The organism is Microbacterium oryzae, from assembly GCF_030406385.1.
Taxonomy (GTDB): domain Bacteria; phylum Actinomycetota; class Actinomycetes; order Actinomycetales; family Microbacteriaceae; genus Microbacterium; species Microbacterium oryzae_A.
On record NZ_JAUEPM010000001.1, the window covers coordinates 440,679 to 556,021 of the forward strand.

Sequence of the window (115,343 nt, forward strand, 5' to 3'; positions counted from 1 at the left end):
GAGGCGACCTTCGTGCCCGTCGCGGACTGGCCGCTGTGGCGGTTCCGCATGGACGCGATGCGCGCGAAGCACGGCGGCGAGGGCAGCTGGTTCGCCGCGAACGCCGACACGGTGCGCTGGGTGCGGGCGGAGCTCGCCGAGCGCGGCCCGCTGCGACCGGCGGAGATCGAACGGGACCTGCCGGCGAGCCGAGGCCCGTGGTGGGGCTGGGACGACGTGAAGCGGGCGCTGGAGATGCTGTGGCGGTTCGGCGAGGTCGCCATCGCCGGGCGCAGCGGGTTCGAGCGGCGCTACGGGCTCGCCGAGCAGGTCATCCCCGCCGAGCATCTCGCCCGCTCCGTCTCCCGCGATGACGCGATCGTCGAGCTCGTGCGGCGAGCGGCGCGGGCCTCGGGTGTCGCCACGGCGGCCGACCTGGCGGACTACCACCGGCTGCGCGACCGCCGCGCCGTGCACGCCGCGCTGGAGCGGCTCGTCGCGGAGGGCGAGCTGGCGCCGGTCGCGGTGCGCGGGTGGGAGCGCGGCGAGCGGCCCATCCCGGCCTGGCGGCACCGCGAGGCGGTGCTGCCGCGCCGCATCAGCCGCGCCACGGTCCTGACCCCGTTCGATCCCGTGGTGTGGTTCCGCGAGCGCGCGCAGCGGATGTTCGGCTTCGAGTACCGCATCGAGATCTACACGCCGGCCGAGCGCCGCCGGTTCGGGTACTACTCCCTGCCGCTCCTCGTCGGCGACCGCATCGTCGGCCGCGCGGATCTGAAGGCGGAACGCGCGACATCCACCCTCCGCGTGCAGTCGGCCTGGTGGGAGCCGGGCGCCGCCTCGCCTGACGTCGCGGAGCGGGCCGCGGCGGCCCTGCGCGACGCCGCGCACTGGCAGGGGCTGGAGTCGCTGTCCGTCTCCGACTGGGGAGACGCGGCCGACGACCTCGCGCGTGTGCTCGACGCGCCGCGCCACGGCCATCCCGGCGCTCTCCGAGCCACGGCTGATTAGGGTTGCGGAAGAGGAGGCCGCATGAAACGTCCCATGGTCCCGATCCTCGCCGTCGTCGGCGTGATCGTCATCGGCATGCTCGCGATCGGGTTCTGGTCGACCAGCCGTCCGGCGAGTGCCGAGCGCGTCGCCGGGCAGTATCTCGAGGCGTTGTCGGGCGGTCACGCGGACGCCGTGCGGGGTCTCCTGGCAGACCCCGACGCGGTCCCGGAATCCGCGTGGACCGCCTTCGAAGGAGCGGCCGAGCACCTCGGCGACGCCGAGATCGTCGAGCTGTCGGAGACCGAGGACGCCGCCAGCGTGCGCGTCGAGACGGTCCTGGCCGACGAGCCGCTCGAGCTGCGGTTCTCGCTCGAGAAGGACGGCGCATCATGGCGGGTGACGGAGCCGACGCTCACGCCGGTGACCATGACGGCCACGCGCGGCGCGTGGGTCGACGTCGCCGGCTCGCCCATGCCGCTCGAAGGCGGATCGGCCGATTTGTCGCTCCTCCCGGCCTCGTACGACGTCTCGGCCTGGCCCGCGGAGTTCCTCGACGGGCAGGACCGCGTTCGCGTCGGAGCGGAGCCGACCTCCGTCGCACTCGACCCCGTGTTCACCGACGCCGCGCAAACCCAGGCCGAGGACGCGCTCGACGCCCACATCGACGAGTGCCTCGCCGCCTCCTCGGAGGTGCTCGACGGGTGCGGCTTGATCGTGCCGTGGCCCGCCGACCTCGCCGAAACCATCGAGATCACCTACCGCGCCGATGCGCTGCCGCAGCCCGAGATCGACCTCGACGCGGGCACGTTCCAGGCCACCGGCGGCGCCGTCGTCGCGACCGTGACCGGCCTGCACGGCGACGGCAGCGAGGGCACCTACACCTACCGCACCGACTCCTGGAACCTCTATGGCTCCATCTCGCTCGACGAGGAAGGGCTCCTGCTCAGCGTGAACTGAGAGGAGCCCTTCGGGTCGTCGACCGCGTCAGAACTGCACGCGAGGCGGCTCCGACATCGCCGCTCCCCCGTCGACCTCGAAGAACTCGCGCTCGTCGAAGCCCAGGTTCCGGGCGAAGAGGTTGTTGGGGAACACCTTGATCTTGGTGTTCAGCTCGCGGACGCCGCCGTTGTAGAACCGGCGCGACGCCTGGATCTTGTCCTCGGTGTCGACGAGGCTGTGCTGCAGCTGCAGGTAGTTCTGGCTCGCCTGCAGCTGCGGGTACGACTCCGCGACGGCGAACAGGCTCTTGATCGCCTGCTGGAAGTGGTTCTCCGCCACCCCCGCCTCGGCGGGGCCGGTCGCCGCGAGCGTCTCCGCGCGCGCCCTGGTGACGTTCTCGAACACCGCCTTCTCATGCGCGGCGTACCCCTTCACCGCCTCGATGAGATTGGGGATCAGGTCGGCTCTTCGCTTGAGCTGCACCGTGATCCCGCTCCACGCCTCATCCACGCGGACGTTCAGCTGAACGAGCGAGTTGTACGTCGCCCAGAGATAGATGGCCGCGATGACGATGATCGCCACGACGACGAGAACGGGTATCAACCATTCCACGACGGAACCCCCCTTGATGTCTGCCCCCATCCTAGACACCGCCGTTCGCGGCTCACGGAGCCGCAGCCGCATACGATGTCGCCGTGACCGACTCCCCTGCGCTCCGCTTCGCCCGCCCCGACGACGTCGACGAGGTCGTCTCGCTCGTGGAGCGGGCGTATCGCGGCGCCGACGCGGGGTGGACGACGGAGGCGCATCTCATCGGCGGGCGCCGCACGGGCGCCGACGAGGTCGCCGCGCTCATCGCCGCGTCGACCGGCGGCCTCCTCACCCTGCGCGTGGACGACGGCATCGTCGCCACCTGCCATATCGATCGGCGGGATGGCCATGCCTGGTTCGGCATGTTCGCGGTCGACCCGGGCATGCAGGCGCGGGGGTACGGCCGTCAGCTCCTGAACGAAGCGGAACGCGTCGCCCGCGAGGAATGGGGCGCGACGGAGATGCGCATGACCGTCATCTCCGTGCGCACGGACCTGGTCGCCTGGTACGAGCGCCGCGGGTACCGGGCCACGGGCGCGACGTCGCCCTTCCCCTACGGCGACGAGCGCTTCGGCGCGCCGCGCGTGGCCGATCTCCGGTTCGCGGAGCTCGCCAAGCGGCTCTGCTGAGCGCCCGGGGATTCTAGGCTGACGTCATGGAGAACCCGGACGTCGCGGAGGTCCTCGCCGAACTCGCCGCCCTCGAGGACCCGCGGATGCGCGTGGTCAACGAACGGCACGGCGACGATCACGGAGTCAACCTCACGAAGCTGAGGGCACTCGCGAAGCGCCTGGGCACCGACCCGGCGCTGTCGCGCGCGCTCTGGGAGACCGGCGACACGGCGGCACGCCTCGTCGCCATCCTCACCGTCCGTCCGCGCGATCTCGACGCGGCGCGACTCGACGCGATGCTCCGCGAGGCGCGCGCGCCCAAGGTGCAGGACTGGCTGGTGAACTACCTCGCGAAGAAGAGCACGCACGCGGGGGCGCTGCGGGAGAGATGGTTCGCCGACCCCGACCCGGTCGTCGCCGCGGCGGGGTGGGAGCTCACCAGCCAGCGGGTGGCGAGGGGCGCCGACGGCGTCGATCTCGACGCGCTGCTGGACCTCATCCAGTCCGAGATGGCGAGCGCACCCGACCGCCTGCAGTGGGCGATGAACACGTGTCTTGCGCACATCGGCATCCGGCACCCCGAGCACCGGCCGCGCGCCCTCGAGATCGGCGAGCGGCTCGGCGTCCTGCGGGACTACCCCACCTCCCCCGGCTGCATCTCGCCGTTCGCACCCACCTGGATCGCGGAGATGGTCGCCCGTCAGAACCGCTGACCGAGCCATGCGGCCCCGGTCGCAGGACCGGGGCCGCGTGCGCGGAGCCTGCGCTCAGGGCTCGACGATGAGCGTCGAGTAATCGATCTCGGCGTCGAACCCGGCGACGGCGCGCATCGGGGCATCCCACTGCTCGATCGAGTCCTCACTCATCGCCGTCGTGAAGTCGGACAGCGGGCTGTCTCCCAGCACCTCCCGATCGATGCCGGTGAACTCCGAGAGCACGTCGCGCGCGTCCTCGTCGTTGGCTTGGATCCAGGCGATCGCCTCGTCGAGCGCTGCGCGGAACTTCTCCAGCGTCTCCGGATTCTCCTCCGCCCATGACGTCGCGGCCTGCCACGACGACATCGTCGCGGGGTCGCCGACGGCGCCGAGCGAGTAGCCGGCCTCGACCATCCCCGCCTCGCGTGCCACGTCGATGAACGGCTGCTGCATCTCGGCGACGTCGATGAGACCCGCCTTGAGCTGGTCCACCATCGTCGGCGTGGGCACCTGCACGGATTCCACCGCCTCCAGGTCGACGCCGTTCTCCTGCAGCCAGTACAGGGTGCCGATGTGGATGTTGCCGTTCAGAGTCGGAGCGCCGAGCTTCAACCCCTCGAGGTCTTCAGGACCGTCGATGTTCGTGTCGGGACGGGTCATGAGGATGTACTCGGGCTTCGCCTCAGTCGTTACGGCGTTGCCGGAGATCATGGCGATCTCCACGCCCTGGCTGGCCGCGCGGATGAGCGTGGGCTGCACGCCGAAGCCGATGTCGTACTGCTTGCCCAGCGTCGGCGGCAGCTTCGTGATGTCGGCCACGGGGGTGATCGTGGTCTCGAGGCCCTGCTCCTCGAAGAAGCCCTGCTCGTCCGCGACGACGACCGGAAGCGAAGCCACGGTGTTGTTGACGGCGAGGCGGACCGTCGAGGCGTCGCCGGCGTCGTCTGAGCCGCTTGCGTCGCTCGAACCGGCGCAGCCGGCGAGAGCGCCGGTGATGGCGAGAACGGAAGCCGCTGCGAAGATGCCGCGACTGAGAGTGGACATGGTGCTCATGGGATCTCCTTCGTGCACGCCGCGGGTACGACGTGCGGATGGTCGGCGCTCAGGCCGGGGGAAGGTGGCGGGTGAAGAACGACTCGATGGCGGCGATGCAGAAGTTGAACAGGAGAGCGACGATGCCGATGAGGACGAGCAGGCCGAATGTCGCGGCACTGTCGTACTCCTGCTGGCTCTGGGCGAGGAGGGCACCGATGCCCGTGACCCCCGTGAGGATCTCGACGAGGAGGGTGACGATGATCGCGACCGGCGCGCCCACCCGGATGCCGAGCAGGATGGCCGTGGCCACCGCGGGCATGATGATCGTGCGCACCCGTCGCATCCAGCTCATCTGGAACACGGCGGCGACGTCGAGGAGGGTGGGATTGAACTCCCGCATGGCCGCTCTGGTGTTGAGCAGAATCGGCCAGATGGCGGCGAGCACCGTGAGCGACGTCTTCATCGTCAGGGTGTAGCCCAGCAGCAGGACGCCGATGGGCACCATGGCGGATGAAGGAGTCGCCCGGAAGAACTCGAGGGTCGGGCCGAGGGCCCGGTCGAGCAGGCGCGATGCCCCGACGAGGATGCCGAGCGCTGCGCCCACGACGGTGGCGATGGCGAGCGAGATGACGAGGCTCTGCAGCGTGGCTCCGAGGGCTGGAAGCAGCGCACCCTCCCCCTGCAGCTGCGTGATGGCGGCAAGCCACGCCGACGGCCGCGGGAAGTACGGGGAGTCGTCGGAGCCGAAGACCTGCCACAGGGCGAGTCCGACGACGAGTGGCGTCAGCCCGCGCAGGGGGGCCGAGGTGCCGCGGCGGCGATTCTTCCGTGCCCTCGTCTGACCGGTGGCGATGGCGATGGTGCTGGTGGTCTGCGACATCAGGAACGTCGCCCCCTTTCGGCCGCGGCAGTGACACCGGGCAGCGCACGGGCGAGGATCCACTGCAGGATGGCGTTCAGCACGATGCCGAGGAGCCCCACGGAGATGAAGAAGACGAACATGCGGTCGGGACGCAGCGCGTTCTGCTCCACGACCAACCCGTAGCCGAGGCCCTCGGGATTGCCGACCACCTCCGCCGCGACTGCGAGGATCAGCGCGAGGTTGAGTCCGAGGCGCATGCCGACGATGATCTTGCCCGCGGCGGCGGGCATGATGATCGCCGTGACGCGGCGGAGCCCGGCGAGGTGGAAGGTGCGCGCGACGTCGCGGAGGCCGGGTCCCACCGCCCGAACGCCCTCGAGCGTGTTCACGAGCACCTGCCAGGTCGCCGCGTACACCACGACGACGAGCTCCATGGTGTACGAGAAGCCGAAGAGGAGTACGGCGAGGGGCACGAACGTGATGGACGGGAACGAGCGCAGCACCTCGATGGACGCCGCGGTCCATGTGTAGGCGGTCCGCGAGAGTCCGAGTGCGATGCCGACCCCGACGCCGATCACGCAGGCGATGGCCCAGCCGGTCAGAGCCACCGAGGCCGTGTGAAGGACGGCCGACTGAAGAGACGACTCGATCACCAGCTCGCCGACACCGCCCACGATCTCCGACGGCGCCGGGATGAAGTCGAACGAGAGCGCGCCCGCACGGTCGAGGACCTCCCAGAGGACGACGAGCGCCAGCAGCGTGGCCACGCCGGTCCAGTTGAACGAGCGAACCCAGGAGCGACGCGTCTTCCGCAGCGGGCCGAGCTGCATGGCCAGCGTGCTCGTCATTGCTCGCTCCGCAGGCGGAGCTCCGCCTCCACGACCGACTCATAGGCCTGGTGACGCAGGCGCAGGAACTCGGGCATCTCCTTCGTGTGGATCTGGTGCCGGGGCCGCGGAAGATCGACGTCGAAGACGTCGACGATCCGTCCCGGGATGCCGCCGAGGGCGAGCACGCGGTCCCCGAGGTACACCGCCTCCTCCACGTCGTGTGTGATGAAGATGATGGTGGCGCCAGTCTGCTCCTGCACCCGAAGCAGCTCGTCCTGCAGCGACGTCTTCGTGATGGCGTCCAGCGCGCCGAACGGCTCGTCCATCAACAGCACCTGGGGCTCCATGGCCAGCGCGCGGGCGATCTGAACGCGCTGCTGCATGCCGCCCGAAAGTCGCCATGGGTACTCGTCCGCGCGCTTCCGGAGGCCGACGAGGTCGAGCGCGGCGTCCACGCGGTCCTGCAGATCGCCGCCGCGATAGCGCGTCTCGAGGCCGAGAGCGACGTTGCGGCGGATCGTGCGCCACGGAAGCAGGGAGGAAGCGTAGTCCTGGAAGACCATGAGCACCCGATCGGGCGGGCCCTGGATCGGACGACCGTCGGCGAGGACCTCGGAGTCCTTGGTCGCCGGAATGAGGCCGCCCAGCACTCGCAGCAACGTGGTCTTGCCGGCGCCGGAAGTGCCGATGATGGAGAGGATCTCACCCTTGCGAACGGTGAAGTCGAGCCGATCGATCAGCCGCTTGGGGCCAGCCTTGGTGGTGACATCGACGGCGAGGTCCTTGACCGAGTATGCGAGGGCCGCCTCCGAGATCGGGCGGACGGGTTGTGGCTGCATGAACACTCCTTCGCGGCAAACCAGCCAGGAGACCGGTTGCAGAGAGTGTTACCCACATTAGGTACTTGAGTCAAGCATTTCCGAACTCCTTCGCCCACCGGACGGAGTCGCGGAGGTGACTGGCCAGCGTGGAGTCGCCGTCGAGACCGACATAGGACGCGAACACGCCGAGGGCGCCGAACTTGCCGACCTCCGTGAGGTCATCCTGAAAGTTGCGAATGCGCCGGAAGATCGCACGGTCGATCGCTCGCAACCGCTCCACTCCGTCCGGCGAGGCCGTGATGATCGACGCGCGGCGGTCAGTGGGATGGGGCGTTCGCTCGATGAGCCCTTGCTTGTCCAGCTGGCTGATGAGCCTCGACCCGAACGCCGGCGCGATATCCAGTCGATCAGACAGCTGACTCACCGTCATCCCGGCGTCCGATCCATAGATCTGCAGGAGCGCCTGATGATTCAACGGCTCAAGGCCATGCTCTCGCGCCTGATCGTCGAGAATCCGCATGATCTTGCGGAGCACGAAGCGGGCGTGGGCCAGCGCCTGAACATACCCGTGAAAGCTGCCCTCGCGCGCGGCGTCGGCGTTGCCCCAGGCGGCCAGCGCCTTCTGCATCTCGCCGCCGCGTTCGAGAGCCCCTCGATCGTCCTGCATCTTCGCACCCCTCCGGTCGATTCAGATCATTCTTGCGCACCCACTTGCCCTGGGCGTCCAAGTACGTAACTCTAGTGTCATATTTGAGTTACATTCCATGGTGGCGAGGACGCTGTCCCTCGCCGTCGGCCTGAAGAAAGGAAGGCGATGGCTCTTCAGAAGTTCTCCGGAGCGCCGTCCGTGCTCCGACACCTCGATCCGTCGTCGCCCGAGGCGCGCTGGGGGGTTCGCAGGATCACCGTCGAGGCGACCGAGACCCTCGCCGACGGCGAGGAGCCCCTGGCGGTGCCGGTCGTCCAGGCGGCCGCGACGGCGGTTCTGCGAAACCCCTGGATCGGCGCGGGCACGGACAGCGAACTCGTGCAGAGCCCGCAGCTCATCGCGGCCCGACTGTCGAAGCTCCTCGCCGACCGCCTGCTGGCCGCGCTCGGCGGCGCCGACGCGGTCGCCGCGTTCGGCAAGGGCGTGATCATCGGCGAGGCGGGCGAGATGGAGCACGGCGCGGCGATCACCCACACCCCGTACTTCGCCAGCAGCCTGCGCGGCTTCCTTGACGGCTCGGCCGTCATCTCCTTCGCCGATGCGCGAGGAGCCGCGGGCCAGCCGCTCACGATCCCGCTGTGCGAGAAGCACAGCGGCACGCGACGCGACTTCTACCAGTCCGTGCGCGTGCGGGTACCGGACGCACCCCGTCGCGACGAGCTCGTCCTCATTGCCGCAGCGGCGACCGGTCCCCGCCCCTTCCCTCGCGTGGGAGACCGCGCCACCGACCTCCCTCTCGATCCCGCCACTCTGAACGGAGCCTTCGCATGACCCCTCGCAAGATCTTCACTCTCGTGACTGAAACGCTCCTGGAGGGCGGGCGCCCCGTGGACCCGGTTGCGCGCGTCGCGGTCGTCGCCGCGGTCATACCGAACCCCTGGGCCGGCCAGGGATTCGTCGAGGACCTGACGGCGGGAGTCGACCAGTACGCTGACGAGCTCGGGGCGCTGCTCGCACCCCGCGTCGTCGCGGCACTCGGGACGCCGATCGAGGCCTACGGCAAGGCCGCCATCGTCGGCCTCGACGGCGAAATCGAGCACGGATCCGCGCTCATCCACACGCTGCAGTTCGGCGACCACTTCCGCCGCGCAGCGGACGCCACGACGCTCCTCCCGGCCGTCGAGAAGCGTGCGGGGGTCGGCGCGTCCTTCGACATCCCCCTCAAGCACATCACTGATCAGAAGATGCGCTCGCACCACCAGACGATCGAGGTGAGCGTCGCCGACGCGCCGCACGCCGGCGAGATCCTCGTCGCGCTCGCGGCCGCGGCACAGGGCCGCCCCCAGCAGCGCCTGCGCGCGTTCGGCACTGACTTCGGCCAGAAGGAATCGGCATGAGCCTCGCGGTCGTGAACATCGGCGACTCCCACAGTGGCGGCCTGCAGGGCGCCGCTATCGACGGCGACGCTCTCGTCGTCGAGCACGGCGTCATCACGTGGATCGGCTCGTCCTCCGACATCGCCGTCGGCGACCACGAGGAGGTACTCGACGCGGGCGGCGCCACCGCCATCCCCGGCCTCATCGACAGCCATGTCCACACCACATTCGGTGATTACACGCCTCGCCAGCAGACCATCGGCTTCCTCGACAGCTACCTTCATGGCGGGACGACCCGGGTCATCTCCGCCAGCGAAGTGCACGTGCCCGGACGTCCGACCGACGTCGTCGGAGTGAAGGCGCTGGCCGTCGCCGCATACAAGAGCTACGAGCACTACCGTCCCTCGGGCATGACCGTGCACGGCGGCTCCGTCATCCTCGAGCCCGGTCTCACGCGCACGGACTTCGAGGAGGTGCACGCCGCCGGCGTCCGGATGGCGAAGGGCGGCTTCGGAGCGTTCGCCGACGCCCGCGATTACATTCCCGTGGTCGCCGATGCACGGGCTGCCGGCATCACCGTGATGTGCCACAGCGGTGGCGGCTCCATTCCGGGCAGCCGGGCGAAGATCAGCGCCGAGCTGCTTCTCGAGATGCGGCCGAACGTGGCCGGACACGTCAACGGCGGCCCGACCTCGCTCACCGCCGAGGAGAACGTCGCGATGGTCGAGCAGGGCGGCGATATCGCCATGCAGCTCGTCCACGCCGGAAATCTGCGCTCGGCCATCCATCTCGCTGAGATGCTCCTCGCCCGCGACGAGCTCCACCGCATCCTCCTCGCCACCGACACGCCCACCGGCACCGGGGTCATCCCGCTCGGCATGCTCCGCATCATCACCGAGCTGACCTCGCTCGGCCCGTTCACTCCACGCCAGGCGATATCGGCGTCGACCGGCAATGTGCCCCGCATCTACGGCATCCCGGGCGGCGTCCTCGAGGTCGGTGCCGCCGCCGACCTCGCCCTCGTCGACGCCCCGCTCGGCTCCGCCGCCGACAACGCGTTCGACGCGATCGCCCGCGGCGACATCCCCGCTGTCGCCGCCGTCGTCACCGAGGGCGTCGTCCGATTCACCAAGAGCCGCAACACGCCACCGGCGCAGAAGCCCGCGGTGCTCCGCCATCCCTGACAGGAAATGAGAAGACAGTGACCGAAGGCATCCTGTTCTCGCAGATGACCCCTCGCTCCGAGGAGGTCGACCGGTTCAACAGCTGGTACGACGACGACCACATCCCGGCTCGCCTGGTGCTCCCCGGATTCCAGCGCGCGACCCGTTACGGGCCGCTCCCCGGCGAAGACGAGTTCCTCGCGGTCTACGAGGTCGACTCGCTCGACGCCTTCGCGACAGCGGGCTACCTCGACCTCAAGCGCGACCCCAGCGACGAGACCACGTACATGCTCGGCCGCGTCTCCGGCTTCACGCGCTACCTCTGCGAGCTCCTCTCCGACACCGGCGACGTCTCCGGTGCGCAGTACCTCTCGGCCGTGGCGTTCGCCGTACCCGAGGAGGACCGCGCCGAGTTCGAGCACTGGTACGCCGATGAGCACGTGCCGATGCTCATGGCCGCGCCGGACTGGCTGCGCGTGCGCCGCTACCACGTCGTCGACGGGCAGGGCGGCCCGTGGACTCACATCGCCCTGCACGAACTCGCCTCGCTCGAGGTCATGGACTCCCCCGAGCGCGAACGCGCCCGCTCCGGTCCGCTCCGCGCGCAGCTCGCCGATCGCGAGTGGTTCGGCCGCTCCGGGCGCTGGCTCTACCGCTCGCTGGGCGTGCGCACCCTAGAATCCCTCACCACCCCCGTCATCGCAGGAGAGTAAATGGTTCAGGACACCGTCATCGTCGTCGGCGCCGGCCCCGTGGGCGCCGTCACCGCGCTCGCCGCCGCGCAGGCGGGTTTCCGCGTTGAACTCGTCGAGGCCAGTGCGGAGATCGACACGAGTCCCCGAGCGGCGACCTTCCATCCGTCGACGCTCGAGATGCTGGCGAGCCTCGGCATCATCGACGACTTCATTCGGCTGGGCCTCGTCGCCCGGTACTTCGATTACTGGGACAAGCCCGCCCGACGCCTGGTCGCTCGGATGGATCACTCGATCCTCGCCGAAGAGACCGACTTCCCGTTCGTCGTGCAGACCGAGCAGCACAAGCTCGCGAACCTCGTCCTGTCCGAACTCGCGGCGCTGCCGAACGCGACCGTGCGCATGGGCACGCGCGTCCGCGCCCTGGAGCAGGACGACGAGGGCGTGACCGTGACCGTGGAGGGCGCCGCCGGCGAAGAGACGCTGCACGGCAGCTGGCTCGTGGGCGCGGATGGCGGGCGCAGCTTCGTTCGGAAGGCTCTGGACGTCGAGTTCGAGGGCTACACCTGGCCCGAGCGCTTTCTCGTCCTCACCACCCTGCACGACTTCGAGGTCACGCTCGGCTGCAGCTACCGCAGCTACTTCGCCGATCCGGGCGGATGGACGAACCTCTTCAAGGTCGCCGGCGACGACTACCAGGGCCGGTGGCGCGCGGTGTTCCCCGTTCCGGAGGACGAGAGCGACGAGGAGGCGCTCGGCGACGGATCGGTCGCGCGGCGCCTCGGTCCCCTGCTCGACGGCGCCCCCGACCAGGTGGTTCACCGGAACCTCTACCGCGTGCACCAGCGGGTTGCCGCGCGCTTCCGCGTGGGCCGGGTGTTCCTCGCCGGCGACGCCGCGCACGTCAACAACCCGATCGGCGGCCTCGGGCTGAACTGCGGCATTCACGACGCCATGGAGTTGGTGGAGTCGTTGCAGCAGGCGGACGGCGCGAACGACGACGTGCTCGAGCGATACGAGCGGCGGCGACGCCAGCTCAACATCGAATTCGTCCAGCAGCAGACGATCGACAACAAGCGGCGCCTCGAGGAGACCGACCCCGAGGTCCGAGCCGCGCGCCTCGACGAGCTGGCCGCCATCGCCGCCGATCCCGAGCGCATGCGGGCGTTCCTGCGGCGCACGTCGCTGCTGGATTCCGTCGCCAAGTCCCGCGCCACGGCGTGACCCGCGCGGTCGGGTCGTCCCGTCACACGACGAGCCGACCGCGCCCCGTCACCGCAGCGGGAACGCGACGTGCACGGGTCCGGCCGCGAGCACGCGCAGGGCGATCCCGTGCGCGCCCCGGACGATCTCCGCGCCCTGGCACTCCGTGCCGTCGAGGTGCACCCGGTCGAGGTCGACGTCCAGCGGCACGCTGGCGCCGATCGGGCCGTCCGCGAACGCGTGCGCCCGGCCATCCCGCCGCGTCCAGCGCACCCACGGCTCATCCGACGGCCGTGCGATCTCCGGGTCGAGCACGTGGGAGCCGAAGACGCCGTCGCCGTGCGCCGCGTTCCAGGACCCGAGCTCCTCCAGGGTACGGCGCTGCAGCGACGTCACCTCACCCGCAGCGGTGAGGCCGATGTTGAGCAGCAGGTTGCCGCCGCGCGAGACGACGTCGACGAAGTGCCGGATGGCCGTGCGCCCGTCGAGCGAGTGCCTCTCGTCCTCGAGGCGGTTGTGCCCGAAGGAGAAGCCCACGCCGCGCGTGTGCTCCCACATCTCCGCCGTCTGGGCAACCCTCCCCTCCTCGTACTCGCTGGTGCGGAAGTCCCAGTGGGTGAGGCCGAACCGGTCGTTCACCACCCCGTCGGGCGCGGCGGCGTAGAACCGGTCGAAGAGATCGACGAGGCTCTTCCCGCCCTCTGCCTTGCCCGCGTCGGGCCACTCGATGTCGCCCCACAGCACGTCCGGGCGGTACCGCTCGATGAGGTCGACGACGTGGTCGTAGGCGTAGTCGGCATAGGCGCGATCCACCGGCCGCACGGAGTCGTCGACCGGTCCGGTGATGGGCTCGCGTCGGTCGTACCACCAGTCGAGGCCGCCTGAGTAGTAGAGCCCGAAACGAACCCCGTGCCGCTGCGCCGCCTCGCGGAACTCGCCCAGGAGGTCGCGGCGGGGGCCGCGTCGGACCGTGTTGCGGTCCCCCGTGCCCGGCGCGTCCCACAGGGTCACGCCGTCGTGATGCTTGGCGGTGGGGACGAAGTAGCGCGCTCCCGCCCTCGACACGAGGTCCATCACGGCGTCCGCGTCGAAGCGCTCCGCCCGCCAGCGGTCGAGGAAGGCGTCGTACGGAGCGCCGCCGTGGACATCCTGATGGTGAGTCCATGCGGGGCTCCCCACGATGCGCATCGTGTTCGCGTACCACTCGGCGTAGGGATTGTGCGCCATCCAGTGCGCGTGGTCGAAGGCGCCGAGCGGTCCGATGGGCTCCGCCCACGCCGGAACGGCGTACGGCCCCCAGTGCACGAAGATCCCGAGCTTGGCGTCGCGGAACCAGGCCGGCGTCTCGCGGGCGAACCGCTCATAGGGCGCCGGCCGCACCGGGTCCTGCTCGAACATGGCCATCCCCCGCGAGTGTAGACACCCGGGGTAGTGTCGATCAACGCGGCCGCATGCGCGCGGCTCCCTCGACGAAGCAGGAGAAACATGAAGCTCGCCCGTCTCGGAGCCGTCGGATCGGAGATCCCCGTCCTGGTCGAGGGCGACCGCCACTTCGATCTGCGTCCGCTCACCACCGACATCGACGGCGGCTTCCTAGCCGGCGGCTTCCGCGACCGGATCGCCGCGGCACGAGACGCCGGCGAGCTGCCCGAGCTCCCCGATGCGGGTGCACTCCGTGTCGGTGCGCCGATCGCGCGCCCGGGCGCGGTGATCTGCATCGGCATGAACTACGTCGCGCACGCGGCGGAGTCGGGCGCCGAGCCGCCGGAGATCCCCATCATCTTCCTGAAGACCCCGAACACCGTGGTCGGTCCGAACGATGACGTCGTCATCCCTCGCGGCAGCGAGAAGACCGACTGGGAGGTCGAGCTCGGCATCGTGATCGGCAAGCGCGCCGCATACCTCGACTCCCCCGCCGAGTCGCTCGACCACATCGCCGGGTTCGTCCTGGCCAACGACGTGTCGGAGCGCGCTTTCCAGATGGAGGTGTCGGGCGGGCAGTGGTCGAAGGGCAAGATCTCCTTCGGTTTCAACCCCACCGGCCCCTGGCTGGTGACCCCGGACGAGGTCGACCCCGCGAACGTGGGTCTTCGCAGCTTCGTCAACGGCGAGCCCCGGCAGGACTCGAGCACGAGCGACATGGTCTTCGACGTCGTGCACATCGTGCACCACCTGTCGCAGTTCGCGACGCTGGAGCCGGGCGACCTCATCCTCACCGGCACCCCGGCGGGCGTCGCACTCTCGGGCAGATACCCGTACCTGCGGGCGGGCGATGTCGTCGAGCTCGAGGCCGACGGTCTCGGTCGCCAGCGGCAGGAGCTCGTGGCCTGGGAGGCCGCGAGGTGAGCCGACGAGAGGCCGCGGCGGCCCGCGCGATCAGGGCCTCGACCGCAGACGGCGTCCCCCCACTGGGATTCGAACCCAGACTGAAGCGAGTTTAAGTCGCCTGCCTCTGCCGTTGGGCTATGGGGGGCTGCGGATGGCGAAGGCCGCCACCGAGATCGGTGACGGCCTTCGCGCGCACGTGAGCGGCGGTTACTTCGCCGCGACCGCGGCCGGCACCGCGGCGGCGGGAGCGGGCTGCTCCTCCACCTTCGGCTTCGGGCGCGACGCGTAGGTCTCGAAGAACACGCGGGGCGTCTGCGTCGTGCCGAGCTGGACGGTGTCGCGACCGAGGAAGAAGTTGAGCACCCATCCCCAGATGACACGCCACTTGCGCTCCCACGAGGGCATCGCGAGGCCGTGGTAGCCGCGATGCGCGACCCAGGCGACGAAGCCCTTGAGGGCGATCTTGCCCGACTGGAAGGCACCGTTGTAGAGACCGAGGCCGGCGACGGCGCCGAGGTTCTTGTGCACGTAGTCGACAGGAGCCTCGCCGCGGATCACCGCCACGAGGTTCTTCGCAAGGCGCTTGGCCTGACGCACGGCGTGCTGCGCGTTCGGCACGCACATGCCGCCGACGCCGCCACCGGTGAGATCGGGCACGGCCGCCACGTCGCCGGCGGTCCAGGCGCCCTCGACGACGTTGCCGTCGGCATCCACGACGCGCAGGTCGGCCTGCGCGCTGATGCGGCCGCGGGCCTCCTTGGGCAGGTCGCCGCCATTGACGACGATCGGGTTCGCCATGACGCCGGCGGTCCAGATGATCAGGTCGGTCTCGTAGGCCTCGCCGGTCGAGACCTCGACGCGGCCGTCGACGGCCGACGTGACCTGCGTGTCGAGGTGCACGTGCGCGCCGCGCTTGGCGAGGTCCTTGAGCACCCACTCGCTCGTCTCGAGCGAGACCTCGGGCATGATGCGGCCCATGGCCTCGATGAGGTGGAAGTGCGTCTCGTCGAAGGTGATCTCCGGGAACTTCTCGAGCAGCGAGTTCGCGAGCGAGCGCAGTTCGGCGAAGGTCTCGATGCCGGCGAATCCGCCGCCGACGACCACGGTCGTCAGGAGCCGCTTGCGGAGCGGGTTGTCCTTAGAGAGGGCAGCGGCCTTCTCGAAGTTGCCGATGAGGGTGTCGCGCACCGCGACGGCCTCCTCGATCGACTTCATGCCGATCGCGTTGTCGGCGATGCCCGGGATCGGGAACGTGCGCGACACCGAGCCCGCGGTCACGACGATCTGGTCGTAGTGGTACTCCCAGGGCTCGCCGCCCTCGGGGGTGATCGTGGCCGTCTTGTTCGCGTGGTCGATTCCCGTGACCTTCGCGGTGACGAGCTTCGTGCGCTTGAGGTGGCGGCGGTGCGAGACGACCGCGTGGCGGGGCTCGATCGAGCCGGCGGCCACCTCGGGAAGGAAGGGCAGGTACGTCATGTACGGAAGCGGGTCGACCATGACGACCTCCGCCTCCCCACGACGCAGGTGCTTCTCGAGCTTCCACGCGGTGTAGAACCCCGCGTATCCGCCGCCGACGATGAGAATCTTGGGCACGTGTAACAGACTCCTTGAGTTGTTGTCCTGCTGGCTATCGCTGCGCGCGCGTCGACCGAACGCGCCTGAGTGCAGACACGACGCCGAGCACCACCAGGATACCAGCGGCGCTCAGCGCGAAGAGCGGCAGGGTGACCTCGCGCATGCTCTGCGCCGAGGGGAGGAACGGCGAGGCCTCGTCGGTCGGCGCATCCGCGGGCGGGATGGGCGGGAGTTCGACGGCTCCCGCGGTGGGCTCCGGATCCGGCCCGACCTCTCCGCGGCGGTGCAGGGCGATCCACTCCTGGAGACTGCCGAGCGGGTTCTCGCTCACCGCGTCGACATCCGCGTTCACCGCCTCGTCGGCGGCCACGAGCCCGTAGCCATACTGCGGGTCGGGCACCTTCTCCACCTGCAGCGGGCGCTTGGCCGTCCGGATGATCCGGTTGATGACGTTGGCCGCGTCGAGCTCTGGGTGCGCGGCGCGGACGAGAGCGGCGACGCCCGCGACGATCGGCGCAGCGCCACTCGTGCCGTTCCACTCGACGATCTCCCCCGCCGCCGATATGCCCAGCAGCTCCTCGCTCGGCGCGGCGACGCCGATCGTGATGCCCTGCGTCGACGCGCCGACCGACGCCACGCCCCGGGTGTCCACCCCGCCGACGGCGAGCACCCCGGGGATGGTCGCGGGCGCGCCGACGACGGTCGTCCCGCTCGCGCGGTTGCCGGCGGCGACGACCACCACGACGTCGTGGTCGAAGGCGTAGAGGAACGCGTCGTCCCAGATCTCGTCCCAGTCCAGCGTGTTGGTGGTGAAGGAGAGGTTGATGACGTCGGCGCCGTGGTCGACCGCCCACACCATCGCCTCGGCGACCTGCTCGTCGAACGGCACCGCGGCAGATGCGCCGAAGCCCAGCGAGATCGACAGGAGGTCGGCTTCGGGCGCGACGCCGATCATCCCGGCGCCCTCCGCCGTCCCGCGAGCGGCGGCGAGTGACGCGACGTACGACCCGTGGTCCTGGTCCTGCACGCCCACGGGGGTGCGGCCGTCCGCCGAGCCGAGGCCGGAGACGTCGGTTCCGTCGCGAACGACCCCCTCGAACTCGACCGGGCCCTTCGCGACGCCGGTGTCGATGACGGCGATCGTGGTGCCCTCGCCGCGCGTGGTCTCCCACGCGTCCTCGACCCCATAGCGGTCGAGCCAGTACTCCGCCGCGCGCACCGGATCCTCGGGCTCAGGCGTCGGGGTGGGCGAGGGCGTCTCGTCATCGGCGCCCTCGGCCAGACCTGCGTCGGCTGCGGCGGGAACGCCGGCGGGCGACTCCCGGACCGGTGCGGGCGCAGCGGGCGGAGCGGCGCTCGGTGCGGCCGCTCCGGGCAGAGCCAGGAGCGCGAGGAACCCGGCGACGACCGCTCGCCTCATGCAGCGGCGCCGGGATCGTCGCAGGCGCACCGCTCGGGCGACCACGACGACCGCTCCAGCGCGAGGTCTCCGATCGGGTTGACACCGGGACCGGCGGCGAGGGCGTGACCCGCCAGCGCGTGCAGGCACTTCACGCGGGTGGGCATGCCGCCGGCCGAGATGCCGGCGATCTCGGGCACGTCGCCGAAGCCCGCACGGTCGGCGAGATACGCCTCGTGCGCGCGGAGGTACCCGGCGGCGACGCCGTCGTCCTCGGCCAGGAGCGCTGTGAGCTCGGGCATGAGCTGGTTCGCCTCGAGGCGCGACATCTCGGCGGTGGCCGCCGGGTGCGTGAGGTAGTAGAACGTGGGGAACGGCGTCCCGTCGGGCAGGCGCGGGGCCGTGGCGACCACCGTCGGGTTGCCGCACGCGCACCGGGCGGCGATGCCGACGACACCGCGCGCCTCGCGCTGCAGCTGGGCCGAGACGACCTCCAGATCGACGGGTCGCACGGGCTCGAAGGGGGGTGTCGTCACCCCGCCAGGCTACTGGTCGGTGCTGGTGTCGGGCTGGAAGACATCGCCGTCGATCTCGACGGTCTCCTCCTCGGAGACCGCGGTCTTCGTCAGCCCCGCGCTCACGACCGATCGCAGCATCTGCGACATCCAGTCGTGCTCGGTCTCCTCGACCTCGGCGCTGATGGGCTCCGGCTCGACCGGCTGCTCGGACTCGTCGAGGTCGTCGTCGACGATGTAGACGACCTCGCCGGGGAAGCCGTAGAACAGGCGCTCACGCGCCTGGGTCGTGATGTAGGCCGGATCCTGCCAGCGCGAGCGCTCGCGCTCGAGCGCGTCCACCTTGTCCTGACTGACCTGCACGGCCTCCTGCAGGAACGCGATGCGCTGGCGCTGCTCGAGGTACGTGCTCGCGGTGGGAACCAGCACGAACGCGGCGAGGACCACGAGGCCCAGCATGATCGCCGTGAAGCCCGACAGCCGGATGGCCCCGAGCCAGCCGCGCACGTCGACCCCGCTCTCGCGAGACCCCCGTCCGCGGACGCGGGAAGGGGGAGCCGATGGTCTCTTCGCCATGACTCCCCCTCCTCGTGATGCGGTTCTCAGCCCCGCTTACGCCGTGAAGCGCGGGAAGGCGCTGCGGCCGGCGAACGTCGCACCGGCGCCCAGCTCCTCCTCGATGCGCAGAAGCTGATTGTACTTCGCGACCCGGTCGCTGCGAGCGGGCGCGCCGGACTTGATCTGACCGCAGTTGACGGCGACGGCGAGGTCGGCGATGGTCGTGTCCTCGGTCTCGCCGGAGCGGTGCGACATCATCGCGGTGTAGCCGTTGCTCTGCGCGAGGGCGACCGCGTCGAGCGTCTCGGTGAGCGTGCCGATCTGGTTGACCTTCACGAGCAGCGAGTTGGCGACGCCCTTGTTGATGCCGTCGGCGAGGCGCTGCGGGTTGGTGACGAACAGGTCGTCGCCCACGAGCTGCACCTTGCCGCCGATGCGGTCGGTGAGGGCCTTCCAGCCGTCCCAGTCGTCCTCGGCCAGCGCGTCTTCGATCGTGACGAGCGGGAAGTTCGCGAGCAGGTCCTCGTAGTACGAGGTGAGCTCCTCTGCGGTGAGCTGCTTGCCCTCGAAGTGGTAGACGCCGTCGCGGAAGAACTCGGTCGAGGCGACGTCGAGGCCGACGGCGATGTCCTTGCCCGGCGTGAAGCCGGCCTTCTCGATGGCGGCCATCAGGAAGTCCAGAGCGCCGCGGTTGCTGGGGAGATCGGGCGCGAAGCCGCCCTCGTCGCCGAGGCCCGTCGCGTAGCCGCCGGCCTTCAGCTCGCTCTTGAGCACGTGGTACGTCTCGGTGCCCCAGCGCAGCGACTCGCTGAACGACTCGGCGCCGAGCGGCACGAGGAAGAACTCCTGCATGTCGACGCCGGTGTCGGCGTGCGCGCCGCCGTTGATGACGTTGAGAGCGGGAACGGGCAGCACGTGCGCGTTCGGGCCGCCGATGTAGCGGAACAGCGGCAGGTCGGCGCTGTCGGCCGCGGCCTTGGCGACGGCGAGGCTGACGCCGAGGATGGCGTTGGCGCCCACGCGCTTCTTGTTGTCGGTGCCGTCGATCTCGATGAGCGCCTGGTCGATGACGCGCTGCTCGCTGGCGTCGAGGCCCTCGATGGCCGGGCCGAGCTCGTCGATGACGGCGTCGACGGCCTTCTGCACGCCCTTGCCGGCGTAGCGGCCCTTGTCGCCGTCGCGCAGCTCGTACGCCTCGAAGGCGCCGGTGGATGCGCCGGACGGGACGGCGGCGCGCTGCACGATCCCGTCTTCGAGGAGCACCTCCACCTCGACGGTCGGGTTGCCTCGCGAGTCGAGAATCTCGCGAGCGCCTACAGCCTCAATCAGTGCCACGGAAGTACTCCTTGTCGATGGGGGAATGCGGGGAGCGACGTCGATCCGCTCGTCAGTCTATTGCCGGCCGCCGGATGGCCGTGCCCGGTCAGACGCGGACGGCGATCGCGACGCCGTCCCAGCCCTTCACGCCGACGGTCTGCAGGGCCGTCGCATCGAAGCGCGGGTCGTCGCGGAGCATCTCCAGCCCCGCGCGCACGCCCGCGATCTGCGCATCCTCGTCGCCGAGGTCGGCGACCCGGCCGTCGCGGACGACGTTGTCGACGACGATCACGGCGCCGACAGGCGCCAGGCGCGCGGCCCAGTCGAGGTACACGGTGTTCGACTCCTTGTCGGCGTCGATGAAGACGAGGTCGAAGGGCTCACCCTCGTCGAGGGTCGGCAGCACGTCGGCCGCCCGCCCCTCGAGGATCTCCACCCGGTCCCCCACCTCGGCCGCGTCGACGTTCCGGCGCGCGAGGGCGGCGTTGTCGGGCTCGGCCTCGATGCTGATCAGTCGGCCGCCCTCGGGAAGGGCCCTGGCCATCCAGATCGCGGAGTAGCCGGCGAGCGTGCCGATCTCGAGGACCCGACGAGCGCGGGAGATGCGCACGAGGAGGTGCAGGAGCTTGCCCGCGACGGGCGCGACCTCGATCGGTCGCAGCTCCGCGCGCTCCTGTGCGGCCAGGGCCGCCTCGAGGGCGGGGTCGTGGCCGACGAGCGTCTCGGCGAGGTAGCGGTCGACGGCGGCCCAGGTGTCACGCGTCGCGTCTGTCATGTGACGATTCTCAGGCCAGGAGGGCCCTGTCGTCGAGGGTCGCGCCCTTGATCTTCGCGAACTCGGCCAGCAGGTCGGGCACCTTCAGCGTGCGCTTGCGTTCGGCCGACGCGGTGAAGACGATGCGCCCCTCGTGCATCATGATCAGCCGGTTGCCGAGGGCGAGCGCCTGCTCCATGTTGTGCGTGACCATGAGCGTGGTGAGGTTGCCCTGCTCGACGATCCGCTGCGTGAGGCGCGACACGAGCTCCGCGCGCTGCGGGTCGAGGGCCGCCGTGTGCTCGTCGAGGAGCAGGATGCGCGGCTGGGTGAACCCCGCCATGAGCAGCGACAGCGCCTGGCGCTGTCCGCCCGACAGCAGGCCCACCTTCGCGCTCAGGCGATCTTCGAGGCCCAGCTCGAGCACGCGCAGCTCCTCGCGGAATCGCTCGCGCTGCTTCCGGGTGAGCCCGCGCCCGAGCCCTCGCGCACGGCCGCGTCGAGCGGCGAGGGCGAGATTCTGCTCGATGGTGAGGTTTGGTGCGGTGCCGGCCATCGGATCCTGGAAGACGCGGCCGACGTAGCGGGCGCGCTGGAACTCGCGGAGTCGGTTGACGCGGCGGCCATCGATCTCGATCTCCCCCGCATCCACGGGCATGCGGCCGGAGATGGAGTTCAGGAGCGTCGACTTGCCCGCGCCGTTGGAGCCGATGACCGTGACGAAGTCCCCCTCCTCCAGCCGCAGGCTGAGCCCGGCGAGCGCGCGGCGCTCGTTGACCGTGCCGGGGAAGAAGGTCTTGGCGATGTCCTTCATGACGAGCATGGCGTCACCTTCCGTTCGCGGGCGCGACGGCCGCGGGCTCGGGGGCGTCGGGAGCGGGCTCGCGTGGCGCCACGCGGCCGCCCCTCCCCCGGAGCGACGGGATGCGGCGGAGGAAGCCCCACCGCGGGAGGAGCAGCGCGAGCACGACGAGCACGGCTGTGACGAGCTTCATGTCGTTCGGATCGAGACCCGCGCGCATGGCGAAGAAGATGATGAGGCGGTACAGCACCGCGCCCAGCACCACCGCGAGGCTGGCGAGCCAGATGAACCGATGCCCGAACACGGCCTGGCCGAGGATCACCGAGGCGAGGCCGACGAGGATGAGCCCGATGCCCATGCTGATGTCGGCGAACCCCTGGTACTGCGCGACGAGCGCGCCGCAGAGTGCGACGAAGCCGTTCGAGATGGCGAGGGTGAGGATGGTCGTGCGATCGGTCGAGACGCCGAAACTGCGGATCATCGGCCCGTTGTCGCCTGTCGCCTGGATGGCCAGGCCCAGGTTCGTCGAGAGGAACCAGTCGACGGCGAGCTTCAGCACGATGACGCCGACGAGGATGATGCCGATGCCGCCCCAGGTGCCGAGGAGGTCCGCCTCGCGGAGCGGTGTGAACAGGGTGTCCGCGCGCAGCAGCGGGAGGTTCGCCGCCACCGTGGCGTCTTCCTTGGCCGTGCCCATGATGCGGAGGTTCACCGACCAGAGCCCGATCATCGTGAGGATGCCCGCCAGCAGGCCGTCGATGCGGCCCTTCGTGTGCAGCAGGCCCGTGATCGCGCCCGCGACCAGGCCGGCCACGGCGCCCGCGAGTGTCGCGAGAACCGGATTCTGCCCGGTCGTGATCATCGCGGCGGCGACCGCGGCGCCGGTGGTGAAGCTCCCGTCGACGGTGAGGTCGGGGAAGTTGAGGATGCGGAACGTGAGGTACACGCCCAGCGCCATGACCCCGTAGACGAGGCCCAGCTCGATCGCGCCGATCATGCGCGCTCCTTCCGCCCGGCCCTACTCGACGGTCTCAGCCTGGTCGAGGATGTCGGCGGGGATCTCCACGCCCATCCGCTCGGCCGCCCCGGGGTTCACGACGTACGTGAACTCCGACGCGGTCTCCACGGGCATGGTGGCGGGGTCGGCGCCGTCCTCGAGGATGCGCAGCGCCATCTCGCCGGTCTGCCGGCCGAGCTCGGTGTAGTCGATGCCGATGGTCGCGATCGCGCCGCTCTCGACGGTGCCGGCCTCGGCGGCGATGACGGGGATCTGGTTCGTCTCGGCGACCTGGACGAGCGAGGCGAGACCCGCGACGACCATGTTGTCGGTGGGGACGTAGATCGCGTCGACCTCGCCGAGCGCCTCGGTGGCCTGCGCGAGATCGTTCGCGGTGGTCACGGTCTGCGTGACGATCTCGAGGTCGAGCCCGGCGGCGACCTCCTCGGCAGCGGCGACCTGCACCTCGGAGTTCACCTCGCCGGAGCTGTAGACGATGCCGACCTTCTTCGCGTCGGGGACGAGCTGCAGCAGCAGCTCGAACTGCTCGTCCATGGGAGCGGCGTCGCTCGTGCCGGTGATGTTGGAGCCGGGCTCCTCGTTCGAGTCGACGAGCTCCGCCGAGACCGCGTCGGTGACGGCGGTGAAGAGCACGGGGGTGTCGAGGATGGCCTGGGCTGCGGCCTGGGCGGCCGGGGTCGCCACGGCGAGCACGAGGTCGAGGTCGCTCGAGGCGAAGTTCTGCGCGATGGTGACCGCGTTCGCCTGCTCGCCCTGCGCGTTCTGCTCGTCGAACTCGACGGTCTCGCCCTCGACGTAGCCGGCGTCGGCGAACGCCTGCTTGAAGCCGTCGGTCGCCGCGTCGAGCGCGGGGTGCTGTACGAGCTGGCTGATGCCCACGGAGAACGACGCAGACTCGCCCTCGCCGCCGTCGGCGTCCGAGCCGCCGTCCGACGAGCAGGCGGCGAGGGTGAGGGCGGCGGTCGCGGCGAGGCCGATCGCGGCAAGGCCGCGACGGGGGAACGAGGAGGAGCGCATGGGGGTGTCCTTCGGGGAGGCGGTCCGGCACAGCGAGGTGCCGGGCGTCGGGAGGGGTCGCGGCGACGCGCCGTCCAGAGCATCGTAACGTCAGCGCGGGCCCAGCACGTTCCGCCGGAACTGCCCGCAGAGCGCCAGCACGGCCACGACGACCGCAAGCACGATCCAGGAGACGACCCCGAGCGGCCCCGCGATCGCGAGATCGACGTCGGCTCCGGCCGCCGCGAACAGCAGCACCGCGGCTCCTCCCGCGTTGAGGGCGCCGTGCCCGATGACGGCTGGCCAGACGGAGCCCGTGCGCAGCCGCGCCCACCCGAAGAGCACGCCCCAGGCGACGCAGCCGGCGGTCATGAGGAGCACTCCGGAGGCGTCGGTGCGCCCGAAGTTGTATCCGAGCAGGATGAGCGGCGCGTGCCACAGTCCCCACAGCGCGCCCGACAGGATGAGCGCCGGCCACACGCCCAGCGGCCGGAGCGCCGGCAGCAGCCACCCGCGCCATCCGATCTCCTCGCCGAACGCGAGGAAGCTGTTGACGAGGGCACCCAGCGGAATGGCCGCGAGCTGCCCGATCACGAGCGCCTGGACGGGCACGAGATCGGGATCGACGCCCGACGCCGCGAGGGAGGTAGCGACCGTCTCGGCGAACCCGGAGAAGCCGACGAGATCCAGCTCGACGAGGCCGAGCGCGCCCGCGAGCAGTGCGACGAGGATGACGAGGATCGGCGGCACGAACACGGCTGCCACCGCGAACCAGATCGTGCGTCGCACCGGACGCAGCGGCCAGATGCCGAGGAAGCGCAGGCGATCGGCCGGCGGCACGCCCAGGACGACGACCACTGCCAGCGTCGCGACGAGCGGCGTGAACATCATGAGCGAGGCCATCGGCGTGAACAGCGGCGACGCCGCGCGGTCGCCGAGCCACAGCGGAAGGGCGACGAGCCACGCCAGTCCGACCGCCGCGACGGCGTAGACGGCGACCCCGCGCCAGGGCACGCGCTCGAGGGGCGGAGCCGGAAGGGCGGGCTTCACGGGTGCGTTCTCGGTCATCGTTCTCCGGTTCTCCTGTCCATCGCCACCAGCAGTCCGGCGGCGGTCCCCGCGTCGTCCACCGTGACGGTGAAGACCTTCCCGTTCGTGCGCGTCACGCGCAGGGCGTCGCCTGCGCGCAGGACAGCGCCCCAGCCGCTTCCCGTGCCGTAGCGCCATCCCCAGCCGCCGTACTCCGCCATCGGGCTCACGAAGACGACCTCCGCCGAGCGGATCTCGGCGCGCGGGATGCGCACGCGCGGCCATCCGACGGGCGCGCGCACCAAGAGCCCCTTTTCGTCGACGCGGACGCGCGCGACGCACCCTGTCCCCACGAGAAAGGACACGACGATCAGCGACCCGAAGGTGATCCAGGTGCCGGCAGATGGTGCGCCGAGGTGCGCCACGTCGAGGGCGAGGGTGACGATCCCGACGACGAGGACGATGCCGAGCAGCGCGCCGAGCACGATCCAGCCCGACCGTGCCATCGTCACCGTGCGCAGCCACACCGCCCGCTCTCCGCTCGATAGCGCGACGGGTTCCGGTGCGACAGCCTCGTCCTCGCCGGGGACCTCGATCGACAGCCGCCACGCGATGGCGCCGAGGACGAATCCGAACAGGAACCCCGCCCCCAGCCCCCAGGTCGCCGAGCCCGCATCGCGAGCGTCGTCGAGACCCAGCTGCGCGAAGAAGGTCGACGAGAGCCCGATGCCGAGGAGACCGACCTCCCACCAGATGACGGCGGCGATGAAGCGATACGAGATCGGCCGATTCGGGCTGGCGATGCCCGCAAGCGTGATGCCGGCGATGAGGGCCGTCACCCCGCCGCCGAGCAGCAGGGTCATGAGCGGGAAGGTCCAGGCCGGGCCGAACCCGTCGGGACCGCCGGCGAGGCCCCAGTGGGTAGCCGCAGGGTCGGGCATGGCGGGCAGCAGCACCGTCTGCACGAGCGCGATCAGGGCGAACAGCGCCACCGGGACGTAGAGGCCGACCCAGCGGAAGCGAGCGATCGCCCGGGCCCGGTCGGGCGTCTGGCTGCTGGTCATCAGGTCCTCCTTCGATCGGCGGCGGGAGCCGCGGGGCGGATGCGGCGGTCAGGTGCGGGTCTCGCGGACGACGCCGGCGAGCACCTCGCGAGACACTCCGAGCTTCTCCGCCCGGCGCACCAGGGTGCGGATGTCGTCGTGCAGCGCCGCGAGCGGCGTGGCGGCATCGGTGACCACCGCGCCACGACCGGGGCGCATGTCGACGAGCCCCTCCTCGCGCAGCTGCCGGTAGGCGTGCAGCACGGTGTGCAGGTTCACGCCGAGCGCGGTGGCGACCTCCTTCGCGGCCGGCAGCCGATCTCCCGGCTTCGACCGCTCCGCGACGATGTCGCCGCGGATCGACCCGGCGATCTGCGCGAACACGGGCTCTTCGCGGGTCGGGTCGATGCGGATCAGCACATGGTTATTCTAGCGCAAATAGAACAATATTCGAGCGACTCCGGCGCGCCATCCGACCGCCCTATACTCCGGCCCATGACGACACCAGCGCTCGCGCGCAGACTCGGCCTCGGCGATGCGGTCGCGATCGGCCTCGGCTCCATGATCGGCGCCGGGGTGTTCGTCGTCTTCGGGCCCGCTGCCGGAGCGGCGGGGTCATGGCTCCTGGCCGGACTCGCGATCGCGGCGGCCGTGGCCTTCTGCAACGCGACGTCCTCTGCGCAGCTCGCCGCCGTCCATCCCGTCGCGGGCGGCGCATACGCATACGGCCGAGCGGAGCTGGGCGCGTGGTGGGGGTACCTCGCGGGCTGGTGCTTCGTCATCGGGAAGACAGCGAGCTGCGCGGCGATGGCGCTCGCCTTCGCCGCCTACGTCGCGCCCGCCGGATGGGAGCGCCTCGTCGCCATCCTCGCCGTCGCGCTCCTGGCGGGGGTGAACCTGCTCGGCGTCACGCGCACGGCGCTCGCCACCAGGGTCATCGTCGTGATCGTCCTCGCGTGCCTGGCCGTCGGCATCGCTGGGGGGTTCGCCGCGCCGGCGGCCGCTCCGCTCGCGGCGACCGCGTTCGACGCGTACGGCGTGCTGCAGGCGGCGGGTCTGCTCTTCTTCGCGTTCGCCGGGTACGCCCGCATCGCGACGCTCGGCGAGGAGGTCCGCAACCCGGGTCGCACGATCCCCCGCGCCATCCCGCTGGCGCTCGGTCTCGCGATCGTCGTCTACGCGGTCGTCGGGCTCGCCGTGCTCCACGCGCTGGGCCCCGACGGCGCAGCGCTCTCGGCCGCTCCCCTGGCGGACGCCGTGTCTGCTGCCGGATGGGAATGGGCGGAGCCCGTCGTGCGCGTGGGGGCGGCGGCGGCCGCGCTCGGCGCCCTGCTGGCTCTCATCGCGGGCATCGGCCGCACCGCCCTCGCGATGGCACGGGAGGACGACCTGCCGCGGTTCCTCGCGGCCGTCCACCCGCGGCGTCGCGTGCCGCACCGTGCGGAGATCGCCCTCGCCCTCGCCGTCATCGCGATCATCGCGTTCGCGGACCTGCGCGGCGCGATCGGCTTCTCGTCCTTCGGCGTGCTGCTGTACTACCTCGTGGCGAACCTCGCCGCGTGGCGGCAGGGCGAGGCCGTCCGCCGCTACCCGCGCTGGCTGCAGGTCGTCGGCACGGCCGGCTGCCTCGCGCTGGCCCTTGCCCTGCCGTGGCAGAGCGTCGTGGGCGGCGTCGTCGTCGTGGCCGTCGGCGTCGTCTACCGCGCCGTCCGGCTCACGATCGAGCGCCGCGCGCAGTGAGACACGGGGGTCCGGGTCAGCTATGCATGTCTCAGTTCACGCGGGTTCAGCTGCCGGATAGCCGCGCGAAGTGAGACACGAGAGTCCAGCTCAGCCAGGCATGTCTCAGTTCACGCGGGTTCAGCTGCCGGATAGCCGCGCGCAGTGAGACACGAGCGTCTGGTGGAGGGCGGGACGGCGGGCGACTGAGCCGCAGCCGCCAGCCGCAGCCGCCAGCGCGCAGCCGCCCGCGCGCAACCGTCAGCTCAGCGGCTTCAGCTCGAGGTCGTCGCGCTGCGCGCCCGCGGACACGGTCGCGAACGCGGTGTACCCGTCGGTCGTCGCTCGCTCGAGCAGCCCCTTGAGGTTCTTCGTCCGGCGCTCGAGACGCACGCGCGAGCCCTCGGCGATGAGCGCGGCCTTGAGCGCGAGGAGCTCGGCCGCGGGCACGTCGCGGTCGTGCACGAGGACGACCGCCTCGGCGGCGGACGCCTCGGCGAGCGCGACGAGATCCACGATGCGCTCGAAGCCGATCGAGAAGCCGACGGCCGGCACATCCTGGCCGAGGAAGCGGCCGATCATCCCGTCGTAGCGCCCGCCGCCGCCCAGGGAGTACGACACCGACGGGTGCGCGATCTCGAAGATGGTGCCGGTGTAGTACCCCATGCCGCGGACGAGAAACGGGTCGAACTGCAGCGGCAGCTCCCCGCCGACCGGGTCAGCCCCGCGCGCGGCGCCCACGGCCTCGCCGATGCCGACGAGGTGCGCGACGATCTCGTCGGCGACGCCCTCGGGCAGCGCCTTGCGGATCTGTCCCTCGCCGAACGGCAGGAACTCCAGCGTCTGCGGACGGGTGAGGAACGCCTCCAGCGCGTCGACGGCGCTCGCGGTCGCCTCGCGTCCACGGAGCTCGGCCACGACGCCCTCGGCGCCGACCTTGTCGAGCTTGTCGATCGTGATGAGCACGCCGGGCCGCTCGTCGACGGGGAAGCCGAAGAGGTCGAGCATGGCGTCCAGCGCCCGCCGGTCGTTGATGCGCACCGTGGCGCCCTCGAGCCCGAGCGCGTCGAGGGCGTCGAGCGTCGCGGCGATGAGCTCCGTCTCCGCGCGCGCGCTGGCGTCGCCGATGATGTCGATGTCGCACTGCACGAACTGGCGGTAGCGCCCCTTCTGCGGGCGCTCGGCGCGCCACACCGGCGCGATCTGCACGGACCGGAAGACGGCGGGGAGCTCGCCCCGGTGGCTTGCGTAGAAGCGTGCGAGCGGCACCGTGAGGTCATAGCGGAGCCCCAGGTCGCTCAGCTGCGCCTGGTCATCTGCGGCCGCGCGCACGGCGTCGGCGTCGAGCCCGCGACGCAGGACGTTGAAGGCCAGCTTCTCGTTGTCGCCGCCGACGCCCGCATGCAGGCGGTCGTACTCCTCCATGACGGGCGTCTCGATCTCGTCGAACCCATGGGCGCGGTAGCGCTCGCGGATCACGGCGAGCACGCGCTCGCGACGGGCCTTGTCAGCGGGGAGGAAGTCGCGCATGCCGCGCGGCGGGTTCACGGAAGCCATAGCGCTCCCATTCTCCCCTATCGTCCGAACGGGTCCGGCTCGGCGTGCTGCTCGGCGTCGCGGATGTCCGTCTCGAGTGCGCGCACCGCGCTGCGGAGCGCGCGCTCGGCGTCCCACCCCTTGGCCCGGGCGACGGCGACGAGGCCGAGGAGGGTCTCCCCCAGCTCCTCCTCGCTCTCCGGCAGCACGTCGGGGTCGTCGGCGGCGATGGCCTCGGCAGCCGCCACCGCCTCGACGAGCTCGAGTCCGACGCCGACCTGCGCGCCCTTGCCCAGCACCTTCTGCGCGAGGGCGAGCGACGGCATGGCATGCGACACCCCGTCCAGCACGCTCGTGCGCTGGCGCTTCTCGGCGGCCTTCGCCGCGTTCCACAGCTCGAGCACCCGCTCCGGCGTCTCCGCGGTCTCGCCGGCGAAGACGTGCGGATGGCGGCGCGTCATCTTCTCGGCGAGGTCGCGGGCCACGTCGTCGACGTCGAACGGGTCGGCGTCGTCGTGCGCGGCGATCTCGGCGTGGAAGAGAACCTGCCACAGCAGGTCGCCCAGCTCCTCGCGGAGCCCCGCCCGGTCGCCGTTCTCCACGGCGTCGACGAGCTCGGCGGACTCCTCCACGAGGTACGGCACGAGCTCCTCGTGCGTCATCGCCCGCGTCCACACGCAGCGCTCGTGCACCTGCCGCATGACGTCGGCCGCGCGCTTCAGCTCATCCCCGGGATCGCTCACGCCACCATCCTGCCCCACCGCCGCGGAGCGGGCTCAGCCGCGCTCGGCGGCGGCGAGCCGCCGGTAGTGCCGTGCGCGGAGCGAGACGAGCACGGCCGACAGCGCGAGCGCGATCGTCGACCCGCCCAGCACGCCGAGCGTCGCCTCGTCGCGGAGCGTTCCGTCGTCGGCGAACGCGAGGGACGACAGCAGCAGCGACACCGTGAACCCGATGCCGCCGAGGGCGCCGGCGGCGATGAGATCGGACAGGCGGATCTCCGGCGGCGTGCCCTTCGGCCGCACGGCCATGGCGATGCTGCCGAACAGGGTGATCCCGATGATCTTGCCCACCGGGAGGGCGATGAGAATGGCCCAGAGCGCCGGCGAGAGCTCGCTCGGCGACACCTGCGGGATGACCACGAGCGCGGAGAAGAACGCGAAGACCGGGAGGATGAGGCCGTTGATCCACGGCTCCAGGACGTGCCGTGCCCGCATGCCCTCCCCCTGCCGGATGGCGAGGCCGAGGAGCACGCCGGCGATCGTCGCGTGGATGCCGGAGCTGTAGACGAACGCCCACGCCACCAGGGCGAGGACGATCATGAGCGGCACCAGCACGACGCGGTTCCCCTCGGACACGAGGCGGCTGAGGAGGGCGAACACCGCGATGAGCACGACGCCGACGACCAGGCTCGCCAGGTCGACGTCGGTGGCGAACAGCACCGCGATGAAGACGATGCCGACGATGTCGTCGATGATGGCGAGCGCGAGGAGGAACACCCGCACCTTCGATGGCAGTCCCTTGCCGAACATCGCCAGCACGCCCAGCGCGAAGGCGATGTCGGTGGCGGTCGGGATGGGCCATCCGTCGCGGGTCGCCGGGTCCCACGCGACGACCAGGTAGATCCCGATCGGCACGAGCACGCCGCCCGCGGCGCCGATGGCGGGTTTCAGCGCCTTGCCGAGCGAGTTCAGCTGGCCCCGGGTGAGCTCGAACTGCAGCTCCACGGCGACGCCGAAGAAGAACACCGCGAGGAGGAGGTCGGCCACCCAGTGCGCGATGGAGAGGTCGAGGGGCGTGCCGGGGACGGCCAGCTCGATATGGCTGAAGTCGAGGACCGCCCCGCCGACCGGGCTGTTCGCCACGACGAGGCCGAGCACGGCCGCGCCGAGAAGGAGGAAGGCGGGGAAGCGCTCGGCGCGCAGGAGCCTGATCACGCGTCCTCCTTCTCGGCGGGCGCGTCGTCCCGCTTGGGCAGGGGGAAGAGCGCGTCCAGCAGCTGGGCGACCCACGCGATGAGGTCGGCGTCGCCGAGCGGCTCGCCGTCGGCCTGCGGCAGCGGCACCACCATCGCCTCGCCGCCGCTGAGGATCTTCGCACCCGGGTGCAGGCGCTGCAGGCGCACCTTCATGGAATCGGGAAGGTGCGCGGGCGCGACGCGGAGGTTGCGGCCCATCGCCACGACGTCGGCGAGCCCGGCCTGCGCGGCACGGCGCCGCAGCCGCGCGACCGCGACGAGGCCGTCGACCTCCGCCGGCGGCGTGCCGTAGCGGTCGACGAGCTCCTCGATCACCTGGTCGATCGCGTCGTCCTTCGCGGTGGCCGAGGCCGCCGCCGAGAGCTTCTGGTACGCCTCGAGGCGCAGCCGCTCGCTGTCGATGTACGACTCGGGCAGGCGCGCCTCGACGGGCAGCTCGAGCCGCAGCTCCGTGGGACCCTCGCTCTCCTCGCCGCGGAAGGCCGACACGGCCTCGCCGATCATGCGCAGGTAGAGGTCGAAGCCGACGCCGGCGATGTGCCCGGCCTGCTCGGCGCCGAGGAGGTTGCCCGCCCCGCGCAGCTCGAGGTCCTTCATCGCGACCTGGATGCCGCTGCCGAGGTCGTTGTGCACGGCGATGGTCTCGAGGCGGTCCGCGGCCGTCTCCGACAGCGGCTTGTGCTCGTCGTACACGAGGTACGCGTACGCGCGCTCTCGCCCCCGGCCGACGCGGCCGCGCAGCTGATGCAGTTGCGCGAGGCCGTACTTGTCAGCGCGGTCGATGATGATCGTGTTCGCGTTGGCGATGTCGATGCCGGTCTCGATGATCGTCGTGCAGACGAGCACGTCGAACTTCCGCTCCCAGAAGTCGTCGACGACCTGCTCGAGCTGCTTCTCGCTCATCTTGCCGTGCGCGACGGCAATGCGCGCGTCTGGCACGAGCTCGGCGAGGTGCGCGGCGACCTTCTGGATGGTCGTCACGCGGTTGTGCACGAAGAACACCTGTCCCTCGCGCAGCATCTCCCGGCGGATGGCGGCGGCGATCTGCTTGTCGTTGTGCGGTCCGACGTACGACAGGATCGGATGGCGGTCCTCGGGTGGCGTCGCCAGGGTCGACATCTCGCGGATGCCGGTGACGGCCATCTCGAGGGTGCGCGGGATGGGCGTGGCGCTCATCGCGAGGATGTCGACGTTGGTCTTCAGCTTCTTCAGCGCGTCCTTGTGCTCGACTCCGAAGCGCTGCTCCTCGTCGACGATGAGGAGGCCGAGGTCCTTGAAGACGACCTGCTCGGTGAGGATGCGGTGGGTTCCGATGACCATGTCGACGGAGCCGTCGGCGAGCCCCTGCAGGGTCTGTCTGGCCTCTTTGTCGGACTGGAAGCGCGACAGGGCGCGGACCTGCACCGGGAAGCCGGCGAAGCGGTCCTGGAACGTCTCGAGGTGCTGCTTGACGAGCAGGGTCGTCGGCACGAGCATCGCGACCTGCTTCCCGTCCTGGATGGCCTTGAAGGCGGCGCGCACGGCAACCTCGGTCTTGCCGAAGCCGACGTCGCCCGAGAGCAGGCGATCCATGGGGACCGGGCGCTCCATGTCGCGCTTGACCTCCTCGATCGTCTGCAGCTGATCGGCGGTCTCGGCGAACGGGAAGGCCTCCTCCAGCTCGCGCTGCCACGGCGTATCCGGGCCGAACGCGTAGCCCTTCGCCGCCATGCGCGCGGAGTACAGCTTCACGAGCTCGACGGCGATGTCGCGGACCGCGCGCCGGGCGCGGCTCTTCGCCTGCGCCCAGTCGCTGCCGCCCATCTTCGACAGCGTCGGGGCCTCGCCGCCGACGTACTTGGAGAGGAGGTCGAGCTGATCCGTCGGCACGTAGAGCTTGTCGCCGGGGTAGCCGCGCTTGGACGGCGCATACTCGAGCACCAGGTAGTCGCGCTTGGTCTTGGTCGCGTTCCGTCCCCCGATCGACACCTCGCGCTGGGTCATCTCGACGAACCGGCCGATGCCGTGGGTCGCGTGCACCACGATCTCGCCCGGCTTCAGCTGCATGGGGTCGACGACGTTCTTCCGTCGCGATGCGAGCTTCTTGACCGTGCGGGTGTCGCCGCCGATGGTGCGGCCGTAGAACTCGTTCTCGGTGAAGACGGCGAGCCGGGCGCCCTCGACGGCGAACCCGCGCTCGATCGCGGCCTGCACGAGCGTCGCGACGCCGGCCTCCGGCTCCTGGGCGAGATCGTCGACGATGCGCGCGGCGAGACCTCGCTCGGAGAGCACATCGCGTGCGCGCTCCACGAGACCCGTGCCCGATGCCGCAACGATCACGCGCCATCCGTCGTGCAGCAGCCCGCCGATGTGCTCGGTGGCCCCCTCGACGTTGCCCTGGAAGGTGGGCGCGGCGCTCGCGCGCACGCGCAGCGCACCGGCCTCGTCGGGCATAGCGTCGAGCGTCTCGTCGTCGTCGAGCGCGGCGAGCTCGGCCGCGATGTCCGCGGCGCCCGAGTCGAACGGGCTGAGCGTCCACCAGACGCCGGCCGCCTCCCGCACCTCGTCGCGCAGCTGCCCGAGGGTCAGGAAATCCCCGGATTCGAGGTTGATCGGCGCGCTGCCCCCACTCGTCGCGGCGTTCCACGCGGCCTCGAGGAACTCGCGGTTCGTCTCCCCCAGGGTGATCGAGCGCGACACCGCGCGCTCGGGGTCGACGAGGGCCACGGCGGCGCCCCGCGGCAGGTACGACGGCAGCGCCACGAGCGGGCCAGCGAGCACGGGCATGAGCGACTCCATGCCCTCGACGGGAATGCCCTCGCCCATCCGCTCGAGCATCTGCGCGATGCCGGGGTACTCGTGCTGCAGCTCGCGCGCCCGCTGCCGCACGTCGGGGGTGAGGAGCAGCTCGCGACTGGGCACGAGCGACACCTCTCGCACCTCGCCCGGCAGTGAGCGCTGATCGGCCACCGAGAACGCACGGATCTGGTCCACCTCGTCGCCGAAGAACTCGACGCGGTACGGGTGGTCGGCCACCGGCGGGAAGACGTCGAGGATGCCGCCGCGCACCGCGAACTCGCCGCGGCGCGACACCATGTCCACGCGGTGATAGGCGAGCTCGACGAGGCGCTCCACGACGCTCTCGAGCTCGTCGCCGCGCGCGCCCACGCGCAGCTCGACCGGGTGCACATCGCCGAGTCCGGGCGCGATCGGCTGGATGGCGGCTCGGATCGACGCGGTGATCACGAGCGGCGTCTCCCGGTCCGCCGCGGCGGTCACGCGGCGCAGCGTCTCCAGCCGCCGGCCGACGGTCTCCGGACTCGGGCTCAGCCGCTCATGCGGCAGCGTCTCCCACGCCGGGAAATCGCGCACCTCCGCGCCCGGGATCACCGACGCGAGCGCCGCTCCGAGAGCCTCGGCACGGCGGCCGGTGGGCGCGAGGGCGAGCAGGACGGGAGCGTGGCCTGCCGCGCGCCGACGCTCGAGCAGCGCGGCGAGCATGGGAGCGGCCAGCCCGTCCACGAGCGAGAGGTCGGCGTCCACGGCGGCCGCGGCGAGCGCGTCGCGGAAGGACCCGTCCTGTTCCAGAGCGTCTACGATCCCCTGAACAGTCACCGCAGAAGTCTACTTGCCGCTGTCCTCACGGGCGCGGCGCATGGAAGCGCTGCTGGGCTGCGACGAGCCCCTCGTCGGCGAGGTGCTCGACCGCGTCGGCCGCGTCGCCCACCAGGATGGGCAGCGTCTTGCGCTCCGTCGCGCCGAAGGCGTCGAGCACCCAGTCCGCCGGGTCCTGTCGTCCGGGCGGGCGCCCGATCCCCACGCGCACGCGGGCGAAGTCGGGCGTGCCGAGCGCCTTCGCGACGTCGCGGACGCCGTTGTGACCGCCGTGCCCGCCGCCGGTCTTCAGCTTGATCGTGTCGAAGGGGATGTCGAGCTCGTCGTGCACGACGACGACGCGGTCGGCGCCGAGGCCGTAGAACCTGGCGAGGTTCGCAGCCGGCCCGCCGGAGACGTTCATGAAGGTGCTCGGCTTCGCGAGGATGAGCTTGGCCGCGCCCGGGCGGAGCCAGGCCTCCGCGACGCGGGCGTTCGCCTTGTGCTGGCGGAACGCCGCGGAGCGACGCGAGGCGAGCTCGTCGACGACCATCTGCCCGACGTTGTGCCGGGTCTGCTCGTAGCGGGGACCGGGGTTTCCCAGCCCGATGATCAGCCAGGTGTCGGCCATCCTCTTCCTCCTGGAGACGACACGAGGGGACGCGACCAGGTCGCGTCCCCTCGTGTGAAGTGAACCGGTGTTACTCGGCGGCTGCGGCGGCGTCGGCCGCGTCGTCCTCGGCGGAGCCGCGCGGCGTGAGGATGCCCACGATCTGCAGGTCCGCGTCGTCGGCGAGCACGGCGCCGGCGGGGAGGGCGATCTCGCCGGCGGTGATGACGGTGCCGTCCTGGAGGCCCTCGACCGAGACCTCGACGTGCTCGGGGATCTCGGTCGCCGAGACCTCGAGCTTCAGGGTCGTGGTCTCGAGGTTCACGATCGTGCCGGGGAACGACTCGCCGGTCACGGTCACCGGGATCTCGACCGAGATCTTCTCGCCCTGCTTCACGACGAGGAGGTCGATGTGCTCGATGATCTGACGCACCGGGTCGCGCTGGACGTCCTTGACGACGGCGAGCTCGGCGCGGCCCTCGATGTCGAGCTGGAAGAGCGCGTTGGCGTGACGGACGATGAGCGCGGTCTCGTGACCGGGCAGCGCCACGTGCACGGGCTCCGTGCCGTGCCCGTACAGGACGGCGGGGATCTTGCCGGCGGCGCGGAGGCGGCGGGCGAAGCCCTTGCCGAACTCGGTGCGGATCTCAGCCGCGAGCTTGTTCTGGTCAGCCATGTGTCTGCTCCTTGTGGGACACGCGGCCGAGCGGAGCCGCATGAAGTTCTGGTGGGGAACCCTCGGCTCGAACGCTGCGCGTGAGGAGGGCATGGGGCCCGCATCACCGCGTCGATCACGGATGCCGCCGCGCGCACGCGGCAGATTCCCTCGCCGAGGTCGTCGTCAATGCTACCTCACGGCACCCGCGGGTCCGTCCGGGGCGCTCAGGCGGCGACGAAGCCGCTGACCCATCGGTCGAGGCGCGCGTACGCCTCCTCCCGGGCGTCGTGCCGGGAGAGGAAGACATCGTGAAGGGCTCCGTCGATCCGCTCCACGGTGACGCTCGGCCCCAGACGCAGCGCGGCACGCGCGATGTCGTCGACGACGAGCACCGAGTCCACGCGCGTCAGCTCCTCCGACCAGCGGGTGGGCGGCGCGCTGCGCGCCGACAGCAGCACGCACACCGGCGCCGGGATCGCCAGCCCCTGCGCGACGTGCGCGTGCCCCTCGAGAACGGCGTTCAGCCATCCGGCGTGCACGGGCATCGTCTGGTCCGGGCGCCATCGCTCGTCGATCGTCACCGGGTCGTCCGGGTCGGCCGCCTCGGCCTGGGCGCGGGCGTAGAACCCGAGGTCGACCTGGGGAGCCGCATCCATCGGACGCCAGCGTGCCTGGATCTGCACGACGGGAGCGATCGCGGGGCGCACGCCGCTCAGCTGGAACTCCAGCCAGGGGCTGTTGAGGATGACCGCGGCGGCGGCCCTCGGATGCCGCGATGCCCACAGGCTGAGGGTGAGCCCGCCCGTCGAGTGCCCGAGCAGCACGAGGCTCCGCGCGGGCTCCATGGCCGCGCGCGCGGCGGCGATGTCCTCGTCGTAGTCGGCGAGATCGGTGATGTAGCCGGGTGTCTGCCCCGGGCGGAGGCTGCGGCCGTACTTGCGGAGGTCCAGCGCATAGAAGCGGGCGCCGCGGTGAGCGAAGAACGACGCGAGCCGCTTCTGAAAGAAGTAGTCCGACCATCCGTGCACATAGAGCACGTCGACGCCGTCAAGCGGAAGAGCCGGGCGCAGGAACCCGCGGCGCGGCGGGAGGTGACGGACCAGGGTGGCGACGACCTCGCCCTCGTCGTCGGGGGCGAGCGGCAGCGTGAGCTGCTCGAAGCCCTCCCCCAGGACATCCGGTGACCAGATCCGCGCCGGCATGGCTTGAGGCTATCCGAGCCGCCGGAACCGGCGGGACTACGATGGAGACGGCGCGACGGCGCCGCCTCCCGTCTTGCGGACAGCTCGGCTGCCCGCCCAGCAGAAGGAGTCCGACATGGACGGCGCATTCCTCTCCCACGTCATCGCCTGGGGCATCGGCGGCATGACCGCCCTCGGCGCGGTGCTCATCACGGGCGCCCTGTTCTCGCTCGGCCGCCGCGGCGCCTACCGCAAGTGAGCACGGCCGCCCGGCGGAGCGCGCTCCGTCACGGCGGCGCACACCGCGCCCCGGCCCGCTAGCCTGGGCGCGTACGACCGTTCCTCGTATCAAGGAGACCGCGTGACTGACGCTTCCACCACCCCCGCCCGTGCGAACATCGGGGTCGTGGGCCTCGCCGTGATGGGTTCGAACCTCGCTCGCAACCTCGCCAGCCGCGAGGGCAACACGGTGGCGATCTTCAACCGCTCCCGCGAGAAGACCGACACCCTCGTCGCCGAGCACCCCGAGGCGGAGTTCATCCCCGCGTTCTCGTACGAGGAGTTCGCCGCGTCGCTGTCGAAGCCGCGCACCGCGATCATCATGGTCAAGGCCGGCCGCCCCACCGACGCCGTCATCGATTCCCTCGTGGAGGTCTTCGAGCCCGGCGACATCATCGTCGACGGCGGCAACGCCTACTTCCCCGACACCATCCGCCGCGAGAAGGCCGTCCGCGAGACCGGCATCAACTTCGTCGGCGCCGGCATCTCCGGCGGCGAGGAGGGCGCCCTCCACGGCCCCTCGATCATGCCGGGCGGGTCGGACGAGTCCTGGGTGACCCTGGGCCCCATCCTGAAGTCGATCGCCGCGGTCGCCGAGGGCGAGCCGTGCGTCACGCACATCGGCCACGACGGCGCCGGCCACTTCGTGAAGATGGTGCACAACGGCATCGAGTACGCCGACATGCAGCTCATCGCCGAGGCGTACGACCTCATCCGCCGCGGCACCGGCAAGAGCCCTGCCGAGATCGCCGACGTGTTCGCCGACTGGAACACCGGGGAGCTGGATTCGTACCTCATCGAGATCACCGCCGAGGTGCTCCGCCAGAACGACGCCGAGACCGGCCAGCCGCTCGTGGACGTCATCCTCGACCAGGCCGGCGCCAAGGGCACCGGCGCGTGGACCGTGCAGACCGCCCTCGCCCTCGGCGTGCCCGTCTCCGGGATCGCCGAGGCCACCTTCGCCCGGTCGCTGTCGTCGCACCCCGAGCAGCGCGCGCTCGCGTCGGCGCTTCCCGGTCCCGAGGAGGAGTTCCACGTCGACGACGCGGACGCGTTCATCGAGGACGTCCGCCAGGCGCTGTTCGCATCGAAGATCATCGCCTACTCGCAGGGCTTCGACGAGATCCGCGCGGGAGCGGCCGAGTACGGCTGGTCCATCGACCTCGGCGCCGTGTCGAAGATCTGGCGCGCGGGCTGCATCATCCGCGCGCAGTTCCTCAACCGCATCGCCGACGCCTACGACGAGCAGCCCGACCTGGCCGTCCTCGCCACCGCGCCGTACTTCGCCGAGGCGCTCACCCGCGGACAGGCCGCGTGGCGTCGCGTGGTCGTCGCCGCGACCCAGGCCGGCATCCCCAGCCCCGCGTTCTCGTCGTCGCTGGCGTACTACGACGGCCTCCGCGCCGAGCGCCTCCCCGCCGCGCTCATCCAGGGTCAGCGCGACTTCTTCGGCGCGCACACCTACAAGCGCATCGACAAGGAAGGCACGTTCCACACGCTCTGGTCCGCCGACCGCAGCGAGATCGAAGCCGAAGACACGCACTGACGCCGCACGCGAAGAGCCGGCCCGGGTCCCGGGCCGGCTCTTTCCGTCTCCCTCGCCGCCTTGCGCGCGCGAGCCGGGTTCAGGACGCGGGCCGGGCCGGAAGACGCACCTCGAATGTCGTGTCGCCGGGCGCGCTGTGCACGGAGATCTCGCCGTGGTGCGCTTCCACGATGGCCTTCGCGATGGAGAGCCCGAGGCCCGTGCCGCCCGTGCGGCGGGCGCGGGAGCGGTCACCCCGCACGAACCGCGTGAAGAGCTCGCGCTGCAGGTCGGCGTCGATCCCGGGGCCATCGTCGTGCACGGTCAGCACCGCACGGGTCGCGCCGCCCTCGCCCTCCAGCCGCAGGCCGAGCTCGACGTGCGTGCCCTCGGGCGTGTGCGTGCGCGCATTCGCGAGCAGGTTCGCGATCACCTGCGTGAGGCGCCCGCGGTCGCCGGCGATCACGACCGGCTCCTCCGGCACGTCGACCGACCACGCGTGATCCGGGCCCGCCGCCTGCTGATCCGCCAGCGCCTCGACCGCCAGCTGCGTCAGATCCACCGCGCCGAGCACGATCTCCTGCCCCTCGTCGAGGCGCGCGAGCAGGAGGAGGTCCTCGACGAGCGAAGTCATCCGGATGGACTGCGCCTGGATCCGCTCCAGCGCCTGCTCGGTGTTGTCGCTCAGCGACGGGTCCCGCAGCGATAGCTCCGAGTAGCCGCGGATGGACGCGAGCGGCGTCCGCAGCTCATGGCTGGCGTCGGCGACGAACCGCCGCATGAGCTCCTCGTTCCGCTGCCGCGCGTGCAGGGACGACTCGACGTGATCGAGCAGCGTGTTCAGCGCCGCGCCCACCTGGCCGATCTCGTTGCGCGGGTCGGCCTCCGCCTCTGGCACCCGTTCGTCGATCGACACGGCGCCCTGATCCAACGGCTGCTGCGCCACTCGCGTCGCGGTCTCCGCGACAGCGCGCAGCGGACGCAGTCCAGCCCGGATGACGAGCGTCGTCGCGATGCCGAGGAGGAGCATCCCCCCGATCGTCGCGAAGATGATGGTGCGCCACAGCCGGCCGATCGTCGCCTGGACTTCCGCGGTCGGCAGCCCCATGATCGCCGTGGTTCCCTCGCCCACGTCGATCACGCGGTACGATCCGAGCCCCTCGATGACGATCGTGTGGGCGCCGCCGGGGCCGGCGGCATCGGCCAGGGCGTCCTGCACCTGCGCTTCGTCGAGCTCCACGACGACCCTGTCCTCGTCGACCACCGCGCCCGTGGTCTCTCCCGTCGAGGGGGACTCGTAGACGAAGAGGAACCCGGGGTCGATCGGCTTCCGATCCAGGGCGAGGGCCGCCGACTCCGGTGCGGTCATGCTGCGGTTGATCATCTCCACGACGTCCCTCGCCGACGAGCTCACCCGCTCATTCAGCTGCTCCTCGAGCACGTTGCTGATGACGGCACTCGTGAGGGTCGTGATGATGACGAGCACGACCGACACGATCGCGACGATCGTCACCATCAGCCGGGTCTCGAAGCTCAGGCGTCGCCGCCGCCCTGTGCGAGCGGCGCCATCCGTCACTGCGGCGCCTTAATCATGTACCCCGAGCCTCGCACGGTGTGGATGAGCGCCTCGCGCCCCGCGTCGATCTTCTTGCGCAGGTATGAGATGTAGAGCTCGACGACGCTCGACCGGCCGCCGAAGTCGTAATGCCACACGCGGTCGAGAATCTGCGCCTTCGACAGCACGCGACGCGGGTTGCGCATGAGGAAGCGCAGCAGCTCGAACTCGGTGGCCGTCAGCTCGATGGGCGTGCCGCCGCGTTCCACCTCGTGGCTGTCCTCGTTGAGGGTGAGGTCGGCGACACGCAGGATGGGCTCGACGTCCGCGGCGAGCGCGGTGCCCGAGCGCCGCATCAGCGCACGAAGGCGAGCGACGACCTCCTCGAGGCTGAACGGCTTGGTGACGTAGTCGTCGCCGCCGGCGGTAAGCCCGGCGACGCGGTCGCCCACGGAGTCCTTCGCGGTGAGGAAGAGCACCGGCACGTCGTCGCCGTTCTGGCGCAGCCGCTGCAGCACGCCCATCCCGTCGAGGTCCGGCATCATGACGTCGAGGACGAGCGCGTCCGGGTCGAACTCGCGTGCCGCCTGCAGCGCCTCGAAGCCGCTGCCGGCCGCGCGCACCTCCCAGCCCTCCATGCGCAGCGCCATCGACAGCAGGTCGGTGAGCATCTGCTCGTCGTCGACCACGAGCACCCGGACAGGGCTGCCGTCGGGACGGGTCAGGGCGGGAGCGGGCACGCGGGCGGTGGTGGTCATGCGTCCATTGTGCGCCGGTTCCTATGGGCCTGCTATGGCATCGGCTATGCGTGGGCTGTGAGTGCCGAGCCTGCCCTCATAGCTCGCTCATCAGTTTCCCATGCCGGGCTCATACTTCGGCTCCTTACCGTCGACGCGGGCCGCTCGTGGGCAGCGGCGGAAGGAACACCCATGTACAGAACGTACCTGCGACGCGAACTCGCGGGCCGCAAGCGGCAGACCATGATCGTCGCCGCCGGCCTGGCGATCGCGATCGCCCTCGTGATCATCGTCAGCGCCCTGGCAGCCGGAGTCCGCGACGCGCAGAACCAGGCTCTCGCGTCGGTCTACGGCGTCGGCACCGATCTCACGGTGACCGGCGCGGTCGCGGAGCCCGGGGAGCGCGGCGGTCAGCGCTTCGAGTTCGGCGCCGAAGACGGCACCACCGGGGACGACGGCTCGACCCAGGTCAGCCAGTCGCGCCTGTCCACCGAGCCCGGTCGCTCCACGCTCGAGGCATCGACCGTGCAGACCGCCAGCGCGGCGGACGGGGTCGCGGCGGCATCGGGTGCGCTCGCCCTCCAGAACACCACCTTCGGCGGCGAGCTGCCGTCCGCGCCGACCGAGCAGTCGACGCAGCAGCAGACGCCGCCCGAGGGCGGGGCTCCCGGCGGCAGGTTCGGCGGCGGATCATTCAATCTCGACTCGATCAGCGTGCTCGGCGTGGATGCCGATGCGGTGACGGTGGGACCGCTGTCCTCCGCGACCGTCTCCGACGGGCGGTCGCTCGCCGACTCCGACGCCGGCGCCTTCGTCGCCGTGGTGGACGAGACCTACGCGACGACGAACGAGCTCGCGGTCGGCGACTCCGTGGAGCTCGGCGGGCAGGAGTTCGAGATCGTCGGCGTGGTGGCCTCAGCCTCCGCGTCGGCCGACACCGCCGCCGACGTCTTCATCCCCCTCGATGTGGCGCAGGAGCTCTCGGGTGCGGGCGACGTCGTGTCGACGGTGTACGTGCAGGCCGCGTCCGCTGGCGACATCACCGCGGTGCAGGCGGACCTCACCTCCGAGCTCCCCGACGCGACGGTGAGCTCGCAGTCGGATCTCGCCGCCACGGTGTCGGGCTCCCTCTCGAGCGCATCCGGCCTGATCACGAGCCTCGGCACGTGGCTGTCGGTCATCGTGCTCGCCGTCGCCGTGGTGCTGGCGGTGCTTTTCACGATCTCCGGCGTCTCGCGTCGGACCCGCGAGTTCGGCACGCTGAAGGCGATCGGATGGACGAACGGACGTGTCGTGCGACAGGTCGCCGGGGAGTCGCTCGTGCAGGGCGCGCTCGGCGGCGTCATCGGCGTGGTCCTCGGCGTCGTGGGCGCGCTCATCATCGACGCGGTGCACCCGACGGTCGCCGCCGGCGCCTCGGACACAGCCAGCGGGATGGGCGGCATGGGCCCGGGCGGCCCGGCCGGCCTCGATATGACCACGAGCGAGATCGTCCTGTCGGCACCGTTGGATGTCGGCATCATCGCCCTCGCCGTCGTGCTCGCCGTTGCCGGCGGTCTGATCGCGGGAGCGATCGGCGGCTGGCGCGCCGCACGGCTCAGCCCCGCCGAGGCGCTGCGATCCGTCGCCTGACCCCCACCGACGACATCAAGGAGAACGACATGACCATCCTCTATTCCCTCACCGCTGTCGAGAAGACCTATCGCGGGCGTGAACGCGAGGTGCGCGCGCTTCGCGGCGTCGACCTCGAGATCGAGCAGGGCGACTTCGTGACGATTCAGGGGCCCACCGGCGGCGGCAAGTCCACGCTGCTGCAGCTGCTCGGCGCCCTGGACACGCCCACCGGCGGGTCGGTGTCGCTCGCCGGCTCCGAGCTCGGAAGCGCGAGCGCGAAGCAGCTGGGCGCCCTGCGCGCGAGCGAGATCGGCTTCGTGTTCCAGGGCTTCAACCTCATCCCCACCCTCTCGGCGCGGGAGAACGTCTCCATGGGCCTCGAGCCGCTCGCCCTGGCCCGCGCTGACCGGGAAGCGCGCGTGCAGGAGGCGCTCGCGCACGTGGGGCTCGCCGACCGAGCCGATCACCGCCCCGCCGAGCTCTCCGGCGGTCAGCAGCAGCGCGTCGCCATCGCCCGCGCCATCGCCAAGCGCCCGCGCGTGCTGCTCGCGGACGAGCCGACCGGCAACCTCGACGAGCGCACACGGGACGAGATCATGAACCTCCTCGAGCGCCTCAACGCCGACGGGCTCACCCTCGTCCTCGTCACCCATGACTCCGCCGTCGCCCGGCGAGCCAGGCGGCGGCTGCGCCTCGACCACGGCACGGTGCAGGACATCACCGTCAGCGCCACCTCGCGTCAGTAGCCCGCGAACGCGTCGGTGCGGAGCGAGCGGGCGGTGCGGAGCGCCGGCGCGAGATCGGCGATGAGCGCTCGCGGACCCGACACGTGCGCGCGTCGCGACGCGAGATCCGGCACCGCGCGAGCGAGGCCATCCGCCGTCAGCCGCTCGCCGCCGGCCCACGTCCAGTGCCTCGGCAGCCCCTCCGGCGCGTCGGGCGTGAAGACGAGGGTCGGGACGTCGGCCTCCTCGATCTCATCGCGGTACGCCAGGTCCGCCGCGCTCCCGGCGACGTAGACGAGCACCACGTCGCGCCGCTCGCCCCGCAGGCGCAGATCGCGCAGCTGCGAGACGAAGGGCGTCACGCCGATCCCCGCCGCGACGAGGAGGAGCGGCTGCGGCGACCGCGGCAGCGCGAAGTCGCCCCACACGCCGGTCGCGACGAGCACATCGCCGGGCCGCGCCACAGCGAGCGCGCGCTTGTAGGTGGAGACCGCCGCGGCGCGGCTCTCGCGATAGGCGATCCGGACTGTCGGCAGGTCGGCAGGGGCCGAGACGATCGAGAACTCGCGCCGTGTCCCGCGCGCATCGGGGCGCGGGTGCGGCGCCTCGAGCTCGAGGTACTGACCGGGCGTGAAGCGGATGGCCCGGTCGGCCGTGAAGGTCAGCTCGCGAATGGCCGGGGTCGGCTGACCGCGACGGACGAGCGTCAGCCGCAGGGTGCCGCGCATCGCGAAGGCGAAGGCGAGGAGGTTGCCGATGAGCAGCGCGCGCTCCTGCCCGAGGGTGATCGCACCGAGCGGGATGGGCCACCCCGCGAGCACGCCGACGACGGCCGCGACCATGAGCTGCTGCCACCGCCGCGGCGGCAGCGTCAGGGGCTCGGTGAGCATGAACGCCGCGAGGAAGAGGAACGGCGACTGCACCACGACCGCGGCGACGAGGGTCTCCAGCGGCAGGGACAGCCCGGCCACCACCAGCTGTGTGACGGTCCGGACGCCGGCGACGACGATCGCCACGACGAGGAACAGACCCGCCACGCGCAGCTTCTCCGTGCGCCAGAGGACGAGGAGGCCCAGCACGAGGAGCGGCGCGAAGAGCACGGGCGTCCCCACCCACCACGCGGAGCCGCCGGGGGTCGACAGCGTCGCCACCGTCGCGCCGACCGCGGCGGGGTTGAGGATGTGCCGACCGCGCCATGCGAGCAGGTACTTCGACGCGGCGGCGACTGCCGCGGCGATCGCGACGCCGACGAGAACGGACGCGTCGAGGCCCGGACGGATGACGAAGAGCAGGATGGCCGAGGTGATGAGCGTCGACTCAGGTCGCCACGGGCGTCGGATGACGCGGTGCCCGATGACATCGACCGCCGCGCCGACGACGACCAGCACGGCCGCGGTCGCGAGGAGCTCGGACGGCGTCGGCAGCACGAGGCCGGCGAACGACAGCGCGAACGCGATGACGGCCAGCAGCGCGAGGGCGAGCAGCACGAGCCGGTACATCGAGAGGCGTCCGATCAGCCGCAGGCCGCGTCGATGCAGGGTGGTCAAGGTCATCGGAACAGCTCCGCCTCTCCCCGCTCGAGGCGGGATCCCAGCGACCACTCGGCGCGGCCATCCGTCAGCATGCGCACCCAGTGGACGTCGTGCCCGCGGGCGAACCGCTCGCCGCCCTCGAAGAACAGCGCGGTCGCCGCCGCGTCGGCCAGCATCGCCGTGCGGGCCAGGGCCCAGGTGGCGACCACCGTGCGGATAGGCTCGCCTGTCCGCGCATCCAGCACGTGGTGCAGGCCGTCACCCCACGCGCGCCGGTTCGCCGACGACGCGCACAGCGCCTCGTCCGTCACGGTCACGACGCCGATCGCGCGACGCGCGTCATACGGATGCTCGAGGGCGATGCGCTGCGGGGCGCCCCGGACGAGGATGTCGCCGCTCGCGTCGACGGTCGTCGCCTCGGGCAGCAGGGACGCGACGCGATCCACGAGCCGGCCCTTGCCGAGGGCGCCGACGTCGATGACGCCCGGCCCGTCGAGGGCGAGGCGTCCGCCGGTCCACCGCAGGCGGGTCGTCCAGTCCTGCGGCGCGGACACCGGTCCCTCGGCCTTCAGACGGTACGCCGCGTCGTACCCGAGGCGCTCGAGCGATGCCCCGACGAGCGGATTCACCGCTCCTCCGGTCTCGCGGCACAGCTCGGCGTACAGGTCGAGCATGGGCGCTGCGTCCTCCGGCGCCGGCACATCGCCGCCCTCCCGCGCGAGCGTCGTGACGAGCGAGTCGGATCGGAAGCGCGACCAGGCGATGTCGAACGTCTCGACCTCGCGCGCGACCGCCGCCCGCGCCACGTCGTCCAGCGGAGCGGGCGTCTCGATCTCCCACGTCGTGCCGATGGCGTCGAACCGCCACACGGCCGGCATGTCAGACCGCCGCGTCCTGCTTGATCTGATCGATCGCCACGTTGAAGCCGCCGCTCGTGAGCGAGGACCCTGCGACGCGGCTCACCGACAGCTCGTCGATGTCGACCCCGACGACCTCGTCGGCGATGCCGTCGATGAACTGCGACTGGTACTGCTCCGACTCGCGCTCCTGGGGGTTACCGGTCACCTCGACATCGGTGACGACGTCGTCCTCGAGCGTGACCGTGACGGTGATGCTCTCTACCGACTCCGGCGTCTGGTACGTGCCCTCGGCGGTGTAGGTGCCGTCGGCGTACGCGGCGCCGGAGGCGCTGCTCTCGCCGGCCGTGCCGCTCGAATCGGCGCCGGACGCCTCGTCGGTCGACGCGCCCACGGTGACCGCGCCGCATCCCGCGAGCGCGGCCATCCCGGCGACGCCCACGAGCGCGGCGCCGCTGCGAATGGATCGGTTCATCTCGGTCCCCTGTTCATCGGTGCCGCGCGTGGGGCGGCGATGAGGCCAGTGTGGGGTCGTTCGACGGCAGGCGGTGCGGAACCGCCTATGCGTGCGCTGTGAGCGTCAGGCTGCGCCGTCGAACATGCTCGTGACGGAGCCGTCGTCGAACACCTCGCGGATGGCCCGGGCCAGGAGCGGCGCGGCCGACAGGACCGTGAGCTTCTCGAAGCGGCGGTCCTGGGGGATCGGCACGGTGTCGGTGACGACGACGCGGTCGACGGCGGCGTCCTGCAGGCGCTCCACGGCGGGGTCGCTGAAGATCGCGTGCGTGGCGCCGACGATGACCTTCTTCGCACCGTTGGCCTTGAGGGCCTGGGCGGCCTTCACGATCGTGCCCGCGGTGTCGATCATGTCGTCGACCAGGAGGCAGGTGCGCCCGTCGACCTGGCCGACGATCTCGTGCACGGAGACCTGGTTGGCGACCTTCGGGTCGCGGCGCTTGTGGATGATCGCGAGCGGCGCATCGAGGCTCTCCGACCACGTGTCGGCCACGCGAACCCGCCCCATGTCGGGCGAGACGACGGTGAGCGTCTCGCGCTCCTCCGCCGTCAGGGTCTCCTTGAAGTGGCCGAGGAGCACCGGCTTCGCGAAGAGGTGATCGACGGGGCCGTCGAAGAAGCCCTGGATCTGCGAGGCGTGCAGATCCACGCTCATGATGCGGTCGGCGCCGGCCGTCGCGATGAGGTCGGTGACGAGGCGTGCCGAGATCGGCTCGCGGCCGCGGCCCTTCTTGTCCTGACGGGAGTAGGGGTAATACGGCACGACCACGGTGACGCGCTTGGCCGACGCGCGCTTGAGCGCGTCGAGCATGATGAGCATCTCCATGAGCTCCTCGTTGACGCTCTGACTGAACGACTGGATGAGGAACACGTCGCTGCCGCGCATCGAGACCTCGAAGCGCGTGTAGATCTCGCCGGAGGCGAAGGTGCGGTGCTCGGTCGGCGCGATGCCGATGCCGAGCTGCTCGCCTACCGCCTGCGCCAGCTCCGGGTGGGAACGGCCCGCGACCACCACCAGTCGCTTCTTCGTCTTGGTGACGACTCCCGGGGCGATGCCCCGTTCGAGGTCGAGGTCAACGGTCTTCCTGGTGCGCGCCATCCGCTGCTTTCTCCGCCGCTCGGGCCCGAGCGACGGCTTCTGCCGCTGCGGTGCCCGCCCTGTTCGTCTCGACCCACCCCGCGATGTTCCGCTGAGGTGCCACGCTCAGAGCGAGGGCGCCTGCCGGCACATCCTTGCGGATGACCGCGCCCGCTCCCGTCTTCGCGCCGTCCCCCAGTGTAACCGGGGCGACGAAGACGTTGTGCGAGCCGGTGTGGACTTCGTCGCCGATCACCGTGCGGTGCTTGGCGATGTCGTCGTAGTTCGCGGTGATCGCACCGGCGCCGAGGTTGACGCCGCGTCCGATCGTCGTGTCGCCGATATAAGAGAGGTGCGGCACCTTGCTGCCCTCGCCCACCGTGGAGTTCTTGACCTCCACGAACGTGCCGACCTTGGCGCCCGTGGCGAGCTCCGCGCCGGGGCGGAGGAACGCGAACGGTCCCACGGTCGCGCCGGCGCCGATCACCGCGAGCGTCGCATCGGTGCGGCGGACGGTCGCGCCCTCCCCCACCTCGCAGTCGACGAGCGACGTGTCGGGGCCGATCGTCGCGCCCTCGGCGACGCTCGTCGCGCCGAGCACGAACGTGCCGGGCAGCACGGTGACGTCGGGGGCGAGCGATGCGGTGTCGTCGATCCAGGTCGTGGTCGGGTCGAGGATGGTCGCACCCTCGAGCTGCCAGCGGCGGATGACGCGTGCGTTGAGGATGGCCGCGGCGTCGGCGAGCTGCGCGCGATCGTTCACGCCGAGCGCGATGCGCGCGTCGGGAGCCTGTGCCGCAGCGACCGGATGGCCGTCCTCGCGAAGCAGGCGGACGACATCCGTCAGGTACATCTCGCCCTGCGCGTTGTCGGTCCCGATGCGCTCGAGCTGGGTGCGCAGCGATGGCGCGCGGAAGACGTACACGCCCGCGTTGATCTCACCGACGGCGGCCTCGTCGTCGGTGGCGTCCTTCTGCTCGACGATGCGCGAGACCGTGCCGTCGGCGTCTCGGATGACGCGCCCGTAGCCGGTGGGGTCGTCGAGCGACGCGGTGAGGAGCGTCGCCTCGGCGCCCGCCGAGCGATGCGTGTCGAGGAGGGAGGCGAGGGTGTCGACGTCGAGCAGCGGGACATCGCCGCTCAGCACGAGCACATCGCCGGCGAAGGACTCCGGCAGCGCCGCCACGGCGATCTGCACCGCGCGGCCGGTGCCGGGGATGTCGTCCTGATCGATCGCCTCGACGCCCGGGAAGTCGTCGATCGCCGCCAGGACGCGGTCGCGCTCATGCCGCACGACGACGCGCGTGATCACGGCGTCCAGCTGCTGCGCGGTGTGCAGCACGTGGCCGACGAGCGGGCGCCCGCCGATCTCGTGCAGCACCTTGGGAAGCTTCGACTTCATGCGCGTCCCCTGGCCTGCCGCCAGGATCACGATCGCGAGTTCGCTCTGTGCCACGTCTGCCTCCGTCACGTCATCGTCCGTCACGCTCCGCCACCAGGATTCGAACCTGGTCCTCACAGCTCCAAAGGCTGTCGTGCTGCCGTTACACCATGGCGGACCACGGCTCTCGGCCGCTCGACAAGTCTGCCATGAGGCGCCGACTCGCTCGATTCCCGCGCGTGGGCGCGCTCTCGCGAGACCCGACCGGTGAGCGATACTGAACGGATGGCCGCGGATACCGATGAAGTCGATCGCATCGTCGGCGCGTGGGCGGCGCAGCGCCCCGACCTCGACTTCTCGCCGATGGAGGTCCTCTCCCGCGTCGACCGGCTGTCACGTCACCTCGACCGTGCCCGTCGGGACGCCTTCAGCCGCACCGAGATCGAGCCCTGGGAGTGGGACGTGCTCTCCGCGCTGCGGCGTGCCGGCGCCCCGTATCAGCTGAGCCCGAAGCAGCTGCTGCAGCAGACGCTCGTCTCCAGCGGCACCATGACGAACCGGATCGACCGGCTCGTGACTCGCGGCTTCGTGCGGCGCGAGTCCGACCCGGGCGACGGCCGCAGCGTGCTCGTGACCCTCACCGACGACGGCCGCACTCGCGTCGACGCCGCGATCACGCGCCTCATGGACGCCGAGGCCGAGATCCTCGGCCGCCTGTCGGGGTCGGAGCGCTCACGCCTCGCTGCGCTGCTGCGCCGCCTCAGCCTGAGCTTCGACGGCACCGTCTGAGGCCGCGGCGCGCCATCCGCCGTCGCCGTCCCCCGCCGCCGCACCGCGCAGGAACAGCGACGCGACCAGCGCCACGAGTACGACGCAGGCCGGCAGCAGGATGGCCTCGGCCATCCCGCTGGCGAAGCCGTCGGCGACGGCCGCGGGCATCGGGCCATCCGCCATCGCCGGGGCGTCTGCGAGACCCGGCAGGTTCGCCTCGAGGCGCGCCTGCATGAACGCGGCCACAGCGGCCGAGCCGATGACCGAGCCGATCGTGCGGGTCGTGTTGTAGATGCCCGCGCCCGCCCCGGCGAGGCGCGGCGGAAGCTTGTGCGTCCCGGTGGTCGCTAGGGGGCCCCACATCCCGGCATTGCCGATGCCCATCAGGGCCGACGGGAGCAGGAACAGCCAGATCGGCGTGTCGATGTCGACGATCGCGGCGTACCAGAACAGGCCGCCCGCGACGCAGAGGAGGCCTGGCACGAGGATCACGCGGGGGTCGACACGGTCGAGGATGCGTCCGGCGACGGGGGCGAGAGCGCCCGAGAGGACCGCCATCGGGATCATCAAGAGGGCGGCCTCGGTGGGTGTCAGGCCCCGCGCTGACTGGAGGAAGAACATCAGCGGCAGCGCCTGCGCGGTGACGGTGAAGCCGACCGCCGCGATCGCGACGTTCGCGCCGGAGAAGTTGCGGTCGCGGAACAGGCCCAGTGGCACGAGCGGCTCGGAGCGGGTCCTTGCCTGCTGCAGGATGAAGAGCCCGAGCACCGCGATGCCCGCGATGATCATCGCCCACACCGACACCGGGCCCCAGATGACGCCCCAGTCGTACTTCTCCCCCTCCTGCAGGCCGAACACGATGAGGAACACGGCGATCGCGCTGAGGACGACGCCGAGGATGTCGAACCGGTGCGGATGGGTCTCGAGTTTCGGCACGAGGATCCATGCGGCGACGAAGCCGATGACGCCGACGGGGATGTTGACGAAGAAGATCCACTCCCATCCGAGCCCGTCCACGAGCAGACCGCCCGCGAGCGGGCCGACCAGAGTGGCGACGCCCGCGGTCGCGCCCCACAGACCCATCGCGGCGCCGCGCCGGTGCGGCGGAAAGGTGCGGGTGATGACGGCCATCGTCTGCGGCGTCATGAACGCCGCGCCGAGGCCCTGCACAGCGCGAGCGAGGATGAGCCCGCCGAGCGTCGTCGACAGGCCGCACCAGAGCGAAGACAGCGTGAAGATCCCCAGGCCGACGAGATAGATGTTCTTCGGGCCGAAGCGATCGCCGAGGCGCCCGGTGATGAGCAGCGGCACGGCGTAGGCGAGGAGGTACGCGCTCGTGACCCACACCACGTTGTCGAGGTTGTTGGTGTCGGGATCGAGGGCGGCTTTGATCGCGGGGTTCGCGACCGACACGATCGTCGTGTCGACGAGGATCATGAAGAAGCCGATGATGAGCGCCCACAGGGCGAGCCAAGGGCTGCGGGTCTGCCCGGAGCGGGTCTTGTTCATTGCCGTGCGGCCTTCCTCTGTGCAACATAGCGGTCGGAGTCGTCGAAGCCGGCGGAGCCCCAGGGAATGGCGTCGGCGTACAGTCGTTCGATGAGCGTGTCGAGCCACCGGAGGTCTGCGGCGAGCAGCTGCGCCTGACGCTCGACGTCCAGGAGGAACTGCTCGGGGACGCCATTGGCGCGGCCCGTCGCGAGCCGGTCCTGATGCGCTGCCTGCTCGGACACCAGCGCACCGCGGCGCTCTCGCAGCAGCGCGAGCACCTCCGTGGCATCGAGATTGTGGGATTCGACGACGGCGATGCGGAACCGCTCGGGCCGATCCACCCGCGGCAGCTCTTGCCGGACCCATTCGAGGAGGGCGTCGCTCCCCGCCGCGGTAAGCGCATAGGTCGTGCGCTCGGGGCGGTTGCCCGCTCGCGCCACGCCGACTTCCTCGATCAGCTCGGACTGCTGAAGACGCGACACCGAGTGGTACAGCGTTCCGTTGGTGATGGTGAGCAGCCGGCTGCCGTGCCGCGTCCGCATGAGGCGCACCATCTCGTAGGGGTGCATGTCTCCTTCGCGCAGCAGCGCGAGCACCATGACCCCCATCGGGGTGAGCCGTTCGACGGTGTCCTTCATCTCATCCCACTTCAACTAGTCCAGGTTGACTATATTGCAGCCGCGCGACGTGGGTCAGAAGGGGAACGGCCCTATGGGCTCCTGAGACACTTCCTTGCGGCCCTCGGCGTTCCTCGTATCGTCTTCGTCGGGGAGGAAGCGGACCATCGGTGCGGGCACGTTCTCGTAGCACCGTCCGGCGGGGGATGTCCATTCGAGGATGCCGCCGGGCTCCTGCTCGACGGTCCAGGCGGAGCGGTGCTTCAACGTGTGATGACCTTCGCAGAGGTAGGCGAGGTTGCACACGCAGGTCGGGCCGCCCAGAGCGTGGTCGACCGTGTGGTCGGCGTCCGAGACGCGTTTGCGGATCGGACGGCGGCACCCGGGGAACCGGCAGTGCTCGTCGCGGGCTCTGAGGAACCTTCGTTGCGCGGCAGTCGGAAATCGCAGGTCCGCCGTCAGCAGCGCTCCGGTGTGCGCGTCCTGGAACAGCCGCACCCACGCTGTGGCGACCGCTGCGAGCTCGCAGGCCTGGATCGCCGGGATCACCCCGTGCCCGCACAGCGTCGCCGCACCGGAATGCGCCGCTCGGGTCTTCGCTCGACGCCGCAGCTCCTCATCGGATGGCGGCTCCGGCTCGGGCGGCGATCCCGGCGGCGGCTCCGGATCCGCCTCGGCAGAGTCGGGCGGCGCGCTGGTCTCCCGATCCACATCATCGCCGGACCACTCCTCGCCCGACCACTCCTCGCCCGGGTCGTCCTCGAAGCCATCGAGGTCGAGCTCCTCGGCGGACGGCGTCGGCGCTTCCTCGCCCTCACCAGGATCATCGTCGCATTCACCTTCGCGTGCACCGTCGGGGTTCTGCGTCTCAGCGGTGAGGGTCCGCGCGGGGATGGTGACCTGCACCGTGCCGCGGATACCCGCCGTCCCGGTCGGGACGCCGTGCGGACCGGCCGTGGGCGCCCCGGCCAGGAGCAGATCCGCCGCGACGTCCGCCTGCCGCTGCGCGGCCGTGCGGATATCGTCCCCATCTGGGCCGGCGGCATCCTTCACCGCCTGCGCCAGCTGCTGCACCCGGTCCAGCACGCCCGCCGCCTGCAGAAGCGACATGTAGATGTCGACATGCGCCATCCCGTCGCGGCCCCGCCGCACCACGACCGACCGCTTCGCGTGCTCGCTCGCGAACCGCACCGGCAACGGCACCGGGTGCAGCTCTTGCGCCACGGACTCCGCCATCTGCCCCAGCTGCGGTTGCGACAACGGCTGCGCCGCGAGCTTGTCCAGCACCACCCGCTCGTACACCGGTCGGGCGGCGTCATTCAGGCCCGTCCCGTGCTCGATGATGAGATGCGCCTGGGGCAGCGTCACCTCCCCCGCCTCCACCGCCGCGAACACCGTCGGAAACGACCCCATCAGCGCCTCAGCATCGGCGAGGTCGCGCTCCGCCTTCCCCCGCGTGCACCCCACCGCCGCCGCGAGCTCCTCAGCCATCGACCGGAACACCCATGTCTCGCCGTGCACTCCCCCGGCGGCGGCGACCTCCCGCTCGTACTGCCGGAACGCGATCTCCCCCAGCTGCGCGACCAGCTCCACCTGCCGCGCCTCCAGCACGGCCACCGCGCGTCGTGTCGCCACGACGCCGTCCAGCAGCCTCGTTGGATCTCATACCCACATCATCGAGCGGACCACCGACATTCGAACGGGAAGACGATCCAGGAGCCGTCGCTCCGGACGGGGCATCTCACCCGGCGGGCGCTCATCGACGGATGAGCCGCCACCCGGAGCGCCCGATCAGCCGATCTGCTCGGAGAGCTCCAGCCAGCGCTCCTCGACCTGATCCGTCTGCTCCTGCAGCGCGCGGATCTCCGCCGACAGCGCACCGAGGCCCTCGTAGTCGCCCTGATCGTGGGCGGCCATCCGGTCGTGCACCTTCTTGATGTCGCCCGCCAGCTTCTCGAGCTTCCGCTCGGCGGCCGCGAGCTCCTTCTGCGCGGCTCGCAACTCGGCGCCGGAGAGCCCGGATGTCGCGACGGGAGCGGCCGTCTTCGTCTCGCGCGCGCCATCCTGCGCCCCGCGGAGCTTCAGGTACTCGTCGACGCCGCCGGGCAGATGGCGCAGCCGCCCCTCGAGCACGGCGTACTGCTGGTCGGTGACGCGCTCGAGGAAGTACCGGTCGTGCGAGACGACGAGCAGCGTGCCCGCCCACGAGTCGAGCAGGTCCTCCATCGCGGCGAGCATGTCGGTGTCGAGGTCGTTGGTCGGCTCGTCGAGGATCAGCACGTTCGGCTGATCCAGGAGGATCAGCAGCAGCTGCAGGCGGCGCTTCTGCCCGCCCGACAGATCCTTCACCTGCGTCGACAGCTGCACGGACGAGAAGCCCATCCGCTCGAGCAGCTGCCCGGGTGTCAGCTCCTGTGCCTTCGAACCCGCGCCGATCGTGTAGCTCGTGCGGAGGTTCGAGATGACCACCCGCACGGGATCCTGCATGTACTGGTCGAGCTCGTCCATCCGCTGCGTGAGCGTGGCGACCTTCACGGTCTTGCCGCGCTTCACGCGGCCGGATGTCGGTTCGACCGTTCCCGAGACGAGGCCGAGGAGGGTCGACTTGCCTGCCCCGTTCACCCCGAGGATGCCCGTGCGCTCGCCCGGTGCGATGCGCCACTCCACGCGACGGAGGACCTCCCGGTCGCCGTACGATACGGAGGCGTCGAGGAGGTCGACGACGTCCTTGCCGAGGCGGGAGACGGCGAGCGACTGCAGCGCCACCTTGTCGCGGACGTCGGGGACGTCGGCGATGAGCTCGTTGGCGGCGTCGATGCGGAACTTCGGCTTCGAGGTGCGTGCAGGTGCGCCGCGGCGCAGCCAAGCCAGCTCCTTGCGCGCGAGGTTCTGGCGACGCTGCTCGACAGCCGCGGCCTGCCGGTCGCGCTCCACGCGCTGCAGGATGTACGCCGCGTAGCCGCCCTCGAAGGGCTCGACGATGCGATCGTGCACCTCCCATGTGGCCGTGCAGACCTCGTCGAGGAACCACCGGTCGTGCGTCACGACGAGCAGGCCGCCGCTGGACGCCGACCAGCGCTTCTTGAGGTGAGCGGCGAGCCATGCGATCGCCTCGACGTCGAGGTGGTTGGTCGGCTCGTCGAGGGCGAGGATGTCCCAATCGCCGGAGAGGAGACGGGCGAGCGCGACGCGACGGCGCTGGCCGCCCGAGAGCTCGCCGAGGCGCGCCTCCCACGGCAGCTCGCCCAGGAGACCGGCGATGACGTCGCGCACCTTGGGGTCGCCCGCCCACTCGTGTTCGGGAGTGTCGCCCACGACGGCGCCCGCGATGGTGTCGTCGTCGTCGAGGGTGTCGGCCTGGTCGAGCACGCCGACGGTCACGCCGCCGCGCACGGTGACGCGCCCACTGTCAGGCTCGCGGCGGCCGGCGAGCATCGCGAGGAGGCTCGACTTGCCGTCGCCGTTGCGGCCGACGATGCCGATGCGGTCGCCCTCGTTCACGCCGAGCGTGACGGAGTCGAAGACGATGCGGGTGGGGAACTCGAGATGAAGGGCCTCGGCCCCGAGAAGATGCGCCATGTCCCTACCAGGGTAGGCGACGCACCTCACAGGAAGCGGGGCTCCCCCCGGAGAGGGAGGAAGCCCCGCAGGAGGGTGAACGCGCAGCTACCGGTGCCCGCCGCCGTTGCCGCGGTCGCGGTGCCCGCCGTCGTGCCAGTGACCCTGCACCTTCACCTTGCCGCCGGAGATGCTGACGATCGACCCCGAGCCGCTCTCGCTCGCCATCGTCGCTGCCCAGAGCGTGCCATCCGACCCGGTCGCCACGGACAGCGCTCCCGGCAGCGAGACCACCTGGGAGACCTCGCCGTCGCGCACCTTCGAGATGCGACCCGCGCCGAACTCCGCCACGTAGACGGCGTCCTTCCCGGCGGCGATGCTCGTCGGCGCCGCGAGGCCCGAGGCGACGCTCTTCACCGCTCCCGTCCGCGGGTTGACTTCCCAGACCGCGCCCCGAGCGCCGAGCGAGGAGTCCTCAGGACCGCCGGGCAGCGTCGAGACGAGGATCGCGTCGTTCCGCCCGATCGTGACGGATGTGGGGACCGCCTCGAACGCGTAGCTCACGCCGATCACGCAATCCGGCATCCCGAACATCGCCGCGGCCTCCGCCGTGATGGTGGCGGACTGCGCGGGCAGCACGGCGAGCGTGCTCACGCGCCCGGAGTCGGTCACGGTGTAGATGGCGTTGGAGCCGGCGTCGGCCACCAGCCACTTCCCGTGCCAGCTCGCGACGCTGTACGGATGCGCGTCGACGATCCCGGTGTAGTCGACCGGGAAGCCCGCGGCGTTGAACGCCTCCGCGACGCAGGCGGACGGGTTCTCCACTCCGTAGTGCACGGCGCCGTCGGGGTTGTTCGACTCCTCGTATCCGAGGATGTCGGCGTAGACCGTGTCGCCGCGTGGCGAGCGGATGTTCAGTCCCGCCGCGGTGTGCGTGCCGCTGGCCTCGTCCACGACGGTCGAGCCGTACGCCATCCATCCGCCCCGGACGGCGAGGCCCGCGAGGTCCGGCACGCCTTCCACGAGCGGCTCGAGCGAGCCGTCGCGCTGCAGCTGGCTGATCGCGCCGGTGCCGCCATCGGCGACGAGGACGCGCTTGCCGTCGACGGCGAGGCTGAAGGGCGCGCCCACCTCGGTCGACCACACCCGGGGTGCGGGCGCCTTCTTGGACGCGACGCCGGTCGCCGACGCCGCGGCGGACGACGAGAGGGCGAGCGCTGCGGCCGCGACGAGCGCGACGAGCGCGGGGATCTTGCGCATGGGTCACTCCGATTCCCGGCCCCGCTCCTTCGCGAGGCCGATCCATCCCGGGCGACCCCCGTGCGTCCGGTCTCCGTGAACCGTCGTCGTCGACGATCCACGCACAGTATGCGCGCCGAGCCCGCCGTGGGCAACAGCGAAAGGCCGGGACATCACGAGGATGTCCCGGCCTTCATGCGCCGACGCGGAAGGTCGTCAGCTGGCGCGCGTGCGTCGCTTGTTCCAGACATCGAACGCGACGGCCAGCAGCAGCACGAGGCCCTTGATGAACTGCTGGTAGTCGGTTCCGATGCCGAGGAGCGACATGCCGTTGTTCAGGACACCCATGATGAGACCACCGGTGATGGCACCGATCACGGTGCCGACGCCGCCCTGCACCGCGGCACCGCCGATGAACGCCGCCGCGATGGCGTCGAGCTCGAACAGGTTTCCGGCGCCGGGGCCGGCGGAGTTGAGGCGGCCGGTGAACACGAGGCCGGCCAGCGCCGCCAGCACACCCATGTTGACGAAGAGGTAGAAGTCCACCTTCTTCGACTTGATGCCCGACAGGTCGGCCGCGTGGCGGTTGCCGCCGATCGCGTAGACGTGACGGCCGAACACCGACCGGCTCATGACGAGCGAGTATGCGAGGATGAGCACCGCGAGCACGATGAGCACGATCGGCGTGCCGCGCGAGCCGGGCGCCACGCCCAGCAGGTACGTCATGTAGGCGATGAGCGCCGAGATGAAGATGAGCTTCGTGTAGAACCAAGACGCCGGCTCGCTCTCGAGGCCGAGCTTCACGCGCTTGCCGCGCTCGCGCAGCGAGCTGCCGATGTAGAGCAGCAGCGCGAGGACGCCGAGGCCGACGGTGATCCACTCCGCCGGCGAGCTCGACGCGGGGAAGAGCTGCGGGAAGAGGTAGCCGCCGCCGAGCTGGCGGTACTCGGTCGGGAACGGCGTGATCTGCGTGTTCCCCAGCACGATCTGCGTGAGACCGCGGAAGAGGAGCATGCCGGCCAGCGTCACGATGAACGCCGGGATCCCCACGAAGGCGACCCAGAAGCCCTGCCAGGCTCCCACCACCGCGCCGATGAGCAGCGACACGATGATGCCTGCCCACCACGGCCATCCCCAGTGCACGATCATCACACCGGAGACCGCGCCGACGAACGCGGCGACCGATCCCACCGACAGGTCGATGTGACCGGCGATGATGATCATCACCATGCCGATGGCGAGGATGAGGATGTAGCTGTTCTGGACGATGATGTTCGAGACGTTGCCGGCGGTCAGCAGGCGACCGCTCGTCACGATCTGGAAGAACAGCACGATCGCGATGAGCGCGATGAAGATGCCGATCTGCCGGAGCCGTGAGGTCAGGAACGCGATCGCACCGCGCGCGGGCGAGGCGGTGGCGCTAGCTGAGGACATGGTCGGCTTCCTTCTCCTTGGTCATGAGCTGCATGAGCGACTCGGGTGTCGCCTTCTCGATGGGCAGCTCGCCGGTGATGTGTCCCTCGGAGATCGCGTAGACGCGATCGCTGATGCCGAGCAGCTCGGGCAGCTCGGACGAGATGACGATGATGGCCTTGCCCTGCGCCGCCAGCTCGTTGATGAGGGAGTAGATCTCGTACTTCGCGCCGACGTCGATGCCGCGCGTGGGCTCGTCGAGGATGAGCACCTCGGGGTCGGAGAACAGCCACTTCGAGAGGACGACCTTCTGCTGGTTCCCTCCCGAGAGCTTCCCGACGACCGAGGCGACCGACGGCGCCTTGATGTTCATGCTCTTGCGGTAGCGCTCCGCGACGACGTACTCCTCCTCCGCATTCACCCAGCCGCGCCGGGCGAGCTTGCCGAGGGAGGCCAGCGAGATGTTCCGCTTGATGTCCTCGATGAGGTTGAGCCCGAAGACCTTGCGGTCCTCCGTCGCGTACGCGATGCCCGCTTCGATGGCGTCGGACACCGTCTTCGTGTTGACCTCCTTGCCGCGCACGAGCACGCGGCCGGAGATGTTCGCCCCGTAGGAACGACCGAAGATGCTCATGCCGAGCTCGGTGCGGCCCGCGCCCATGAGGCCGGCGATGCCGACGACCTCGCCGGCCCGCACGCTGAGGTTCGCGCCGTGGATGACGGTGCGACCGGGCTCGGTCGGATGGCCGACCCACCAGTCCTCGACGCGGAAGACCTCCTCGCCGATGTCGACCGTGCGGTCGGGGTACCGGTTCTCGAGATCGCGGCCGACCATGCCCTTGATGATGCGGTTCTCCGACACCTCGTCGGCGGCGAGCTCGAGGGTCTCGATCGTGCGGCCATCTCGGATGATCGTCACCCGGTCAGCGATCGCCTTGATCTCGTTGAGCTTGTGACTGATGATGATCGACGTGATCCCCTGGCCCTTGAGGTGCCGGATCAGGTCGAGCAGGTGAGCGGAGTCCTCGTCGTTCAGCGCCGCGGTCGGCTCGTCGAGGATGAGCAGCTTCACGCGCTTGGAGAGCGCCTTGGCGATCTCCACGAGCTGCTGCTTGCCGACGCCGATCTCGTTGACGGGCGTGGCGGGGTTGTCGCCGAGGCCGACGCGGGCGAGAAGCTTCTGCGCCTCCACGTTCGTCTCGTGCCAGTCGATGAAGCCGCTCTTCTGCCGCTCGTTGCCGAGGAAGATGTTCTCGGCGATGGAGAGGTAGGGGCTCAGCGCGAGCTCCTGATGGATGATGACGACGCCCGCGCGCTCGGAGTCGCGGATATCGCGGAACTCCGCGGTCTCGCCCTCCAGCACGATCTCGCCGTCATAGGTGCCATGCGGGTAGACGCCCGACAGCACCTTCATGAGGGTCGACTTCCCGGCCCCGTTCTCGCCGCAGATGGCGTGGACGGTGCCGCGCTCGACCTCGAGCGTCACGTTCTGCAGTGCCTTGACGCCCGGGAACTCCTTGGTGATGTCGCGCATCTCGAGGATGGTGTTCACAGGTTCGCTCTCTCGCTGTGAGGATGATGGATCATGGCGGACGCGAGCCCGCCGCGCCCGGGGGCGGCGGCGGGCTCGCTGGTCCTGCTACTTGAGCTCGTCGGCCTCGTAGTAGCCGCTGTCCACGAGCAGCTCCTCGTAGTTGTCGGCGGTGACGATGGTCGACTCGTGGAGGTACGACGGCACGACCTTCACGCCGTTGTCGTAGGTCTCCTCGTCGTTGACCTCGGGCTCCTCGCCGTGCATGAGCGCGTCGACCATGTCGGCCGCCGTCTCACCCAGGAGGCGGGTGTCCTTGAAGATGGTCGAGTACTGCTCTCCGGCGAGGATCGACTTCACGCTGCCGACCTCGGCGTCCTGACCCGTGACGACGGGAAGGTCGTCAGCCGAGTAGCCGCCGCTGGTGAGAGCGGAGATGATGCCGATCGAGAGGCCGTCGTAGGGCGAGAGCACGCCGTCGAGCTTGGTGTCGCCGATGATCGTGAGGATGTTCTCCATGCGCTCCTGGGCCGTCTCCGGCAGCCAGCGGAGGATCGCGGCCTGGTCGAAGTCGGTCTGGCCCGAGGGCACCTCGAGGACACCCGAGTCCATGAAGGGCTGCAGGGTGTCGATCGCGCCGTTCCAGAAGAACGTCGCGTTGTTGTCGTCGGGGCTGCCGGCGAACAGCTCGACGTTGTACGGGCCCGTCTCGCCGGTCTCCTCGCCGTTCTCGTCGAGCACGCCGAGGCCGGTGAGGAGGCTCGTCGCCTGCTGCACGCCGACCTGGTAGTTGTCGAACGTCGTGTAGTAGTCGACGTTCTCGGTGCCGTTGATGAGACGGTCGTATGCGATGACGGGAATGTCCTGGTCGGCGGCCGTCTGCAGCACGTCGGTCAGGGTGGTGCCGTCGATCGAGGCCACGATGAGGGCGTTCGCCCCGCTCGAGATCATGTTCTCGATCTGCGAGACCTGCGTGGGGATGTCGTCGTTCGCGTACTGGAGGTCGACCTGGTAGCCCATCTCCTCCAGGGTCGCCTTGACGTTGTCGCCGTCGGCGATCCAGCGCTCGGACTGCTGGGTCGGCATCGCGACGCCGATGGTCATCGAGCTGGTGTCGACCTCGCCGCCCTCCTCGGGGGCGCCGCCGCCTCCGGTGCGGTCGCCGCTGCAGCCGGCGAGTGCCAGGCCGCCGACGGCGACGATGCCGACGAGCAGAAGGTGCTTCTTCACGGGTTTCTCCTCTGAATCCAGGACTTGGCTCCTCCGCCCCAGCGGAGGGATGCACGACGAGGAGTCATGGTCGGGAAATGCCGGGACTGCCTCGTCGCGGTCTCACTTCACTCGTGTGACCGTTCACATCGCGTCTCATCGTGCACCCGCGCCAGCCCGGGTGTCAAGCCGACACCGTGTCACATTCCGCTAACGGCGTCTCGCCGCGGAATCGCGCACGATGAGGGCGGGCGCCTCCCGTTGCGAAACGTCGTCGTCCGCTCCGCGCAGTGCGGCGAGCAGGCGCGCGATGGCACGGCGCCCCAGTTCGGCGAAATCGATGTGCACGGTGGTCAGCGGGGGCCAGACGTGTGCCGCTACCGGAATGTCATCGAAGCCCACCACGCTGACATCGCCCGGCACGTCGACGCCGGCATCGCGGAAGCCGTGCATGAGGCCGATCGCCATGAGGTCGTTCGCGGCGAAGATCGCCGTGAAATCCTGCCGCCGGGCGAGCTCGCGGCCCGCATAATGGCCGAAGTCGGCGGTCCAGTCTCCGCGGATCGGCGGGATGGTCGGCAGATCCGCATCGCGCAGCGCCTGCAGATAGCCGCGCATGCGCGAGTCCGCCTCGATCCAGTCCTGGGGTCCGGAGAGGTGGAGGATGTCGGCGTGGCCGAGCTCGACGAGGTGCTGGGTCGCCAGCCGCGCTCCTTCCAGCTGATCGGCGGCGATGCTGTCGCTCCCCTGCCCCGACGAGGTCTGCAGGCTCACGAACGGGACGTCGATGGCCATTCCGCGCAGGACGTGGAAGACGCGCACCTGGGGTGCGATCACGACGATCCCGTCGACCTGCTCGCGCAGCAGCTGGCGCACAGCGGCGCCGATCGCCTCGGGTGACGTGTCGGGAAGATTCAGCGTGGTCGCCGAGTAGCCCTCGCTGCGCGCGGCCTCCTCGATCGCGGCGATCGAGGCGGTGGGTCCGAACTCCCCGACCGACGCGGACAGGATCCCGATGAGGTTGAGCTTGCTCGTGACGAGCGCGCGGGCCGCGGCGTTGGGGCGGTAGTCGAGCTGCCGGATGGCGTCGAGCACGCGCTGCTTCGTCTCGGCGCGGATGCTGGGATGGTCGTTGAGCACCCGGGAGACCGTCTGATGCGAGACGCCGGCCAGGCGCGCGACATCGCGGATGCTGGGCATCCTCGGCCGCTCCGTCGCCTTCGCCACTGCCGTCTCGTCCTCACTGTCGGGGCGATGCGCACGGTCACATCGCCCACTCAGTATGCCCGGTCAGCCGTGACGAGGCCATCCGGACGACGACGGCGCCCCGGCCCAGAGGGCGGAGCGCCGTCGAGACGGGCGGGTCAGGCGAGGCCGTTCTCGGCCAGCCAGTCGGCGGCGATGTCCTCGGGCGAGCGCTGCTCCTCGGTGCTCTGCACGTTCAGGCTCACCAGTCCCTCGGGAGTGAGCGCTGCGCTCACCGGGTCGATGACCTCGGCGATCTCGTCCGCGACGTCCGTCGAGGCGATCGGCACGACGTTGGCCGCGAGGAACAGTCCCTCGGGGTCGTCGAGCGGGACGAGGTCCTCCGTCTCGATGCGCGGGTCGGCGGTGAAGACGTTGCCCACCTGGATCGTCCCCGCCGCCAGCTCCTCGACGGTCGTGTCGCCGGTCGCCGAGAACGCGACGTCGACGCCGTAGACGTCCTTCACGCCATCCGGCCCGTACGGGCGCTCCTCGAGCTCAGCGGGCCCGCCCAGCGTGAGCGGCGTGTCGACGTCGGCGAGGTCGCCGATCGCCTGGAGATCGTTCTCCTCCGCGAAGGCCGCCGTGACGGTGTACGAGTCCTGGTCGGAGGCGGTGGACTGCTCGAGAGCGGTGAGCCCCTCCGGCAGCGCCTCGACGAGCGCCGCGTAGACGTCGTCGGCGGTGCGCGCCTCGGTCTCCGGGTCGTACGCCTGCTGCAGGAGGCTGCCGCTGTACTCCGGGAACAGATCGATCTCGCCGTTCTCGAGCGACGGCAGGTACGCGTCGCGCTGCCCGATGTTGAAGCTGCGCTCCACCTCGTAGCCGGCACCCTCGAGGGCCTGCGCGTAGATCTCGGCGATGATCTCGTTGGAGTAGTACGCCTGCGAGCCCACGACGATCGCGTCGCTCGCAGAGCCGGTCTCCTCGGCGGCGGGGGCGTCGTCCTCGAGGGGATCCGACGACCCGCACCCCGCGAGCGCGAGGACGGCGACGGAGGCGAAGGCGGCCGCGAGGACCGACCGGGTGCTGTGCTTCATGTCGTGAGTGCTTCCTTCTCGGTGGAGCGTCGTGTGCGCGACGCGCGTCGGGGGCGGCGGGATGTGGACGCGAGGATACCCGCCGGGATGGCTCGTCGCTGCAGGAGCGCGAAGGCCGCGTCGAGGATGAGGGCGAGCACGGCCACCGCGATGGCGCCGCCGAGCACCTGGTCGAACCGGCGCAGCTGGATGCCCTGCAGGATGTCGAACCCCAGCCCGCCCACGTTCACCCAGGCGGCGAGCGTGGCCGTCGCCACCACCTGCAGCACGGCGGCCCGGATGCCGCCGACGAGGAGCGGCAGGCCCAGCCGCGCCTCCACGCGCCACAGGATCTGCGCCTCGCTCATGCCGGTGGCGCGCGCCGCGTCGACGGTGCGTCGATCGATCGCCTCGAAGCCGGCGTATGCGCCCGCGAGGATGGACGGGATCGACAGCAGCACGAACGCGATGACCGCGGCCTCGACCTTGTGCAGGACGCCCACGAGGAGGACGAGCAGCAGGATGAGTCCGAACGACGGCACGGCGCGCGCGGCTCCCGCCAGCGCCACCGCGATGCCGCGCCCGCGCCCGGTGTGGCCGATGAGCCAGCCGGCGGGGACGGCGATGAGCGCCGCGATCGCGACGGAGCCGAAGGTGAGCGCGAGGTGCTCGGCGAACGCCTGCGGCAGAGGGTGGCCGCCGGTCAGCCGCTCGGGTGACGCGAGCCATGCGAGCGCCTCGAGGAGGAGGTTCACGCGGGCGCCCCCGCCTGCACCGGCAGCGTGGTCCGCGTCCACGGCATGAGCAGTCGGCCGAGGATCTGGAGCACGAGATCCACGATGAGCGCGACGACCGCCACCGCGACGACGCCGGCGAGGATCTCCGGCACGATGCGCCGTTGGAACCCGTTGGTGAAGAGGTAGCCGAGGTTGGTGACTCCGATGAGGATGCCGACGGTCGCGAGCGAGATGGTGCTGACGGCCGCCACGCGGAGTCCCGCCAGGATGACGGGGCCCGCAAGGGGGAGCTCCACGGCGAGGAAGCGCCGAGCGGACCCGTAGCCGAGGGCGACCGCCGCGCGGCGGGTGTCGTCGTCCACGGACTCCAGCCCGTCGACCACCGAGCGGACGAGGATGGCGACGGCGTAGATCGTGAGCGCGACGACGAGATTCGCCTCGCTGAGCGCGCTGAAGCCGAAGACGACGGGCAGGATCGGCAGCAGCGCGAGCGACGGCAGCGTGTAGAGCAGGCCCGTCGTCACGACGATGGGCGTGCGGAGCACCCGGCTGCGGTGTGCGAGCCAGCCGAGTGGCAGCGCGAGGAGGAGCCCCCACAGGATGGGCGGCGCGCTCTGACGCAGGTGCTCGGCGGTCAGCTGCAGGATGAGGCCGATGTTGTCGGCGACCCAGGTCATCCGGTGGCGTCCTTCAGCACGCCCTGCACGCGTCCGGTGCCGTCGACGACGACCGTGCCGCCGTCCGTCTCGCGCAGCGTGAGCTCCCGTCGACCGCCGCCGATGCCGACGAACGCGCGGACGAAGTCGTCCGCGGGCTCGGCGAGGATCTCGGCGGGAGACCCCTGCTGCACGACGCGCGCCCCGTGATCGAGGATGACGACGTGGTCGCCGAGGAGGAAGGCCTCGTCGATGTCGTGCGTGACGAACAGGATGGTCTTGCCCAGCTCCTGCTGGAGCCGGATGAGCTCGCGCTGCAGCTCCGCGCGCACGATCGGGTCGACCGCGCCGAACGGCTCGTCCATGAGGAGGATGTTGGGTTCGGCGGCGAGCGCTCTGGCCACTCCCACGCGCTGCTGCTGGCCGCCGGAGAGCTGACCGGGGTAGCGCTCGGCGAACGAGGCGTCGAGGCCGACGACCTCGAGGAGCTCGCGTGCGCGCTCGCGGGCCCGCCGTCGCGGGGTGCCCTGCAGGACGGGGACCGTGGCGACGTTGTCGACCACGCGCAGGTGCGGCAGGAGCCCGCCGTTCTGCATGACGTACCCGATGCTCCGCCGCAGCTGCACGGCGTCGCGCGTGCGCACGTCCTCGTCGTCGATGAGGACCGCGCCCCCGGTGGGCTCGACCATCCGGTTCACCATGCGCAGAAGGGTGGTCTTGCCGCACCCCGAAGACCCGACGAGCACGGTCGTCGTGTGCGAGGGGATGCGCAGCGAGAAGTCGTCGACAGCGCGCGTGCCGCCGGGATAGCTCTTGCTCGCCGACCGGAACTCGATACCCACGAGACCAGCCAACTGCATCCACCCGGCCGACGCCACTTCTGCCAGGTGCTTGACAGCTCGGCCGGCCGACACGTGCAGGGGAATACGGTGGACGCATGCGACTGACCGCTGCGATCCGCGCGCCGCGGCGCCCACCCGCGCTGCAGGCCGCGAAGTCCGCGCTCGCGACGGTCGCGGCCTGGTTCATCGCGGGGTCCCTCATCCCCGAGGGGCCGCCCCCGGTGTTCGCGGCCATCGCGGCGCTGCTGGTCGTGCAGCCGAGTCTCAACCAGTCCCTCGCCAAGGCGGTCGAACGCAGCGTCGGCGTCATCGCCGGCGTCGTCATCGCCTCGGCCGTCGCCATCCTGCTCGGCGACGCGGCCTGGGTCATCATCATCGCGATCATCGCGGCCATGGCCTTCGCATGGCTCCTGAGGATGACCCCGGGAACGGCGAATCAGGTCGCCATCAGCGCGCTCCTCGTGCTCGTCCTCGGCCCGTCGACGCCGGACTACGCGCTCGACCGGGTGATCGAGACCGTGATCGGCGCCGCGATCGGCGTCGTCGTGAACATCGTCCTGGTGCCGCCGATCGCGCTCGCACCCGCGCGCGAGTCGGTGGACACGCTGGGCGAGGAGGTCGCTCGCGCGCTCGAGCGCCTGGCGGACGCGCTGTCGGCGACGCGCGAGCGTGCTGAGCTCGAGGAGCTCATGCTCACCGCCCGGCTCCTGCGCCCCATGCGGGATGCCTCGGATGCGGCCATCCTGGCGGCATCGGAGTCGCTCGCGCTCAACCCGCGCGGCGGTCGGCATCGCGACGACCTCGCGCGGCTCAGCGAGATCGTCGACCGCCTCGGGCCGATCGTCACGCAGATCATCGGGATGACCCGCGCGTTCTACGACCACTACGACGATGACCTCAGCAGGGAGCCCGCCGTGCGGGACATCTCCGTTCAGCTGCGCCGGGCGGCCCACGACGTGCGACTGCGCCTCCACCGTGCGACGGCGGGCGAACCGCCGCACGAGGTGGCGGCGCTCACCTCGCCGCTGATGGTCTCCGCACCGTCCGGCATGCGATGGATTCTCGTGGGATCGCTCCTCGAGGACCTCCGGCGCATCCACGAGGCGCTGAGCGACGACGAGGTGGTCTGACGGTCGCGCGGGGGTCGCGGGTCAGGCGATGACCCGCGCGCCCTTCACGGGGCCGTGTGCGAGGAGCACATCGCGACCGGCTGCGTCGAGCACGTCGTGCAGCTCGACCGCCGCCTCCGGCGATGCCGCGAGGAAGGCGACCGTGGGGCCGGATCCGGACACGAGGCCGGCGAGGGCTCCGGAGGACTCCCCCAGCTCCAGCGTCTCCGCGAGATCGGGACGCAGGCCGAGGGCCGCCGCCTGCAGGTCGTTGCGCAGCGCCTCCGCGAGCATCGCGGGGTCGCCCGCCCGCAGCGCGTGCAGCACGCCGGCGTCGACCTCTGGCAGCGTGCGCGCGGGGGTGATGTCGAGGCGGTGGCGGTCGCGGTGCCGGTCGAGCGCGGCGTACACCTCGGGCGTCGACAGGCCCTCCTCGTTCACGACGAGCACCCAGTCGAACCGGCCGCGGGCGAGGGCGGGGCTGAGCTCGTCGCCGCGCCCGGTGCCGATCGCCGTGCCGCCCTTCAGCGCGAACGGCACGTCGGCGCCGAGCCGCGCGGCGAGCCGGTGCAGCTCGGCCGACCCGAGCCGGGTGCCCCACAGCGTGTCGCAGGCGACGAGCGCGGCCGCGGCATCGGCCGAGCCGCCGCCCATGCCGCCCGCGACCGGCACCTCCTTGAAGACGTCGAGATGCACACCGCCCGGGTACCCGGTCTCCGCCGCAAGGAGCCGAGCCGCGCGCAGTGCGAGGTTCGCCTCGTTCACCGGCACGCCGGACACGTCGATCGACCCGGCGACCGACATCGTGAAGTCGTCGGACGCGGTGGCCACGACGTCCTCGTAGAGCGACACCGCCTGGAACGCCGTCGCGAGCTGGTGGTACCCGTCGCCCTGCAGCGGGCCGACCTCGAGGAAGAGGTTGATCTTGCCCGGCGCGCGAACGCGGACGGTGGGCTCCGACGAGGCGAGGGTCATGATGCTCTCGTCGCGGCGATCTCGCGGGCGATGCGGTGGAAGTCCTCGACCACGAGCGACTCGCCGCGGGCGGTGGGCTCGACGCCTGCCCGCTCGAGGAGCTCGCTCGCGGCCGCCGAGCCGCCGAGCTCCGCGGACAGCGCCTGCCGCAGCATCTTGCGCCGCTGCTGGAACGCGAGGTCGACGATGCGGAAGGTCTGCCGCCGCTCCTCCTCGGTGCCTCGGGCGTCGGCCGCGCGCTCGAACGCGACGAGCACGCTGTCGACGTTCGGCACCGGCCAGAACACCTGACGCGAGACGTTGCCCGCGAGCCGCCAGAGGCCGTACCAGGCCGCCTTCACGCTGGGCGCGCCGTAGACCTTGCTCCCGGGAGGGGCGGCGAGGCGCTCCCCCACCTCCGACTGGACCATGACGACGCCGCGGTCGAGCTGCGCGAACGTCTCGAGGAAGTGCAGCAGCACCGGCACCGACACGTTGTACGGGAGGTTCGCGACGAGGATGGTCGGGTCGCCCGGCAGCTCCGTCACCCGCAGCGCGTCGGCGTCGACGACGGTGAGGTCGCCGTCGGGCACCCCGCGCTCCTGCGCGGTGCGCGGCAGCCGTTCGGCGAGCCGGTGGTCGATCTCGACGGCCGTCACCCGCGCGCCGGTCTCGAGGATGGCCAGGGTCAGCGACCCGAGGCCGGGCCCGACCTCGACGACGCGCTCTCCCGCCTGGACGCGCGCGATCTGCACGATGCGGCGGACGGTGTTGGCGTCGACGACGAAGTTCTGCCCGAGCTTCTTCGTCGGCGTGACGTCGAGCTCCGCGGCGAGCTCGCGGATGTCCCCCGCGCCCAGCAGCCGGACGGTCATGACCACTCCCCGTACACGGCGACGGTGTTGGCGGCCAGCTGCGCGCACAGCTCGTCCAGCTCGATGCCGAGCTCGGCGGCCATGAAGCGCACGGTGACCGGCACCAGATACGGCGCGTTCGGTCGGCCGCGATGCGGTGTCGGCGTGAGGAACGGCGCATCGGTCTCGACGAGGATCCGCTCGCGCGGCGTGACCCGCAGCGCGTCGCGGAGGTTCTGCGCGTTCTTGAACGTCACATTGCCCGCGAACGAGAGCCAGCAGCCGGCCTCGCTGGCCTCGCGCGCGACAGCCTCGTCGCCCGAGAAGCAGTGGAACACGGTCCGCTCGGGCGCTCCCACCCGGTGGAGGGTGTCGAGCACCTCCCGATGCGCGTCGCGGTCATGGATCTGCAGCGCGACGTCGTGCCGCTTCGCGATCGCGATGTGCGCCTCGAACGACGCCAGCTGCGCCGGGCGCCCCGCCTCGCCGGTGCGGAAGAAGTCGAGCCCCGTCTCCCCCACGGCGCGCACCCGGGGGTGCGCTGCCAGCGCGTCGATCACGGCGATCGCCTCGTCGAGCCGCCCCTGCTCGGCGTACGTGGGCGCGTCGTTGGGGTGGATGGCCACGGCCGCGAGCACGCGCGGATCGGACTCCGCGGCGTGGACGGCCCACCGTGACGAGTCGATGTCGCCCGACGACTGCACGACGCCGGCGATGCCCACCGCGCTCGCGCGGTCGAGCTGCTCGCCGAGCGACAGCGGCTCCTCGCCGTCCTCGATCTCGAGGTGGCAGTGGTTGTCGTAGACCGGCACCGAGAGCCGCTCGGGAGCCGCCGGGTACCTGAGGTCCTTCCGGCCGTCCCTGCTGCGCTCGCGCACGTAGACGCTCGCGTCCGCCGCTTCGTCCTTCACGCCATCCCCCTCGCCCGGATCACTCCGGCTGCTCGACCCGCGGGAAGAGCGGCTGCAGCGCCCCGGTCTTCGTGCCCGCGGGCACGCCGCCCCAGCCACCGGCCTCGCGCACGGGCTGATCGGCGAGCGCACCCAGCGCTCCCGACACCCCGAGCGCATCCCACAGCTTGGCGGTCGCCTGCGGCATGACGGGCGAGAGCAGCACGGCCAGCGCGCGGAGCCCCTCCACGCACGTGTAGAGCACGGTGCCGAGGCGCTCGCGCTGCGTCTCGTCCTTCGCGAGCGCCCACGGCTCGTTCAGCGTGATGTAGCCGTTCAGCTCGTCGACGATCGTCCAGATCGAGCGGATGGCCTCGTCGATCCGGAACCGGTCGATCGCGGCATCCGCGTGCGCGGCGGCGTCGGCGACGATCTGCTGGATGGCGAGGTCCGCCTCCGTGTACGCGCCGGGCTCGGGCACGACGCCGTCGAAGTACTTGCCGACCATGGCGATCGCGCGCGAGGCGAGGTTGCCGAAGCCGTTGGCGAGCTCCGCCTGGTAGCGGGCGGAGAGGTCCTCCCACGAGAACGACCCGTCCTGACCGAAGGCGATCGCCGACAGGAAGTAGAAGCGGTAGGCGTCGGAGCCGAACACGTCGGTGATCGCGTTGGGGGCGATGCCGGTGAGCTTGGACTTCGACATCTTCTCGCCGCCGACCAGCAGCCATCCGTGCGCGAAGACGTTCGCGGGCACCTCGATGCCGGCCGCCATCAGCATGGCCGGCCAGATGACGGCGTGGAAGCGGAGGATGTCCTTGCCCACGACGTGGTGCGCGGGCCAGCGGCGCTCGAAGCCCTCGGTGTCGGATCCATAGCCGACCGCAGTCGCGTAGTTCAGCAGCGCGTCGACCCACACGTAGATGACGTGGGACTCGTCCCAGGGCACGGTGATGCCCCAGTCGAAGGTCGAGCGCGAGATGGAGAGGTCCTTCAGCCCCTGCTGCACGAACGCGACGACCTCGTTGCGCGCGGACTCCGGCTGCACGAAGTCGGGGCGCTCGCGGTAGAGCTCGAGCAGGCGGTCCTGGAACTCGCTGAGCTTGAAGAAGTAGTTCTTCTCCTGCAGGAGCTCGAGGGGCTTCGAGTGGATGGCGCAGACCTTCAGCCCCTCGAAGGGGCCCGCGCCGTCGACGATCTCGCTCTCCGGCTTGAACTCCTCGCAGCCCACGCAGTACAGCGCCTCGTACTCGCCGGCGTAGATGTAGCCGCGGTCGTACACGGCCTGGAGGAAGAGCTGCACGCTCTTCTCGTGACGCTCCTGCGTGGTGCGGATGAAGTCGTCGTTCGCGACGTCGAGGGTGCGCAGCAGCGGCTGCCACGACTCGGCGACGAGCTTGTCGACCCACTCCTGCGGCGTCGCGCCGTTGGCGGCCGCCGCGCGGATCATCTTCTGACCGTGCTCGTCGGTGCCGGTCAGCATCCAGGTGTCGTCCCCGGCCTGACGGTGCCAGCGCGCGAGCGCGTCCACCGCCACGGTCGTGTACCCGTGCCCGATGTGCGGCACATCGCTCGGGTAGTAGATCGGCGTGGTGATGTAGAAGGAACGGCCGGAAGTCACCTGGAGAGTCTATTGCGGGCCGCGTGTGCTCCGCGCCGCCGCCAACTCACGGGTGGCGGGTTCAGGCCCGGGCGGCGAGCGCGGCCTGGTACAGCTCGCGCGACGACCGTCCGGTCGCCGCCGCCACCTCGGCGGCCGCGTCCTTCAGCCGGCCGCCGGCCGACACCAGCGCGAGCACCTGGCCGACCGCGTCCGCCATGGGCGTCTCCGTGCGCTCGGATCCCGCCACGACGATGACGAGCTCGCCGCGGACGCCGCCCGCGGCCCACGCGGCGAGCTCGGCGAGGGTACCGCGCGCGACCTCCTCGTGCAGCTTCGTCAGCTCGCGGGCGACCACCGCCCGCCGGTCATCGCCGAATGCGGTGGCCATGTCCGCCAGAGTCTGCGAGACGCGGGTCGGCGCCTCGAAGAACACCATGGTGCGCGGCTCCGCCGCGAGGGCCGCGAGCACCCTGCGGCGATCGCCGGGCTTGCGCGCGACGAACCCCTCGAACGTGAAGCGGTCGGTGGGGAGCCCGGAGACCGCGAGCGCCGTGAGCACGGCCGACGGCCCCGGCACGACCGTGACGAGCACGCCGGCGGCGGCGGCCGTCTGCACGAGCGCGTAGCCGGGGTCGCTCACGGTCGGCATGCCGGCGTCGGTGAGCACGACGAGGTCGTGTTCCCGCGCGAGCTCGACGAGCTCGGCGGACTTCTGCCGCTCGTTGTGATCGTGGAGCGCGATCAGGCGCGGCCGGTTGACGACGCCGAGCCCCGCCAGCAGACGCTGCGTCATCCGCGTGTCCTCCGCGGCGACGACGGAGGCCGACTCGAGCAGCTCGACGAGCCGGCGCGACGCGTCGCCGAGGTTGCCGATGGGGGTCGCGGCGAGGATGATCACCCCGCCAGCCTAGGCGCGCGCCGAGGAGCCGGAGAGGATGGCCGCCCGGTCTGCGAAGCCCGCCGTCGTCACGCGATCGAGGTGCACCTCGCGGCGGATGGTCGCCGCCTTCTCGTACAGCGAGGGCTCGCCGTAGCCCGTGAGCACCTTCACCACGACGGGGAGCAGCTCGATCATGAAGAACAGCGCCGCGATCAGCAGGTGCGCCCACCAGATCGCCGGCTCACGGTCGGCGAGGCGGTTCAGCGCACTGATCTGGCTGAGGAGCCCGCTCGCGTCGGCGTTGCCCTCCGCGACCGCGCTGGCTCGCGCGTCGTAGGCGGCGAGCGCCTGGTCGTAGGCGGCCTGCGCGGCCGGGAGCTGGTCCTCGGCGGCCCGGCGGTTCTGCGCCTCCGAGGCCGAGGCCTGCTCGCCCGCGGCGCTCTCGGCCGCCGCGAGCGCGGCGTTCGCGTCGCGCAGCTGCGCGGCGAGGTCGTCGTATGTCGCCTGGGCGGCCTGCAGCTGCGCCTGCGCGGCGTCGGAGCTCGCGCCCTCGCCCTGCACGCCCGTGCAGCCGGCGACCTCGCCCGCGCCGGTCCCGTCGAGCTCGCACTGGTAGAGGGCGCGAGCGTCGTCGATGACCTGCTGCTGCTCGGCGAGCTTCTCGGTGAGCCCGTCGACGGCGCTCTGCGCGGCAGCCTGCGACGCCGAACCCGACTCGGTGCCCGCGACGACGCCCGTCGCCGCCTGGTTCTGCAGATCGCTCAGGCGCGCGGTGGCCTCGTCGAGCGCGATCCTCTCCGGCCCCTCGTCGAGGCTCGTCTGGTCGTCCTGCGCCTGCGCGAGGTTGGTCGTGGCGACCTCACGGGCGATATCGTTGTGGAACGCCTGCAGCACCACCGGCTCCGCGACGACGAGGCCGATGAGGGTGGCGAGGATGATCCGCGGGATGGCCAGGCCGATGAGCTTTCCGATGCTGCGGGTCGCGGTCATCGTCGAGGTGAGGAACCGATCGAGATTGAACACGATGCCGGCCCACACGATGGCGAGCGGGATGGCCAGCCACACCGCGACCTGCACGCCCGTCGTGAGGGCGAACAGCATCGACAGCGCCGACACGAGCGCGGTGCCGAGGAGCACGAAGAACATCTGCACGAATCGCGGCGTCTCGGTCGGCACCTCGTCGAGCACGTGCCCGTCGGCGCCGCCGAGGATCGCGAGGCGACGCAGCGTCGACCCCGGCGTGCGCGGACGACGTTCGGGCCGAACGCGCGGGGCGCGTGACCGGGCAGGGCGCCCGTCGGCCGGTCGCTCGTCGAGGTGCTCGGCCGGTCGCTCGTCGAGGTGCTCGGCCGGTCGCTCGTCGAGGTCCTTCTCCTCGAGGTCGAGCTCGTCGATCTCCTCCGGCTCCGGATCCCGCTCCAGCACCGCGGTCGTCGTGGTGACGGCGATGGGCTCGGTCGCGAGCGCGTCCGCGGGGGTCGCTCCGGTCGACGGGATGAACTTCCGCTCGTGGTAGCGCGGCTCGTCGTCGCCGGCGGCGGGGTCGTCGTCGTGGAGGATGATGCGCCCCTGCGAGTCGTAGCGCCCCGGGCGATGCGCGGAATAGGACATCCCGCCAACGTACGAAGCCCTCCTGTGGGAGCAATGTCAGCAGGCTCGGAGCGCGCCGCGAGCCCCGACTACGCTGAAGTCGTGACGCCTGCGCCGACCGCCCATCGCGACCGCGCGGTCCTGGCCATCCGCCGCCACTCCTCCTGGCTCCTGCCCACCGCCCTCGCCGTGCTCGCCGGCCTCCTGCGCATCGTCGGCCTCGGCCATCCTCACGAGCTCGTCTTCGACGAGACGTACTACGTGAAGGATGCGTGGACCCTCCTCAACCTCGGCTACGAGGGGCAGTGGGGCGACGGGGCGAACGAGGCGCTCCTCGCCGGCGACCCCGGGGTCTACGCGACAGACGGCTCCTTCGTCGTGCACCCGCCGCTCGGGAAGTGGATCATCGCGCTCGGGCTCGCCGCCTTCGGTGCCGACTCGGGGTGGGGCTGGCGCATGGGCACCGCGGTCGTGGGCACGCTGCTCGTGCCGCTGCTGACGCTCGTGGCGAAGCGCGTGAGCGGATCGACGGCGGTGGCCGGCATCGCCGGACTCCTCCTCGCAATCGACCCGCTGGCCGTCGCCCTGAGCCGCGTCGCGCTGCTCGACGGGATCCTCGCCTTCTTCGTGCTGCTGGGGTTCTGGTTCCTCGCGATCGACGGTCCGCGCGCACGGGACCGCATCCTGCGCGCAGGGCCGTCGGCCTGGGGTCCCGTCCTCTGGAGCCGCCCCTGGCTCGTGGCGGCCGGCGTCTCATTCGGCGCCGCGAGCGCCGTGAAGTGGTCGGGGCTCTACGTGCTCGCGGGCGTCGGCCTCGGCCTCGTCGCGATGGACGCCGTGTGGCGACGCCGTGCGGGCGTGCGGGAGTGGTACGTCTCCGCGATCGTGCGCCAGGGGCCGGCGAGCTTCCTGCTGCTGGTGCCGGTGGCCGCGGTCGTCTATCTCGCCTCCTGGACCGGATGGCTGCGCACTACCGGCGGGTACGACCGGCTCAGCGCGGAGAACCCGCTGGCGGCGCTGTGGAACTATCACGAGGCGATCTACGCCTTCCACGTGCAGCTGAGCGCGAGCCATCCGTATGCCAGCCCCGCGTGGCAGTGGCCGCTGCTCCTGCGCCCCACCGCCATGTGGGTGTCGCGCCCCGAGATCGGCTCGACCACGTGCGGATGGTCGGATGACTGCATGGCGGAGATCTCCAGCATCCCGAATCCGGTCGTCTGGTACGCGGGCTTCGCCGCCGCGCTGTACCTGCTGTGGCTCGTGATCCGCACGCGCCGCGCGCGGTACGCCTTCCCGCTCGCCGGTCTCGGCGTGACGTACCTGCCGTGGCTCCTCTACCCCGAGCGCACGGTGTTCCAGTTCTACACGGTGACGATGCTGCCGTTCGTCATCCTGTCGCTCGCCGTGGCGCTGCAGCACCTCACGCGGGCGCGCGAGAGCGTGCTGCTGCCCGATCCGACCGAGATCGAGATCGCGTTCGCAGCGGGTGCCGCTCAGCGCACCCGCGCGAGGTGGCGCGCGACCGTCGCCGTCTTCCTCGTCGTGGCGGTCGCTGCGGCGATCTTCTACCTGCCGCTCGCGCTGGGCGTCCCCGAGCCGTACTGGCTCTGGCACCTGCACAGCTGGATGCCGAGCTGGGTCTGACGGCGGGAGATCCCGCCGCCAGGCCGGCAGCTCAGTCCAAGCCGCCTCGCCGCGCGACCGCGCCGAGCCAGCCGAGGCTCGGCTTCGGGGTGCGCGCGAACGTCTCGCGGTCGAAGGCGATGAGCCCGAAGGTGGGCCGGTACCCGCTCGCCCACTCGTAGTTGTCGAGCGCGCTCCAGTGCTGGTACCCGCGCACGTCGATGCCGTCGGCCATCGCGCGATGGAGTCCCTCGAGGGCGCCCCGCGTGTAGGCGATGCGACGGCTGTCGTCGGCGGTGGCGATGCCGTTCTCCGTCACGAGAACAGGAACGCCGCCGGAGAGCTCCCAGGCGCTGCGGACGCCCAGCTCGAGCGCCTCCGGGAAGAACTCCCAGCCCGTCAGCGTCGTCTCGACGTCCTCCGAGACCGGGCGCGGACCATCCGGCCCGATGAACGTGCGCGTGTACGCCTGCACGCCGACGAAGTCGTCGCCCGCCGACTGCTCGAGGTACCAGAAGTCGCGCGGATGGCCGTACTCGTGCAGCTTCTCGTCGGCACCGGGCTCGCCCGTGGAGTGGAACGCCTGCGTCGCGATCGTCCACCCGGCCTGGACGCCGGGCACGCTGTGGAGGATCTCCGACGAGCGCCGGTGCGCCGCGAGCAGCGCGTCGGCCACCGCGAGATCGGGGTTCGGGAGCCCGTACGCGACGAGGTTCGCCGCGTCCTCGCCGCCGGCGAGCATGGCGGCGATGTTCGGCTCGTTGATCGTGCAGACGGAGCCGACTCCCTCCAGAAGCGGCAGCACCGTCTCGGTGTAGCGGGCGAAGAGATCGACCGCATCGGCCGCGCGCCAGAACCCGTCGTCCTGGAACCAGCGCGGGACGGTGAAGTGCATGAGGGTGACGGTGGGATCGAGGCCGACCTCGCGGGCGGTGTCGATCATGCGCCGGTAGTGGTCGAGCGCCGCACGCGACACGTGGCCCCGCTCGGGCTCGATGCGGGCCCACTCGATCGAGAAGCGATACGAGTTCAGGCCGGCCGCGGCGAGGAGGCCCATGTCCTCCGGGTACCGGTGATAGTGGTCGGCGGCGTCGCCGGAGGGCTCGACGATCGTCGTCCCCTCCTCGTGCTCCATGACCCACCAGTTGCTGCCGATGTTGTTCCCCTCCACCTGGTGGGCCGCCGTGGCGGCCCCCCAGAGGAAGCCTTCGGGGAATGCGAGCACAGGGGCTCCTCTCGTGACGATGACGGCGCGCTTCTCGGCGCCGACGGCGGGATGGGCGCTCAGCGCGCCCTGGCCGGATTCGGGACGGCGTCGAGCAGCCCCACGGTGTAGGGGTCCTCCGGGTGCCGCAGCACCTGGGCCGTCTCGCCGCGCTCGACGACCCTGCCCTGGTTGAGGACGAGGATGCTCTCGGTCACCAGCCGCGCGCTCAGCAGGTCGTGCGTGATGTAGAGCATGCTGATGCCCCAGCGCTCGCGCAGGTCCTCGAGGAGCGCGAGCACGCCCGCGCGCAGCGACACGTCGAGCATCGACACCGGCTCGTCGGCGATGAGCACCTGCGGATCGCTCGCGAGCGCGCGGGCGATCACCACGCGCTGGCGCTGGCCGCCGGAGAGCTGGTGCGGGAGCTTCGCCGCGAACTGCTCCACGGGAGCGAGCCCCACCGTCTCCAGCAGCTCCAGCACCCGGCGCCGCGCGTCGCGGCCGCGGAGCCCGGTGTGGTTCACGACCGGACGGGTGAGCGTGTACTCGACGGTGTGCAGCGGGTTGAGCGCGGCGTACGGATCCTGGAAGACCATCTGCACGTCCTTCCGCAGGTCACGCAGGCCGCGACGGCGGAGCCCGGCCACATCGACGTCGCCGAAGCGCACGGCGCCGGACGTCGGCTTCTCGACGCCGGTGATGAGCTTCGCGAGCGTGGACTTGCCCGAGCCCGAGGCGCCGACGAGCGCGAGCGACTCCCCGGGCGCGAGGCGGAACGAGACGTCGTCGACCGCCGTGACGCGGTCGGCTCCTCGACGCGGAGCGGGGTAGACCTTCGAGACGCCCTCCACCACGACGGCCGCGTCGGCACGACGGGAGCCGCGATGACCCACGGTCGGGACAGTCTCGGTGAGGTCGGCGCGCTGGTGCCCCTCCCGCCGACGCGTGCCGAGGTCGACGAATCCGGGGATGCTGATCGTCTCAGCGCGGGGGTCCGCGTAGTGACTCAGCAGCATGCGCGTGTACGGGTCCTGCGGCCGCTCCAGGATGTCGCGGCTGGGCGCGTCCTCGACGATGCGGCCCTCGTGCATGACCATGACGCGGTCGGTCGCCTCCAGGACGATGCCGAGGTCGTGGCTGATGAGGATGGCCGTGAACTGCTCGCTGCGCTGCAGGGAGGCGATCGTGTCCATCACGGCGTGCTGCACGAGCACGTCGAGCGCGGTGGTCGGCTCGTCGAACACCATAAGCTGCGGCTCGAGGGCGAGGGCGATCGCGATGGACGCGCGCTGACGCATGCCGCCGGAGAGCTCATCGGGGTAGCGGTCGAGCGTGTCGGGCTTCAAGCCCACCTTCGCGGCGAGGTCCCGTGCGCGCGCCTCGCGATCGTCGCCCGTGACGTGGCCGTGCGCGGCGAAGACGTCGAAGAAGTGCCGGCGCACCGTGCGCACCGGGTTCAGCGCGTTCATGCCCGACTGCAGCACCATGGCGAAGCCGCCCTGCCGCTGGCGGCGCAGCTCCTCGGCGTCGAGCTCGCGGATGTCGCGGCCTCCGAAGAGGATGCGGCCGTCGCTGATCCGCGCCGGCGGCTTCTGCAGGCGGGTGAGCGCGAAGCCGAGCGTGGACTTGCCCGACCCGGACTCCCCGACGAGGCCGACGAACTCGCCCCGACGCAGGGTGAACGAGACGTCGGAGACCGCGGTGACCGGCGTGGCACCCGGAGAGGCGTATTCGACCGACAGGCCCTGGACATCCAGCAGGATCTCGGGTGCCATGCTCATCGTCCCTTTCCTTCGCGCAGGCGCGGGTTGGAGATGCCGTCGACGCCGAAGTTGATGAGCGTGAGGCTCAGGGCGAGGAGGGCGATGCAGAGGCCGGGCGCGAACAGCAGCAGCCACTGGCCGGTGAGGAGGGAGTTGGAGTTCTGCGCCCAGTAGAGCATCGTGCCCCAGCTGACGATGCTGGAGTCGCCGAGCCCGAGGAACTCCAGGCCCGCTTCGGCGAGGATGGCCGCGGTCGCGGCGCCGAAGAGGGTGCCGGCGATGATCGAGGTCATGTTGGGCAGGATCTCGTGGAAGACGATCCGGGCAGGGCTGTCGCCGGAGAACTGCGCGGAGGCGACGAAGTCGCGTCCGCGGAGGGACTGCGTCTGGCTGCGCAGCACGCGCGCGCCCCACGCCCATCCCGTCACCACGATCACGGCGATGATCATCAGCATGCCGCCGTTCTGCAGGTACGCCGCGATGACGATCATGAGCGGCAGTCCCGGGATCACGAGGAACAGATTCACGACGAAGCCCACGGCCTCCGACGCGAAGCCACGGAGGTAGCCCCAGCTGAGCCCGACCAGCACGGCGACGATCGTCGAGAGGATGCCGGCTGCGAAGCCGACGACGAGGCTGACCTGCGTGCCGTGGATGAGCTGGCTGAGCACGTCCTCGCCCGCCGCGGTCGTCCCCAGCCAGTGCGCGGGGGACGCGTCGGCGTTGCGCTCGAAGCCGTTGTCCTTCGACCCGTACGGGGCGATCACCGGCGCGAGCACGGCGACGAGCACGAAGAAGCCGAGGATGCAGAGACCGATCCGCGCCTTGCCGTTGGCCCACAGCGTCTGGGCCATCCGGCCGAGGGAGCGCCAGCGGCTGGGCGACGCGATCCGGCGCTCGGGCGTCTTGACGGTCATGGTGGTGGTCATCGGCGGGTCCTTGGGTCCAGCACGCCGTACAGGATGTCGACGAGGAAGTTGGCGATGAGCACGCTCACGGTGATCATCAGGAAGAGCGCCTGCATGAGCGGGTAGTCCTGCCCGATCACGGCGTTGAAGAGCAGGTAGCCGATTCCGGGGTACCCGAACACCTGCTCGACGAGGATCGATCCGCCCACGACGCCGCCGAGCGTGAGCCCGAAGCCGGTGAGGTTCGGCAGGATGGCGTTGCGCGCGGCGTAGCGGATCGCGATGGTGCGGCCCCGCAGGCCGTTGGCCTCGGCGAAGGTGACGTAGTCGTCGCCGAGGGTGCTGATCATGGCGTTGCGCATGCCGATGATCCAGCCGCCGAGCGAGGTGAGAAGGATCGTCAGCGCCGGCAGCACGGCATGACGGACGAGGTCGCCGACGAACGCGAGGGTGAGGCCCGGCGTGGTGGTGGCGGCGTACGCCCCCGTGGTCGGGAACCAGTGCAGCACGTAGCCGAGGAAGAACAGCAGCAGCAGCGCGGTCCAGAAGTAGGGGAAGGTGCTGAGGAACGATCCGGTCAGGGTCGGCAGCGAGTCGAGCCATCCGCCCCGTCGCCAGGCGGCGGCGACGCCGATGAGGGTCCCGATGACGAAGGCGAGGACGGTGACGATCCCGACGAGCCCGATCGTGTACGGCAGCGCGGTCGAGACCATGCTCGACACGGACTGCGGGTAGAAGGTGTACGAGACGCCGAAGTCGAGACGCACGACCTGGCCCAGGTACGACACGTACTGGTCCCAGAGCGACCCCGTCGGCACGCCGAGCTGCGCTTCGATGGCCGCCCGGGTGGCCTCCGAGACCGGCCCGTTCTGCGACAGCTTGGCGATCGCGGCGTCCGCCGGCGAGCCGGGCATGAGCCGGGGCAGGAAGAAGTTCAGGGTGACCGCGGCCCACAGGGTGAGCGCGAACAGGCCGAGCTTCTGCAGCAGGTACTTCACTTGTCGTCCTCCACCCGCTCGAGTCGCGTGAAGATCATGAGCGGGGCGGAGTCGTAGTTCTGGGGGATCATGTACGGATCCTCGGCGCTCGGCCATCCGGTGAACTTCGCGTCGTTGAACAGGCCCCAGCTGCCGCCGTAGTAGAGCCCGATGACGGGCATCTGCTCGTAGACGATGCCCTGCAGCTCGCGCACGATCTCGGTCTGCCGCTCCTCGTCGACCGTGGAGCGATACTCCGTCAACAGCGCGTCGGCCTCGTCGGACCGGAAGCGCTCGAAGTTGTTCGCGGTCGTCTCGCCGCTCGGCACGTAGAAGTCGCTGGAGAGCAGGCTGTTGAAGGCCTGGTAGACCTCGCCGTTGCCCATGCCGCCGATCGCCATCTCGAAGTCGCCGTTGGCGATGGCCGACTGGTAGCCGGCCGGCTGCGGCAGCTCGAGGGAGACGTCGATGCCCACGTCGCCGAGCTGGCGCTGCACCGCCTGGGCCGCGCGCGTCCAGTCGGAGTAGCCGTTCGCCGTCGTGAGGGAGAACGAGAGCTGCTCCCCCGAGCCGTCGACGAGCCGGTCGCCCTCGAGGGTGTAGCCGGCGTCGGCGAACGACTCGAGAGCCGCATCACGATCCTGCGCGATGACGCCGCCGTCGGGGATGGCCGGGTCGAGGTACTCCTCCTGGTTGGGGAGGATGAGGCCGGTCTGCCCCGCGGGCTCCATGTACCCCTCGGAGGCGGTCTCCGCGATCTCGTCGCGGTCGAGTGCCAGCGCGATGCCGCGGCGCACGTCGACGTCGTCGAACGGCGCCTGCTCGAGGTTCGGCATGAGCGAGATGATGCCGACCGGCGGGAACCAGAACCGGTTGTGCTCGCTCGCGGCGCCCCAGGTGCCCTCGACATCGGAGATGAAGGAGTACGCCCAGTCGTAGCCACGCGTCACCGTGTCGAGCTGCGTGTTGGTGGCGGGGAGGATGATGTGCTCGATCTCGATCGAGTCCGCCTGCCAGTAGTCGGGGTTGCGGTCCATCGAGTACTGCTGGTCGTTGTAGTTGCCGAGCACGAACGGGCCCGTGCCCACCGGCTCCTCGTTGCGCCACGTGCCGGGATCGTCGACGTCGGCCCAGATGTGCGCGGGCACCATGAAGGTCTTCCCGATGATCGACAGCGCCGGGGCGTCCTCGCCCTGCAGGTGGAAGGTGACGGTGTCGTCACCGGCCTCGACGCCGGCGAGGTGCTGCCAGGCGCCGTAGATGTCGTTGGCTGGCGTCTCCTTCAGCATCTCGAACGTGAAGGCGACGTCCTCGGGGGTGAACGGGGTGCCGTCGCTCCACTCCACGCCCTCGCGCACCGTCATCACGATGGTCTCGGCGTCCGGCTGCTCCCACTCCGAGGCGAGCCACGGCGTGAGCGACCCGTCGAGCGGGTTCACGAGGATGAGCGGCTCGTACATCCAGCGCGCGGCCGTGCGCGTGTTGGTCAGGTACGGGTTGAAGTTGCGGGAGAACAGCGGATTTCCGTGGTCGGCGTTGATGAGCATCGTGTCGTCGCCGATCGAGGGGTCCGGCTGCGAGGTGATCTGGATGCTGCAGCCGCTCACGGCGAGCGCTGCCGCCGCGATCCCCGCGAGGGCGGCTCTGCGCCAGCGGCGGAAGGTGCGCGTCTTCGGCACGGTTTGACCTCATGTCGTCTCTGTCACAAGGGGCGCGACCTGACGGGAGGCACCCGCGGCGTGGGCCGCCCGTCGAGTGTAAGCGCATACATTGAGCGGGCGCAAGAGCCGCGTCCTGACCGCGGGCGCTGCGCGCCGGACCTCAGACCCCGCGGTCGGAGCTGTCGCGCAGGAGCACCTCGACGGGGAGGCTCACCGACATCGGCGCGGCCGTGGGCGCCGCCAGTCGGCGGGCCAGCACCTGGATGGCCGCGCGCCCGAGCTCCAGCATCGGCTGGCGGACGGTGGTGAGCGGCGGGCTCGACAGCGCGGCGGCGTCGATGCCGTCGAAGCCCGTGACGACCACGTCGTCGGGGACGCGGACGCGGGCCTCGCGGAACGCGTCCAGGACGCCGAGCGCCATCTGATCGTTCGACGACATGAGCGCAGCGGGCAGGCCCCTCCGGACGAGCTCCTCCCCCACTCGCCGCCCGGACGCTCGGGTGTGGTCGCCGCGCAGCACCTCGACGCGGTCGACGGGGAGGCCCGCCGCGGCGATCGCCTCCCGGAAGCCCTGCCACCGCTGCCCGCCGTCCGGCGAGTCCTCGGGCCCGGCGAGGTAGGCGGGCGCGCGCCCGCTGGTCTGCGCGAGCACGTGGCGGGTGAGCTCGGCCATCGCCTCGGTGTTGCTCACGGTGACGTGATCGTGGCGGTCGCCGACACGGGGGCCCGAGAGCACCACGACGGGCACCCGCCGCGCGAGCCGCTCCAGCGCGTCGTCGGGGATGCTGCTGGCGAGGACGACGAGGCCGTCGACGCGGCCGGCCATGTCCCGCGCGATCGACGCCGCGGGATCTCCGCGCCCCACCCCCACCATGAGCACGAGGCCCCGCCGCCACGCCTCGAGCTCCGCTCCGCGCAGCACCTCGTCCTGGAAGAGCTTCGAGGCGTGCGTGTCTTCGTGCGGCCCCGCCCCGCGCACGACCGTGAACGGCCGTTCCGGCCGGCCGCTGCCCGCGAGCACGTCGAGATCGGCGATCTCGTCGACCGCGTCGAACCCCGGGAAGTACAGGCCGACGACACCGGTCCGGCGCTCCGCGAGCCCGCGCGCGCTGCCGCTGGGGACGTAGCCCAGCTCGGAGACCGCGAGGAGGACGCGGTCTCGCGTCTCCGGCCGCACGGCACCGGGGGTGCGCAGCACGCGCGAGACGGTGGCGATGGAGACGCCGGCGCGGTCGGCGACGTCGTACACGGTGGGCGCCTTCGACACTGACTGCTCCTCCCGCGCGCGCCCGGTGGCCCCGGGCGGTGTCCAGGCTAGCGCGGCGTCTGAAGACGAGCGGGCGCCGCGGCCCGGGAGCCGCGGCGCCTCGCGGTCAGTCGAACTCGAGCGGGTGCGCGCCCACGCGCCCCGACCCGTCGAGGGGATCGATGCCGTCGATGCGGGCGACCTCGTCGTCGGTCAGATCGAAGCCGAAGACGTCGAAGTTCTCCGCCATCCGCTCCTTGCGGTTGGACTTCGGGAACACGATGAAGCCCTTCTGCAGGTGCCAGCGGATGACCGCCTGCGCGGGGGTCACCCCGTGGGCCTCGGCGGCCTCGGTGACCGCGGGGTTCTCGAACAGCGGGTACTTGCCCTGGCCGAGCGGGCCCCACGACTCGATCCGCATGCCGTTCTGCTCGGCCCAGCCCAGCACATCCCGCTGCTGGTAGGCGGGGTGCAGCTCGATCTGGTCGATCGCGGGGACGACGCCCGTGTCCTCGACGATGCGGTCGAGGTGCTCCGGCAGGTGGTTGGAGACGCCGATCGAGCGTGCGAGGCCTGCGTCGCGGATCTCGATGAGCTTCGCCCACGCGTTGGAGTACGCGCCCTGCTTCGGGGCGGGCCAGTGCGTGAGGTAGAGGTCGACGTAGTCCAGACCGAGGCGCTCGAGGCTCTCGCGGATCGCGTCGTGCGGCTCCTCGCCGACCTGGCGGTCGTTCCAGAGCTTCGTGGTGATGAAGAGCTCCTCGCGCGCGATGCCGCTCTTCGCGATCGCCGCGCCGACGCCCTCCTCGTTGCCGTAGATCGCGGCGGTGTCGATGTGCCGATAGCCGACCTCGAGGGCGTCGGTGACCGCCCGCTCCGCCTCGTCGGCGGGCACGCGGAAGACGCCGAAGCCGAGCTGAGGGATGTCATGGCCTGAGTTCAGTCTGATCATGGGAACCGTCATGTCCCCACCCTATTGAGCAGGGAGGGGTCAGGGGCCAGCCGTACGCTGGCGGGATGAGAATCACCGCCGCGGCAGACGGCTCCGCCCTCGGGAACCCCGGCCCCATGGGGTGGGCCTGGTACATCGACGACGAGCGCTGGGCGGCGGGCGGGTCGCCGCACGGCACCAACAACCAGGGTGAGCTGCAGGCGGTGCTCGAGCTGCTGCGGGCGACGGCACCGGCGAACCTGCCGCTGCTCATCGAGTGCGACAGCCGCTACGTGATCGACTCCGTGACGAAGTGGATGCCCGGCTGGAAGCGCAAGGGATGGCGGAAGGCCGACGGCAAGCCCGTGCTGAACCGTGAGATCCTCGAGGCCATCGACGAGGAGATGCAGGGACGCGACGTCGTCTTCTCGTGGGTGAAGGGGCACGCAGGACATCCGCTCAACGAGGCGGCCGACGAGCGCGCGAACGCCGCGGCGCAGGCCTACCAGCGCCGCGCCGAGCCCCGACGCGGACCGGGCTTCCCGTCCACCGCCGCCGGGCCTTCGACCCCTCCCGCGCCGTCTGCGGCCGCCGCACCCGCGCCGTCTGCCACCCCAGCCGGGCTCTGGGACGACGACACCCTGTTCGCCGCCGAGTCGGAGCCGACCGAGCTGCGCGTGCGGCTGGCGCCCGAGGAGCTCGCCCGGTTGCGCTCGCGCGCGAACGCCTGGGGCCTCACGCCCGAGGACGCGCTGCGTCGTCTGATCTGACGCCGCTCGGCCGGTCTAGACTGGAAGGCTATGTCTTCCCCCGCCATCGCCTATCCGGCCGAGCTGCCCGTCAGCGCCGCGCGCGACGAGATCGCCGCGGCCATCCGCGACCATCAGGTCGTCATCGTCGCGGGCGCGACCGGCTCGGGGAAGACCACGCAGCTGCCGAAGATCGCGCTCGAGCTCGGGCGCACGTCGATCGCCCACACCCAGCCCCGCCGGCTCGCCGCGCGCACCATCGCCGAGCGCGTCGCCGAGGAGCTGCAGGTCGAGCTCGGCGGGCTCGTCGGCTACAAGGTCCGCTTCACCGACCAGGTCTCCGACGCGACACGGATCGCGCTCATGACCGACGGCATCCTCCTCAACGAGATCCACCGCGACCGACTCCTGCGTCGGTACGACACGGTCATCGTCGACGAGGCGCACGAGCGGTCGCTCAACGTCGACTTCCTGCTGGGGTACCTCAAGCGCATCCTCCCCGAGCGCCCGGACCTGAAGGTCGTCATCACCTCGGCGACCATCGATCCCGAGTCGTTCGCGAAGCACTTCGCCGAGCCGGATCGCGCGCCCGCGCCGGTGATCGAGGTGTCGGGACGCACGTTCCCCGTCGACATCCGCTATCGCCCCCTCGTGACGGACACGGCGCAGGAGAATCGCGACGCCGCCGACCTCGACGCCCCGGAATCAGGCGGGGCCGAAGCCGCAGGCGACGAGGATCTCCTGCGGGAGGTCCCGGTCGACGAGCGCTCCTACGACGTCGAGGACGACGTCTCGGCCATCGTCGCCGCCCTCCGCGAGCTCGAGCGCGAGGCGCCGGGCGACGTGCTGGTGTTCCTGCCCGGCGAGGCGGAGATCCGCGACGCCGCCGATGCCGTGCGCGGCGCGTTCCGCAGCCAGACCGCTCCGGTCGAGGTGCTGCCGCTGTACGGGCGCCTGAGCTCCGCCGAGCAGCACCGCGTGTTCGAGCGCTCCACGGTCGCCGGGCTGAAGCGCCGGGTGATCCTCGCCACCAACGTCGCCGAGACGTCGCTGACGGTCCCCGGCATCAAGTACGTCGTCGACACCGGCACCGCGCGCATCTCCCGCTACAGCAACCGCGCGAAGGTGCAGCGCCTCCCCATCGAGGCGGTGTCGCAGGCGTCCGCTCAGCAGCGCTCGGGGCGCGCGGGGCGCACCAGCCCGGGCATCGCCATCCGCCTCTACGCGCACGACGACTTCCAGCGTCGGCCGGAGTTCACCGAGCCGGAGATCCTCCGCACCAGCCTCGCCTCGGTGATCCTGCAGATGCTCTCGCTCGGGTTCGGCGACATCTCGGAGTTCCCCTTCCTGACTCCGCCGGACTCCCGCGGCGTGCGCGCGGCGCTCGACCTCCTCGTCGAGCTCGGCGCCGTCCACCCCACCCGCGATGGCGCGCAACCGCGCCTCACCCGCATCGGCCGCGACATCGCCCGCCTGCCGATCGACCCCCGCTTCGCGCGGATGCTCATCGAGGCGCAGCGCACCGGCACCCTGCGCGAGGTGATGGCGATCGTCGCGGGCCTGTCCATCCAGGACGTGCGCGAGCGGCCGGAGGAGCAGCGCGAGCAGGCCGACCAGGCGCACGCGCGCTTCGCCGACCCGACGAGCGACTTCCTCACGCTGCTCGCCCTGTGGGATCACCTCCAGGAGCAGCAGCGGGAGCTCGGCTCGAGCGCGTTCCGGCGCCTGTGCCGCGCGGAGTTCCTCAACTACGTCCGCGTGCGCGAGTGGTTCGACGTGCACCGGCAGCTGCAGTCCCTCACGCGCGGGCTCGGGAAGCGCGAGCGCGGCGAGCGCGCGGAGCGGCACGCGCAGCAGCCGAGCGCCGGCGCGGCCGATCCCGCTGCCGTGCACCGCGCCATCCTCGCGGGCCTGCTGTCGCAGATCGGCATCCTCGACGAGCGCGAGGCGAAGAAGGATGGCCGCGGCCGCGGCGCCGAGTACCGCGGCGCGCGCGGTGTGCGCTTCTCGATCTTCCCCGGGTCGGTGCTGCGCAAGCGCCGACCGCAGGCGGTCATGGCGGCCGAGCTCGTGGAGACCTCGCGCCTGTTCGCCCGCACGGCGGCGACCATCGATCCGGCCTGGGCCGAGGCGCTCGCGGGCGATCTCGCCAAGCGGCAGGTGTCGGAGCCGCACTGGTCGAAGGACTCCGGCGCCGCCATCGCATACGAGAAGGTGACGCTCTACGGCGTCGAGATCGTGCCGCGCCGCCGCATCCAGTTCTCGCGCGTCGACCGGCCCGCCGCGCGCGAGCTGTTCCTGCAGCACGCGCTGGTCGAGGGCGACTGGGATCCGCACGCGCTGCCCCAGCAGGTGACGGCGTTCCTGCGGCAGAACGCGGACCTGCGGCGTCGCCTCGAGCGCCTCGAAGACCGCGAGCGGCGCCGCGACATCCTCGCGGGCGATGAGGCCGTGTACGCCTTCTACGACGCGCGGATCCCCGCCGACGTGTTCGATGTGCGCTCGTTCGAGGCGTGGTGGGCGGAGGCGCTGAAGCGCACGCCCAAGCTCCTCGTCATGCGCGAGGCCGATCTCGTCGACGGCGCGGCCACCGCCGACGCCCGCGACTTCCCCACCCGCTGGACGCAGGGCGACCAGACGCTGAACCTCGCGTATCGGTTCGAGCCGGGCTCCCCCGACGACGGCGTGACCGTGGTGGCGCCGCTCCCCCTCCTCGCGTCGCTGCGAGCGGATGGCTTCGACTGGCAGGTGCCGGGGTTCCGCGACGAGCTGGTGACGGCTCTCCTCAAGGCGCTGCCCAAGGCCATCCGCCGGCACGTCGTGCCCGCGGCGGACTGGGCCGCGCGCTTCTCAGAGGACCTCGCGGGGCGCGGGCCCGAGGACAACGCCGGTCTGCCGTCGGACAGCCTGCTCGACGCGCTCGCCCGCCTCGTGCAGCGCGCGGCGGGCCAGCCCGTGACGTCCGCCGATTTCGATCTCGCGCGCGTGCCCTCACACCTGCGGATGTCGTTCCGCGCGGTGGATGCCCGAGGTCGCGCCATCGCATCGGATCGCGACCTCGCCGCCCTGCAGGCGCGCCTGTCCGAGCGCACGCGCGACAGCGTGGCGCACCAGATCGCCCGGGGCGGGGACGGCGGCGGGCGGCGCCGTCGCGGGGAAGCGTCCGTCGCGGCAGCCTCCGGCATCGCGGCGCCTGCGGGCGGCATCCAGCGGACGGGCCTCGCCGACTGGACGTTCGGCGACCTGCCGCCCGTCGTCGACACGCGCGTCGCGGGCGGCGTGGTCCGCGGCTACCCCGCGCTCGTCGACGAGGGGCAGACCGTGGCCGTCCGCGTCGAGGCGACGCCGGAATCGGCGGAGCGCCTGACCCGCGCCGGCCTGCGGCGGCTGGTGCTGCTGCAGGTGCCGTCGCCGGTGTCGTACGTGCAGCAGCACCTGACCGCGAACGAGAAGCTCGCCCTCGCCGCGTCGCCCTACGCTTCCGCGAAGGCGCTCATCGAGGACTGCCGTGCCGCGGTGGCCGATGCCGTGATGGCGAGGCACGGCGCCGTGCGCGACCGCGCGGCGTTCGAGCGGCTGCGCGACGAGGTGTCACGCGGATCGGTGGAGGACGTGTTCGCGTGCGTGTCGCTCGTCGCGCGCATCCTCACGCTCTCGCGCGAGGTCGAGCGCGCCATGAAGGGCGTGACCTCGATGGCGCTCCTCGGCGCGCTGGGCGACGTGCGAGGGCAGCTCGGCGGGCTGATCTTCCGCGGCTTCGTCCTCGCCACCGGCGTGGAGCGGCTCGCGCACCTCCCCCGCTACCTCGAGGGCGCGCGGATCCGCCTCGAGGCGCTGCCAGACGCCCCGGGCCGTGACCGGGCGTGGATGACCGAGCTCGAGCGCGCGCGAGCCGCCTTCGACGAGGCTGGCGGGACCATCCCGCTGCCGTCGGATGCGCCCCCGCACCTCGTCCGCGCGCGGTGGCTGCTCGAGGAGTTCCGCGTGAGCCTGTTCGCGCAGCGGCTCGGCACCGCCGAAGCGGTCTCCCTCCAGCGGATCACGAAGGCCCTCAAGGGCTGAGCGCCCCTGAGCCGGAGATCCCGCCGGCGCCGGACGGATCTGCCGCAGGGGTCCGGAGCTCGCGGGATCTCCGGCGGAGGGGCCGCCGACGCCCCGCTTTCGCCCCGCCTGGCGGCACCAGGTATCTTGATGTCGAGACAGAATCGTGCCATCCGTCGGACAACCGGCACCCCCACCGTCTGGAGTCGCCTCACTCATGTCAAAGATCATCTACACCCACACCGACGAGGCGCCGCTGCTCGCGACGCACTCGCTGCTGCCGATCATCGCGGGCTTCGCGTCCAAGGCCGGTGTGGAGTTCGAGACGCGCGACATCTCGCTCGCGGGCCGCATCATCGCGCAGTTCCCCGAGCGCCTCACCGAAGAGCAGCGCGTCGGCGACGCGCTCGCCGAGCTCGGCGAGCTGGCCGACGACCCGGCCGCGAACATCATCAAGCTCCCCAACATCTCGGCGTCGACGCCGCAGCTGAAGGCGGCCATCGCGGAGCTGCAGGCGCTCGGCTACGACATTCCCGACTACCCGGACGACCCGCAGAGCGACGACGAGAAGGACGCCGCCGCCCGCTACGACAAGGTCAAGGGCTCGGCGGTCAACCCCGTCCTGCGTCAGGGCAACTCCGACCGTCGCGCTCCCGGCGCGGTGAAGGCGTACGCGAAGGCGCACCCGCACCGCATGGGCGCCTGGTCGGCCGATTCCAAGACCTCGGTCGCGACCATGGGCCACGACGACTTCCGCTCGAACGAGCAGTCCTTCGTCTCCCCCGCGGACGACACGCTCCGCATCGAGCACATCGCAGCGGATGGGGCGGTGACGGTGCTCAAGGAGAAGCTGCCGGTTCTCGAGGGCGAGGTCATCGACGCGACCTTCATGAGCACCAAGGCCCTCGACGCCTTCCTCGCCGACGCGGTCGCGCAGGCGAAGGAGCAGGGCGTGCTCTTCTCCGCCCATCTCAAGGCCACGATGATGAAGGTCTCCGACCCCATCCTCTTCGGCCACGTCGTGCGCGCCTTCTTCGCGCCCGTCTTCGAGCAGTACGGCGCCGACCTCGAGGCCGCCGGCCTCTCCGCGAACAACGGCCTCGGCGGCATCTTCGCGGGCCTCGACCAGCTCGAGAACGGCGCCGAGATCCGCGCAGCGTTCGACCGCGCGCTCGCCGAGGGCCCCGAGCTCGCCATGGTGAACAGCGACAAGGGCATCACGAACCTGCACGTCCCGAGCGACGTCATCGTCGACGCTTCGATGCCGGCGATGATCCGGATCGGCGGCCACATGTGGGGCCCCGACGGCTCCGAGAAGGACACCCTCGCGGTCATCCCCGACTCGTCGTACGCCGGCATCTACCAGGCCACGATCGACGACTGCAAGGCCAACGGCGCCCTCGACCCGACCACCATGGGCTCGGTCCCGAACGTCGGCCTGATGGCGCAGAAGGCCGAGGAGTACGGCTCGCACGACAAGACCTTCGAGATCGCCGCGCCCGGCACCGTCCGCGTCGTGAACGGCGCCGGCTCCGTCGTGCTCTCGCACGAGGTCGAGCAGGGCGACATCTGGCGCGCCTGCCAGACGAAGGACGCGGCCATCCGCGACTGGGTCAAGCTCGCCGTCACCCGCGCGCGCCTGTCGGACACCCCCGCCGTCTTCTGGCTCGACGAGACCCGCGCGCACGACGCGCAGCTGATCGCGAAGGTGAACGCCTACCTGCCCGAGCACGACACGGATGGGCTGGACCTGCGGATCCTCGCGCCGGCGGCGGCGACGACGTTCTCGCTCGAGCGCATCCGCCAGGGCCTGGACACCATCTCGGTCACCGGCAACGTCCTGCGCGACTACAACACCGACCTGTTCCCGATCCTCGAGCTCGGCACGTCGGCGAAGATGCTCTCCATCGTCCCGCTGATGGCCGGCGGCGGCCTCTTCGAGACGGGTGCAGGCGGATCGGCCCCGAAGCACGTGCAGCAGCTCGTCGAGGAGGACTACCTCCGCTGGGACTCGCTGGGCGAGTTCTTCGCCCTCGCGGCGTCGTTCGAGCACCTCGCGCAGACCACCGACAACGCGAAGGCGCAGGTGCTGGCCGACACGCTCGACGCGGCGACCGCGACGTTCCTCGAGCAGGACCGCTCGCCGGGCCGCAAGCTCGGCACGATCGACAACCGCGGCTCGCACTTCTACCTCGCGCTGTACTGGGCACAGGAGCTCGCGCAGCAGACGGCGGACGCCGACCTCGCCGCGGCGTTCGCGCCGCTGGCCGAGACGCTCGTCGCGAGCGAGCAGAAGATCGTCGAGGAGCTCCTCGCCGTACAGGGCAAGCCGGCCGACATCGGCGGCTACTACCGGCCCGATCGCGCGAAGACGGACGCCGTGATGCGCCCGTCGCAGACGCTCAACGCCGCGATCGACGCGCTCTAGCCACCCGCTCGACGATGCCCGGCCCTCACCACGAGGGCCGGGCATCGTCGTCTGCACGCTAGGCTCGCGTCGGCCCTGAACGCTCGCAACGAGGAGGACCGCCGACGATGGCGCACTTCGACCTTCCGCTCGACCAGCTCCGCTCGTATCGGCCGGAGCTCCTCGTCCCCGACGACTTCGACGAGTTCTGGGCGCGGACCCTCGCCGAGTCCCGGGCGGCCGGATGGTCGCCCCGCGTCGAGCGGGTGGACGCCGGACTCTCGCTCGTCGACGTCTTCGACGTGGCCTTCGCGGGCTTCGGCGGTGACGCGATCGCGGCGTGGTGGCAGGTGCCGGCCGGCCAGGAGCCCCGCGCGGTGGTCGTGGAGTCCATCGGATACTCCGGCGGCCGTGGGCACGCGCACGACACCGGCGCCTTCCCGATGGCGGGGATCGCGCGGCTCGTCGTCGACACCCGCGGACAGGGATGGAACCACGGCAGCGGCGGCGGCGCGACGCCCGACCCCTACGGCAGCGGCTCGCACGCGCCCGGCGTGCTCACCCGCGGCATCGAGAGCCCCGAGACCTACTACTACCGGCGCGCGTACACCGACGCCGCGCTCGCGGTGGATGCCACACGCGCCCTCGCACCCGGACTGCCGGTGTTCGTCACGGGCGGCAGCCAGGGCGGCGGGTTGTCCATCGCGGCCGCTGCGCTCGCGGGCGACGTGGCCGGGGCGATGCCCGATGTGCCGTTCCTCTGCGACTTCCCCCGTGCGACCACCCTCATCGACTCGATGCCGTACGCCGAGGTGCGCACCTATCTCGCCGCCCACCGCGAGCGCGTCGACGAGGTGTACCGCACCCTGTCGTACTTCGACGGTGCCGTCCTCGCCTCGCGCGCCACGGCGCCCGCGCTCTTCTCGGTCGCGCTGATGGACACCGTGTGCCCGCCGTCGACGGTCTTCGCGGCGTACAACGCCTGGGCGGGTGAGGACCGGTCGATCGAGGTGTACCCGTTCAATGACCACGAGGGCGGTGGCGGGCACCAGCGGGCCGCCCAGCTGCGGTGGCTGCGCGACCGGCTCGCATGACGCTCTGGCCTCCGCGCGCTGTGGGAGACTGATCTCGTAAAGCGTTTACCCGGCCGCGACGGCCGGCGCTGCGAGGAGGCGGGATGAGGCGAGCGGGTATCCGCGACGTCGCCGACCTCGCGGGCGTCTCCATCAGCTCGGTCTCCAACGCGCTCAACCGGCCCGACGCAGTCAGCGAGCAGCTCCGCACCCGCGTGCGCGCGGCAGCGGATCAGCTCGGCTACGTCCCGCTGCGCGCCGCGCAGCAGCTGCGCGCTGGACGCAGCGGTCTCATCGGCATGACGGTGATCAGCATCGGCAACCCGTTCTTCGCGGAGATGCTCGAGGGCGCCGAGGAGGCGACCTCGGCCGCCGGATACCAGGTCATGCTCGGCAACAGCGACGACAGCGTGCAACGCGAGAGCAGCTACCTCGAGCTGTTCGAGCTCGCCCACGTCGAGGGCGTCATCGTCTCCCCCTTCGGCGATGTCACGCCGGCGCTCAGCCGACTGCGCGCGCAGCAGATCCCGGTCACGCTCGTCGACGGCATCGACGAGCAGGGCCTCACGCCGTCGGTCTCCCTCGACAACGTCCAGGGCGGGCGGATGGCGGTCCGCCACCTCGTCGAGATCGGCCGCCGCCGCCTGGCGTTCGTCGGCGCCCGCGAAGAGGTGCGCCAGACGCGCGACCGGCTGCGCGGGGCCGCATCCTTCGCGGAGCAGGCCGGCGTCCCTCTCGACATCACGATCGGCAGGCGCACCACCCCGCGCCTCGGCAGCGAGATCGGCGCCCGCCTCGCCGCCATGCCCGCCCACGAGCGCCCCGACGCCGTGTTCGCGGCCAATGACCTGCTCGCGTGCGGCATCGTGCACGGGCTCCTCGCCGCCGGACTCCGAGTGCCCGACGACGTCGCCGTCGTCGGGTACGACGACATCCCCTTCGCCTCGATCGCCGCCGTGCCGCTGACCTCCGTGCGGCAGCCCGCGCGCGCGATGGGCCGCCGCGCCGGCGAGATGCTCGTGGCGTTGCTGCGCGGCGAGACGCAGCAGCCGCCGCCGACCGAGGTGTTCTCTGCCGAGCTCGTCGTGCGCGCCTCGACCGTCGGCTGACCTCAAGCGCGCGGCGGCGGCCGTCCGCCGGCTCCGCCACCGCCTACGTCTCCGTCTCCGTCTCCGCACGAAACATGTCAGGCGGCTCTTGACCCGGCCTCGGCATCCCGCTATTTTGCGGGGAAGCGCTTTCCTTGCGCCTCGGTGCAACGTCGCACCTTCCCCCACGATCGGAGCAGATGTGAAGGGCAGAATCCTGCACGCCGGCAGTCCCGCCGACGGACCGGCCAACGGCGAGGGCCGGTGGCTCGCGCGGCCGCTCGCGCTCGCGACGGCGGCGGCCGTCGCCTTCGGATGCCTCGGCGCCGCTGGCGACAGCGCGCATGCCGCCACCCGAGCGCCCGCCGACACCGCAGCGGCGGGCTCGCCGGTGCGCTTCGACTTCGGCCCGGGTGCCGTCGCGGAGGGCTACCTTCCGGTCACGGCCGGCACCGCCTACTCCGCTGAGCGAGGCTACGGCTTCGCCGAGGGCGCCACGGTGACCGACACCGACCGCGGCGGAGACGCCCTTCGCGGCGACTTCGTCACTCCGAGCGACGCGACGTTCGTCGTCGATCTCGAGAACGTCGACTACACGGTGTCCATCGTCGCCGGCGACACCGGTGGGGGCACCGAGATCGCGATCAGGAGCGAGGAGATCGAGAAGGTCCAGACGACCTCGAAGGCTGCCGGTCAGTACCTCGAGATGAACTACGACATCGCGCTCGTCGACGGGCAGCTGTCGTTCGACTTCACCGGCGGCGCCGCGAACATCAACGCGATCGTCATCACGCCCCAGCCAGCACGTGAAGCCGCGGACACGCCCACGGCGTACCTCACCGGCGACTCGACCGTGCAGACCTACGACCCCTACTGGGAGCCCCAGGCCGGGTGGGGCCAGATGATCGACCGCTTCCTCACCGATGACGTCGAGGTGGACAACCAGTCGATCGGCGGCCGCTCGTCACGCACCTTCGTCACGGAGGGGCGGCTCGACGCCGTGCTCCGGTCGGTGCGCCCGGAGGACTACGTGTTCGCGCAGTTCGGGCACAACGACGCCACGGCCTCCGTGCCCGAGCGGTACACGACGCCCGAGCAGTACCAGGGCTACCTGCGCACGTTCGTCGAGGGCACGCGTCAGCGCGGCGGCGTCCCGGTGCTCGTCACTCCGGTGAACCGCCTGGATGTGAACGCCGAGACGGGGGTGTTCAACGAGAGCTTCCCGGAGTACGTGCAGGCGATGAAGGACGTCGCCGCCGAGCTCGACGTGGCGCTCGTGGACCTCTCCGCCTCCAGTCGCGCGTATCTCGACGAGATCGGAGCGGAGGCGGCGAAGTCGGTGTTCCTCTACGCCGAGGCCGGCGTGTACCCGAACCGCCCAGAGGGTGTGCAGGACAACACCCACTTCCAGGAGTACGGGGCGATCCAGATGGCGCGTCTGGTCGCCCTGGACGTCGCCGAACTCGGACTCCCGATCTCGGCGGCGGTCGAGGTGACCGTTCCCGACGCCGTTCCGGTCGCCGTCGGCGGCCTCGTCGTCTCCGAGACCTCCAGCTCGTCGGTCTCCCTCTCGTGGGATGCCACCGAAGGCGCAGACATCTACCGCATCTACCGGAGCCCCGCCGGCGAGGACGCGTTCGCGCTGGCAGCCACCTCCACCATCCCGCAGGCCACCATCGGGGGGCTCGATGAGGGGGGCGTCTACGACTTCCGCGTCAGCGCGGTCAACGGCCGGGGCGAGGGAGCGACGAGCGACGTCGCGACCGCCACAACCCGTGCCGCGACCTACCGCTACGACTTCCAGCCCGCCGGGGCCCCCGTCGGAGACGGCTACACGGAGGTCAACCGCTCCACGATCTACTCGGCCGATCGGGGCTTCGGGCTGCTCGACGCCACCGGGATGATCGACCGCGATCGCGGGGCCGCGGCGGGCGACGAGATCGCGCGCGACTTCGTGGCGTACTTCGGCGGCCGCTACGAGTTCGCCGTCGACGTGCCCAACGGCACCTATTCCGCGACCGCGACCGTCGGCGACTCCCTCGGGACGGTTCGCACCTCCGTGGAGGTGGAGGGTCGCGACTACGGCGGGCTCTCCGTCAGCCGGGGGTCCAGCGAGCAGGTGCTCGACGGCATCACCGTCACCGACGGCCAGCTGAACACCGTGATCACGGGGCAGACCGGACACCTCAACGGGCTCACCCTCACGCCCCTTCTCGTCGCACCCGAGGCCATCCGGCTCGACGACATCGCGTTCGAGGGTGCGAGCGCCTCGACCTCGCTGTCGTGGGATGCTGCGCCGGAGGCGGCGAGCTACCGCGTCTACCGCACCGCTCCGGAAGGGACCGTGCTCGTCGGCGAGACCGAGGGCACGACGATCGTCGACGAGGCGGCGCAGCCGGGATCGAGCGTGACCTACGCGGTCACGACCGTCACCGCCCACGGGGCAGAGTCGGTGCCGTCGATCGGCGTCGACGTGGAGCTCATCGATCCGGAGGTCGCCGCACCGGCGGCGCCGACCGGCTTGGCTCACGGCGACATCCTCAAGAACTCGATCGCCCTCTCCTGGGACGAGAGCGACGACGCGCTGTTCTATCTCGTCAGCCGACAGGAGAAGAACGGCGACTTCGCCGTCATCGGCCGAGCGGACGAGCCGGCGTACCTCGACGAGGACGTCCTCACGACGGTGTCCTACACCTATCGGGTGCAGGCGGTGAACGCGGGCGGTGCGTCCGACCCGTCCGAGCCGGTGTCCACTCCTGCCGTCACGACGCTCGACCGCGCCGCCGAACGGCTCGACCGCGCGCCGGTGGCGGTCGCGCAGGACGACGGCGTGTACGTCGGCTGGCGCCTGCTGGGCGACGACGCGCAGGATGCGGCCTTCCACGTCTACCGCGATGGCGAGCGCATCACGACCGAGCCCATCACCGGCACGACGAATCTGGTCGATCCCGACGGCACGGCCGGCTCGACGTACCGAGTCGCGATCGCGGACGGGGGCGGGCAGGTGTGGGCCACCGACGAGTTCACGCCCTGGGACGGGCAGTCCCTCGACATTCCGCTGAACAAGCCGGCCGATGCGTACACGAAGGACGGTCAGCCGTACTCGTACCGCGCGAACGACGTGTCGGTCGCGGACCTCGACGGCGACGGGCAGCTCGAGTACGTCGTCAAGTGGGACCCGACGAATTCGCAGGACAACTCGAAGGCGGGCTACACCGGGAACGTCTACCTCGACGCCTATGAGCTCGACGGGACTCAGCTGTGGCGCGTCGATCTCGGCGTCAACATCCGGGCCGGCGCACACTACTCGCAGCCGCAGGTCTACGACCTCGACTCCGACGGCCGCGCCGAGGTGGTCGTGAAGACGGCGGACGGCACGAAGGATGGCCAGGGCACGGTGATCGGCGACGCCGGCAAGGACTGGCGCAACTCGTCCGGCTACATCCTCACCGGCCCGGAGTACCTGACGGTCTTCGAAGGCACGACGGGCCGGGCCGTGGACACGATCGACTACGTGCCCGGTCGCGGGGACGTCGGCTCGTGGGGCGACACGTACGGCAACCGCGTGGACCGCTTCCTCTCGGGCGTCGCCTACCTCGACGGCGAGCACCCCAGTGTCGTCTTCTCACGCGGCTACTACACGCGCGCGGTGATCGCCGCCTTCGACTTCGACGGGGAGAGCCTCACCCAGCGGTGGGTCTTCGACTCCTCGGCGAAGGGGAACGGCGACTACGCCGGCCAGGGCAATCACGGGCTCACCATGGCCGACGTCGACGCCGACGGCAAGGACGAGATCGTCTTCGGATCGGCGACGATCGACGACGACGGCACCGGGCTGTACTCCACCGGGCTCGGTCACGGCGACGCTCAGCACGTGAGCGACTTCGATCCGTCTCGCCCCGGGCTCGAGGTGTACTCCGCGCACGAGGACATGGGGGCGTCGGGCAACAGCGGCGCCACCTTCCGCGACGCCGCCACCGGGGAGGTGCTCTGGAGCGTGCCCGCCGAGAAGGACACCGGGCGTGCGGCCATGGCCGACATCGACCCGCGGTACGAGGGCGCCGAAGGGTGGAACATCGGCGGCACGGCGGCGTGGGACTCCCGCGAGGGGACGCTGCGGAACGTCTCCGGCGAGGAGATCTCCACCGCCATCCCCGCCGCGAACTTCGTGGCGCAGTGGGACGGCGACCTCCTGAGTGAGATCGTCGACCACTCGTTCGACACCGACACGCGCACCGGCACACCGGTCGTGTCGAAGTGGGACTACGAGAACGAGCGCGAGGTGCCGATCTTCGAGCCGGAGGGCGTGCTCACGAACAACGACACGAAGGGCAATCCCGCGCTGCAGGCGGATCTGCTCGGCGACTGGCGCGAGGAGCTCGTGTACCGCACGACCGACTCGTCCGCGCTGCGCATCTTCACCACCACCGACCCCACGGAGCACCGCCTGCGCACGCTCCTGTCGGACCCGCAGTACCGGCTGTCGGTGGCATCGCAGCTCACGGGATACAACCAGCCCCCGCACACGAGCTACTACCTCGGCGAGGGCATGGCGACTCCCGCGGCTCCGCGCCTGGCCTACACGACGGAGGCGCCGGCTGCAGAGGTCGTCCCCGGCCCCGCGACGGCCGCGCCCGGAAAGGGTGTCCTGTCCACGACCAGCGGTTGGGCGCACGGGCTGAAGGATGGGAACCACACCGTCACGATGAACCTGTGGCACGGGCAGAACGCTCACACGATCCGGCTGTACGAGAACGGGGAGCTGCTCACCGAGGCCCATCTCGCCGACGCGACGCCGAAGGCTCAGGAGTTCTCCTTCGACGTGAGCGGACGCGCGAACGGGACGTACGAGTACACCTGCGAGCTCGTCAACCAGCACGGCACCACGCCCTGCAAGCCCGTCACGGTCAAGGTGACCGACGCGAACCCCGCCAAGGCCGTGCTCTCGCACGACAACTGGGATCGCGACGGCGGGTACACCGTCACGGCGAACCTGTGGTGGGGCACGAACGCCACGTCGTACCGCCTTTACGAGAACGGTGAGCTCGTCGACGAACAGGAGCTGACCGCGGCGACGCCCGAGGCGCAGTCCGCGTCGACCGAGATCTCCGGACGGGCGTCGGGTGAGTACGTGTACCGCGCTGTGCTGTCGAACGCGGTGGGCGAGACCGAGACGAAGGAGATCACCGTCCGTGTGAAGTGACGAAGCGGGCGGCCCCGGGTCCGGATGTTCGGGACCCGGGGCCGCTCCATTCGCCCTGCGCGACTCAGCTGACGAGCTGCGTCCCGCGCGCGGGCTGGTCGCCGTCGCGCCGCTCGATCGCCCGCAGCGAGCGCGCGACGAAGGCCGCGATCCGCCTGGCGCCGCGCTCGTGGAAGTGGGTGTCGTCGGCGAGGCCGTCGGGCCAGTGCGGGTGCTCGCCGGGGGCGAAGTGGCACAGCAGCGCGACGGACTCCTCAGGGCCGAGGTCCTCGTACAGCCACGTCGTGAACGCGTTGAGGTCGATGAGCGGCACATCGAGCTCGTGCGCGAGGTCTCGCACGGCGTTCGGATAGTCGCCATGCGTCGGAATCACGCGGTCGCCATCGAACCACCGTCGTTCCACTGACGTGCAGAGCACAGGCCGCGCACCTCGATCGCGCACGTCGGCCACCATCGCGCGCAGTCGGCCGGCGAAGCCGCCGCGCGCGTCGAGGTGCGGGCGCTTCTGGTCGTTGTGCCCGAACTGGATGAGCACGGTGTCGCCGGCGGCGATGTCCGGCAGCAGCCCCGGCCACACCTCCCGCAGGCAGTCCTCCGTCGTCGAGCCGCCCTCTGCCCGGTTGTCGACGGGCGCGCCGACGAAGGACGCGAGGTGCGCCCCCCACCCCGACATGGGGTGCTCGACGGGTGGGCAGGCGGCGACGGTCGAGTCGCCGACGAGGCGATACGTCATGTCGAGTTCCTTCCGGGGGCGGGAAGTCCCTAGCATGACACCGTGACCGAGAAAACGCTTCCCCGCCGCCTGCGGCCCGTCCGCATCGACGGGGCGCATCCCACGCGCTCGGTCATCCGGCTCCTCGGGCGGCGCCCCGGGCGGATGGCGGTCGCGGTCGCGGCCTTCACATTCAAGGAGATCCCGATGTGGGCGCTCCCGGTGATCACGGCCGCGATCGTCGACATCGTCGCGGACGACGGCGACATCATGGCGGTGATCGGCTGGTTCGCGCTGGCCGCAGCCCTCCTGCTCCAGAACTATCCGAACCACATCCTCTACACGCGGATGTTCGCGCGCGTCGTGCGCGACACCGGCGCGGAGCTCCGCAACACCCTGGCCGCGCACCTGCAGCACCTGTCGATCGGCTTCCACACCCGTGCGAGCGCCTCGGTCGTGCAGACGAAGGTGGTGCGCGACGTCGAGAACATCGAGGTCATGCTGCAGCAGGTCATGCATCCGCTGCTGTCTGCGACGATGGTGCTCATCGGCGCCATCACGATGACCGCCGTCGTCGTACCCGAGTTCCTCCCCGTCTATCTGCTCGCCGTTCCGGTGGCCGTGCTCATCCGCTGGACGACGGCCCGTCGCATGCGCGCGAGCAACGAGCGGTTCCGACGCGAGGTCGAGGGATTCTCCGCGCGGGTGGGAGAGATGGCCTCGCTCATCCCGATCACCCGCGCGCACGGTCTGGAGGAGACCGCCGTGACCCGCGTGGCCGCCGGCGCCGACGAAGTCCGCCGCGCGGGCTTCGTCCTCGACCTTCTCAACGGACGCATCGCCTCGATGTCCTGGGTCGCCATGCAGCTGCTCGGCGCCGCCTGCCTCGTGCTCGCCGCGATCTTCTCGCTCACGGGGATCGTTCCGATCACGCCGGGAGAGGTCGTCATGCTGTCGTCGTACTTCACCCTCCTCACTCAGGGCCTCACGCAGCTGCTCATGCTCCTGCCTGTCGCCGCCCGCGGCATCGAGTCGGCGCGGTCGATCGCCGAGGTGCTCGAGGAGCCCGACGTCGAGATCAACGAAGGACGCCGACCCGTCTCGACCGTGACGGGGCGGATCGAGCTCGATCGGGTCACGCACCGCTACCCCGAGTCCGCCAGCGACGCCATCTGCGACGTGTCCCTCACGATCCCCGCGGGCGAGACCGTCGCGTTCGTCGGGTCGTCCGGCTCGGGCAAGTCGACCATGCTGAACCTCGTCCTCGGGTTCGTGCGCCCCACATCCGGCCGCATCCTCCTCGACGGGCAGGACACGCGCGAGCTGGACCTGCGCAGCGTCCGCCGCCACGTGTCCGTGGTGCCGCAGGAGTCGGTGCTCTTCGAGGGCACGATCCGCGACAACGTGGCCTACGGTCTCGACGACGCCGACGACGAGCGCGTGCGCGCCGCGCTCCGCGACGCGAACGCCCTGCAGTTCGTCGACGACCTCCCCGACGGGTGGCACACGGTCGTGGGCGAGCGCGGCGCACGGCTCTCGGGCGGGCAACGGCAGCGCATCGCCATCGCGCGTGCGCTCGTGCGCGATCCGCGCATCCTGCTCCTCGACGAGGCGACGAGCGCTCTCGATCCCGAGTCGGAGCAGCTCGTCAAGCAGGCTCTCGACCGCCTGATGGCGGGGCGCACCACCCTCGTCGTCGCGCACCGCCTCTCCACCGTCCGCAGCGCCGACCGCATCATCGTGCTCGAGCGGGGCCGCGTCGTGGAGCAGGGGTCGCACGACGCGCTCCTCGCGCAGGGCGGGCGCTACGCCGAGCTGCATCTCACCCAGGCCCTCTGACCTCCGTGCGATCTGCGGTAGCGTTACGGCAAGCGCTTTCCGTCGCCGCGCCCACCCCATGCAAAGGAGCACCATGCCCATCCGCGTCGCCGTCATCGGAACGGGAGCCATCTCCCGCGGCCAGCACCTCCCGAGCCTCGCCGCCCTGGGCGATCGCGTCGAGGTGGTCGCCGTGGCGGACGTGAACGCGAGCGCCGCCGAGGCCGCCGCGAGCGAGTTCGGCATCCCCGCCTGGTACACCGATCTCGCCGAGCTCCTCGTGGCGGAGAAGCCCGACCTCGTGACCCTCGCCACTCCCCCGATCGCGCACAAGGACGCCGCGATCGCGGCCCTGGATGCCGGGGCGTGGGTGCTGTCGGAGAAGCCGCCGACCCTCTCCCTCGCCGACTACGACGAGATCGCCGCACACGAGGGCGAGAACGGCCCGTTCGCCTCGTACGTCTTCCAGCACCGCTTCGGCAGTGCGGCCGAGCGCCTCCGTGCGCTCATCGCGGACGGTTCACTGGGCCGGCCGCTCGTCGCCCAGTGCGACACCCTCTGGTACCGCACCCCCGACTACTTCGCCGTGCCGTGGCGCGGGAAGTGGGCGACCGAGGGCGGCGGACCCACGATGGGCCACGGCATCCACCAGATGGACACACTGCTCTCGCTCCTCGGCGAGTGGACCGACGTCACGGCCGTCATGTCGACCCTCGCCCGCGATACCGAGACGGAGGACGTCTCCTTCGCCGTCGTGCGGTTCGCTTCCGGCGCGCTCTGCTCGATCTCCAACAGCCTGCTGTCGCCGCGAGAGACGAGCCGCGTGCGCGTGGACTTCGAGCGGGCCACGGTCGAGGTCGAGCACCTCTACGGGTACGACAACTCGCACTGGACGTGGACTCCTGCGCCCGGCGTGGATGCGGAGACGGCCGCGAGCTGGGCGCCCGCGGAGGACGTGCCGAGCTCAACGCACGTGCCGCAGTTCACGCATGTCGTCGACTGCATGGAGCGCGGCGAGCGTCCGCGGGCATCCGGTGACGACGGCCGCCGGGTCATGGAGCTCGCTGCCGGGATGTACAAGTCTGCGCTGACCGGCCGCTCGGTCGCACGCGAGGAGCTCGTGCCCGGCGACGACTTCTACGCTTCGATGGCCGGCGCCGACGCCGAGCGGGCCACCGCGCTCATCCACGCCGGCACCATCAGCTCGGTGCGCGAGGAGGCGGCGGATGCCTGACATCGCCATCGCCCGGTCCGACACCGCGGTCACCGTCTCCGCCGCCGGCGTCGAGGTCGCGCGCTACGTCTACGACGAGGACGCGCCGGCATTCGAGGGACCGAAGCCGTATCTGCACCCGATCCGCACCGTGGGGGGCGCACCGCTCACCGGCTTCCGACCCTGGGACCATCGCTGGCACAAGGGCCTGCAGATGACCCTCACCGATGTCTCCGGCCAGAACTTCTGGGGTGGCAACACCTACGTGCACGGCGAGGGCTACATCCCCCTCGACAATGTCGGCCGCGTCCGACACGACGCGTTCACGACGCTCTCGGACGGCGACGCGGCGGTCGTCGAGGAGGAACTGACCTGGGTGACCCAGGCGGGATCCGAATGGCTGCGCGAGCGGCGCACGCTGCGGTTCCACTCCTTCGACGTCGCGGATGGCCGGTGGGTGCTGGATCTCACGACCACGCTGCGCAACATCTCGGACCAGGATCTCGTCCTCGGGAGTCCGACGACCAACGGGCGCGAGAACGCCGGCTACTCCGGCCTCTTCCTCCGCCTGGCCCGCTCGTTCACCGGCGGCGCCGTCACCGTGCCCGAGGCGGACGGACCCGTGACCCGCATGGGCGCTGCTGCCGACGCCGTGATGGGCTCGGCTGCGCCGTGGCTCGCGCTCTCCGGGCCCCTCGACGAGGTCGACGGCGGCGCCACCGTTCTCGCGTTCGCCGGGCATTCGAGCGGTGAGCCCGACGTGCGGTGGTTCGTCCGGTCGGAGCCGTTCCCCACTCTCGCACCGTCACCCACGTTCTCCGAGACCGTCGTGCTCGCTCCGGGCGATGAGCTCCACCTCTCGCATCGGTTCGCGTTCCTCGATCGCGAACGTGACGCGGAGGAGCTGGCACGACTGGCGGAGGAACTCAGCGCGGGCGTGTGAGCCGACGTCATCCTCGGCAGCTGACAACCTCGGCCCCGCGTCACAGAATGGCAACGACGCGGGCCCCGGCCCGGTCGCCACTTGAGAAACGTTTTTCCCCGCGCTAGAGTCGTGGGCAAGCGTTTTCCCCTGACGCTCGCCCTAACCGGCCCGAACGACGTCGTTCTGAGAGGACATCGATGTTCCGCACCAAGAGGATGACCGCCACCGCGGCTCTCATCACGATCGGCGGGCTCACGCTCGCCGGCTGCTCCGGCTCCCAGCAGGAGGCCGCCGAGACGGTCGACCCGAACGAGGAGGTGACGCTCACCTTCGCCTTCTGGGGCAACGATGTGCGGGCCGACCTCTACGACAAGGCATTCGCGGCCTTCAACGAGGAATACCCCAACATCACCATCCAGAGCTCCTTCCTCGACTTCCCCGCCTTCTGGGAGAAGCGCCAGACGGAAGCCGCCGGCGGCGGCCTCCCCGACGTGATGCAGTTCGACTACTCGTACCTGCGCCAGTACGCGGAGAACGGTCTGCTCCTGGACCTCGAGCCCTTCCTGGGCGGGCTCATCGACGACGAGCCGCTCTCCGACGAGATCCTCGCGATCGGCGAGGTCGCCGACGGCACCTTCGGCATCCCGACCTCGACGAACGCCTGGGGTCTCTTCACGAACCCGGCGCTGCTCGAGAAGGCTGGTGTCGAGGACTTCGCAGGAGGCAGCTGGGAGGACTACAACGCCTGGATGAGCGACGTCACCGAGGGTGCTTCGGCGGCGGGCGAGGAGTTCTACGGCGGCACCGACTGGACCGGCCGCATCCAGAACTTCGAGATCCAGCAGCGCGCGAACGGCGAGGACCTCTTCACGGAGGAGGGCGAGCCGAACTTCACCGAGGATGACCTGCGCGCGTTCTGGGAGCAGGGCGAGGAGGTTCGCGGCAGCGACGCCATCATCGCCGCGCAGCAGCTCGAGGAGGTCTACCCCCTGTCGGGCTTCGACACCGCGCTCACGGCGAGTGAGCTGACCTGGGACAACTTCGGTGCTGGATATCTCGGCAACCTCGGCGAGGGATACACCGAGCTGGGCCTCACCGCTCCTCCCGTCACCGTCGAGGGCGCTGAGGACCTCTACCTGAAGCCCTCCATGCTGCACTCGATCGCCGCGTCGACCGACCACCCGGAGGCGGCGGCCACCCTCGTGGACTTCCTCGTGAACTCGCCCGAGTCCGGGGAGATCTTCGGCACCAACCGCGGCCTCCCCGCGTCGACCACCGCCCTCGAGGCGGCGGATCTCGACGCGATGAGCCAGCAGATCGCGGACTACGAGGAGTCGATCTCCGACCGCCTCGGCGACGCCCCGCCCGTGCCGATCGTCGGCTACGGCACGCTGGAGGAGAAGTTCCGCCAGCTCGGACAGGAGCTCGGGTACGGCACGGTCACGGTCGACGAGGCCGTGGACCAGTTCTTCTCCGAGATGGACGTCGTCCTCAACCAGTGATGTGAAGGTGGCCCGGGCGTGCGCCCGGGCCACCTGTCGCGTATCGCTTCGACTCGATCGGGAGATCATGACCACGACTTTGACGAGAACGATCGTCACGTCCGACAAGGGCGGGAAGCGATCGCGCGCGACCGTGCCACCGCTGCGACCCGGTCTGCGGAAGAAGGGCCTGCGCGAATCGCTGGCCGGCTACGCCTTCCTCGCGCCCTGGCTGGTGGGCTTCTTCGGGCTGACGGTGGGGCCCATGGCGTACTCGCTCTACCTGTCGTTCACCTCGTACAACCTGTTCTCGGACCCGAAGTGGGTGGGTCTGGGCAACTACGTGCGCATGTTCACCGACGACCCGCAGTTCATCCAGTCCGCGCAGATCACGCTCGTGTACGTGATCGTCGGCACCCCCATCAAGCTCGCCGCGGCTCTCGCGGTGGCGATGCTGCTGAACTACCGCGACAAGGGCGCCGCGTTCTTCCGGTCGGCGTTCTACGCCCCGTCGCTGATCGGCGCCTCGGTGTCGGTCGCGATCGTGTGGCGGGCGATGTTCAACACCGAGGGCCCCGTCGACTCGGGGCTGTCGCTGCTGGGGCTGAACCTCGGCGGATGGGTCGGGAACGTCGACCTCGTCGTGCCGATGATGATCCTGCTGGCGGTATGGCAGTTCGGCGGCACCATGGTCATCTTCCTCGCCGGCCTGAAGCAGGTCCCGAAGGAGCTGTACGAGGCCGCGGAGATGGACGGCGCGGGAGCCGTGCGCCGGTTCAAGGCGGTCACCGTGCCGATGCTCTCGCCGGTGATCTTCTTCAACCTGCTGCTGGAGCTCATCGGCGCGTTCCAGGTGTTCGCCTCGGCGTACATCATCTCCAACGGCTCGGGAGGGCCGGCGGGCATGACGAACTTCATCACCCTGTACCTCTACAAGCGCGGCTTCGCGGACGGGCAGTTCGGATACGCCGCCGCCATCGCGTGGATCATCCTCATCGTCGTCGGTGTCCTCGCGTTCGTGCTGTTCCGCACCCAGAAGTCCTGGGTCCACTACGCCGGAGAAGACCGATGACCGCCACCGCCCTCGTCACCACCGGAACCCCCGCCCCCAGGCGCCGCATGAAGCGCCGCACCAGCCAGACCATCATCTGGCTCGTCGGACTCACCCTGCTCACCATCGTGGTGATCTACCCGCTGCTGTGGCTGTTCCTGTCGACGTTCAAACCCAACAGCGAGTTCGGATCGAACCAGGGACTCATCCCCCAGGCCCCCACGCTGGAGAACTACGCCAAGGTCGCCGAGGGCATCGCCGGCATCTCGATGTGGACGTTCTTCTCCAACTCCCTCATCCTCGCCGTGTCCGCCGTCATCGGCACCGTGCTGTCCTCCGCCCTCGCCGCGTACGCGTTCGCGCGGGTGAAGTTCAAGGGACTCGGGATCCTGTTCACCGCGATGATCGGCACCCTGCTGCTGCCGTTCCACGTCGTGATCATCCCGCAGTACATCTGGTTCCAGAAGCTCGGATTCGTGGACACCTTCGTGCCCCTGATCCTCCCGAAGTTCCTCGCCACCGAGGCCTTCTTCGTGTTCCTCATCGTGCAGTTCGTCCGCCAGATCCCCCGCGACATGGACGAGGCCGCCCGCATCGACGGCGCCGGCCACGGCCGCATCTTCTGGTCGATCATCCTGCCCCTGGTCAAGCCCGCCCTCATCACGTGCGCGATCTTCACCTTCATCTGGACCTGGAACGACTTCATGGGCCCGCTGCTGTACCTGAACAGCCCCGAGAATTACCCGCTCCCCATCGCCCTGCGCCTCTACAACGACCAGACTGCGACGAGTGACTACGGCGCCACCGTCACGGCATCCTTCGTCGCCCTCATCCCCGTCCTGCTGTTCTTCATCGTCTTCCAGCGCTTCCTCATCGGCGGCGTCGCCACTCAGGGCCTCAAGGGCTGACGGTGACGAGACGCGAGCGAGACGCGCGACGGGCGGCGGCGTCCGGCGCGGGTCCGACCCGAGAGGCGCCGGGGCGCAACCCCGGCGCCTCAGGCGCGTTCGCTCTCTTCGGCGAGGTGCTGCTCACCGGCGTGCTCATCACGGCGGCGGGTCTTCTCGTCGTGACGCTTCCCGCGGCCCTTGCGTCCGGTTCCCGGCACCTCCGCCGCTACGTGGCGGCCGAGGGCTCGTCGCTGCGGGCATTCTGGAGCGACTTCCGACGGGCGCTCCTCCCCTCCGGGATCCTGGTGGGCCTCGTGTCCGCCCTCATCGCGGCCGTGCTCGCCGCCGACATCCTGCTCGCGACCACGAGCGCGCTGCCCGGCGGCCGGATCATCGGCGTCGTGGGCGCCGTCCTCGCGGCGGTCCTCGCCGGTGCGCTCCTCGCCACAGCCGGAGCCTGGCGACCCGAGACCGGCTGGTTCGCGGCGATCCGCTCGCTTCCCGGCAGCGCGGCACGCGACATCCCGGGGGCGCTCTACCTCGTCGTCGCCGCCTGCTTCGTGGCGCTCGCGACGTGGATGCTCATCCCCCTCATCGTGCCAGCGCTCGGCTGCGCGGCACTCGCCGTCGTCGCGGTGCCCGAGCGCCCGCGCCGCACCCACTGAACCACCAACGCAACGACGAGAAGAACGAGGCCATGCTCTACGGCGCCGACTACAACCCCGACCAGTGGCCTGAGGACGTGTGGGACGACGACGTCTCCCGCATGCAGGAGGCCGGCGTCACCACGGTGAGCCTCGGCATCTTCTCGTGGTCGCGCATCCAGCCGGCGCCCGACGTGTGGGATTTCTCCTGGCTCGACACCATCATCGGCAAGCTGCACGCGGGCGGGATCGGCGTGAACCTCGCCACGGCCACCGCGTCGCCGCCGCCGTGGGCGACCGTCGCGCATCCCGACATCCTCGCCGCCGACGAGAACGGCGCGCCGTACTGGCACGGATCGCGCCAGCACCACTCCCCTTCATCGCCGACCTACCGGGCCCTCGCGGCGGAGCTCGTGCGGCGGCTCGCCGAGCGCTACGCGCATCACCCGGCGGTCGTCATGTGGCATGTCGGGAACGAGTCAGGATGCCACCTCCCTGTCGAGTACTCCGACGCCGCTCGCGACGCATTCCGCCGGTGGCTCCAGAACCGATACGAGACCATCCCGGCGCTGAACGAGGCGTGGGGCACGGCGTTCTGGTCGCAGCGCTACGGCGCCTGGGAGGAGGTCTTCCCGCCGCGGAAGGCGCCGTACAGCCGCAACCCCTCGCAGGTGCTGGACTACCACCGCTTCATGTCGGACATGTGGCTCGAGTGCTACATCGCCGAGCGCGACATCATCCGCGCGGCCGGCGGCAGGCAGCCCATCTCGACGAACATGATGGGCCCCTTCAAGCCCGCTGACTACACGACGTGGGCGCCGCACATCGACGTCATCACCGACGACTGCTACCCCGATCCCCTCGACCCGCAGCGCGTGCGCAACACCGCCTTCCAGCGCGACCTGGTGCGCTCGCTCAAGCGCGGCCATCCGTGGCTGCTCATGGAGCAGGCGACCGATGCCGTCAACTGGCGTCCGGCCAATCCGTCCAAGCGCGACGGGCAGCTGAGTGCGGAGACCGCGCAGTCGATCGGGCGCGGCGCGGACGGCATCCTCTTCTTCCAGTGGCGGCAGTCGCGCGCGGGCAGCGAGAAGTTCCACTCGGCGATGCTCCCCCACGCCGGGACGCGCACGCGCACCTGGCGCGAGGTCACCGCGCTCGGCGCGAACCTCGCCCAGCTGCCCGAGCTGCCGACGCCCGGTGATGACGCGCAGGTGGCGCTCGTGTTCGACTGGGAGAACTGGTGGGCGCTCGAGGCGGCAGACCATCCGAACCGCGTGGACTACCTCGCGCTGATGCGGGAGTGGTACGGAACGCTGCACCGGCGCGGGATCATGGTCGACATCGTGAGGCCCGAGCACGTCGACAGCCGGTACCGCCTGGCCGTCGCGCCGTTCCTCTACCTGCTGCGCGATGAGGGCGCTGCCGCGCTGGAGCGGTTCGCGGCGCAGGGCGGCACCCTGCTGACCGGCCCGTTCAGCGACATCGTGGATGGCAACGACCGCTTCCGCGCTGACGGCTTCCTCACGCAGCTGGGGCCAGTGCTCGGGGTGGCGCTCGAGGACTTTCGCGCCCTCGTGCCGCCCGCACTCGACCAGGTCGCCGAGCGTGCGGGCGAGGAAGGCGCGACCGGAGCCGGCGCCGACACGCGCATCGACGCCGCCCTGCGCGAGGCGCGCTTCGTGCTCGACGGCGCCGACGCGGTCGGGACCTACTTCGCCGAGGCGCTGTTCGCCGACGACGCGGACGTCGTGGCGGCCTTCACGTCCGGCCCCTCGCGCGGACGGCCCGCACTCACCCGCCGCGCGCACGGCACCGGGTCGGCCTGGTACCTCGCGACGATGCCCGACGCGCCGGCACTGGACCGCGTCGTGGCCCGCCTCGTCGAGGACGCAGGGGTTTCGCCCGTGCTCTCGTCGCCGCTGCCCGAGAACGTGGAGGTGGCCCGCCGCGGCGACCTCGTGACGATCATCAACCACGGGACAGCGCCGGTGTCGATCGAGGTCGTCGGCACGCGCCTCGAGGACGACGAGGCGATCAGCAGCGTGGAGCTCGAGCCGCAGGAGTCGGCCTTCCTGCTCGCGCCGGCGCGGGTGGCCGTCTCGGCCTGAGCGCGCTCGCTTGCACGCCGCGGCGGCGTGTGTCACACTCGAACCACGTTTGGAAAGCGTTTACCCGTTCGGCTCCGCCCGACGAGAGAGCAAGGAAGCATCGTGAGCAACGCGACCCCCGCCATCCGCGAGATCGGCATCATCATGAACGGCGTCTCCGGACGCATGGGCTACCGGCAGCACCTGGTGCGGTCGATCCTCGCCATCCGCGATGCGGGCGGCGTCGAGCTGCCCGACGGCTCCAAGGTCACCGTGCGCCCGCTCCTCGTCGGGCGCAGCGAGGCGAAGCTCGCCGAGATCGCGGCTGAGCACGGCATCGCCGACTACACCACAGACCTCGACGCCGCGCTCGCCGATCCGCAGTGGGAGATCTACGCGGACTTCCTCGTGACGAAGGCGCGCGCCACGGCGCTCCGCAAGGCGATCGCCGCCGGCAAGGCCATCTACACGGAGAAGCCCACGGCCGAGTCCGTCGAGGAGGCCCTCGAGCTCGCCCGTCTCGCGCAGGAGGCGGGCGTCAAGACCGGCGTCGTGCACGACAAGCTCTACCTGCCGGGCCTGCAGAAGCTCAAGCGCCTCATCGACTCCGGCTTCTTCGGCCGCGTCCTCTCCGTGCGCGGCGAGTTCGGCTACTGGGTGTTCGAGGGCGACTGGCAGCCCGCGCAGCGCCCGAGCTGGAACTACCGCGCGGAGGACGGCGGCGGCATCATCGTCGACATGTTCCCGCACTGGAACTACGTGCTGGAGAACCTCTTCGGCGAGGTCAAGAGCGTGTACTCGCAGGCGTCCATCCACATCGCCGACCGCTGGGACGAGAAGGGCGAGCGCTACGACGCGACCGCCGAGGACGCGGCGTACGGCATCTTCGAGCTCGAGGGCGACATCGTCGCGCAGATCAACTCCAGCTGGACCACGCGCGTGAACCGCGACGAGCTCGTCGAGTTCCACGTGGACGGCACGCACGGCTCCGCCGTGGTCGGCCTGTTCGGCGCGAAGATCCAGCCCCGCAACGCGACCCCGAAGCCGGTCTGGAACCCCGACCTCGAGGACACGCACGACTACGACGAGGACTGGCAGCAGGTCCCCACGAACGACGTGTTCCTCAACGGCTTCCGGCAGCAGTGGGAGGAGTACCTGACCTCCTACGCGCTGGGCACGGACTACCCGTTCGACCTCCTCGCCGGCGCACGCGGCGTGCAGCTCGCCGAGGCCGGTCTCGAGTCGAGCCGCACGGGCGCGAAGGTCGTCCTCCCCGAGCTCAAGCTGGCGTGAGCGCGATGGCAGAGCACTTCACGCTGGTCGGCCACGACGGCCGACTCGGCCGCGTCGATCTCAACGCCGCCGGCGGGTACGCGAAGCCGGCAGGGGCGCTGCGGAGCCGCGTCGCCTACGCGGCCGCGCACGTCGTCCCCGTCACCTGGGGCGACAACACTCCCGGGCAGCCCGCGCAGATCGATTGGGATGCCACCCTCGGCTTCCGTCGCGCGGTCTACTCGTGGGGTCTGGGCGTCGCCGACGCCATGGACACCGCCCAGCGCAACATGGGCCTCGACGCGGCCGCGGTGCGCGAGCTCATCGCGCGGAGCGCCGAGGTCGCCCGCGAGGAGGGCGGCTCGGTCGTCGTCGGCGTCAACACCGACCACGTCGACGAGCACTCCATCTCGCTGGAAGCCGTCATCGACGCGTACAAGGAGCAGCTGCACTTCACCGAGGAGCAGGGCGCGGGCCCCGTGCTCATGGCGTCGCGCCACCTCGCACGCACCGCGACCAGCGCGACCGACTACCTGCGCGTGTACGGCGCGGTCCTGCAGTCGGCGAGCGCCCCGGTCGTCCTGCACTGGCTGGGAACGGCTTTCGATCCGGAGCTCGCCGGCTACTTCGGCGGCGAGGACTGGGAGACCGCGTCGCAGACGCTCATCCGCATCATCGAGGAGAACCCGGGCAAGGTCTCGGGCGTCAAGATGAGCCTGCTGAACGCCGAGTCGGAGGTCGCGGTCCGCGAGCGCCTGCCCGAGGGCGTGCGCATGTACACCGGCGACGACTTCAACTACGTCGGGCTCATCGGCGGGGCGGATGTCCCGGCCGCGTCCCAGCCGAAGGCCGGTGCCGGGGCGACGCGCACGCACTCCGATGCGCTGCTCGGCGCCTTCGCGGCGATCACCCCGGTGGCCTCCGCGGCCATCCAGGCACTCGACGCCGGCGACCCGGACGAGTACCTCCGCATCCTCGGCCCCACCGAGGAGCTCAGCCGCCAGGTGTTCGCGGCGCCCACGTTCTACTACAAGACCGGCGTGGCTTTCCTCGCCTGGCTGAACGGGCACCAGTCGGCGTTCCAGATGGTGGGCGGCCTGCACTCGGCTCGCAGCATCCCCCACCTGTCGCGCATCGTGGAGCTCGCGAATGCGGCGAACGCCCTCGAGGATCCGTCGCTCGCGGCCGCACGCTGGAGCGACTACCTGCGTCTGAACGGAGTGGACGCATGAGCGCGCACCCCCGCCTGTCGATCAATCAGGCCACGATCAAGCACACCACCGTCGCGCAGGCCGTGCAGGTCGTCACGGGCGCCGGCATCGAGGCCATCGGCCTGTGGCGCGAGCAGGTGCAGGAGGCCGGGCTGCAGGAGTCGGCGAGGATCATCGCGGACTCCGGCCTCCGCTACTCCACCCACTGCCGCGGCGGCTGGTTTACGGCACCGGAGGGCTCGGCGCGCCGTGCCGCCATCGACGACAACCGACGCGCGATCGAGGAGACCGCCACGTTGGCCGCAGCCGGCGCCGAAGGGTCCCGCGCCGTGCTCGTGCTTGTCGTGGGCGGCCTGCCCGAGGGCTCTCGCGACCTCGTCGGCGCCCGGCAGCGGGTGAGCGACGCCGTCGCGGAGCTCGCACCCGATGCGCAGGCAGCCGGCGTCACACTCGCCCTCGAGCCGCTGCACCCGATGTACGCGTCGGACCGCTCCGTGCTGTCCACCCTGCCGCAGGCGCTCGACATCGCGGCGGACTTCGACCCGGCGGTGGTCGGCGTCACGGTGGACACCTTCCACCTGTGGTGGGATCCCGACGTGCTCGAGCACATCGCGCGCGCGGGCCGCGAGGGCCGCATCGCGACGTACCAGGTCTGCGACTGGAAGACGCCGCTCGAGGCCGACAACCTGCTGTCGCGCCACTACCCGGGTGACGGCATGATCGACTTCGGACCGATGACCCGTGCGGTCATCGAGACCGGATACGACGGCGACATCGAGGTCGAGCTGCTCAACCAGTCGATCTGGGACACGCCTCCGGCCGAAGCCGTGCGCCGCACGGTGCGCGGCTTCGAATGCGCGGTCGCGCCCTACCTCGCCCGACCCCCCACTCCTCTCGGGATAGGCTCAGCGGATGACCGACACCACGGTGCGCACCGGCGCGGCACCGACGCTCCACGACGTCGCCCGCGAGGCGGGCGTCTCCCTCGCGACGGCCTCGCGCGTCCTCAACGGCTCCAACCGCAAGGTGGCCGAGACGTACCGCGAGCGCGTGCAGGCGGCAGCCGATCGGCTCGGTTACACCGCGAACATCTCCGCACAGGCGATCGCGCGTGGGACGTCCGCGACCGTGGCCCTCCTCGTGGCCGACATCGCGGACCCCTACTTCGGGCAGATCGCCTCCGGCGTGGCGCACGCCGCCGATGAAGCCGGCCTCATCGTCACGATCGCGATGACCGAGCGCGACCCGGCCCGTGAGGTGGCGCTCGTGCGCACCCTCCGCGGTCAGCGCCCACGCGGCATCGTCCTCGCCGCCTCGCGCGACACCGCGAGCGACACCGACGCGCTCTCGGCCGAGATCGCCGCCGTGCAGTCCGTGGGCGGGCGCATCGTCACCCTCGGCGCCGCGCTGCCCGGAACCCGCGTCGTCGCCTATGAGAACGAGGCGGGCGCCCGCGCGCTCGCCGGCCGTCTCGCCGAGCTCGGATACCGCGACGCCGTCGTGCTCGCCGGCCCCGAGGGTCTGCGCACCTCCGACGACCGCCTCGCGGGCTTCGCGCAGGGCTTCGAGGATGGCGGGGGCCGGGTCACGCAGGTCGTCCGCGGCTCGATCTCGCGGGACGCCGGCTACCGCGCGATGTCCGAGCTCCTGAACGCGGGGATCGCGCCCGGCACGCTCGTCTTCGGAATCAGCGACGTCGTCGCGATCGGCGCGATCTCGGCGATCCGCGATGCGGGCCGCGAGCCGGGCGCCGACCTCGCCGTAGCGGGCTTCGACGACATCGTCACCGGACGCGACGTCACACCCGGTCTCACGACCGTGCACCTGCCCCTCGAGGAGCTCGGAGCGCAGGCCCTGCGCGCCGCAGTGGACCCGGACTGGACCCCGCCCGAGCCGGTCTCCCTCGAGGTCCTCCTCCGCGACAGCACTCCGCCGCGCGCCTGAGCCCGGGGCGTCGACGCGCGTTCGGGAGGAGAAGTGCCTTCCGGAGGAGGAACCGCGCGGACCCGTCCTCCCGAACGCACATCGCCTCCGGGAGGCGGCGCGAGAGCGGCTGACTACGCGGTCTCGCGCGGCACGAGCTGCGGCTCGAACCGCACGTGCTCCCCCGGTTCGCGCGCCAGCAGCTCCACGGCGGTCGCCCCGAGCTGCTCAGCGGGCTGGCGCACGGAGGTCAGCGGGACGACCGTGGAGGCGGCGAAGTCGATGTCGTCGTATCCGACGATGGCCATGTCCTCCGGCACCCGAACGCCGCCGGACATCGTCAGAGCCTGCAGCAGCCCCACCGCCACGAGATCGTTGGCCGCGAAGATCCCGTCCGGCCGGTCCGCGGCCTCCCGACGCAGCAGCGCCTCGCCGGCAGCGCGCCCGTGGTCGACCGTGAGGTCCTCGAGACCCAGCCGCTCCAGCTGGGCCCCGGCCCGATCGGAGACCGCGCGACGCGCACCCTCGTAGCGGTCGCGCACCTGACGCAGATCCCGCGGACCCCCGACGAAGGCGATGCGCCGGCATCCGCGCTCGAGCAGCCGCTCCACGGCCATCCGGCCGCCCTTCCGGTCGTCCACCGAGACCGTCGACAGGCCATCCGAGTCACCCTCGTGGTCCACGAGGACGACGGGCACGCCGCGCTCCGCAAGCCGCTCGAAGTGCTCGAGCTCGGCGGTGAGCGGGGTGGCGATCACGCCGCTGGCCCGCTGCTCGGCGAAGAGATCGATGAGACGGCGCTCGCGGCCGCTGTCGCGTGCGCTGTCGGAGAGGAGCACCGAGAGTCCGACCTCCTCTGCGCGGGCATCCGCGCCGCGAGCGACGTCGGCGTAGAACGGGTTGCGCATGTCGAGCACGATGAGGCCGATGCTGCGGCTGCGGCCGGCGCGAAGCTGGCGGGCGGCATCGTTGCGCACGTACCCGAGGTCCGCGATGGCGGCCCGGACGCGCTCGACCGTCTCCGGCGCCACCCGCTCGGGGTGGTTGAGCGCGTTCGAGACGGTGCCGGCCGACACCCCGGCGCGCGCCGCGACGTCCTTGACGCTGACGGTCATCCGCACCTCCTGCCCCATCATATCGAGCGGGCTCGGGCATGGCCCGGCGACGCGGTTGACCTGGTGCCCGACGATGTCTACCATGGAGACAACGATGCGTTAAATCGTTTTAAGCGAAAGGCACTGTCGATGACGACCCCCACCACCTCCGTCCTGAGCGACGAGATCCTCGGGCAGCTCGAAAAGCAGGCGATCGAGCTCCCCTCCTGGGCGTTCGGCAACTCCGGCACGCGTTTCAAGGTCTTCGCGACGCCCGGCACCCCGCGCGACCCGTTCGAGAAGATCTCCGACGCCGCCCAGGTCAACAAGCTCACCGCGCTGGCGCCGTCGGTCGCGCTGCACATCCCGTGGGACCTCGTCGACAGCTTCGACGACCTCCGCAAGCACGCCGAGGACAACGGCGTCGAGCTCGGCACCATCAACTCCAACACGTTCCAGGACGACGACTACAAGTTCGGCGCCCTCACGCACGAGGACGCGGCCGTCCGCCAGAAGGCGATCGACCACCACCTCGCGTGCATCGACGTCATGGACGCCACCGGCTCGCGCGACCTCAAGATCTGGCTCGCCGAGGGCTCGAACTACCCGGGCCAGGCCGACATGCGCGGCCGCCAGGACCGCCTGAACGAGTCGCTGCAGAAGATCTACGACCGCCTCTCCGGCGAGCAGCGCCTCGTGCTCGAGTACAAGTTCTTCGAGCCGGCGTTCTACCACACCGACGTCCCGGACTGGGGCACCTCCTACGCCCAGGTGGCGACGCTCGGCGAGCGCGCGATGGTCTGCCTCGACACGGGTCACCACGCTCCCGGCACCAACATCGAGTTCATCGTCATGCAGCTGCTGCGCCTCGGCAAGCTCGGCTCGTTCGACTTCAACTCGCGCTTCTACGCGGACGACGACCTCATCGTGGGCGCGGCGGACCCGTTCCAGCTCTTCCGCATCGTGTTCGAGGTCATCCGCGGCGGCGGCTACGCGAACCCCGACGTGGCCTTCATGCTCGACCAGTGCCACAACGTCGAGAACAAGATCCTCGGCCAGATCCGCTCGGTGCTCAACGTGCAGGAGATGACGGCTCGCGCGCTGCTCGTC

97 protein-coding genes, 2 tRNA genes and 1 pseudogene (2 of these 100 cut by a window edge) are annotated in these 115,343 nt (G+C 70.9%); 37 read left to right on the forward strand and 63 right to left on the reverse strand.

Annotated elements, in window-relative coordinates; translation table 11 throughout:
* Together QWJ90_RS02290 and QWJ90_RS02295 are read left to right on the forward strand one after the other, a co-directional pair.
* Nucleotides 1-990: the 3' portion of a winged helix-turn-helix domain-containing protein gene (locus QWJ90_RS02290; RefSeq protein ID WP_290105974.1), read on the forward strand. The gene continues 273 nt to the left of window position 1, outside the view; 990 of the gene's 1,263 nt are visible here — the last part of the coding sequence; its start codon lies off the left edge, out of view; the stop codon is at nt 988-990.
* Nucleotides 991-1,011: 21 nt separating this feature from the next.
* Complete coding sequence (locus QWJ90_RS02295) at nt 1,012-1,929, forward strand: hypothetical protein (protein WP_290105975.1); 918 nt, start codon at nt 1,012-1,014, stop codon at nt 1,927-1,929.
* A 27-nt stretch (nt 1,930-1,956) separates the two neighbouring features.
* Here the strand turns inward: QWJ90_RS02295 and QWJ90_RS02300 are convergent, their stop codons facing one another.
* On the reverse strand, nt 1,957-2,523 hold the full coding sequence (locus tag QWJ90_RS02300) for a LemA family protein (RefSeq protein WP_156243245.1): 567 nt from the start codon (nt 2,521-2,523) through the stop codon (nt 1,957-1,959).
* Nucleotides 2,524-2,606: 83 nt separating this feature from the next.
* Between QWJ90_RS02300 and QWJ90_RS02305 the strand changes: the two genes are divergently transcribed.
* Both QWJ90_RS02305 and QWJ90_RS02310 read left to right on the forward strand, forming a co-directional pair.
* Nucleotides 2,607-3,131: a GNAT family N-acetyltransferase gene (locus tag QWJ90_RS02305; protein ID WP_290105976.1), complete on the forward strand. Its 525-nt coding sequence runs from the start codon at nt 2,607-2,609 to the stop codon at nt 3,129-3,131.
* 26 nt (nt 3,132-3,157) lie between these two features.
* Nucleotides 3,158-3,826 carry a DNA alkylation repair protein gene (locus QWJ90_RS02310; protein WP_290105977.1) on the forward strand — a complete coding sequence of 223 codons (669 nt, stop codon included), beginning with the start codon at nt 3,158-3,160 and terminating at the stop codon, nt 3,824-3,826.
* Between the two features lie 54 nt (nt 3,827-3,880).
* On the opposite strand, the gene QWJ90_RS02315 is transcribed toward QWJ90_RS02310, so the two are convergent.
* From QWJ90_RS02315 to QWJ90_RS02335, 5 genes are all read right to left on the reverse strand, one after another.
* Nucleotides 3,881-4,861 carry an ABC transporter substrate-binding protein gene (locus QWJ90_RS02315; protein ID WP_290105978.1) on the reverse strand — a complete coding sequence of 327 codons (981 nt, stop codon included), beginning with the start codon at nt 4,859-4,861 and terminating at the stop codon, nt 3,881-3,883.
* Nucleotides 4,862-4,910: 49 nt separating this feature from the next.
* Nucleotides 4,911-5,723, reverse strand: coding sequence for an ABC transporter permease (locus QWJ90_RS02320; RefSeq protein WP_290105979.1), 813 nt, complete (start codon nt 5,721-5,723; stop codon nt 4,911-4,913).
* Nucleotides 5,723-6,553 carry an ABC transporter permease gene (locus QWJ90_RS02325; protein ID WP_290105980.1) on the reverse strand — a complete coding sequence of 277 codons (831 nt, stop codon included), beginning with the start codon at nt 6,551-6,553 and terminating at the stop codon, nt 5,723-5,725. Before QWJ90_RS02325 ends, QWJ90_RS02320 begins: the two co-directional genes overlap by 1 nt.
* Nucleotides 6,550-7,374 carry an ABC transporter ATP-binding protein gene (locus tag QWJ90_RS02330; protein ID WP_290105981.1) on the reverse strand — a complete coding sequence of 275 codons (825 nt, stop codon included), beginning with the start codon at nt 7,372-7,374 and terminating at the stop codon, nt 6,550-6,552. Before QWJ90_RS02330 ends, QWJ90_RS02325 begins: the two co-directional genes overlap by 4 nt.
* A gap of 70 nt (nt 7,375-7,444) precedes the next feature.
* The gene (locus QWJ90_RS02335) at nt 7,445-8,023 is read right to left on the reverse strand and encodes a MarR family winged helix-turn-helix transcriptional regulator (RefSeq protein ID WP_290105982.1); all 579 of its coding nucleotides are present in this window, start codon (nt 8,021-8,023) and stop codon (nt 7,445-7,447) included.
* Between the two features lie 147 nt (nt 8,024-8,170).
* On the opposite strand from QWJ90_RS02335, the gene QWJ90_RS02340 reads away from it, so the two are divergent.
* The 5 genes from QWJ90_RS02340 to QWJ90_RS02360 are packed head-to-tail and all read left to right on the forward strand — an operon-like array spanning nt 8,171 to nt 12,460.
* Nucleotides 8,171-8,836 (forward strand): amino acid synthesis family protein, encoded by a 666-nt coding sequence (locus QWJ90_RS02340; protein WP_290105983.1) that lies wholly within the window; start codon nt 8,171-8,173, stop codon nt 8,834-8,836.
* Nucleotides 8,833-9,402, forward strand: a complete 570-nt coding sequence (locus QWJ90_RS02345) for an amino acid synthesis family protein (RefSeq protein WP_290105984.1) — start codon at nt 8,833-8,835, stop codon at nt 9,400-9,402. Before QWJ90_RS02340 ends, QWJ90_RS02345 begins: the two co-directional genes overlap by 4 nt.
* Nucleotides 9,399-10,565 carry an amidohydrolase family protein gene (locus QWJ90_RS02350; protein WP_290105985.1) on the forward strand — a complete coding sequence of 389 codons (1,167 nt, stop codon included), beginning with the start codon at nt 9,399-9,401 and terminating at the stop codon, nt 10,563-10,565. The genes QWJ90_RS02345 and QWJ90_RS02350 overlap by 4 nt, the downstream gene beginning before the upstream one ends.
* 17 nt (nt 10,566-10,582) lie before the next feature.
* Nucleotides 10,583-11,257 (forward strand): DUF4286 family protein, encoded by a 675-nt coding sequence (locus tag QWJ90_RS02355; RefSeq protein WP_290105986.1) that lies wholly within the window; start codon nt 10,583-10,585, stop codon nt 11,255-11,257.
* Nucleotides 11,258-12,460, forward strand: a complete 1,203-nt coding sequence (locus tag QWJ90_RS02360) for an FAD-dependent oxidoreductase (RefSeq protein ID WP_290105987.1) — start codon at nt 11,258-11,260, stop codon at nt 12,458-12,460.
* A gap of 48 nt (nt 12,461-12,508) precedes the next feature.
* On the opposite strand, the gene QWJ90_RS02365 is transcribed toward QWJ90_RS02360, so the two are convergent.
* The gene (locus tag QWJ90_RS02365) at nt 12,509-13,843 is read right to left on the reverse strand and encodes an alpha-L-fucosidase (protein ID WP_290105988.1); all 1,335 of its coding nucleotides are present in this window, start codon (nt 13,841-13,843) and stop codon (nt 12,509-12,511) included.
* Nucleotides 13,844-13,924: 81 nt separating this feature from the next.
* Between QWJ90_RS02365 and QWJ90_RS02370 the strand changes: the two genes are divergently transcribed.
* Complete coding sequence (locus QWJ90_RS02370) at nt 13,925-14,785, forward strand: fumarylacetoacetate hydrolase family protein (RefSeq protein WP_290105989.1); 861 nt, start codon at nt 13,925-13,927, stop codon at nt 14,783-14,785.
* Between the two features lie 54 nt (nt 14,786-14,839).
* On the opposite strand, the gene QWJ90_RS02375 is transcribed toward QWJ90_RS02370, so the two are convergent.
* The 13 genes from QWJ90_RS02375 to QWJ90_RS02435 form a co-directional block, all read right to left on the reverse strand.
* Nucleotides 14,840-14,912: transfer RNA gene (locus tag QWJ90_RS02375), tRNA-Leu, on the reverse strand.
* A gap of 62 nt (nt 14,913-14,974) precedes the next feature.
* Nucleotides 14,975-16,360, reverse strand: coding sequence for an NAD(P)/FAD-dependent oxidoreductase (locus QWJ90_RS02380; RefSeq protein ID WP_290105990.1), 1,386 nt, complete (start codon nt 16,358-16,360; stop codon nt 14,975-14,977).
* Nucleotides 16,361-16,394: 34 nt separating this feature from the next.
* Nucleotides 16,395-17,762 carry a S8 family peptidase gene (locus QWJ90_RS02385; protein ID WP_290105991.1) on the reverse strand — a complete coding sequence of 456 codons (1,368 nt, stop codon included), beginning with the start codon at nt 17,760-17,762 and terminating at the stop codon, nt 16,395-16,397.
* On the reverse strand, nt 17,759-18,277 hold the full coding sequence (locus QWJ90_RS02390; RefSeq protein ID WP_290105992.1) for a DUF501 domain-containing protein: 519 nt from the start codon (nt 18,275-18,277) through the stop codon (nt 17,759-17,761). The genes QWJ90_RS02385 and QWJ90_RS02390 overlap by 4 nt, the downstream gene beginning before the upstream one ends.
* A gap of 9 nt (nt 18,278-18,286) precedes the next feature.
* The gene (locus tag QWJ90_RS02395; RefSeq protein WP_290105993.1) at nt 18,287-18,832 is read right to left on the reverse strand and encodes an FtsB family cell division protein; all 546 of its coding nucleotides are present in this window, start codon (nt 18,830-18,832) and stop codon (nt 18,287-18,289) included.
* Between the two features lie 36 nt (nt 18,833-18,868).
* Nucleotides 18,869-20,149, reverse strand: coding sequence for a phosphopyruvate hydratase (gene eno / locus QWJ90_RS02400; RefSeq protein ID WP_156240846.1), 1,281 nt, complete (start codon nt 20,147-20,149; stop codon nt 18,869-18,871).
* Between the two features lie 88 nt (nt 20,150-20,237).
* The gene (locus QWJ90_RS02405) at nt 20,238-20,906 is read right to left on the reverse strand and encodes an O-methyltransferase (RefSeq protein ID WP_290105994.1); all 669 of its coding nucleotides are present in this window, start codon (nt 20,904-20,906) and stop codon (nt 20,238-20,240) included.
* A 10-nt stretch (nt 20,907-20,916) separates the two neighbouring features.
* Entirely contained in the window at nt 20,917-21,708 is a 792-nt protein-coding gene (locus QWJ90_RS02410) for an ABC transporter ATP-binding protein (protein WP_290105995.1), read from the reverse strand.
* A 4-nt stretch (nt 21,709-21,712) separates the two neighbouring features.
* Nucleotides 21,713-22,684, reverse strand: coding sequence for an ABC transporter permease (locus QWJ90_RS02415; protein ID WP_290105997.1), 972 nt, complete (start codon nt 22,682-22,684; stop codon nt 21,713-21,715).
* A gap of 21 nt (nt 22,685-22,705) precedes the next feature.
* Complete coding sequence (locus QWJ90_RS02420) at nt 22,706-23,722, reverse strand: ABC transporter substrate-binding protein (protein WP_290105998.1); 1,017 nt, start codon at nt 23,720-23,722, stop codon at nt 22,706-22,708.
* Nucleotides 23,723-23,812: 90 nt separating this feature from the next.
* Nucleotides 23,813-24,769: a CPBP family intramembrane glutamic endopeptidase gene (locus tag QWJ90_RS02425; protein WP_290105999.1), complete on the reverse strand. Its 957-nt coding sequence runs from the start codon at nt 24,767-24,769 to the stop codon at nt 23,813-23,815.
* Entirely contained in the window at nt 24,766-25,794 is a 1,029-nt protein-coding gene (locus tag QWJ90_RS02430; protein WP_290106000.1) for a DUF1648 domain-containing protein, read from the reverse strand. Before QWJ90_RS02430 ends, QWJ90_RS02425 begins: the two co-directional genes overlap by 4 nt.
* Nucleotides 25,795-25,842: 48 nt before the next feature.
* On the reverse strand, nt 25,843-26,193 hold the full coding sequence (locus tag QWJ90_RS02435; RefSeq protein ID WP_290106001.1) for a GntR family transcriptional regulator: 351 nt from the start codon (nt 26,191-26,193) through the stop codon (nt 25,843-25,845).
* A 75-nt stretch (nt 26,194-26,268) separates the two neighbouring features.
* Here QWJ90_RS02435 and QWJ90_RS02440 point away from each other — a divergent pair, with 75 nt between their 5' ends.
* Nucleotides 26,269-27,513, forward strand: a complete 1,245-nt coding sequence (locus QWJ90_RS02440; protein ID WP_290106002.1) for an APC family permease — start codon at nt 26,269-26,271, stop codon at nt 27,511-27,513.
* 240 nt (nt 27,514-27,753) lie between these two features.
* Here QWJ90_RS02440 and hisS read toward each other — a convergent pair whose 3' ends face one another.
* The 7 genes from hisS to QWJ90_RS02475 form a co-directional block, all read right to left on the reverse strand.
* Nucleotides 27,754-29,022, reverse strand: a complete 1,269-nt coding sequence (gene hisS / locus QWJ90_RS02445) for a histidine--tRNA ligase (protein ID WP_436836685.1) — start codon at nt 29,020-29,022, stop codon at nt 27,754-27,756.
* 44 nt (nt 29,023-29,066) lie between these two features.
* Nucleotides 29,067-29,729: a MazG family protein gene (locus QWJ90_RS02450; protein ID WP_290106349.1), complete on the reverse strand. Its 663-nt coding sequence runs from the start codon at nt 29,727-29,729 to the stop codon at nt 29,067-29,069.
* 75 nt (nt 29,730-29,804) lie between these two features.
* A complete protein-coding gene (gene nhaA / locus QWJ90_RS02455; protein WP_354670411.1) occupies nt 29,805-30,965 on the reverse strand; it encodes a Na+/H+ antiporter NhaA in 1,161 nt (386 codons plus the stop codon).
* Nucleotides 30,962-34,600, reverse strand: coding sequence for a transcription-repair coupling factor (mfd, locus tag QWJ90_RS02460; RefSeq protein WP_290106004.1), 3,639 nt, complete (start codon nt 34,598-34,600; stop codon nt 30,962-30,964). The genes nhaA and mfd overlap by 4 nt, the downstream gene beginning before the upstream one ends.
* Nucleotides 34,601-34,625: 25 nt before the next feature.
* Nucleotides 34,626-35,210, reverse strand: coding sequence for an aminoacyl-tRNA hydrolase (pth, locus tag QWJ90_RS02465; protein ID WP_290106005.1), 585 nt, complete (start codon nt 35,208-35,210; stop codon nt 34,626-34,628).
* Between the two features lie 70 nt (nt 35,211-35,280).
* Nucleotides 35,281-35,865 (reverse strand): 50S ribosomal protein L25/general stress protein Ctc, encoded by a 585-nt coding sequence (locus QWJ90_RS02470; protein ID WP_290106006.1) that lies wholly within the window; start codon nt 35,863-35,865, stop codon nt 35,281-35,283.
* Nucleotides 35,866-36,071: 206 nt separating this feature from the next.
* On the reverse strand, nt 36,072-37,049 hold the full coding sequence (locus QWJ90_RS02475) for an alpha/beta hydrolase (RefSeq protein WP_290106007.1): 978 nt from the start codon (nt 37,047-37,049) through the stop codon (nt 36,072-36,074).
* Between the two features lie 115 nt (nt 37,050-37,164).
* On the opposite strand from QWJ90_RS02475, the gene QWJ90_RS02480 reads away from it, so the two are divergent.
* Both QWJ90_RS02480 and gndA read left to right on the forward strand, forming a co-directional pair.
* On the forward strand, nt 37,165-37,287 hold the full coding sequence (locus QWJ90_RS02480; RefSeq protein ID WP_290106008.1) for a hypothetical protein: 123 nt from the start codon (nt 37,165-37,167) through the stop codon (nt 37,285-37,287).
* A gap of 102 nt (nt 37,288-37,389) precedes the next feature.
* A complete protein-coding gene (gene gndA, locus QWJ90_RS02485) occupies nt 37,390-38,853 on the forward strand; it encodes an NADP-dependent phosphogluconate dehydrogenase (protein WP_290106009.1) in 1,464 nt (487 codons plus the stop codon).
* A 79-nt stretch (nt 38,854-38,932) separates the two neighbouring features.
* Here the strand turns inward: gndA and QWJ90_RS02490 are convergent, their stop codons facing one another.
* Both QWJ90_RS02490 and QWJ90_RS02495 read right to left on the reverse strand, forming a co-directional pair.
* On the reverse strand, nt 38,933-40,408 hold the full coding sequence (locus QWJ90_RS02490; RefSeq protein ID WP_354670412.1) for a sensor histidine kinase: 1,476 nt from the start codon (nt 40,406-40,408) through the stop codon (nt 38,933-38,935).
* Nucleotides 40,405-41,145, reverse strand: a complete 741-nt coding sequence (locus QWJ90_RS02495; RefSeq protein WP_290106010.1) for a response regulator transcription factor — start codon at nt 41,143-41,145, stop codon at nt 40,405-40,407. The genes QWJ90_RS02490 and QWJ90_RS02495 overlap by 4 nt, the downstream gene beginning before the upstream one ends.
* Nucleotides 41,146-41,316: 171 nt before the next feature.
* Between QWJ90_RS02495 and QWJ90_RS02500 the strand changes: the two genes are divergently transcribed.
* Together QWJ90_RS02500 and QWJ90_RS02505 are read left to right on the forward strand one after the other, a co-directional pair.
* Nucleotides 41,317-42,756 (forward strand): ABC transporter permease, encoded by a 1,440-nt coding sequence (locus QWJ90_RS02500; protein WP_290106011.1) that lies wholly within the window; start codon nt 41,317-41,319, stop codon nt 42,754-42,756.
* A 29-nt stretch (nt 42,757-42,785) separates the two neighbouring features.
* Nucleotides 42,786-43,484, forward strand: a complete 699-nt coding sequence (locus QWJ90_RS02505) for an ABC transporter ATP-binding protein (RefSeq protein WP_290106012.1) — start codon at nt 42,786-42,788, stop codon at nt 43,482-43,484.
* On the opposite strand, the gene QWJ90_RS02510 is transcribed toward QWJ90_RS02505, so the two are convergent.
* The 6 genes from QWJ90_RS02510 to QWJ90_RS02535 all read right to left on the reverse strand — a co-directional run bounded on the left by QWJ90_RS02510 (nt 43,478) and on the right by QWJ90_RS02535 (nt 49,005).
* Nucleotides 43,478-45,016, reverse strand: coding sequence for an FAD-dependent oxidoreductase (locus QWJ90_RS02510; RefSeq protein WP_290106013.1), 1,539 nt, complete (start codon nt 45,014-45,016; stop codon nt 43,478-43,480). The two genes, QWJ90_RS02505 and QWJ90_RS02510, sit on opposite strands and share 7 nt — an antisense overlap.
* Entirely contained in the window at nt 45,013-45,873 is an 861-nt protein-coding gene (locus tag QWJ90_RS02515) for an FAD:protein FMN transferase (RefSeq protein ID WP_290106014.1), read from the reverse strand. Before QWJ90_RS02515 ends, QWJ90_RS02510 begins: the two co-directional genes overlap by 4 nt.
* A gap of 1 nt (nt 45,874) precedes the next feature.
* On the reverse strand, nt 45,875-46,327 hold the full coding sequence (locus QWJ90_RS02520; protein ID WP_290106016.1) for an FMN-binding protein: 453 nt from the start codon (nt 46,325-46,327) through the stop codon (nt 45,875-45,877).
* 105 nt (nt 46,328-46,432) lie between these two features.
* Nucleotides 46,433-47,467 (reverse strand): ribose-phosphate diphosphokinase, encoded by a 1,035-nt coding sequence (locus QWJ90_RS02525; RefSeq protein ID WP_290106017.1) that lies wholly within the window; start codon nt 47,465-47,467, stop codon nt 46,433-46,435.
* Nucleotides 47,442-48,902 carry a bifunctional UDP-N-acetylglucosamine diphosphorylase/glucosamine-1-phosphate N-acetyltransferase GlmU gene (glmU, locus tag QWJ90_RS02530; RefSeq protein WP_290106018.1) on the reverse strand — a complete coding sequence of 487 codons (1,461 nt, stop codon included), beginning with the start codon at nt 48,900-48,902 and terminating at the stop codon, nt 47,442-47,444. The genes QWJ90_RS02525 and glmU overlap by 26 nt, the downstream gene beginning before the upstream one ends.
* 31 nt (nt 48,903-48,933) lie before the next feature.
* Nucleotides 48,934-49,005 (reverse strand) — tRNA-Gln (locus tag QWJ90_RS02535).
* Nucleotides 49,006-49,112: 107 nt separating this feature from the next.
* On the opposite strand from QWJ90_RS02535, the gene QWJ90_RS02540 reads away from it, so the two are divergent.
* Nucleotides 49,113-49,616, forward strand: a complete 504-nt coding sequence (locus tag QWJ90_RS02540; protein WP_290106019.1) for a MarR family winged helix-turn-helix transcriptional regulator — start codon at nt 49,113-49,115, stop codon at nt 49,614-49,616.
* On the opposite strand, the gene QWJ90_RS02545 is transcribed toward QWJ90_RS02540, so the two are convergent.
* From QWJ90_RS02545 to QWJ90_RS02605, 13 genes are all read right to left on the reverse strand, one after another.
* A complete protein-coding gene (locus tag QWJ90_RS02545; protein ID WP_290106020.1) occupies nt 49,560-51,107 on the reverse strand; it encodes a DHA2 family efflux MFS transporter permease subunit in 1,548 nt (515 codons plus the stop codon). The two genes, QWJ90_RS02540 and QWJ90_RS02545, sit on opposite strands and share 57 nt — an antisense overlap.
* Nucleotides 51,104-51,727 carry a PadR family transcriptional regulator gene (locus QWJ90_RS02550; protein WP_290106021.1) on the reverse strand — a complete coding sequence of 208 codons (624 nt, stop codon included), beginning with the start codon at nt 51,725-51,727 and terminating at the stop codon, nt 51,104-51,106. Before QWJ90_RS02550 ends, QWJ90_RS02545 begins: the two co-directional genes overlap by 4 nt.
* 54 nt (nt 51,728-51,781) lie before the next feature.
* Nucleotides 51,782-53,341 carry an HNH endonuclease gene (locus tag QWJ90_RS02555; protein WP_290106022.1) on the reverse strand — a complete coding sequence of 520 codons (1,560 nt, stop codon included), beginning with the start codon at nt 53,339-53,341 and terminating at the stop codon, nt 51,782-51,784.
* A gap of 156 nt (nt 53,342-53,497) precedes the next feature.
* Complete coding sequence (locus tag QWJ90_RS02560; RefSeq protein WP_290106023.1) at nt 53,498-55,285, reverse strand: ABC-F family ATP-binding cassette domain-containing protein; 1,788 nt, start codon at nt 55,283-55,285, stop codon at nt 53,498-53,500.
* 87 nt (nt 55,286-55,372) lie between these two features.
* Nucleotides 55,373-56,524: a ScyD/ScyE family protein gene (locus tag QWJ90_RS02565; protein ID WP_290106024.1), complete on the reverse strand. Its 1,152-nt coding sequence runs from the start codon at nt 56,522-56,524 to the stop codon at nt 55,373-55,375.
* Nucleotides 56,525-56,719: 195 nt separating this feature from the next.
* Nucleotides 56,720-57,937 (reverse strand): multiple monosaccharide ABC transporter permease, encoded by a 1,218-nt coding sequence (gene mmsB, locus QWJ90_RS02570; RefSeq protein WP_290106026.1) that lies wholly within the window; start codon nt 57,935-57,937, stop codon nt 56,720-56,722.
* Nucleotides 57,924-59,450 (reverse strand): multiple monosaccharide ABC transporter ATP-binding protein, encoded by a 1,527-nt coding sequence (gene mmsA, locus QWJ90_RS02575; protein WP_290106352.1) that lies wholly within the window; start codon nt 59,448-59,450, stop codon nt 57,924-57,926. Before mmsA ends, mmsB begins: the two co-directional genes overlap by 14 nt.
* Before the next feature lie 105 nt (nt 59,451-59,555).
* Nucleotides 59,556-60,677, reverse strand: a complete 1,122-nt coding sequence (gene chvE / locus QWJ90_RS02580; protein WP_290106027.1) for a multiple monosaccharide ABC transporter substrate-binding protein — start codon at nt 60,675-60,677, stop codon at nt 59,556-59,558.
* 189 nt (nt 60,678-60,866) lie between these two features.
* Nucleotides 60,867-61,856 carry a LacI family DNA-binding transcriptional regulator gene (locus QWJ90_RS02585; RefSeq protein ID WP_290106028.1) on the reverse strand — a complete coding sequence of 330 codons (990 nt, stop codon included), beginning with the start codon at nt 61,854-61,856 and terminating at the stop codon, nt 60,867-60,869.
* 164 nt (nt 61,857-62,020) lie between these two features.
* Nucleotides 62,021-62,941 carry an ABC transporter substrate-binding protein gene (locus QWJ90_RS02590; RefSeq protein ID WP_290106029.1) on the reverse strand — a complete coding sequence of 307 codons (921 nt, stop codon included), beginning with the start codon at nt 62,939-62,941 and terminating at the stop codon, nt 62,021-62,023.
* Nucleotides 62,938-63,675: an ABC transporter permease gene (locus QWJ90_RS02595; protein WP_290106030.1), complete on the reverse strand. Its 738-nt coding sequence runs from the start codon at nt 63,673-63,675 to the stop codon at nt 62,938-62,940. The genes QWJ90_RS02590 and QWJ90_RS02595 overlap by 4 nt, the downstream gene beginning before the upstream one ends.
* Entirely contained in the window at nt 63,672-64,334 is a 663-nt protein-coding gene (locus tag QWJ90_RS02600; protein WP_290106031.1) for an ABC transporter permease, read from the reverse strand. The genes QWJ90_RS02595 and QWJ90_RS02600 overlap by 4 nt, the downstream gene beginning before the upstream one ends.
* Nucleotides 64,331-65,155 (reverse strand): ABC transporter ATP-binding protein, encoded by an 825-nt coding sequence (locus QWJ90_RS02605; RefSeq protein ID WP_290106032.1) that lies wholly within the window; start codon nt 65,153-65,155, stop codon nt 64,331-64,333. The genes QWJ90_RS02600 and QWJ90_RS02605 overlap by 4 nt, the downstream gene beginning before the upstream one ends.
* Nucleotides 65,156-65,250: 95 nt before the next feature.
* Between QWJ90_RS02605 and QWJ90_RS02610 the strand changes: the two genes are divergently transcribed.
* Complete coding sequence (locus tag QWJ90_RS02610; RefSeq protein ID WP_290106033.1) at nt 65,251-66,285, forward strand: FUSC family protein; 1,035 nt, start codon at nt 65,251-65,253, stop codon at nt 66,283-66,285.
* A gap of 21 nt (nt 66,286-66,306) precedes the next feature.
* Here QWJ90_RS02610 and QWJ90_RS02615 read toward each other — a convergent pair whose 3' ends face one another.
* From QWJ90_RS02615 to QWJ90_RS02640, 6 genes are all read right to left on the reverse strand, one after another.
* Entirely contained in the window at nt 66,307-67,239 is a 933-nt protein-coding gene (locus QWJ90_RS02615; RefSeq protein ID WP_290106034.1) for a 4-(cytidine 5'-diphospho)-2-C-methyl-D-erythritol kinase, read from the reverse strand.
* The gene (gene rsmA / locus QWJ90_RS02620) at nt 67,236-68,093 is read right to left on the reverse strand and encodes a 16S rRNA (adenine(1518)-N(6)/adenine(1519)-N(6))-dimethyltransferase RsmA (RefSeq protein ID WP_290106035.1); all 858 of its coding nucleotides are present in this window, start codon (nt 68,091-68,093) and stop codon (nt 67,236-67,238) included. Before rsmA ends, QWJ90_RS02615 begins: the two co-directional genes overlap by 4 nt.
* The gene (locus tag QWJ90_RS02625; RefSeq protein ID WP_290106036.1) at nt 68,090-68,983 is read right to left on the reverse strand and encodes a TatD family hydrolase; all 894 of its coding nucleotides are present in this window, start codon (nt 68,981-68,983) and stop codon (nt 68,090-68,092) included. The genes rsmA and QWJ90_RS02625 overlap by 4 nt, the downstream gene beginning before the upstream one ends.
* A 19-nt stretch (nt 68,984-69,002) precedes the next feature.
* Nucleotides 69,003-70,580 (reverse strand): methionine--tRNA ligase, encoded by a 1,578-nt coding sequence (gene metG, locus QWJ90_RS02630; RefSeq protein WP_290106037.1) that lies wholly within the window; start codon nt 70,578-70,580, stop codon nt 69,003-69,005.
* A 61-nt stretch (nt 70,581-70,641) separates the two neighbouring features.
* Nucleotides 70,642-71,460, reverse strand: a complete 819-nt coding sequence (gene rsmI, locus QWJ90_RS02635) for a 16S rRNA (cytidine(1402)-2'-O)-methyltransferase (protein WP_290106038.1) — start codon at nt 71,458-71,460, stop codon at nt 70,642-70,644.
* A gap of 9 nt (nt 71,461-71,469) precedes the next feature.
* Nucleotides 71,470-73,053, reverse strand: a complete 1,584-nt coding sequence (locus QWJ90_RS02640; protein ID WP_290106039.1) for a DUF4407 domain-containing protein — start codon at nt 73,051-73,053, stop codon at nt 71,470-71,472.
* Nucleotides 73,054-73,134: 81 nt separating this feature from the next.
* On the opposite strand from QWJ90_RS02640, the gene QWJ90_RS02645 reads away from it, so the two are divergent.
* On the forward strand, nt 73,135-74,676 hold the full coding sequence (locus QWJ90_RS02645) for a dolichyl-phosphate-mannose--protein mannosyltransferase (protein ID WP_290106040.1): 1,542 nt from the start codon (nt 73,135-73,137) through the stop codon (nt 74,674-74,676).
* A 31-nt stretch (nt 74,677-74,707) separates the two neighbouring features.
* On the opposite strand, the gene QWJ90_RS02650 is transcribed toward QWJ90_RS02645, so the two are convergent.
* From QWJ90_RS02650 to QWJ90_RS02680, 7 genes are all read right to left on the reverse strand, one after another.
* On the reverse strand, nt 74,708-75,880 hold the full coding sequence (locus tag QWJ90_RS02650; protein WP_290106041.1) for a glycoside hydrolase family 1 protein: 1,173 nt from the start codon (nt 75,878-75,880) through the stop codon (nt 74,708-74,710).
* Between the two features lie 59 nt (nt 75,881-75,939).
* Entirely contained in the window at nt 75,940-77,643 is a 1,704-nt protein-coding gene (locus QWJ90_RS02655; RefSeq protein ID WP_290106042.1) for an ABC transporter ATP-binding protein, read from the reverse strand.
* Nucleotides 77,640-78,554 carry an ABC transporter permease gene (locus QWJ90_RS02660; protein ID WP_290106043.1) on the reverse strand — a complete coding sequence of 305 codons (915 nt, stop codon included), beginning with the start codon at nt 78,552-78,554 and terminating at the stop codon, nt 77,640-77,642. The genes QWJ90_RS02655 and QWJ90_RS02660 overlap by 4 nt, the downstream gene beginning before the upstream one ends.
* A complete protein-coding gene (locus tag QWJ90_RS02665) occupies nt 78,551-79,531 on the reverse strand; it encodes an ABC transporter permease (protein WP_290106044.1) in 981 nt (326 codons plus the stop codon). The genes QWJ90_RS02660 and QWJ90_RS02665 overlap by 4 nt, the downstream gene beginning before the upstream one ends.
* Nucleotides 79,528-81,189: an ABC transporter substrate-binding protein gene (locus QWJ90_RS02670; protein ID WP_290106045.1), complete on the reverse strand. Its 1,662-nt coding sequence runs from the start codon at nt 81,187-81,189 to the stop codon at nt 79,528-79,530. Before QWJ90_RS02670 ends, QWJ90_RS02665 begins: the two co-directional genes overlap by 4 nt.
* A 142-nt stretch (nt 81,190-81,331) precedes the next feature.
* The gene (locus tag QWJ90_RS02675; protein WP_290106046.1) at nt 81,332-82,438 is read right to left on the reverse strand and encodes a LacI family DNA-binding transcriptional regulator; all 1,107 of its coding nucleotides are present in this window, start codon (nt 82,436-82,438) and stop codon (nt 81,332-81,334) included.
* A 106-nt stretch (nt 82,439-82,544) separates the two neighbouring features.
* Entirely contained in the window at nt 82,545-83,381 is an 837-nt protein-coding gene (locus tag QWJ90_RS02680; protein ID WP_290106047.1) for an aldo/keto reductase, read from the reverse strand.
* A gap of 53 nt (nt 83,382-83,434) precedes the next feature.
* On the opposite strand from QWJ90_RS02680, the gene QWJ90_RS02685 reads away from it, so the two are divergent.
* The 6 genes from QWJ90_RS02685 (at nt 83,435) to QWJ90_RS02710 (ending at nt 97,909) form a co-directional block, all read left to right on the forward strand.
* Entirely contained in the window at nt 83,435-84,118 is a 684-nt protein-coding gene (locus QWJ90_RS02685; RefSeq protein ID WP_290106048.1) for a ribonuclease H family protein, read from the forward strand.
* A gap of 30 nt (nt 84,119-84,148) precedes the next feature.
* Nucleotides 84,149-88,159, forward strand: coding sequence for an ATP-dependent RNA helicase HrpA (hrpA, locus tag QWJ90_RS02690; RefSeq protein ID WP_290106049.1), 4,011 nt, complete (start codon nt 84,149-84,151; stop codon nt 88,157-88,159).
* Between the two features lie 196 nt (nt 88,160-88,355).
* On the forward strand, nt 88,356-90,566 hold the full coding sequence (locus QWJ90_RS02695) for an NADP-dependent isocitrate dehydrogenase (RefSeq protein ID WP_290106050.1): 2,211 nt from the start codon (nt 88,356-88,358) through the stop codon (nt 90,564-90,566).
* Between the two features lie 107 nt (nt 90,567-90,673).
* A complete protein-coding gene (locus QWJ90_RS02700) occupies nt 90,674-91,639 on the forward strand; it encodes an acetylxylan esterase (RefSeq protein ID WP_290106051.1) in 966 nt (321 codons plus the stop codon).
* An 83-nt stretch (nt 91,640-91,722) separates the two neighbouring features.
* Nucleotides 91,723-92,727: a LacI family DNA-binding transcriptional regulator gene (locus QWJ90_RS02705; protein ID WP_290106053.1), complete on the forward strand. Its 1,005-nt coding sequence runs from the start codon at nt 91,723-91,725 to the stop codon at nt 92,725-92,727.
* Between the two features lie 181 nt (nt 92,728-92,908).
* Nucleotides 92,909-97,909 carry a fibronectin type III domain-containing protein gene (locus QWJ90_RS02710; protein WP_290106054.1) on the forward strand — a complete coding sequence of 1,667 codons (5,001 nt, stop codon included), beginning with the start codon at nt 92,909-92,911 and terminating at the stop codon, nt 97,907-97,909.
* A 64-nt stretch (nt 97,910-97,973) separates the two neighbouring features.
* Here QWJ90_RS02710 and QWJ90_RS02715 read toward each other — a convergent pair whose 3' ends face one another.
* Nucleotides 97,974-98,642, reverse strand: coding sequence for a rhamnogalacturonan acetylesterase (locus QWJ90_RS02715; RefSeq protein WP_290106055.1), 669 nt, complete (start codon nt 98,640-98,642; stop codon nt 97,974-97,976).
* Nucleotides 98,643-98,684: 42 nt separating this feature from the next.
* Between QWJ90_RS02715 and QWJ90_RS02720 the strand changes: the two genes are divergently transcribed.
* The 12 genes and pseudogenes from QWJ90_RS02720 to QWJ90_RS02775 all read left to right on the forward strand — a co-directional run bounded on the left by QWJ90_RS02720 (nt 98,685) and on the right by QWJ90_RS02775 (nt 113,160).
* Nucleotides 98,685-100,460, forward strand: a complete 1,776-nt coding sequence (locus QWJ90_RS02720) for an ABC transporter ATP-binding protein (protein ID WP_290106057.1) — start codon at nt 98,685-98,687, stop codon at nt 100,458-100,460.
* A gap of 73 nt (nt 100,461-100,533) precedes the next feature.
* The gene (locus tag QWJ90_RS02725; protein WP_290106058.1) at nt 100,534-101,673 is read left to right on the forward strand and encodes a Gfo/Idh/MocA family protein; all 1,140 of its coding nucleotides are present in this window, start codon (nt 100,534-100,536) and stop codon (nt 101,671-101,673) included.
* Nucleotides 101,666-102,595 carry a PmoA family protein gene (locus tag QWJ90_RS02730; RefSeq protein ID WP_290106059.1) on the forward strand — a complete coding sequence of 310 codons (930 nt, stop codon included), beginning with the start codon at nt 101,666-101,668 and terminating at the stop codon, nt 102,593-102,595. The genes QWJ90_RS02725 and QWJ90_RS02730 overlap by 8 nt, the downstream gene beginning before the upstream one ends.
* Nucleotides 102,596-102,774: 179 nt before the next feature.
* Complete coding sequence (locus QWJ90_RS02735; protein WP_290106060.1) at nt 102,775-104,079, forward strand: ABC transporter substrate-binding protein; 1,305 nt, start codon at nt 102,775-102,777, stop codon at nt 104,077-104,079.
* 67 nt (nt 104,080-104,146) lie between these two features.
* Nucleotides 104,147-105,130, forward strand: coding sequence for a carbohydrate ABC transporter permease (locus QWJ90_RS02740; RefSeq protein WP_290106061.1), 984 nt, complete (start codon nt 104,147-104,149; stop codon nt 105,128-105,130).
* Nucleotides 105,127-106,017, forward strand: a complete 891-nt coding sequence (locus tag QWJ90_RS02745; RefSeq protein ID WP_436836677.1) for a carbohydrate ABC transporter permease — start codon at nt 105,127-105,129, stop codon at nt 106,015-106,017. The genes QWJ90_RS02740 and QWJ90_RS02745 overlap by 4 nt, the downstream gene beginning before the upstream one ends.
* Before the next feature lie 2 nt (nt 106,018-106,019).
* Complete coding sequence (locus QWJ90_RS02750; protein ID WP_290106062.1) at nt 106,020-106,664, forward strand: hypothetical protein; 645 nt, start codon at nt 106,020-106,022, stop codon at nt 106,662-106,664.
* Nucleotides 106,665-106,696: 32 nt separating this feature from the next.
* Complete coding sequence (locus tag QWJ90_RS02755) at nt 106,697-108,754, forward strand: beta-galactosidase (protein WP_290106063.1); 2,058 nt, start codon at nt 106,697-106,699, stop codon at nt 108,752-108,754.
* 144 nt (nt 108,755-108,898) lie between these two features.
* Complete coding sequence (locus QWJ90_RS02760; RefSeq protein ID WP_290106354.1) at nt 108,899-110,026, forward strand: Gfo/Idh/MocA family protein; 1,128 nt, start codon at nt 108,899-108,901, stop codon at nt 110,024-110,026.
* A gap of 5 nt (nt 110,027-110,031) precedes the next feature.
* Nucleotides 110,032-111,237, forward strand: a complete 1,206-nt coding sequence (locus QWJ90_RS02765) for a dihydrodipicolinate synthase family protein (RefSeq protein WP_290106355.1) — start codon at nt 110,032-110,034, stop codon at nt 111,235-111,237.
* Nucleotides 111,234-112,091 (forward strand): annotated as a pseudogene (locus QWJ90_RS02770) (sugar phosphate isomerase/epimerase family protein); the annotation flags it as partial. The gene QWJ90_RS02765 and the pseudogene QWJ90_RS02770, both read left to right, overlap by 4 nt.
* Nucleotides 112,092-112,128: 37 nt before the next feature.
* Nucleotides 112,129-113,160, forward strand: coding sequence for a LacI family DNA-binding transcriptional regulator (locus tag QWJ90_RS02775; RefSeq protein ID WP_290106064.1), 1,032 nt, complete (start codon nt 112,129-112,131; stop codon nt 113,158-113,160).
* 113 nt (nt 113,161-113,273) lie between these two features.
* On the opposite strand, the gene QWJ90_RS02780 is transcribed toward QWJ90_RS02775, so the two are convergent.
* Nucleotides 113,274-114,254, reverse strand: coding sequence for a LacI family DNA-binding transcriptional regulator (locus QWJ90_RS02780; RefSeq protein WP_290106356.1), 981 nt, complete (start codon nt 114,252-114,254; stop codon nt 113,274-113,276).
* A 129-nt stretch (nt 114,255-114,383) separates the two neighbouring features.
* Here QWJ90_RS02780 and rhaI point away from each other — a divergent pair, with 129 nt between their 5' ends.
* Nucleotides 114,384-115,343, forward strand: the 5' portion of a protein-coding gene (gene rhaI, locus QWJ90_RS02785; protein WP_290106065.1) for an L-rhamnose isomerase. 222 nt of this gene lie beyond the right edge of the window; the window shows 960 of its 1,182 coding nt (coding positions 1-960); its start codon is at nt 114,384-114,386; the stop codon falls past the right edge of the window.

Excerpts from the sequence above, each read along its gene's own strand:
- QWJ90_RS02415 (WP_290105997.1), bottom strand. The coding sequence starts at position 22,684 with ATGATCGGCGCGATCGAGCTGGGCCTCGTCTACGGGGTCATGGCGCTG.
- QWJ90_RS02640 (WP_290106039.1), bottom strand. The coding sequence starts at position 73,053 with ATGTCCTATTCCGCGCATCGCCCGGGGCGCTACGACTCGCAGGGGCGC.
- QWJ90_RS02430 (WP_290106000.1), bottom strand. The coding sequence starts at position 25,794 with ATGACCAGCAGCCAGACGCCCGACCGGGCCCGGGCGATCGCTCGCTTC.
- QWJ90_RS02695 (WP_290106050.1), top strand. The coding sequence starts at position 88,356 with ATGTCAAAGATCATCTACACCCACACCGACGAGGCGCCGCTGCTCGCG.
- QWJ90_RS02420 (WP_290105998.1), bottom strand. The coding sequence starts at position 23,722 with ATGCGCTCCTCCTCGTTCCCCCGTCGCGGCCTTGCCGCGATCGGCCTC.
- QWJ90_RS02740 (WP_290106061.1), top strand. The coding sequence starts at position 104,147 with ATGACCACGACTTTGACGAGAACGATCGTCACGTCCGACAAGGGCGGG.
- QWJ90_RS02520 (WP_290106016.1), bottom strand. The coding sequence starts at position 46,327 with ATGAACCGATCCATTCGCAGCGGCGCCGCGCTCGTGGGCGTCGCCGGG.
- QWJ90_RS02660 (WP_290106043.1), bottom strand. The coding sequence starts at position 78,554 with ATGACCACCACCATGACCGTCAAGACGCCCGAGCGCCGGATCGCGTCG.
- QWJ90_RS02725 (WP_290106058.1), top strand. The coding sequence starts at position 100,534 with ATGCCCATCCGCGTCGCCGTCATCGGAACGGGAGCCATCTCCCGCGGC.
- QWJ90_RS02565 (WP_290106024.1), bottom strand. The coding sequence starts at position 56,524 with ATGCGCAAGATCCCCGCGCTCGTCGCGCTCGTCGCGGCCGCAGCGCTC.
- QWJ90_RS02525 (WP_290106017.1), bottom strand. The coding sequence starts at position 47,467 with ATGGCGCGCACCAGGAAGACCGTTGACCTCGACCTCGAACGGGGCATC.
- QWJ90_RS02735 (WP_290106060.1), top strand. The coding sequence starts at position 102,775 with ATGTTCCGCACCAAGAGGATGACCGCCACCGCGGCTCTCATCACGATC.
- QWJ90_RS02360 (WP_290105987.1), top strand. The coding sequence starts at position 11,258 with ATGGTTCAGGACACCGTCATCGTCGTCGGCGCCGGCCCCGTGGGCGCC.
- QWJ90_RS02560 (WP_290106023.1), bottom strand. The coding sequence starts at position 55,285 with ATGGCGCATCTTCTCGGGGCCGAGGCCCTTCATCTCGAGTTCCCCACC.
- QWJ90_RS02755 (WP_290106063.1), top strand. The coding sequence starts at position 106,697 with ATGCTCTACGGCGCCGACTACAACCCCGACCAGTGGCCTGAGGACGTG.
- QWJ90_RS02470 (WP_290106006.1), bottom strand. The coding sequence starts at position 35,865 with ATGGCTGACCAGAACAAGCTCGCGGCTGAGATCCGCACCGAGTTCGGC.
- QWJ90_RS02295 (WP_290105975.1), top strand. The coding sequence starts at position 1,012 with ATGAAACGTCCCATGGTCCCGATCCTCGCCGTCGTCGGCGTGATCGTC.
- QWJ90_RS02745 (WP_436836677.1), top strand. The coding sequence starts at position 105,127 with ATGACCGCCACCGCCCTCGTCACCACCGGAACCCCCGCCCCCAGGCGC.
- QWJ90_RS02500 (WP_290106011.1), top strand. The coding sequence starts at position 41,317 with ATGTACAGAACGTACCTGCGACGCGAACTCGCGGGCCGCAAGCGGCAG.
- QWJ90_RS02705 (WP_290106053.1), top strand. The coding sequence starts at position 91,723 with ATGAGGCGAGCGGGTATCCGCGACGTCGCCGACCTCGCGGGCGTCTCC.
- QWJ90_RS02715 (WP_290106055.1), bottom strand. The coding sequence starts at position 98,642 with ATGACGTATCGCCTCGTCGGCGACTCGACCGTCGCCGCCTGCCCACCC.
- QWJ90_RS02540 (WP_290106019.1), top strand. The coding sequence starts at position 49,113 with ATGGCCGCGGATACCGATGAAGTCGATCGCATCGTCGGCGCGTGGGCG.
- QWJ90_RS02405 (WP_290105994.1), bottom strand. The coding sequence starts at position 20,906 with ATGACAGACGCGACGCGTGACACCTGGGCCGCCGTCGACCGCTACCTC.
- QWJ90_RS02495 (WP_290106010.1), bottom strand. The coding sequence starts at position 41,145 with ATGACCACCACCGCCCGCGTGCCCGCTCCCGCCCTGACCCGTCCCGAC.
- QWJ90_RS02475 (WP_290106007.1), bottom strand. The coding sequence starts at position 37,049 with ATGCCGGCGCGGATCTGGTCACCGGATGTCCTGGGGGAGGGCTTCGAG.
- pth (WP_290106005.1), bottom strand. The coding sequence starts at position 35,210 with ATGGCCGACACCTGGCTGATCATCGGGCTGGGAAACCCCGGTCCCCGC.
- QWJ90_RS02610 (WP_290106033.1), top strand. The coding sequence starts at position 65,251 with ATGCGACTGACCGCTGCGATCCGCGCGCCGCGGCGCCCACCCGCGCTG.
- mmsA (WP_290106352.1), bottom strand. The coding sequence starts at position 59,450 with ATGCGCGACATCACCAAGGAGTTCCCGGGCGTCAAGGCACTGCAGAAC.
- QWJ90_RS02765 (WP_290106355.1), top strand. The coding sequence starts at position 110,032 with ATGGCAGAGCACTTCACGCTGGTCGGCCACGACGGCCGACTCGGCCGC.
- QWJ90_RS02730 (WP_290106059.1), top strand. The coding sequence starts at position 101,666 with ATGCCTGACATCGCCATCGCCCGGTCCGACACCGCGGTCACCGTCTCC.
- QWJ90_RS02505 (WP_290106012.1), top strand. The coding sequence starts at position 42,786 with ATGACCATCCTCTATTCCCTCACCGCTGTCGAGAAGACCTATCGCGGG.
- QWJ90_RS02585 (WP_290106028.1), bottom strand. The coding sequence starts at position 61,856 with ATGCCCAGCATCCGCGATGTCGCGCGCCTGGCCGGCGTCTCGCATCAG.
- QWJ90_RS02545 (WP_290106020.1), bottom strand. The coding sequence starts at position 51,107 with ATGAACAAGACCCGCTCCGGGCAGACCCGCAGCCCTTGGCTCGCCCTG.
- QWJ90_RS02320 (WP_290105979.1), bottom strand. The coding sequence starts at position 5,723 with ATGTCGCAGACCACCAGCACCATCGCCATCGCCACCGGTCAGACGAGG.
- QWJ90_RS02510 (WP_290106013.1), bottom strand. The coding sequence starts at position 45,016 with ATGACCTTGACCACCCTGCATCGACGCGGCCTGCGGCTGATCGGACGC.
- hisS (WP_436836685.1), bottom strand. The coding sequence starts at position 29,022 with ATGCGCGACTTCCTCCCCGCTGACAAGGCCCGTCGCGAGCGCGTGCTC.
- QWJ90_RS02760 (WP_290106354.1), top strand. The coding sequence starts at position 108,899 with ATGAACGGCGTCTCCGGACGCATGGGCTACCGGCAGCACCTGGTGCGG.
- QWJ90_RS02330 (WP_290105981.1), bottom strand. The coding sequence starts at position 7,374 with ATGCAGCCACAACCCGTCCGCCCGATCTCGGAGGCGGCCCTCGCATAC.
- QWJ90_RS02700 (WP_290106051.1), top strand. The coding sequence starts at position 90,674 with ATGGCGCACTTCGACCTTCCGCTCGACCAGCTCCGCTCGTATCGGCCG.
- QWJ90_RS02615 (WP_290106034.1), bottom strand. The coding sequence starts at position 67,239 with ATGACCCTCGCCTCGTCGGAGCCCACCGTCCGCGTTCGCGCGCCGGGC.
- QWJ90_RS02310 (WP_290105977.1), top strand. The coding sequence starts at position 3,158 with ATGGAGAACCCGGACGTCGCGGAGGTCCTCGCCGAACTCGCCGCCCTC.
- QWJ90_RS02600 (WP_290106031.1), bottom strand. The coding sequence starts at position 64,334 with ATGACCTGGGTCGCCGACAACATCGGCCTCATCCTGCAGCTGACCGCC.
- QWJ90_RS02775 (WP_290106064.1), top strand. The coding sequence starts at position 112,129 with ATGACCGACACCACGGTGCGCACCGGCGCGGCACCGACGCTCCACGAC.
- QWJ90_RS02365 (WP_290105988.1), bottom strand. The coding sequence starts at position 13,843 with ATGGCCATGTTCGAGCAGGACCCGGTGCGGCCGGCGCCCTATGAGCGG.
- QWJ90_RS02425 (WP_290105999.1), bottom strand. The coding sequence starts at position 24,769 with ATGACCGAGAACGCACCCGTGAAGCCCGCCCTTCCGGCTCCGCCCCTC.
- rsmA (WP_290106035.1), bottom strand. The coding sequence starts at position 68,093 with ATGACCGTCCGGCTGCTGGGCGCGGGGGACATCCGCGAGCTCGCCGCG.
- QWJ90_RS02370 (WP_290105989.1), top strand. The coding sequence starts at position 13,925 with ATGAAGCTCGCCCGTCTCGGAGCCGTCGGATCGGAGATCCCCGTCCTG.
- QWJ90_RS02450 (WP_290106349.1), bottom strand. The coding sequence starts at position 29,729 with ATGCGGCAGGTGCACGAGCGCTGCGTGTGGACGCGGGCGATGACGCAC.
- QWJ90_RS02515 (WP_290106014.1), bottom strand. The coding sequence starts at position 45,873 with ATGCCGGCCGTGTGGCGGTTCGACGCCATCGGCACGACGTGGGAGATC.
- QWJ90_RS02325 (WP_290105980.1), bottom strand. The coding sequence starts at position 6,553 with ATGACGAGCACGCTGGCCATGCAGCTCGGCCCGCTGCGGAAGACGCGT.
- QWJ90_RS02440 (WP_290106002.1), top strand. The coding sequence starts at position 26,269 with ATGACGACACCAGCGCTCGCGCGCAGACTCGGCCTCGGCGATGCGGTC.
- QWJ90_RS02590 (WP_290106029.1), bottom strand. The coding sequence starts at position 62,941 with ATGAAGCACAGCACCCGGTCGGTCCTCGCGGCCGCCTTCGCCTCCGTC.
- QWJ90_RS02410 (WP_290105995.1), bottom strand. The coding sequence starts at position 21,708 with ATGCTCGTCATGAAGGACATCGCCAAGACCTTCTTCCCCGGCACGGTC.
- QWJ90_RS02680 (WP_290106047.1), bottom strand. The coding sequence starts at position 83,381 with ATGACGGTTCCCATGATCAGACTGAACTCAGGCCATGACATCCCTCAG.
- QWJ90_RS02345 (WP_290105984.1), top strand. The coding sequence starts at position 8,833 with ATGACCCCTCGCAAGATCTTCACTCTCGTGACTGAAACGCTCCTGGAG.
- QWJ90_RS02340 (WP_290105983.1), top strand. The coding sequence starts at position 8,171 with ATGGCTCTTCAGAAGTTCTCCGGAGCGCCGTCCGTGCTCCGACACCTC.
- QWJ90_RS02350 (WP_290105985.1), top strand. The coding sequence starts at position 9,399 with ATGAGCCTCGCGGTCGTGAACATCGGCGACTCCCACAGTGGCGGCCTG.
- QWJ90_RS02480 (WP_290106008.1), top strand. The coding sequence starts at position 37,165 with ATGGACGGCGCATTCCTCTCCCACGTCATCGCCTGGGGCATCGGCGGC.
- QWJ90_RS02335 (WP_290105982.1), bottom strand. The coding sequence starts at position 8,023 with ATGCAGGACGATCGAGGGGCTCTCGAACGCGGCGGCGAGATGCAGAAG.
- QWJ90_RS02550 (WP_290106021.1), bottom strand. The coding sequence starts at position 51,727 with ATGAAGGACACCGTCGAACGGCTCACCCCGATGGGGGTCATGGTGCTC.
- QWJ90_RS02685 (WP_290106048.1), top strand. The coding sequence starts at position 83,435 with ATGAGAATCACCGCCGCGGCAGACGGCTCCGCCCTCGGGAACCCCGGC.
- QWJ90_RS02385 (WP_290105991.1), bottom strand. The coding sequence starts at position 17,762 with ATGAGGCGAGCGGTCGTCGCCGGGTTCCTCGCGCTCCTGGCTCTGCCC.
- QWJ90_RS02655 (WP_290106042.1), bottom strand. The coding sequence starts at position 77,643 with ATGAGCATGGCACCCGAGATCCTGCTGGATGTCCAGGGCCTGTCGGTC.
- QWJ90_RS02315 (WP_290105978.1), bottom strand. The coding sequence starts at position 4,861 with ATGAGCACCATGTCCACTCTCAGTCGCGGCATCTTCGCAGCGGCTTCC.
- hrpA (WP_290106049.1), top strand. The coding sequence starts at position 84,149 with ATGTCTTCCCCCGCCATCGCCTATCCGGCCGAGCTGCCCGTCAGCGCC.
- QWJ90_RS02780 (WP_290106356.1), bottom strand. The coding sequence starts at position 114,254 with ATGACCGTCAGCGTCAAGGACGTCGCGGCGCGCGCCGGGGTGTCGGCC.
- mmsB (WP_290106026.1), bottom strand. The coding sequence starts at position 57,937 with ATGTCCTCAGCTAGCGCCACCGCCTCGCCCGCGCGCGGTGCGATCGCG.
- QWJ90_RS02395 (WP_290105993.1), bottom strand. The coding sequence starts at position 18,832 with ATGGCGAAGAGACCATCGGCTCCCCCTTCCCGCGTCCGCGGACGGGGG.